This window comes from Nocardia vinacea (assembly GCF_035920345.1).
GTDB classification, from domain to species: domain Bacteria; phylum Actinomycetota; class Actinomycetes; order Mycobacteriales; family Mycobacteriaceae; genus Nocardia; species Nocardia vinacea_A.
Genome location: NZ_CP109149.1, coordinates 7,055,147 through 7,170,489 on the forward strand (window position 1 = coordinate 7,055,147; position 115,343 = coordinate 7,170,489).

A 115,343-nucleotide genomic window follows, 5' to 3' on the forward strand; every position below is an offset into this window, starting at 1 on the left:
CCTTGTACTCCTCGTCGCTGACCTCGCTCTTCGGGCGGGTCCACAGCGCCTTCATGGAGTTGAGGGTCTGCTCCTCGAGAATCGTCTTCTCGGTCTTCTCCTCACCCTCCCCCTCGGTGACGGTCCGCTCGACCTGCATGCGGATCGGCCAGGCGATGAAGTCCGAGTACTTCTTGACGATCTCGCGGAGCTTCCACTCCAGGGTGTAGTCGAAGAGGTGGTCGTCCTCGTCCGGGGTCTTGAGATGCAGCGATACGGCGGTGCCCTGCGGGGCCTCGTCGAGGGTTTCGATGGTGTAGGTCGAGCTGCCCGCGGCCGACTCCCAGCGGGTGCCCTCGGTCTCGCCCGCCTTGCGTGTGGTCAGGGTGACCTTGTCGGCGACCATGAAGGTCGAATAGAAGCCGATGCCGAACTGGCCGATCAGCTCCTCGGCGGCCGCCTCGGATTTCGCCTCGTTCAGTTTCTTGCGCAGCTCCGCGGTGCCGGATTTGGCCAGGGTGCCGATCAGATCGACCACCTCGGCGCGGGACATGCCGATGCCGTTATCCCTGACGGTCAGGATCCGGTTGTCCTTGTCGACCTCCAGCTCGATATGCAGATCGGCGGTGTCGACGTGCAGATCCTTATCCCGGAAGGACTCCAGCCGCAGCTTGTCCAGCGCGTCAGAGGCATTCGAGATCAGCTCCCGCAGGAACGTGTCCTTGTTGGAGTAGACCGAATGGATCATCAGCTCGAGCAGCTGATGGGTTTCTGCCTGGAACTCGAGTTGTTCGACGTGCTCTGTCACGTCGCGATGGTACCGCCGCGCCTATCCGACATCCGCCGACATCTGCCCGAAGTCGGCCAAGCCGGGCACTTCGATGTCGGCGCGGTGGGGATCATCCGCCCGTGTGGGCCGGGGATGCATCCATTCGCGCAGCACCATGGTGGCCCGCACATCGTCCTCGTTGTACTCCAGCAGCCGGGTGCGCTGACTCAGCTCGGGTTCGCCCTCGTAGCCGACGGCCAGCCGATACCAGCTCATCGACGCCTCACCGCCCGCCTCGGGATCGCGCCAGGAGAACCCGGCCACCGGCGCGATCTTCTTGAGCCCCTTGCCATTCGGGCAGATGAATTGATCGGAGACGGCCTGGAACATATCCACCCACTGCGGTCCGTCGACGAAGGCGCGCACCTGATCGACCGTCGGCACCCCGGGCTTACCCGCGAACCGACGCGCCGATTCGTAGAGCCATTTGTCCTCGGCGGTACGCGAATAGCAGTAGGCGGCGAAGGTTTTCCCGGCCGCGACGGCCTCGGCGCGCACCGTCATCAGCCAGGTCCAGAACTCGCCGAAGGAGCGGCCCTCATCTTCGGTGGGCAGCGGATCCCAGGTGACGAACGGGCGGTACACGCCGTCGAGCAGCGTGCCCCACAGATACGCGCCGTACTCCTGGAAGCTCTCCAGATCGACGTCCACCTCGACATCGGCCCGGCGCACCCAGACCCGCTCGACCCGGCGCACCAGCGGCGCGCCCGCGAGCCAGGCGCGGGCGGTCACCACGGCCTCGTCGAACGGGCCGTGCTGCCAGTCCTCCGGATCGTCGCCGACCCAGGCGGCCAAATCGTCGATGGTCTCGACGCCGTGTCCGCGCAGCACCTCCGCGCGGGAACCGGGCGCGACCAGGCTCACGTCCCGGTGCTCGATCAGCCAGCCCTCGCAACTCTGGCCCGCGACCTGCGCCTCATCGGCGGGCGCCTTGCGCGTCCACCACGGGCACTGGCGGCATTCGGGCACCTTCGACGGAACTGTTGGCAATTCCCCGCGCACCACCGCGATTCGATCGGCATAGCGCCGGTCGTAATCGGCGAGCAGCGGGCCGAGATCGTGCACCAGGATGCGGTCGAAGTGGTAGCCGATCACGCCGCCGACCAGCGCCGGACTGGCCAGACCGTGGCGCTGCAGCATGCGGTACAGATGCGCGAGCCGCTGTTGATCGCGGGGCTGCTGGCGCAGTTTGCGATGCGGATCCGGTTGCGGATCCCAGTGATACGGATCCGAGGTGGTCGGGTGGAAATCGGCCGGTTCGGGCTGGCGCGGGTCGGTGACCTTGTGATTGACCACGATGACCGGGATGTAGCCGCCACGATCGCGGTCACGCAGCAGGATCTCCGAACCACCGCGGCGGCCGGTATCCGGTTCCTGTGGCAGCAGTCCGCCCCAGATGTGTTGTGCGCCTTCGGCACACGCGCGCATCGTGGCCGCGGCCCGCTCCCCCGCGCGCAGCGTCGGATCGATCACCACCCAGTTGTCCGGATCCGCGGCGATCAGCGCCTCACGCACCCGGGTGCGATGCGCGGTCGCGGCCTCCCGGCGCTGACGGACCCCGGCATCCTCGATCACCCCGGTCAGCAGGTTCGGATGCGCGGAATTCAAATGCAATCGGTGCCGACACCCGATCAATGCTCTGGCATCGACGAATGCGGCCGGCTCGACGGGCATCGACGCAGCACTCACCTCGGCCTGCCGCTCGTCGGCTACGCCTTCGTGATTGCGACCGTCGCGGTCACCGCTGCCCGAATACACATACGCAGTATGGTCCAGACCCCTGACAACTCTGTGAACCGCATGACACGACCTGCTGCGGGGACAGGTGAATCGGTAGCAGGGGGCAACGAATGATTCGCTACCAACCCGACCCGCTCGGACCGAGTCTGCAGAGTGACGTCGTCGAAGCGCATGCACCGCAGGCGTGCGTCTCGACGGCACCGCGAGCGACTGCTCGCAGGTCGCGAAAGAGTCGGCGGCGAGACGCCAGGGGAGACGAACACCCAGCGCCGTAGGCGCGGCAATATGACACAGGCTAGGGTACTTGCGACACGTGTGGCATGGGCGGACGAGCGTTCCCCGACGTCGTACTGCCAATTGCGAACGAGCATCACGGAGGGCCTTCGATGGGGTTGTTCACGAAGCGCAAGCGGCGGCCGAGCCGCAGGGCCGAGGCGAAGGCCCTCAAGCACAAAGCCGCCATGGAGGCGAAACTCGGCGCCAAGAACGACCGCAAAGCCCGGCGCGCGGAGGCCCGCACCCAGAGCAAGGTCGCCAAGGCGCAGATCGCCGCACTGCAAGCCGAGGAGAAGGCCGCACTGAAGGTGGCCGCCAAGGCCGAGCGGGATCCGTTCACTGCGAGCCAGGTCCGCAAGTACCTCGGTGTCGCCCGGGTGCTGGTGCCCGTACTCGCACCGCTGGCCTACCGCGCCGCGACCTACATCCGCGGCCGGATCGATACCCGTCGGGCGCATCAGCTCGGCATCGGCGTCGAACAGCTCGGTGATTTCAGCGGCCACGGCGGCCGGCTGCAGGCGCGGATCTCCAATACCGAAGCGGCCCTTGACAAGATCGGCACGCAGTCCGGCGGCAAGGCGAACAAGGGCGAGACCCAGAATTTCGTTACCGCCACCCAGGATCGACTCGGAAATCTGACCGCCGCGATTCGGACCGCGGAGCAGATGCCCACACCGCGTCGTCGCGCCGTACACGCGTCGATCTCGAGCGAGCTGTCCGGTATCGAGGCGGACGTCTTGGCGCGCCTCGGCGTCAGCTGATCCATCCGATGTCTCCCGGCCAGCCCTCCGGCAGCCCGCGTGGCTGTCTGGTCGGCGGCATGGTCGGTGCGCTCGCCATCGCCGCACACGGTGCGGCGGGTGGCGGATTTCCGGATTCGGCCGAATCCGCACTGCTGCTGCTTGTTTCAGCGCTAACAGGTTGGGCTGCGGGACGGCTGCACCGGGGCGCCATCGCGCATTGGGCCGTGCTCGGTCCGCTCGCGCTCGGACAGCTCGCCGGACATGCGGTGCTATCCGGGCTGATCGACCACCCCCATAGCCACACCGCCGTACCGCAATTCGACCCATACCTGCCCACGGGCTGGATGTTGTTGGCGCACTTGGTCGCAACGTTCGGCTGCGTCGCACTGATCCTTTTGGCCGAGCGGCTCTATGCGTTGGCGTCCAGCGTCATTCGCGCGGTTTCCACAGCGGGATCACCGCTCGCGGTCACCCGCCCGGTCCGCTGGTCCGATTCGATTCTCCGGCACTACCGCTTTCATCCGAACGGCGCGATCGGTCCGCGCGCGCCACCGGTGTCGGCCTGAACCGCCACACCCAAACCCCTTCGGACAGAAAGCTCTTCACCCATGCGTACGCAGATCACGCGCGCCTGCACGGCGGTCGCCGCCGCCGGTTTCGTTCTCCTCGCGGGGGGCACCGCCTCCGCACACGTCACCGCCGACGCACCCGGTGCGACGCAGGGCAATTACTCGGTGATCACCTTCAAGGTCCCGACCGAATCGGAGACCGCGAACACCACGGCACTCACCGTCGCCCTGCCCAACCTCAAGAGCGCCCGCACCGAACCCATCCCGGGTTGGAGCTCCAAGGTCGACCGCAATGACAAGGCCGAGGCCACCTCGGTCACCTGGACCGCCGATCCCGGCACGCCCGGTGTTCGTCCCGGCCAGTTCCAGCGCTTCGTCCTCTCGGTCGGCCCGCTGCCGACCCAGGACGAGGTCACCTTCCCGGCCACCCAGACCTATAGCGACGGCAAGGTCGTCAAGTGGGATCAGCCGATGGGCTCGGACGGTTCCGAACCCGAGCATCCGGCACCGACGCTCACCCTCGCGGCTGCCACCGGCGACGGCCATGACGACCACCACGTCGGCAGTTCGGCCGCAGCCGAGAAGGCGAAGGACACCGACAACACCGCGCGCTGGCTCGGCGGCATCGGACTCGCGCTCGGCCTGCTCGGCGTGGCGCTCGGTCTCGGCAATGTGATCCGCGGACGCCGGGCATGAGCGAGCGCAGCGAGCGAACAATGAACACAGCCGGGCTGCCGCTCGTGCCGGAGCCGAGCGCCAGCGAGGCGGAGGCATGAGCGGCATCGCCATGCGTCGCATGGTCGCCGGGCTGGTCGCGAGCCTGCTCTTGCTGAGCATGGGCGCGCTCGCGGCCGCGACGGCATCGGCCCATTCGACGCCGGTCAGCAGCGTGCCCGCGGACAGCGCGAGCATCGAAACCGGTCCCGAGCGGGTGAGCATCACCTTCAACGAGCCCCTGCAGGAAAGCTTTCCGGCACTCACCGTGGTGGGTCCGGACGGGAATCTGTGGTCCAAGGGCGATCCGAAGGTGGACGGCCCGACCGTGAGCGTCGCGGTCGGCGAACTCGGCCCGACCGGCGTCTACAAGATCGGATACCGGGTCACCTCCGCCGACGGTCATCCGGTCAAGGGCGAGCGGACCTTCACCCTCACCAAAGCGGGCAACGGGACCCCGGGCCCGAAGGCCGACAGCCAGCACAACTCCGGCGGCAGCGACGATTCCGGCGGAATTCCGCTGTGGGTCTTCATCATCGGCGCGGTCGTCCTGTTCGGCGGTGGTCTGGCATTCGCCCTGTTCGGCGGCAGGAGCCGCAAATCGCAGCGGTGAGAAGAGCACACGGGTGAACAAGGCGCAGCGGACGACCGGCGGCGGAAATGCGCAAGCGCTGCTGCTGGTCGGCCCGGCCGGGCTGCTCGGGGTGGCGCTCGCGCTGATCCTGGCTGTCCCGGCCCCCGCGCAGACCGAGAGCGTCATCCGGGTGCTGGCGGACTGCACCGGGGCCACCGTGCTCGGACTGGCCGCATTGCCCCGACTGCACGATCGGCTCCGGCCGCCGTGGCGGGTGCTCGCGGTACTGGCCGGGATCTGGTGTGTCACCGAATTCACAGTGCTCGTCTTCGAGGCGGCCGCCGTCGTCGGCGTGCCCATCGGCAAGCTCAGCGCTGGGCAGTTCGGCAATTTCCTGGTCGAGATCAGCGGCGGTCAGGTCGGTATCGCGGTACTGATCGGCAGCGGTGCGGTCGCCTGCTATTCGGCGATGGCGTTCCGGCGACCGGAGACCGCGTCGGCCGATCTGGTGCTGGTCTTCGCCGCAGTGGCGCTCGCGCTGCGGCCGATCACCGGACATATGTCGCAGCAGCCGTTCGGCTCGGTGCTCGCGGCGGTGCACGCGCTGGCGGCGGCGTCCTGGTTCGGGCTGCTGATCGCGCTGGCGCTGGTGGTGCGCACCCGCGGTGAGTGGGCGGTGACGCTGCCCCGGTATTCGGCGGTGGCGCTGCCGCTGGTCGGCATCGTCACGGTCACCGGCCTGGTCAACGGGTTGGTGCGGGTCGGCGGGATCGCTCCCTTCGTGACGACCGGCTACGGCCGCATTCTGCTGGCGAAAACCCTTGTGCTGGTTGGATTGCTGGCGCTGGGCTGGTGGTGGCGACGGAACTGGGTACCGCAGGCGACGGGACATCGAATGCCTGCCGAATCCTCACTGCGTCGGGCAATCATCGAGGTGGCGGTGATGGCCGTGGCCTTCGGACTGGCGGCGACCCTGGCGGTCACCGCTTGACGCTTGCAAATGCAAGCACCCGCTGCCGGGCCGATAGCAACCCGTTACAGTTGTGCCATGACCGAGGTGAAGATCATCGAAGACTGTGCGGCTTCGGCCGAAACAGCCTTCGCGTATGTCAACGACTACCGGAATCTGTCGCGTTTCATCACCGAGGTCCAGGACTTCACGCCGATCACCGAGCAGATCGAGGGTGTCGGCGCGACTTTCGACGGCACCATCAAACTCGGTCCCGCCGCTCTGCATTCGCGCCTGCAGGTCGTGCGGTGGGAGGAGAACTACGCGATCGCGGTGAAGTCGATCAAGGGTTTCGAAATCGAATCCACCTTCCTGTTCCACGCCAAGGGCACCGATAGCTGCACGGTCGACGCGATCGTCGACTATCGCGTGCCGGGCGGAATCGCGGGCAAGGTGCTCGGCAAGACCATCGAGCCGTTCGTGAAGCTCGCCGTCAAACACTCCACGCACAACCTGACCACCCAGATCGCCGAATTCCACGCCAGCAGGCAAAGCTAGCCGGAACTTGTCCAGGCCGGCCCGGCCGGAGGATGCTGTGCACTATGGCTGACCGCACGACACCGACTTTTCCACAGCGCATCGCCTACATCTGCGGGCGCACGCTGCCGGAGTCGATGTCGGCCTGGGTGCTGGAGGATCTGACCGGCCCCGGCGCTGCACGGCGCTATCTGACACGCTTCCTCATTCCGATGATTCCGGTGCTGAGCCTGTTCCTGCTGGTACCCGGACCGAAGTGGATGGGCCTGGCGATGATGGCCCTGCTGTATCTGCCGCTGATCTATTTCACCGCGGCACTGATGTACGTGTATCGCCGGGCCCGTCTGGTCAAGCACGGCCTCGATCCGGCACTGGCCGACTCCGCGTCCAGGAAGCGTGCGGAAACCGAGCGGCTGGCCTATGAACGCCGCCACGGTCGCGCTTGAATTCGGCTGCCGAATATTCGCCGAACCTGGCCGTGATGCATCTCACGGGCATAGCCTGAACATATGAAGCGTCCCACGTTAGGCCAACGGATCGCTTACGATCTCGGTCGCGAGCTCCCCGAGGAGCTGCACGAGTGGGTCATCCACGACCTTGTCGGGCACGGGGCCATGGAACGCTACCTCGTCCGCTTCCTCGTACCGTTCATCCCGTTCTTCGCGCTGTGGTTGCTGTTCCCCGGCCCGATGGGGTTGAAGATCGGCATGATCGTCATGATGATCGTGCCGCTGATCGTGTTCACGGTGTCGCTCAGTTACGTCTGGCGTCGGTTCCGGCTGAGCCAGCACGGCATCGATCAGGAGTGGATCAACCACAACAAGATGCGCGAAACCGAGCGGATGAAATACGAGATGCATTACGGGCACCGCTAGCAACGGGTTTGCACAGCGCTCGCCGGTGGATGCTAACCATACGCACCCACCCGACCACGACGGAGCGAGTCTTACGAGCGACCGTTCGCGGCCCGTCTCGCGTCCGAGCCGTCGAAGCGCATGCGCCGCAGGCGCGAGTCTCGACGGCTCGGACGCGAGACACCAGGGGGCCGCGAACACGCCGCGCCGCAGGCGCGGCAGAATGTCACAGTGAACACTATTGCCACCGCGGACCTCGCCGACGAGATCGGCCCCGAAATCCGTAGCTGCGATACGCAGTTCATCCAGTTCGGCGGGCGTGCGGAATTCTCCGGGCGCATCACCACGATCCGCTGCTTCCAGGACAACCTGCTGGTCAAGCAAACACTGGGCGAGCCGGGCAACGGCGGCGTGCTCGTCGTCGACGGCGGCGCCAGCGTGCACACCGCATTGGTCGGCGACATCATCGCCGGACGCGGGGTGGCCAACGGCTGGTCCGGCGTGATCGTCAACGGTGCGGTGCGCGACTCGGCCATCCTGCGCACGCTCGATATCGGCATCAAGGCACTTGGCACCAACCCGCGCAAGAGCACACAGACCGGCTCGGGCGACCGCGATATCCCGGTCGAATTCGGCGGCGTCACTTTCGTGCCCGGCCATATGCTCTACAGCGACCACGACGGCATCGTGGTCCGTGCTTGAGACCGAGCGACTAGACCGCCGCCACCCTGACCCTGTGACCGGCGATGGCCACAATGTCGCCGACATGCAATTGCCGTCCGCGACGCAGTTCCACCTCCTCGTTCACCCGTACCAGACCCGCGGCGATCACGGTCTTGGCCTCCGATCCGGAATCGATCAGATTGGCAAGCTTGAGGAACTGGCCGAGTCGAATGACGTCGTCATCGATCGGCACATCGACTGCATCGGACATGGGATACATCCTTACTCCGTCGCCGTCGAACCGGAAATCCAACCCCCGCCCGCGGCGCGAACGACGGGCCCGGAGACGGTAGCGCAGCGAAACCACGGAGGGACCCGTGAACACCGCAGTCGAATACAGACGGCCGAAACGCATCGTTGACGCTCCGATAACCGACATGCCCGGGCGGCCTTCGAGCACCACTACCGCGGCAACGTACACACTGGTGCTGTGACAACCACGCACGCCGGGCAACACATCGACACCGAAGCCCCCTCGGAAAGATCCGCACCACCGGTTCCGCATCGTGGACACGGACGGTTGCGCGAGGTCCCGCATGTCGCGGGTCTGCTCCTTGGCGTGTTCGCCGTGCTCTGCTTCCTGTGGAGCCTTTCGCCCGGACTGCGATATCTGACGCACGTACCGCGTCGCTACATCGACCTGTACTACTTCGACGCACCGGATACCAGCCTCGTGTGGGCGCTGGTGGTCGGTCTGCTCGCGGGGGCGACGGCCAGTCGCAAGCGAATCGCCTGGTGGTTGCTGCTCGGCTATATCGCGCTCTACGCACTGGCGAATGTGCTCGAATTCGCCGACGAGGGCAATATGCACGCGCTGGTGGCCGCAGTGGTGCAGCTCGCCGCGATCGGAGTGCTGCTCGCGTCCTGGCGGGAGTTCTACACAAAGGTGCGCCGGGGGGCTGGCTGGAAGGCGTTGGGCGTCCTGGCCGGCGGTCTCGCCATCGGCTGTCTGCTCGGTTGGGGTCTGGTGGAACTGTTCCCCGGTTCACTGCCTCGCGGCGTGCAGCGGCCGCTGTGGTCGGTCTATCGGGTGACGGCCGCGGTGCTGGTGGACAACGAACATTTCGACGGCCATCCGCGCCCGTTCGTCAACTTCCTGCTCGGTCTCTTCGGCGCCATCGCGCTGCTGGCCGCGGTGGTCATCCTGCTGCGTTCGCAACGTGCGGGCAATGCGATGACCGGCACCGACGAATCCGCGATCCGCGGGCTGCTGGAGCGCGCCGACACCGAGGATTCGCTCGGCTACTTCGCGACCCGGCGCGATAAAGCCGTGGTGTTCGCGCCGAGTGGCAAGGCGGCGCTGACCTATCGCGTCGAATTGGGCGTATGCCTCGCCAGTGGTGATCCGATCGGTATTCGCGAGGCCTGGCCGCAGGCGATCGATGCGTGGCTGCAGTTGGCCGACCAATTCGGTTGGGCCCCAGCGGTCATGGGCGCGAGCGAACTCGGTGCGACGGCATACCGGCGGGCCGGACTTTCGGCGCTGCGCCTCGGTGACGAGGCCATTCTCGACACCAGGACTTTCTCGCTCGCGGGCCCGGAGATGAAGCAGGTCCGCCAGGCCGCGAATCGGTTGCGCAAACACGGGATCACCGTGCGGATCCGCCGCCATCGCGATATTCCGGCCGAGGAATTCCGGCAGGTGATCACCCGTGCCGACGCCTGGCGCGATACCGAAACCGAGCGCGGCTTCTCCATGGCGCTCGGCCGCCTCGGCGATCGGCTGGACGGCGACTGCCTGCTGGTCGAGGCGGTCAAGCCCACCCGCCAGCCCACCACCACCCTCAACGGACAGCCTTCGGCTGGCTCATCCGAACCCGAGGAGCGGGTGCTCGGCATGCTGTCGCTGGTGCCGTGGGGACGCACCGGTGCTTCACTCGAACTGATGCGTCGAGATCCACACGGCCCCAACGGTGTCATGGAGCTGATGATCTCCCAGCTCGCGCTGACCTCCGAACAGCATGGCATCACCAAGGTTTCGCTGAACTTCGCGGTATTCCGCTCCGTCTTCGAAGAGGGCGGACGTATCGGCGCCGGACCCGTGCTGCGGCTGTGGCGCGGTGTGCTGCTTTTCTTTTCGCGCTGGTGGCAGTTGGAGGCGCTGTACCGGTCGAATGTGAAGTATCAGCCATACTGGGTGCCCCGGTTCTTCCTGTTCGAGGAGCGCAGGCAACTACCTCGGGTGGCCATCGCCAGTGCGCTCGCCGAGGGCTTCCTACCGCGCTTCGGCAAGGAACCCGAGACCATCACCCACACCGGTCTGCACAGTGCGGTACCCACGGGCGTCACCGGACTGCACACCGACGGCAGTCCGCCGGATCTGCCGGACAACGTCGGTGTGGAACAGCTTCCCCGCCGCCCGGAGCAGGTGCGGGTGCGCATGGACAAACTCGACCGGCTCGCGTCCGCCGGCGTCGACGCCTATCCGGTCGCCTATCCCCCGACGCATACCGTTGCGGCAGCGCGTCGTTCACCGCGCGGAACCACGGTGCGGGTCTGCGGCCGACTGCTGCGCATCCGCGATTACGGCGGTGTGATCTTCGCGGTGGTCCGGGACTGGACCGACGATATCCAGCTGGTCATCGACCGCGATCGGGTCGGCGTCGAACGCAGCGCCGAATTCGGCGAATTCTTCGACCTCGGCGACCTCATCGAGGTCAGCGGCCGGATCGGGCACAGTCGGCGCGGCGAACTCTCGCTGCTGGCCGCGGACTGGCGGATGATCGGCAAATGCCTGCATCCGCTGCCGGACAAGTGGAAGGGTCTGGCCGATCCCGAGGCCAGGGTGCGTCAGCGCTACGTCGATATGGCGATCAATCCCGAGGTCCGCGAGATGCTGAGCAAGCGGACCGCGGTGGTGCGCTCGCTGCGGGATTCGTTGAACGCCTGGGGATATCTCGAGGTGGAGACCCCGATCCTGCAGAAGGTGCACGGCGGGGCCAATGCGACACCGTTCCTCACCCATATCAATGCCTACGATCTGGATCTGTATCTGCGGATCGCGCCCGAGCTGTATCTCAAGCGGCTGTGCGTCGGCGGTATGGAGAAGGTCTTCGAAATCGGGCGCAACTTCCGCAACGAGGGTGTGGACTTCAGCCACAATCCGGAGTTCACCAGCCTGGAAGCCTATGAGGCACATGCCGATTACGAGCGGATGATGCAGCTGGCCCGCCAGCTCATCCAGAACGCCGCACAGGCCGCCAATGGTTCGATGGTGGCACTGCGACCCAAACCGGACGGCTCCTTCGAAGAGGTGGACATCTCCGGGGAGTGGACGGTGAAGACCGTGCACGGCGCGGTATCGGAGGTACTCGGCACCAAGATCACCCCGCAGACCACGCTCGACGAGCTGCGCGAACTCTGCGATAAGGCGGAGGTGCCCTATCAGCACGGCTGGGATACCGGGCAGGTCGTGCAGGAAATGTACGAGCATCTGGTCGAATCCCATACGGAGAAGCCGACTTTCTACATCGACTTTCCCACCTCGGTCTCCCCGCTGACCCGCGCGCACCGCAGCATCCCCGGCGTGACCGAGCGCTGGGATCTGGTCGCCTGGGGCGTCGAATTGGGTACGGCCTACAGCGAACTCACCGATCCGATCGAACAGCGACGCAGGCTCACCGAACAGTCGATGCTCGCGGCCAACGGCGATCCGGAAGCGATGGAGCTGGACGAGGACTTCCTGCAGGCGCTCGAGCATGCGATGCCGCCGACCGGCGGTTTGGGCATGGGAGTTGACCGCATCGTCATGTTGATCACCGGACGTAGCATCCGCGAGACGCTGCCCTTCCCATTGGTGAAGCCGCGGTGAGGATCTCACTATGAAATATTGCAACCGGAGAAAGTTTCCCATACGGTAATCGCCCGGTAGCCTTGATGATTCGGCCCCGGGAGGAGGCCGTTACCTTCGACACTGGGGATGCATATGTATCTTGACCTGCTGACCAACACCGCTCTGCTGGACCCGCAGGTGTGGGCAAGCGCGGACACCTGGACCAGCTCGGACACGTTGGCGTCGACGATGGAGTTCGCGGCCAAGAAAAAGAAGAAGAGCAGCAGTGGGCTGATCATCGGCGGCATCTGCTGCCTGGTCGTCGTCGCCCTGATCGTCGGCGGCATCTACCTGTTGACCCAGCGCAAGAAGCAGCAGTAAATCCACGAAAACGGCCCGGCTCGCATCGCGAACCGGGCCGTTTCGGTATTTCGGACTAGATGGCGGTGCGTTCGGAGGCCACCTCGGCCTCGAGCAGCAGTTCATCATCGAGTTCGTCGTGCGGCTGCGCCGGCACCAACTTCAGCACCACCACCGCCGCGACCAGCGCGGCGACCACCAGTGCGGCGCCGATCCAGAACGCCAGGTGGAATCCGTTGGTGAGCGCCACGTTTGCGGCGACACCGTCCTTCAACAGATGTTCGGTCTTGCTCGCCGACAGTGTGGCCAGCACCGCCAGGCCGAGTGCACCACCGACCTGCATGGTGGTGTTGGCCAGACCAGAGGCCAGCCCGGCCTCCTGCGGCTCGACCCCCGACATCGCCAGATTCATCAGCGACGGGAAGGCCAGACCCGCACCGGTGCCGAACAGCGCCATCGGGCCGAAGATGTCGATCCAGTAGTTGCCGTCCACCGGCGCCTGGGTCAACCAGAGCAGTGCGACGAGGATCAGCAGCAGACCGGGAATCAGCACCTTACGGGCGCCGAAGCGCATCACCAGATGTTCGGAGTAGCGCACCGACAGCAGACCCATGATCGCCGCGACCGGGAAGAAGGCCGTGCCGAGCTGGATCGGCGAATAGCCGAGCACCTGCTTCAGGTAGAGCGAACCCATGAAGAACATGCCGAACATGCCCGCCACGGTCAGCACCTGGATCACATTGGCGCCGGACAGATTCCGTGAGCGGAAGATCTTCAGCGGCATCAGCGGGGTGGCCGCCGTCGCCTCCCGCGCGATGAATCCGGCGAGCAGCACCAGCGCGGCCGCGCCGAGCCCGAGCGTGACCGGATCGGTCCAGCCGTATTCCGCCGCCGGCTTGACGATCGTGTAGACACCGAGCATCAGCGCCGCCGTGATCAGCACGGCGCCGGGCACATCCGCGCCGTCCTTCAGTCCGGCGCCCTTGTCCTTGTCCAGGATCTTCAGCGCGCCGAGGCCGACCGCGATGCCGATCGGCAGGTTGACCAGGAAGATCAGCCGCCAGTCCAGGGCGGTCAGAAAACCGCCGAGCAGCAGGCCGATCGCACCACCGGCCGACGCGACGAAGGCGTAGCGACCGATCGCCTTGGCCTGCTCGCGCGGATCCGGGAACATCGCGAAGATCATGCCGAGGATGACCGCCGAGGTCATGGCGCCGCCGATGCCCTGCAGGAAGCGGGCCGCGATAAGGGTCACCTCGTTGACGGCCGCACCACACAGCGCCGAGGCCAGGGTGAAGACCGCCAGTCCGGACAGGAACATGGTGCGGCGACCGATGAGGTCACCGAGTCGGCCGGCCAGCATGAGCAGGCCGCCGAAGGAGATCAGATATCCGTTCACCACCCAGGCCAGACCTGATGCGGTGAAGCCCAGGTCGGTCTGGATGTCCGCGAGCGCGACATTCACGATCGTCGCATCGAGCACGATCATCAGCATGCCGCCGCACAACACATAGAGGGCGAGCCAGCGCTTGCTGTCCGAACCGGCCGGGGCGTCCCCCACCTGTCTATGTCGTTCTTTTGCTTCCGTCACCACAGACGCCTTCCACCCGAAGATCGTTACTGTGGCACGCTAGCAACACTTAGTCCTAAAAGACAACTAATTAATTCAGTTGAAGAATCGACTGATATGCTGTAGCTCATGACTGTTGCCCCGGAGCAGCGCGCCAAGCGCAGCTACCACGACGCCTGCGGTGCCGCCCGCGCGCTCGACCTCGTCGGCGAGCGCTGGAGCCTGCTCGTGGTACGCGAACTACTCCTGGGCCCCAAGCGCTTCACCGATCTGCGCGCCGGACTGCCCGGCATCAGTCCCAATGTGCTCTCGCAGCGGCTCGAGGAACTCGTCCAGATCGGCGTCGTACACAAGCGCAAGCTGCCGCCGCCGGTCGGCGCCGCCGTCTACGACCTCACCGATTGGGGTCGCGAACTCGATTCGGTGATCATGGCGCTCAACCGCTGGGGCGCCCGCTCCCCCAACAGCTACCGCTGCTCCGAGGTATCCACCGACTCCCTGGTGGTCACCCTGCGCAACTTCTTCAAGCCCGAATCCGCCGCGGGCGTGCACACGGACTACGACCTGCACTTCACCGGATCCGATTCCGGCACAGACGAATTCCACGCTATGGTCGCCGACGGCACCTTTACCATCACCCGCGGCGCCACCGGCCGCGCGGCCACCACCATCCACACGACCGTCCCCGCCTTCGTCGCCATAGTCTTCGACGGCCACCCTTTGGCCGACACCATCGCCACCGGCGAGGCGAAGATATCCGGCGACCTCCCCGCCGCCGAACACTTCATCGACTTCTTCGAAGTTCCGGCGGAGTGCAAGGGAACTCCGACGACCTGACCACGAGGTCGAGTGGTCAAAGTCGATCGATGTCGGTGAGATCGATATCGATGTCGAACGGCACGCTCAGCTTCAGTGCCGACCAGGCAGCAGCGAGGCGCTGATTCACCCTGATATCGGTGCGGAGTCCGGATACGGCAGAGTGGGCGGGGTGCAGTTGATATTCGTTCGTCATGCTCAGCCATTGCGGGTGCAAGCCTCCGGTGGGCCGGCCGATCCCGGGTTGGCGCCCGTCGGCCTAGAGCAGGCAGAACGAGTGCCTGCGGCGTTGGGGCAGCATCGGATCAGTCGGATCGTGAGCAGTCCGCAGCTGCGGGCGCGCGAGACGGCCGAGCCAACCGCGGCGAAGCTCGGGCTTCCGGTGGATGTGATCGACGATCTGGCCGAATACGATCGCGACCTGCCCTCCTATATTCCGATCGAGGATGCCAAGGTCGAATTCGCGGCCGTCTACGAGCGGATCAAGTCCGGACATCTGCCCGAACAGATCGACGCGCCCGCGTTTATCACCCGGGTCCGCGACGCCATTACTTCGATCGCCGCGTACACCGATCCCGCGGATACGGTGGTCGTCTTCGCGCACGGCGGGGTGATCAATGTGCTCCTGCAGGAGGTGCTCGGCCTGGCCCGGCCGCTCACCTTCCCGATCGACTATTGCTCGATCACCCGGATCCTGTTCTCCCGCAGCGGCCGCCGCACCGCGGCGACCATCAACGAGAACGGCCACGTCTGGGATTTGTTGCCGCGCAATATTTCACAGCAACCCTGACGGTTGTTCACAGACTTGGCCTTCACAGCCGACTGGCAGATAGATCGCACCCCAATCCCAGTGACGGAGCCTTGTATTGGACCGGTGAGCCGCCGCAGCGACTACTGAAAGGTCGCTCGAACCAACCAGCGACTCATCGTCCGAGGAAAGGAATCCGTTTTGCTCACCAAGACATCGACCTTCAGGCGTGGTTTCGCTCACGTTGCGATCGCAGGCGCGTTGGCCGCAATTCCGCTCAGCGCGCTCGCGGTCACCGCATCCGCGGCCACGGCCGATTCGTCCGTGCCGACGGTTCAGACAGTATCGGACCAGATTCCGTTGCAAGGCACCGAAATCGATCGCCACCATCATGGTGATTGGGACGGTCGCGGCGACCATGACGGTCGCGGACCCGATGATTGGCACAATGGCCCCGGCGGCGATTGGCACAATGGCCCCGGACAGCCGCCGCTGCTGCCGGGTGTACCGGCCCTGCCGTCGACCGGATCGGCTGGCTAACCAGTCCAGGTCGTTCAGCAAAAGCGCAGGCCACCCCTCCATGCGGAAGGGGTGGCCTGCGCTTTTGTCTGGGACTATCGCCTCGGAATCAGGCCATGCCCGCGATCCAGTTGTGCATCCAGGAGATGGCGGTCTGACCGCCGCCCACCGGGTAGCTGCCGTAGAGCGTATGCGCGTGCGAGTCGTAGAACCGCTCCAGATCCTTCGCCCGCTGCTGGTTGGCGGATTCGGTGAGCTGCGACTGCAGCGTCGGAATGCCGCCGAAGTTCATCAGGTCGCTCATGATTGCGCCCGCCTCGAGCTGGTAGCGCCAGAGGTTGGCCGGATTCGCCTCGGAGGTCTGGGCGAGGAAGCCGGCGAACCGGGTCACGAAATCGTCGGTGGCGGTGGCGCAGTAGAGATCGTCGAGCGCACAGATGGTGCGGGTGCGATCGCTGAGCCAGCCGAAGCCGCCGACCCGAGCGCCGCCGGCGCCCGCGCCCGGCGCGACCGATCCGACCTGGATGTCGGTGGGCGAGCGGCGCGGATCGGAGATCAGGCCGACACCCGCGATCCGGTCCGCCGGAATCGGGCTCAGACCGGTGCCGATTTCGGCGGCGAGGTCGCCGGCCGCATCCGCACCCTGGCTGTAGCCGACGATCGCGATCTTGGTGCCGCCACAGCTTTGCGCCATCGCGGTGGCCAGGCCACGGGCGCGATCGGTCGCTTCCTTCTTGGACGCGCCGTAGACGTCGCCTTCCCACGGGAATGCGGTCGCGGCATATGTCACGTAATCGACGTCCACCGACCGAGGCAGATTATTGGTGACGCCGGCCAGCATGCCGGGCTGCGGCGTCTTGTCCTTGCCCGTCTCCCAAGTACCTGGAATCGCAACAACATAGAGACTCGGGCAGCCCGGATCGGCCGTTACCGAACCGCTACCAAGGACTACGCCGGATGCTACCGCCGCGCACGCACCGAGTGCGGCGGCCACCTTCTTCAACCGCATACCGCTCCAGTTCAAAACATCGCCCCTTGCGAGAGCTAGCTCCGACAGTCTTTCGTTAACAGTGCTGACCTCGGTGGATGTCGGTCCAGTGCATATCGAGCCAACGAGAGCAACCCACTGGCATGACATGCACGTCGCAACCCACATCCCAAGATCACGCACCACGCCGCAGATCACAATAAGGCAACACCGCAACCAGCGCCATTCCAACCCGTTACCGTGTCCGATTCCCGTCACCGCGCGGCCCGAAACGGTTCCGCTCAGCGAGCTTCCGTGCGGCTCGCCAAGATCGAATACGGACGCGGAGCAAATGCCGGCGGTGCCGACGCACAAAAAAGGGCGCCTGTGGATCGAAATCCACAGGCGCCCTTTCCGCTCCGGTAAGAGAGGTTCTAACGTTGCGCGACTGCAGTCGGCGGGATCGGCGCGGGCAGCGCGGTCTCGCCCTCGAGGAACTTGTCGACCGCAGACGCGGCGGCGCGGCCCTCGGCGATGGCCCAGACGATCAGCGACTGGCCGCGGCCCATATCACCGGCGACGAAGACGCCCGGGATATTGGTCGCCCAGTTCTTATCGCGCTGGACATTGCCGCGCTGGTCGTAGCCGACACCGAGACCTTCGAGCAGGCCCGGCTTCTCGGGTCCGGTGAAGCCCATGGCGAGCAGCACCAGATCGGCCTCGAGGGTGAAGTCGGTGCCCTCGACCTTCTCGAAGCGGCCGTTGACCATCTTGACCTCGTGCGCCTCGAGCGCGGTGACCTTGCCGTCCTTGCCGACGAAACGCTCGGTGTTGACCGAGAACACGCGTTCGCCGCCCTCCTCGTGCGCCGAGGAGACCCGGTACATGAGCGGGTAGGTCGGCCACGGGGTGGAGGAGGCGCGCTCCTCCGGCGGCCGCGGCATGATCTCGAACTGGTGGATGCTGGCCGCGCCCTGACGGTGCGAGGTGCCCAGGCAGTCCGCGCCGGTGTCACCGCCACCGATGATGACGACCTTCTTGTCCTTCGCGTGGATCGGCGGCAGGCCGTTCTCGTCGGTGACATCGTCGCCGAGCTGCACCCGGTTGGACCACGGCAGGAATTCCATCGCCTGGTGGATGCCGTCCAGATCCCGGCCCGGGATCGGCAGGTCACGTGCCAGGGTGGCGCCACCGGCCAGCACGATCGCGTCGAACCGCTCGCGCAGCTGCGTGGCGGTGATGTCGACACCGACGTTCACCCCGGTCTTGAAGATGGTGCCCTCGGCCTCCATCTGCGCGAGTCGGCGGTCGATGAAGCGCTTCTCCATCTTGAATTCCGGGATGCCGTAGCGCAGCAGGCCACCGATGCGGTCGGCGCGCTCGAAGACGGTCACGGTGTGACCGGCCCTGGTCAGCTGCTGCGCGGCGGCCAGACCGGCCGGGCCGGAACCGACCACGGCGACCCTCTTGCCGGTGAGACGGGTCGGGTAGACCGGGGTCACCCAGCCCTCGTCGAAGGCGTTCTCGATGAGCTCGACCTCAACCTGCTTGATCGTCACCGGATCCTGGTTGATGCCGAGGACACAGGACGCCTCGCACGGCGCCGGGCACAGCCGCCCGGTGAACTCCGGGAAGTTGTTGGTCGCGTGCAGCCGGTCGATGCCCTCACGCCACTGGCCCCTGTGAACCAGGTCGTTCCACTCCGGGATGAGGTTGCCCAGCGGACAACCGTTGTGACAGAACGGAATACCGCAGTCCATACACCGGCTGGCCTGGGTCTGCAGGGTCTGGTGCGAGAAACCCTGCTCGTAGACCTCTTTCCAGTCCAGCAGGCGCAGCGGAACCGGACGACGCGTCGGCAGTTCCCGTTTGGTGTGCTTCAGAAATCCTTGCGGGTCAGCCACGTGCCGCCTCCATAATCGCCTCGTCAACATCCGTGCCGTTCTTCTCGGCTTCGGAAATCGCGAGCAAAACCTTCTTGTATTCGCGCGGCATAACCTTCACGAAGTGGTTCACCTGCTGGGACCAGTCGCTCAGAATGCGTTCGGCGACAGCCGAACCCGTCTGATCGCGGTGCTGGGTGACGATGTCGCGCAGCCAGGTGAAGTCGTCACCGGCGAGCTGCTCGACCGCGTCGGCCTGCTCCGGGTTGAGCCTTGCCTCGAAGGTGCCGTTCGGGTCGTAGACGAAGGCGACACCGCCGGACATACCGGCGCCGAAGTTGCGGCCGGTCTCACCGAGGATGACCACCCGACCACCGGTCATGTACTCACAGCCGTGGTCGCCGACACCCTCGACCACCGCGGTGGCGCCCGAGTTGCGCACGGCGAACCGCTCGCCGACCACGCCGTTGATGAAGGCCTGACCGTTGGTGGCACCGAACAGGATCACGTTGCCCGCGATGATGTTCTGCTCGGCGATGAAGTCGGCCGGTGCGTTCAGCGACGGGCGCACGATCAGGTGGCCGCCGGAAAGACCCTTGCCCACATAGTCGTTCGCGTCACCCTGCACCCGCAGCGTGATGCCCGCGGGCACGAAGGCGCCGAAGCTGTTGCCCGCGGAACCGGTGAAGGTGATGTCGATGGTGTCATCGGGCAGGCCCGCGCCACCGTAGAGCTTGGTCACCTCGTGGCCGAGCATGGTGCCGACGGTGCGGTTCACGTTCGTGATCTTGGTTTCGAACTTCACCGCCTGACCGCGCTCGAGCGCATCGGCGCTCTGCGCGATCAACTGCACGTCCAGCGCCCGGTCCAGGCCGTGGTCCTGGGTCTTGGTGCAGTACCGGTCCTGGCGCATGAATGCCGTCTCGACATCGTCGAGGATCGGCGACAGGTCCAGCTTGCTGGCCTTCCAGTGCGCCTTGGCCTGGGAGGTGTCGAGCATATCGACCCGGCCGATGGCCTCGTCCAGGGTGCGGAAGCCCAACTCCGCCAGCAGTTCCCGTACCTCTTCGGCGATGAACAGCATGAAGTTCTCGACGAATTCCGGCTTGCCGGTGAAGCGTTCGCGCAGCACCGGGTTCTGCGTCGCGACACCGACGGGGCAGGTGTCGAGGTGGCAGACCCGCATCATGATGCAGCCCGAAACCACCAAAGGCGCAGTGGCGAAACCGAATTCCTCGGCGCCGAGCAGTGCGGCGATCACCACGTCGCGCCCGGTCTTCATCTGGCCGTCGACCTGCACGACGATGCGGTCGCGAAGTCCGTTGAGCAGCAACGTCTGCTGGGTTTCGGCCAAGCCGAGCTCCCAGGGACCGCCCGCATGCTTGAGCGACGTCAGCGGCGAGGCGCCGGTACCACCGTCGTGGCCGGAGATGAGCACCACGTCCGCGTGCGCCTTCGATACACCGGCCGCAACCGTGCCGACGCCGGGCTCCGCAACAAGTTTCACGTGAATCCGCGCCTGCGGATTCGCGTTCTTCAGGTCGTGGATCAGCTGCGCCAGATCCTCGATCGAGTAGATGTCGTGGTGCGGCGGCGGCGAGATCAGGCCGACGCCCGGTGTCGAGTGCCGCACCTCGGCGACCCACGGGTACACCTTGTGCGCGGGCAGCTGGCCGCCCTCACCGGGCTTGGCGCCCTGCGCCATCTTGATCTGGATATCGGTGCAGTTGGTCAGGTAGTGCGCGGTGACACCGAAGCGACCCGAGGCGACCTGCTTGATCGCCGAACGCCGCCAGTCACCGTTCTCCTCGACCTCGAAGCGGGCCGGATGTTCGCCGCCCTCACCGGAATTCGAGCGACCGCCGAGGCGGTTCATCGCGATCGCCAGGGTCTCGTGCGCCTCCGAGGAGATGGAGCCGTAGCTCATCGCACCGGTGGAGAACCGCTTGACGATGGCGCTGGCCGGTTCGACGTCGTCGATCGAAATCGGCTTGCGCTCACCGGTCTTGAACTTGAACAGGCCGCGCAGCGAGGCCAGCCGCTCGGACTGATCGTCGACCAGCTTGGTGTACTCCTTGAAGATCGAGTACTGACCGCTGCGAGTGGCGTGCTGCAGCTTGAAGACGGTGTCCGGGTTGAACAGGTGGTACTCACCCTCACGCCGCCACTGGTATTCACCGCCCACCTCGAGCTCGCGGTGCGCGCGCTCGTTGCGGTTCTCCAGGAACGCCACGGTGTGCCGGGCCGCCACATCGGCGGCGATCTCGTCCAGGCCGATGCCGTCCAGATGCGAACGCAGGCCGGTGAAATACTCGTCCACCAGCTCCTGCGACAGGCCGATCACCTGGAACAGCTGCGCGCCGGTGTAGGAGGCGATGGTGGAGATGCCCATCTTGGACATCACCTTCAGCACGCCCTTGCTCGCGGCCTTGTTGTAGTTCGCGACCGCCTTGCGGTAGTCGGCGGGCAGATCGCCGGTGCTGCCGGGCATCTGGAGCCCGCCACGCTCGAGCAGATCCTCGATGGTCTCGAAGGCCATGTACGGGTTGATCGCGGCCGCGCCGAAGCCGACCAGCATGGCCATGTGGTGCACCTCGCGGGCGTCACCGGTCTCGACGACCAAGCCGACCATGGTGCGGGTGCGCTCGCGCACCAGGTGGTGGTGCACCGACGCGGTCAGCAGCAGCGACGGAATCGGCGCCAGCTTCTCATTGGACTCGCGGTCGGACAGCACGATGATCCGCGCACCGCCCTCGATGGCGGCCGAGACCTGGGTGTTGATGGCCTCGAGCGCCTTGCGCAGGCCCTTGCCACCCTTCTTCACCGGGTACAGACCGTGCACGACCACCGAGCGCAGCTCCGGATGCGAGCCGTCGTCGTTGATGTGGATGAGCTTGGCCAGCTCGTCGTTGTCCAGAATCGGCTGCGGGATGGTGATCTGATGGCAGGACTCCGGTCCCGGATGCAGCAGATCGGCCTCCGGGCCGAGTGCCCGGCGCAGGCTGGTCACCACTTCTTCGCGGATCGCGTCCAGCGGCGGGTTGGTCACCTGCGCGAACAGCTGGGAGAAGTAGTCGAAGAGTAGTCGGGGACGCGAGGAAAGCACCGCGATCGGGGTGTCGGTGCCCATCGAGCCGAGCGCCTCACCGCCGGTCTTGGCCATCGGCGAGATCAGCAGGTTCAGCTCTTCATTGGTGTATCCGAAGATCTGCTGACGGATCAGGACGCGATCGTGCGACATGTGCACATGCGGGCGATCGGGCAGATCGGCCAGCTTGGTCACACCTGCGTCGAGCCATTCCTGGTACGGGTGCTCGGCGGCCAGCCGGCTCTTGAGCTCCTCATCGCCGACGATGCGGCCCTGCGAGGTGTCGACCAGGAACATGCGGCCCGGCTGCAGCCGGACCTTCTGGACCACCTTTGCCGGATCGATGTCGAGGACACCGACCTCGGAGGCCATGACGACCAGACCGTCATCGGTGACCCAGATGCGGCTGGGGCGCAGGCCGTTGCGGTCGAGGACGGCGCCGACCACGGTGCCATCGGAGAAGCACACCGATGCCGGGCCGTCCCACGGCTCCATCAGCATCGAGTGGTAGCGGTAGAACGCCCGTCGCTGCGGGTCCATGTTCTCGTTGCGTTCCCAGGCCTCGGGAATCATCATCAGCACCGCATGGGGCAAGCTGCGGCCGCCGAGGTGCAGCAGTTCCAGCACCTCGTCGAAGCGCGCGGTATCGCTCGCCCCCGGGGTACAGACGGGGAAGATCTTCTGCAGGCGGCTGTTGCCCGCTTCGTCGATGCCGAAGACATCCGAGCGCAGCAGCGCCTCGCGGGCGCGCATCCAGTTCTCGTTACCGGTGACGGTGTTGATCTCACCGTTGTGCGCGACCCGGCGGAACGGATGCGCCAGCGGCCACGACGGGAAGGTGTTGGTGGAGAACCGGGAGTGCACGATGCCGAGGGCGGACTCCATCCGGCCGTCCTGCAGGTCCAGATAGAACGCACGCAGCTGCGGGGTGGTGAACATGCCCTTGTAGACGAAGGTCTGACCGGACAGGCTCGGGAAGTACACCGATTCCTTGCCGACCGCGCCCTCGCCCGCACCGGCCTTGCCCAGTTCGTGCTCGACGCGCTTGCGCACGACGTAGGCCCGGCGCTCCAGATCCATGCCCGACAGCTGCTCGGCCGAACCCTTCGGCGAGCCGATGAAGATCTGGCGGAAGGTCGGCATGGCGTCGCGGGCCAGCGCACCAAGGGTGGACTCGTCGGTGGGCACCTCGCGCCAGCCGAGCACGGAGAGGCCCTCGGATTCGACGATGCGCTCCAGGCCGTAGGCGGCCTTGGTCGCTTCGCGGCGGGCCTGCGGCAGGAAGGCGATACCGGTGGCGTAGGAGCCCTCCGGCGGCAACTCGAAATCGACCACGGCACGGAAGAACCGGTCCGGAATCTGGATCAGGATGCCGGCGCCGTCACCACTATTGGGTTCGGCACCTGCGGCACCGCGGTGCTCCAGGTTCAACAGAGCCGTAATAGCCTTGTCGACGATGTCGCGGCTGCGGCGGCCGTGCATGTCGACGACGAATGCGACACCGCAGGCGTCGTGCTCGTTCGCCGGGTCATAGAGCCCGATGGGTCCGGGGGACCTGTGGCCAGGAAGTTGCGTCATGCCTCTGCCTTCAAGAAAGTCGGCCTCGATGAATCGGCCTATGGGAAAGGGGCCTTTCGTCGATTGCCTCCGTCAAGACTGCGCCTGTACGTTGCGAAACCAGCCGCGCTGATGGTCTTCTTCGTGCAGTCACGTCTCCAGTTGTCCACCCGCTGCGATGACGTAGGGGTGCTCGTCGGTAACGGAACGCTTACGTGTTCCTTACCTCCGCACGGGTGCGCGCCCGCTACGCTTGGGCACCGGATTTCCGAGCCCGAGCGGGCGCTAGTGCCGAACATTCTGTATTCGGCGTAAGAGCAAACGATAAGTCAGGTCCGGGGCCCAACCAACTTAGGTCGTGCTAATAACCGGGCCTAGCTGGGCTTCTTCAATCGGTCCTCCACGTGTGCGCGTCGTCCAGTGTAAAGCAGCGAACGCGGTGCGATCGATCCCCTTGGCACCGGGTGCCAACAGCGAGAACGGGCGCCCAGGACCCGCACCACGCCACACCTCGCACCCCGAGAACCGGCGCTCACCTGCATCGAAGTGGATTTCCCCTGCTTCACTCGAGGCAAACCCGATTCGCGGTGGCTAACTGACCGGCGGGCCGGATGAGAGATTTCCGACAGGGGTGTGACAAGCACACAACCCGATCCGACCGTCCGGACTCTTTTGCTCGATGTGGGATTCAGCACATTTCCAGCAATCTAATTCGAGTGGTTTACGACACATTTCCGCCGGGCGACACGCGGTGCCGACGACTTGCGGCTCGCAGCACACCCATCTAAGGACCGCATAGCGCGGCGGCGGCACGGACCAGCGCCGCCTGATGCAGCGCATCGCGGCCGGAGGCGAGCACCCCGAAAACGGGCGACGCCAGGCGCAAGACACAGTTCGGACCGGTGAGCGCGGCGCGGCGCAGCGCGAGTTGGTCGACGATTTCCACATTCACCCGGTCGATCACCGGGCGCACCGACGACAAGTCGGGCAGCGTGCTCGGCGCCGCGGCCGGATCGAAGCGCCAGCGGGTGACCAAGCCGCGCTGGACGATCTTGTTGGCCTCGATCTGGCCGAAGAACACCTGGTGGACCCAGCTTTCCGGAAGTCCGCGGTCGGCGCCGAGGCGCACCATCGCGTCGTATACCTGCGCTTCGCGTTCCGGATCGTCGATCGAGGGCTGGCCGCCGTTCCGCGCGGCCGTCGCCCATTTGGCCGCGGCGACGGCGTCGGCGGTATCCAGGCGTTCGGTCACCAGAGCGACGATGCGATCCAATGCCGGATCGTCGTCGAGTGTTTGCGCGCGGCTATCGGGGGCGGCCATCAACAGAGCCGCCGCCACACACACCAAAACCCTTGCCGAGCCTCGGAAAAACACCCGCAACACCTCGTTCGCCAGCTCGTTCCGGTGCGGTCATCCCTGCCAGATTAAGGGTGAGCGGGCACACAAGTCCGGCGGCCATACCGAATTCTGTGAGCCTGACCACATCCCCGGCTGCGTGCTCGGTGTGTCGCGGTCGCGCCTGTCACGCTGTGACAACGAATCAGTGACAGCTTCGGCGGGTTTTTCGAGCGGCCTGCAAGCAGTCGCTAGCAGGCCGCCACTTTGACTTGGGATGAAGAGGATGTGGGATCCCATGACAGTCACCGGCTTGTTCACCTGGCTCGGTGGAGGTCTCGGGCGCGAGCAGGGTGGGACCGAACTCGTCTATCCGCATGAGCGCGCGGATTACGCCGTGAGCGGCGCCGTTGTCCTGCTCTTCGCGGCGGTGGCCGGGATCGTCGGCACGGTCGCACTTGCCACGGCCGATGCCATGCCGCTGTTCGCGATCGTGTTCGTCGCGCTCGTCGTCGCACTGCTGGCGGGTGCGGTGGCCCGTGCCCTCGCGACCGCGCGACCCGCCGGTGGTCCGGATCGCCGCGGTCTCGCCGGACGGATCGCGGTCGCGGTGATGGCCGGGGTACTGGTCGCGGAACTCGCCTCGACGGTGCTCTTCGGCGGCTCCATCGATCGGCTGCTGGATGAAAAGGCGCAGCGTGCGGTCGATTCCGCAGCTGCGGTGGTCACCGCGCGGACCGAGCTGGAGCGTGCGAAGGCCGATCGCGCCGCACTGGACCAGTCGATTGCCAAGGCGCAGGCCGATATCGACCACGCGCTGGTGATCGCGCGCTGCGAATACAACCCGACGCCGGAATGCCCGCAGACCAGGATCACCGGTGTGCCCGGTCGCGGCCCCGAATCGCAGACCGCCAACGCGATGCTCGATGACGCGCGCAAGCAGTTGGCCGCGGCGCAGGATCGGGTGGCCGGACTGGATCAGCGGATCACCGAGGACCAGGAGTCCCTCGACACCGCCGGTTCCGCCGCCTTCGCCGATGCCGATCGCGGCCTCGGCGCGCGCTGGCTGGCCATGAACGACTACACCACCGGTACGGCGGGCGCGTTCCTGCTGCGGGTGCTGACCATCCTCACCTTCGTCCTGCTCGCGCTGCTGCCGTTGATCATGCGGTGGTGGCGCGGGGAGACCTCACTCGATCGGCGACTGGCCTTCCACACCGTGCAGGACCGCGCCGAACGCAGCGCCGACGCCGCGATCGCGGTGAGACGCGCCGAGGTGCGGGCCGAGGCCGAAAACCTGCGCACCGAACAACAATTGACCGCCGTCCGACTGGCCGTCGAGGCCGATACCGCCATCGATCGGGAGCGTCAACGCACCCGGATCGTCGCCGCCATCGGCGGATTGGAAATCGGCATCACGGACCCGGGGCGACGTGAACTTCCAGCCGGAACGGCTGGCGACCGAGAGGACAGCTCTGTGTCTCAGGAGGTGACCCCAAACCTTCCGGCCACCGTGAGTGCGGGTGCGCTCGCCCCGACCGGCGGTGCAGGCACGGTAGTGCCGCATACCGCCTCGGCCGCACCTGCCGCGCCCAAGAGCGGCGGCCTGGAACTTCCGCTGATCGGCACCGTGCCGTTCTCCGATACCGCGGCCCGCTTCATCCGCCCCCTGGTACCCGCGTTCGTCGCCAATGCGATCGACACCGCCACCCACCCGCTGCGCACCGCACGCCAGGCCTTCGAAGAGGTCGAGGAGATCACCTTCACCCTGCGCCGCACCCGCAAGGTGACCGTCGACTCCCAGGATTCGCACGCCCCGGCCATGACTCAGTCCCCGCAACCCGGCTACCAATTGCCCGGCACCCCCGAGTCCTGGCACGCCCAGCGCGTCGCTGCCACCGTCGTAGACGCGGACTACACCCAGGACCCCCGCTACTCGGCCCTCCCCCCGGCCGCCACACCCCAGGGCTACGGCCTCCCCCAAGCCGACCACCGCAACGAACTCTCGGCCGGCCACCGAAATGAACTCCCCCGCCACCGCGGCCCGCGCGAACTGCCACCCGCCCACTGACCGGCACGGTCCAGCGGCCAGTAAGGCCTGACAGATGGCACCGTCCGAGACCCGACGCCCGTAAATCAACCGCCGTTTCCACATCCGGTGCACCACGCGCACGATGTGCTGCCCACTGTTGGGCGCAGTCACTCCGCGCCCCCGCGGGAACTGCCGCCGCCAACTAACCGGCACCGTCCAGCGGCCGATTCGTACGGCCCGACAGATGGCGCCATCCGAGACCCGACGCCCGTGGATCAGCCGCCGTTCCACATCCGGTGCACCTCGGCATTGTTCGCCGCGCACGATGTGCTGCCCACTGCTGGCGGAATTCGCTCCGCGCTCCGCGGGAACTGCCGCCGCCAACTAACCGGCACCGTCCAGCGGCCGATTCGTACGGCCCGACAGATGGCGCCGTCCGAGGCGCGAGACCCTTTGATCGGCCGCAGTTGCCGCATCTGGTTCACCCGGCATTGTTCGACGCACGGTGTGGCGCCCCGCTGCTGGCAGAAGTCACGCTGCGGCCCGGCCCGAGGAACTGCTGCCCGCCAACTGACCGGCGGCGGCATGATGTGGGTGGCACGGCGGTCATACCTGGTGCATCGCGGCATTATTCGGCGTGTGCGGGTGAGGTACCGGACATCACTCGGAGGCGATGCGGGTGGCGCTGGCTGCCGTTGGCACCACAGTGGCGCATAGTCTGCAACGCATGCCCGACAGTGATGTGCCGACCGTGCCGGATGCGGGGGCCGCCCCGTGGGGGTCGCGGCTGCTCGGGTCGGCGGCGGAGTCGGCGGGGAAGCGGCGGATTCGGGTTCAGTTGCTGTTGACGGTGCCGTTGTTGATTGCGAATGTCACCGGGATTACCGTCTCGATCGCCTTGATCGGCTTCGTATTGCCCGGGCCGACGGTGTTCACCAGGCGACTGGTACTGCTCAATTTCGTTGCAACACCGATGTACGGGGTGCTGGCGCTGCTGATCGGGATGTGGTGGGGCACGACGCGCGGGCTGCGTGCGTTGCGCTGGGCCATCGAGCCGGATCAGGTGCCGAACGAGGCGGAACAGATCGCGGCCACGCGGGTGCCGATGCTGCTCGTACGGTGCCAGGCGGTGCTCTGGCTGGGCGGGATGGCGATGCTTACCACGCTGTACGGACTGTCGGATCCGGCGCTGATTCCGAAAATCGTCTTCGGCATCGGGATCAGCGCAATCGTGGTGTCCGCCAATAGTTATCTGATCATCGAGTTCGCGCTGCGACCCTCGACCGCCCGGGTACTCGAGGCGGCGGCCTCACGACAGCGGCGCGGGATCGGTGTCTTCGGCCGGTCGATTCTTGCCTGGACGCTCGGCTCCGCGGTGCCGGTCGCAGGCTCCATGGTGCTCGCCATCATGGCGCTGACCATGGACAACATCAGCACGGCGCGACTGGCGGTGTGCATGCTGGCGCTCGGCGGGGCCGGGCTCTGCTTCGGTCTATTGCTGATGGCGCAGACGCTTTCGGCGACGGTCGCACCCATTCGAGGTGTGCGGCGCGCGCTGCGTCAGGTGGAGGACGGCGATCTCGATGTCGCGGTCACGGTGTACGACGGCACCGAATTGGGTGAGCTGCAAAGCGGATTCAATCGCATGGTGGCGGGACTGCGTGAGCGCGAACAGATCAGGGACCTGTTCGGCAGACATGTCGGCCACGAGGTGGCGGAGGCGGCGCTCGAGCGCGAGCCGAATCTCGGCGGTGTGGAGCGCGAGGCGGCGGTGCTGTTCATCGACATCATCGGCTCGACGACCATGACCGCCACCCGTCCCGCCACCGAAATCGTCGCCATCCTGAACAGTTTCTTCGAAATCGTGGTCGACGAGGTCGAACGGTGCGGCGGCCTGCTCAACAAGTTCGAGGGCGACGCCGCACTCGCCGTCTTCGGCACACCGGCACCGCTCGACGACGCGGCGGGCACGGCGCTGACTTGTGCCCGCGCCATCCGAAACCGCTTGACCGCCAAGGCCTCCGACTTCACCGCCGCCATCGGCGTCGCCGCGGGCCGGGTTGTCGCGGGCAATGTCGGCGCCCACCAACGCTACGAATTCACCGTCATCGGAGATGCGGTCAACGAGGCGGCCCGCCTCTGCGAACTCGCCAAAACCGACCCCGGTCGTCTGCTCACCTCGGCGTCCACCATCGCCGCCGCCGATCCGTCCGAGGCAATGCACTGGCAGCTCGGCGAGTCCGTTACGCTCCGCGGCCGAGTCACCCCGACCGGATTGGGACGGCCGCAACCGGATTAGCCGGTCAGCACTACATACCCGTATCCGCACCAATTACCCGGTACCGGGCATGAGCACGGAACCGTACAAATGTTCGGAACTGGACAGCCATCCCGGCGTACCGCCGAAGCATCAGGTCAGAACGGTAATTCCGAGACAACGCGGCGCGACCGCACGCCTCGTAAGCACCGATCTCATCCAGACCGGTTGGCTTTCCATATGACTTCGCCCCCCGCTCCGGATACGGAACAGGGGCGAAATCCGCACCGAGATATGCCGTTACGCACGAGCGGTCGCAGCCGGAAGGCGACCACGGCGGCGATCAAAAGCACCACAGCGGTACCGATGGCGGCCATATGAACGCCCGAGACGAACGCCTCGTGCACCGAGGTCAGAAATCCATCGGCCGCCGACTGCGGCAGCTGACGAGCGAATTCGGTGGCACCGCCGAGAGATTCCGAGGCCGCACCGGTCTGCGCGCTCGGCACCTGGGACAGGTCGAGCCCACGAACGAGTACACGTCGATGATCCACAGCAGCTGCGGCGTGGTCGGCGCCAGTTCCGCGCTGATCGCAGGCACTGCGAGGTCGAGCACGGTCGCGTCGACGGCGAGCAGCAGCAGGGCCAAGCCCGTCACCACCAGTCCGGCCATGCGCACCATCGACGCCAACTCCGGCCCGGAAACCGACGAGGTGCAGCAGGCGCTGTCGGACATGATGGACAGCTGGTCGGACGGTCTGGACAAGGACATCGACGATCCGGTGCGGGCCGACATCATCCGTTTGGTCGGCGACGGCGTCTATCTGCGCGCGCTGCTCGGCCTCCCACCGGTCGACTCGACGCGATACCGGAAGGTCGTGGAACGACTGCTCGAGCGCTGAGCAGACGCACCATCCGTATGTTGCGCCCCGCCTGGCGGGTCGCCGACGGCTAGACTCGGCCGCGTGTTACCAGCCGCCGAGCCGGCCGGTGCCGTCGGGGCGGGGAACGATCCGGTGCCAACCTCCCCTGGAACGACGGTGCCGATCCGCCCACTGAGCTTTCGCGAACTGCTCGACGAGCCGTTCGCGCTGATCCAGGCGAATGTCGTCGTGCTGGCGGGCACGACCGCGATCGGACTCGTCCTCGCCGAACTGCTCGTCGTCGCGACTACCGGCGGGATCTCCTATCTGACGGAAGGCTCCGACGCGAGCACCGCGTGGGCGGCGATCCTGTCGACGGCGGCCGCCGCCTGGCTGCTGCGGTTCCTGCTGCGCGGGATGACGGTCGCGCTCGGACTCGCGACCGTCGCCGGATCGCCGATCGGCTGGCGCACGTCGCTGGGCCGGGTGGGTGCGGTCGCCGGTCCGCTGTTGGCCTTCCACGTGCTGTTCACCCTGGTCGGCATCGGCGTGCTGATCGTCGGCAGCCTGCTGATCATCACCTATCCGTTCGCGCTGATCTGGCTGGGCTATCTGCGGGCCGGACGGTTCGTCGCGGTGCCGGTGATCTTCGTCGAACGGACCACACACGCCGGTGCGGTCGCGCGCTCGAAACTGCTCGTCCAGGGCGCGCAGTCGTCGATAACCGGATTGTGGTTCGCCTGCCGTGCACTGGTCGTCCTCGTCGCCGTGCCGCTGCTCGGCATCCCGTGGTACCTCTCGGATTTCACCGGCACTCATCGCTGGCAGGTCATCGTCCTGCTGTCGACGTCGGCACTGTTGATCATCGCCTTCGGTGAAGTGGTCGAGTCGGCGACGCGGGTGGTCTCGTATGTGGATCGCCGATGCCGACGCGAAGGGCTCGATATCCGGGTCCCCGGAACGGATAAACGATGACAGAACCCACGGCACCGCCGCCACCACCACGACTCGGACCCGCGGACGCGCACCGCGACGCCGCCGAAAACGCCGCACTGCACCGGGATTTCGACACCGCGCTACGCGAGCGGTTCCGCGCGGTACTCCGCGGCCTGGAGCAGCGCGGCATGCTGGAGGTCCGCCGCTCGCGGACCGCGCGGGAAACCGCCGACGACGCGACGACCGCGCTGCCACTCGAGGATGCGAGCGAATTACATCCGGCCGCACACAGTTTCGACGAGGTCGTGTACGGCGGCCGCCGCGCCACCGAGGACGAATACCGCCGCCTCGAATATGCCGACCGCTACTCGCGCAGTGCCCCACCGCCCGCACCGGAACCGGTCGAAGCGACGATCACCGAGAAGACCAAGACCCGCAGACAACTTCCGCCGCTACCGGACCTGCTGCGCAATCCGAAATTCTGGGCCGCGCTGCTCGCCGCCATCGCACTGGTCGTGCTGCTGTACGCGGTGTTGAATTCGTGTGCGGCGCCCGCGCCGCATAAGCCGACACCGCCGGATATTCCGCCGCCCAAACCGCCCGAGCACCATCCGGATGACAACCGCGACGACTCCGGCTTCGGTGCGGGCCAGGATTCCATCTTCGGCAGGCTGCCCGCACCGGTCGCCTTCGGCGGCCTGCAATTCCTCATCGCCGCGGCGGTGCTGGTGTGGTGGCGGGCTGCTCGTCGCGGTGCGCTGGTCGGCGAACCGCGACCCGTGGAAGTGGCAGCGAACGAACTGCTCGGTGGCCAGGCGGCGCTCTATCGCCGGTCGAAGGACCACGAACATGTCGCGGCCCGGCTGCGCGCCGCCACCCTGCGCCGCATCCGCCCGATGCTCGGCGTCGGCACCGATGTCACGCCGGACCGGCTGGTTGCGACCGTCGCCGCGCGTACCCGGGCCGATCCGGCCGTGGTCGGCGCCGCGCTGTACGGGCCGGTGCCCGATGCGAGCACCCTGCAACTCGTTGCCACACAACTCGAATGGATAGAGGCGGAGGTCGGATGACCAGCACGGACACCAACCACACCCCGACCGCCGAGGAGGCGGGTGCCGCATTCGCCGCACTGCGTGCCGAGATCGGCAAGGCGGTGATCGGGAACGACACCGCGATCATGTACCTGGTGCTCGCCCTCCTCTGCCGCGGCCATGTGCTGCTGGAAGGCGTTCCCGGCGTGGCGAAGACGCTGCTGGTCCGTGCGCTCGCAACGTCCCTGGATCTGGAACACGCCAGGGTCCAGTTCACCCCGGACCTGATGCCGGGTGATGTGACCGGTTCGCAGATCTACGATCCGCATACCACCGAATTCACCTTCCGGCACGGCCCGGTCTTCACCAATCTGCTGCTCGCCGACGAGATCAATCGCACGCCACCGAAAACTCAATCGGCGCTGCTGGAATCGATGGAGGAGCGTCAGGTTTCGGTGGACGGCAAGCCGCGGCCGCTGCCGGACCCGTTCGTCGTGGTCGCCACCCAGAACCCGATCGAGCAGGAGGGCACCTATCCGCTGCCGGAGGCGCAGCTGGACCGGTTCCTGTTCAAGGTCGATATCCAATTGCCCGGGCGCGACGATGAATTCCGCATTCTGCAGCGGCATGCGGGCGGCTTCGATCCGCGCGATCTGACCGCCGCCGGTCTGCGTCCGGTCGCGGGTCCGGCGCATATCGCCGCGGCGCGGGCGGCGATCACCCGGGTCACCATCAGTCCGGAGGTGCTCGCCTACACGGTGGATATCTGCCGGGCCACCCGCAACTCCCCGGCGGTCCAGCACGGCGCGTCCACCCGCGGCGCGACCGCGCTGATGGCGGCCTCGCGCGCGTTCGCCTGGCTGAACGGTCGTGGTTTCGTGACCCCGGACGATGTGAAATCGGTTGCGGTCGCCGTACTTCGGCATCGGCTGCATCTGCGGCCCGAGGCGGAGTTGGACGGTGTGACGACCGAGGGCGTCATGTCGTCATTGCTGCTTTCGGTTCCGGTTCCGGTGTAGCTCGTGGTCGTTACCGGTCGGCTCGCCCTGACGGCGGCGGTACTCGCGCTGTTCGTCTGCTTCGTCATGCCGTCGTGGCTCGGTGTCGTCCTCATGACGAGTGTGCTTGCCGCCCTTGTACTTTTCGATCTCGGCACGGTAGCGCGAGCGCGCGACCTCACGCTGACCAGGGAATCGTTGACCGTGATCCGGCTCGGCCGCAGCGCCGAGGCGGAACTCGGCGTGGTGAACAACGGAACCAGGACCGTCCGCGGGCAGCTGTGGGACGACTGGCCCGGCAGCGCTTGCGCCGAAACCCGCACGCACCGACTGGATCTGCCGCCCAACACCCGCATGCGAGTACAAACCACATTGACACCGACCTACCGCGGTGATCGGATCGCCGGTCCGGTGACGGTGCGTTTGTTCGGCCTGCTCGGTATGGCCGGATGGCAGAGTCGCCACACCGTGCCCGCGCGGGTCCGTGCGCTGCCGGAATTCCGCAGTGAACGGCTGCTGCGCTCGAAAGTCAAACGGCTGCAGCATCTCGAGGGCCGCAATGTCGCGAATATGCGCGGTCAGGGCACCGAATTCGATTCCTTCCGCGAGTATGTCGCGGGTGACGATGTGCGGGCCATCGATTGGCGTGCCACCGCTCGCGCCACCGATGTGCTGGTGCGCACTTGGCGTCCGGAACGCAACCGGCACATGCTGATGGTGCTCGACACCGGCCGCATCAGCGCGGGCCGCGTCGGCACAGGCACCCGGCTGGACTCGAGCATCGAGGCCGCCCTCTTGCTCGGCGGATTGGCCGCGGCCGCAGGCGATTCGGTGGATCTGCTCGCCTACGACCGGCAGGTCCGCACCGAGGTCCGCGGTGTGGGCGGCCGCCGCCTGCAACTGAAACTCATGCACGCCATGGCGGGCGTCACCCCCGCACTGGTCGATACCGACAGCGCGGGCCTGGTCCGCGCCGCCATCCAACGCGCCCGCCGGCGCAGCCTGGTGGTCTGGTTCACCAGTCTGGACGGGGCGGCCGTCGAAGAGAACCTGCTACCGGTTCTGCCTACCCTCGCCCAACGCCACCGCGTCCTGATCGTCTCGGTCACCGATCCCGACGTCGCGGCGGCAGCTACCAAACGCGACACCCTTGCCGACCTCTACCCCGCTGCCGCCGCCGAATCCCTCATCGCCGAACGCGCCCTGGTCCAGGAATCCCTGCGCCGCATGGGCATCGACGTCGTCGCGGCCGCACCGGAGCGCCTCCCCGAAGCGTTGGCCGACGAATACCTGGAGCTCAAACAGTCCGGCACTATGTGACTCCGAGATCGCTCGGCGGCGGGCCCGATGCCGCCTTGGCATCGATGTCGATCCGGGGCCACGGCATCATCCGGATCCGGATCGCGATCTCCCGCTCCGGGGCGGATAAGACCTTGGCGAGCAGCACAATCGCCACGGCCGAATGACCATGTTGCCGAGGAAGATTCGATGAGACTCAGCTCGCCCGGGCGATCGGCATCGGACGCGGCCCCGCCATCACCATCGGGGTGATGATCGGGGCGAGGGTGCGGCGTTGGCGTTCCGCGATGACCGCACCGAGGATCTGCACGGGTGGGTAGCCCGCCGGGACCGGGATCCGCAGGCGGTCACATACTGCGAGGAGCAGGGTGTGGCCGAGGTTCGCCCGGGCGGCGGGGCTGAGGGTGTTGATGCGGGACAGGTACTGGCGTACCGCGAGCGCGAGATCCTCGGTGATGCCGGACAGGTCCAACTGTCCGGACCAGGCGACGAGCCAAGGCGGCGCGACGGCCAGGAGCGGGAAGGGCACGCGGCGCTGGCTGTGCACGACAACGGTGCCGGCGAGAACATCGCCGACCCGGCGCGCATTCGGCGAGCACATCGAGGTGATCACCCCGACCGCACCGAATGCGCCCAACATCCAGAAGTCGACGATCACACCCGCCAGACCGCGGGTCAGTGCGTGGCGGAAGTCGATCGGCCCGCCGTCGCCGCGCACCACCCGGAGCCCGAGCGCGAGCTTGCCGACGGTTCGGCCGCGCATGAGGGTTTCGCAGACCACCGGATAGCCGACCAGCGTCCCGACGATCGTGGTGATCGCCGCCGCGCTGTACCACGCGGAGTCGGCGCCGAAGTAGAGCAGCGCCACGCTGAGGCCGAGCATCAGCATGCTGCCCAGCATGAATTGCACCAGCACGTCCAAGAGGAACGCGGTGGCCCTGGTCGGGATCCGGGCGATCGGCAGCTCGAGTGCGACCGCTTCGCCGGTGGTGAATTCAGCCATGTCGATAGCATTCTTCCGACCGGCGGTATGGGAGGCAACCAATGGACGTAGATGCGTACAGCTACGCACAGCGGGGGGCATGGGATCGACTGGCCTATCTGGTCGGTCGGCGCAAGCTGAGCGGCGCGGAAGCCGACGAACTGGTCGCGCTGTACCGGCGCACCTCACAGCAGCTGGCCCGGCTGCAATCGCACAGTCCGGATCCGGAACTCATCGCCGGACTCAGCGCACTGCTGACCAAGGCGCGCGGCCGGGTGCTCGGCACCAAGGGCGACGCGTGGAGCCAGGTCGGCCGGTTCTTCACGCACCGCTTCCCCGCGACGCTGTATCGGGCGTGGCCGTGGTGGGTCGCGGTGGCGGCGGTCTTCGTCATCGTCTCCACCGGTTTGGCCGTCTGGATCGCCGGTTCCGGTTCGGCGCGCGATCTGTTCGGCATCTCCGATCACAACGACTGGCTTACCGCACCCGGCGGCGAATTCGAGACCTACTACTCCGAACATCCGCACGACGCGTTCGCCGCGCAGGTGTGGACCAATAACGCCTGGGTGACCGCGATGGTGCTGTTCACCGGGGTGCTGATCCTGCCCGCGGTGTACCTGCTGTTCGGAAACGCGCTCAATACGGCGGTGACCGGCGGGTTGATGGCCGATGCCGGTCGGCTCGATTCGTTCTTCGGATTCATCCTGCCGCACGGCACACTCGAGTTGACCGCGGTCTTCGTGGCCGGCGGGGTTGGCCTGAAGCTGGGCTGGACGCTGATCGATCCGGGACGGTCGAGTCGGCTGGAGGCGGTCGCGCGCCAGGGCCGGGCCACCGCGACGGTCGCGCTCGGTCTGGTTGCGGTGCTGCTGGTCTGCGGGCTGCTGGAGGGTTTCGTGACACCGAGTTCGATGCCTGTGCCGGTGAAGGTCGGCATCGGATTCATCGCGGAGGCACTGTTTCTCGGCTACGTCTTCGTCGTGGGTCGCCGGGCCGCACTCGAACAGGACGCCCGAGCCACGGCGGCACTGGGATTCGGTGGCGCTGAAGAGGATTCCGCGAAGCGCTGGCAGACAACGCCGAGCACACGGTTGGTGAAATAGGTCCGGGCAATCGGTAGCAACGCTACGTAACGAACGAGTTTCGAAGTCCCCCAGTTGAGTTCCGCTGGCCGCAGCGAGTCCAGCTCAGCTGCGGCCAGCGTTACCGTCAACTCTACACAATCGTTATCCCGACGCAACCCTCCCCGCCGAGGTCAAGCGTATAAAGCAGCGCCCCAGCAAACCCAGGTGGGCACCTCGTTTTTCGGTAGTCGAGCAAACTTTCGGCAGCCATTCGGGCAGTCGGCACGAGACCTCTGAACCGATCTTCGGCACGTGATCCCAGATCACGATCCAGAAACCACGGGTCGCCGACAAACATTCTTCGAGCGATTAGCTAGATTGTTAACATAGAGTCCTCAATGGTTACTAAATATCACTCGGACCTGCGCATTTACCGCCCTATAATTGGTGTTGCTGACAGTTGGATGCGGTAAAAGAAACTTCAGGTTGGTTTACTACGTTATAAACGTGATCTACACCTAGTCGTAACCCGCCGAGATGGACTTACATCCGGTCAAGATCATGATTAACCAGTTGCGCAAATGTGGTCGCTGGAGTACCGAATCGGACCGCGGTCAGCACCACGGCCGCAACCATAACCGGCTCTGTGATCTCTGCCACCTTCCTCGCTCGACCTGGCCGAACCGGGCGAAAACGACAGTGCGACAACCGAACGCGGCCCCGCCCTGTGCATGCGGGGCCGCGTGACGTACGTCTCAGGCTTCGGCCAAACCGAACCGCCCGTACGCCAATCGCAACGACTTCGGCGCGTACCAAGCCGCCCTACCGAGCAGTCGCATCGCGACCGGCACCAACACGCCGCGCACCAGCGTCGCGTCGATCAGAATCGCCAACCCCGCGCCGAGTCCGAAGAACTGGATGAACCGGACGTCACTGCTGGTGAAGGCCAGGAAGCTGATCGAAATCAGCGCCGCCGCGGTGGTCACCAAGCGGCCGGTGCGGGCCAGTCCCTCGATAACCGCTTCCTTCGTGGACGCACCGCGATCGTGCAGTTCCTTGATCCGGCTGATCACGAAGACCTCGTAGTCCATCGACAGTCCGAAGGTGATGCAGAACAGCAGCAGCAACATCGAAACATCCAGTGGCGCAGGGGTGAATCCGATCAGTCCGGACAGGTGTCCCTGCTGGAAGACGAACACCATCAGCCCGAGCGTGGCGGCCAGACTCAGCACATTCGACAGCAGTGCGCGCAGCGGCTGCACGATGCTGCCGGTGAACAGGAACAGCAGTACGAAGGTCGTCACGACGATCCACCCGATGGCGATCGGCAGTTTCGCACCGATCGAGGCGAGGCTGTCGCGCAGTTCGGCCACCTGTCCGCCGACCAGCGCATTGGCACCGGCCGGACCGGGCACGTCACGCACGCGATCGACCAGATCGCGGGCGGCGGACGAATTGCGGTCCAGATCGGTGAGTACGGTCAGGCGCTGCGCGTCCGGGCGGGCGAACCGGGCATCGGCGGATGTACTCGCCGTCAGCTCGCCATGGACGAATGTGCCCGCACTCGAATCGACCTGGGTGACGTGCTCAACCCGGGACAGCGTGCGCGCGTAATCCGCGAGCGGCGCTGCGGCAATGCCGGTTTCGGTGATGACCGACAGCGCATTGACATCGCCGCCGCCGAAATCGTCCCGCATCGCGTCACCGACCTGACGCACCTCGGTGCTCGTCGGCAGCACCCGATCGTCGGGTGTACCGAACTGGACGTGCAGCAGCGGCGCGGCGGCGAGCAGCAGCACCGCCACCACCGGCACACCCGCCAGCAGCGGCCGACGCATCGCGAATCCGGCAACTCCGGCCCAGAACGGCGTTGCGTCACCGCGAATCCCGCGGACGCCGGGCACCCGCCACGCATCGGTCCGCGCGCCGAGCACCGCGAGCAGCGCGGGCAACACGACCACCGCGGCAATGGCGGAGATGGCGACCACGCCGATGCCGCCGTAGGCGAAGGATCGCAGGAAGTACTGCGGGAAGATCACCAGCGCGGACAGGGCCGCCACGACGGTGGCCGCACTGAAGGCGATGGTGCGCCCGGCCGTCGATACGGCCGCGATCACCGCATCGTCGGGTTCGGCGTCGGCCGCGCGGCGTTCGCGGAAGCGGCTCACCATCAGCAGCCCGTAATCCACCGCGAGCCCGAGTCCGAGTCCGGTGGTCAGATTCACCGCGTAGATCGACACATCGGTCACGGACCCGAGGATCGAGAGTTCGGCGAAGGTGCCGAGGATGGCGATCCCGCCGACCGCCATGGTGAGCAGCGCGGCGACCACATTGCCGAAGGCCAGCACCAGCAGCGCCAGAATCAGCGGCACCGCAACAGCTTCCGCGAGCCCGAGGTCCTTGCCGATCTGTTTGGTGATCGAGTGGAAGATCGCGGTGCCGCCACCGACCTTGATCTGCGCGACCGGGCCGTCGGCGCGGTAGGTCTCGACGATCGAGGCGGCGGACTTCTCCTTATCGGTGGCGTCCTTATCGACATTGCCCGCCAGGACGACGGCCGCGGTCCCGTCCGCTGAACGCATGGCCGGTGATCCGGTATCCCAATACGAGACGACATTGGTCAGGCGCTGGTCGGCCGCGAGCCGCCGAGCAAGATCGCGGCCGATGGTGGCGACCGCAGTGCCGTCGACCGTCCCCTGTTTCGCTTCGATCAGGAAGACGTAGTCGGTGTCGGTGCCGAACTTATCGGCCAATTGGGTTACCGCGGCACTGGATTGGGCATTGGGGTCCTGCTGGCCACCGGGCTGCATCTTGCTGAAGGCCGTCGCGCCGACCACACCGCCCGCAATGAGGGCGAGCACGCCGATGACCAGGATCCAGCGGGCGCGGTGGACGACGAATCTGCCGAGTATTTCGAACATATCGGGTCTCCGATCGGGCATGTTGTCATGCGTAAACTTTATGCGTGTTAACTTGCCATGACATGTGTGCGGGTGTCAACATCGATGGGATGACAGATTCGGAAACAGCAACGAAGCGCTCCACCCGCGACGGCCCGTATCACCACGGCGACCTGCGCAATGCCCTGGTGCGTGCCGCCGCCGAACTCGCCGAAACCGGCGGGCCGGAAGCGGTGACCGTGCGCGCGGTCGCCCGGCATGTCGGCGTCACTCCGACCGCGGCCTATCGGCACTTCACCAATCACGAGGAGTTGCTGAACGCGGCACAGGAACAGGCTCAGCACACACTGTTCGGCGCAATGGCCGAGACGATGGCGAGCTTGGCGCCGCCAGCGGATGCGATCACCCGACTGGGCGCGGTGGGCCGGGGCTACATCACCTTCGCGCTGCGCGAACCCGGCCTGTTCCGCACCGCGTTCTGCGGCGACCAAATGCCATCGCCCGCCTTCGATCTGCTGGCCGGACTCCTGGACGAACTCGTCGACGTCGGATTCCTCGACCCGGCGGACCGACCGGACGCCGAATACGCCGCCTGGTCAACGGTGCACGGTATGGCCTCGCTGATCATCGACGGCGTACTCGACGACCTCGACGATGCGGCCAGGGATAACGCGATTCACCGGGCCCTCGCGGTGGTCGAACGGGGTTTGGCCACCGGACCGAATGCCCCCGACTTCAGCTGACGCGCAGGATTCCGGTGATCGTGCCCTGCAGGATCTTGCGGTCGTGCGTGATCAATGGTGAGGTCTGCAGCGGGTCGTCGACGATGGTTCCGGCCAGCGGCCGATGCGAAATCACCGCGCCGGTATCGGGATTCACGACGGTGAACGCGTAGCCGTCGAGCGGGGTGGTGATGTCGAGTCCGATGCGCGTCACGGTGTAGATGGCGCCGTCGGCGGTGGACAGATGCGGAACGGCCGCACTGCGAACGGTGTTCTCCCACACCGTATGGCAGCCGGTGTCGTCGACATCGACCCTGGTCATCCCGCCGACGAACGGTGCGGAGGCCGGAACGGCCTGGCCTGCACCCTCGGGGACCGTGGGGTACGGGTAGCCGTATGTGCTGGCGACGAACAGGGACCGGCCGATACCGATCGGCGAGTTCTCGCTGCCTGCACCACCACGGGTGAGCACCGGTTGCGAGCACACCAATTGCCCAGTGCCGGAACGGAAAACCAGTGCGTTGACCTGTCCGTCGGCATTGTCGACGATGGTCAGATATTCCGCGCCGGAGGTGGGCCCGAAGTAGGTCGGGGTGGAGCCGGTACCCCAGCTGAGCTGGCCGGGCTTGCGCGCCGATCCGCGGTCATAGGCCGCGCGCCACAGCACCTCCGGTCGCCCGGTAGCGTCGGCGCGCAACTCGTACAGCGCGTGTGTGGTGGCCACCGCGACCCGACCGCTCGGTGCCGACGAAATGCTGTTGGCCACCGACTCACCCGCGGGCAGCGCAACGGTGGCCGCCGCACCCGCAGGCGTCACCAGACCGACGAGACTCTTGCCGGTGGCGAACCAGACATTGCCGGACCAGTCCGGTACCAGCCCGGTCACGTTGTCGCCCACCGGAATTACGGAGCTGAGATCGGTGGACGAATCGATCGACAGCCGCCATTTGCCCGCCGCGTCACGCGAGTGGCCGATGCGGAGCAGGGTGCGGTTACCGTCCACGATGACCAGGCGGTCGGCATTGTCGAGATAGGCATAAACACCGCCGAGCAGACTTCCCTTCGCGATCTCCAGCGAAGCCAGCGGAGTGCCCACCGGACCGACGAAGGACGCATCGAGCAGATGGATGGTCGGAGTCTGGCCGATCACCGGTGTGCACAGCGCGACGACCAGATTGTCCGACCCTTGCAGCAGGGTCGGACATGCCGAGGCCAGCGGATACCCGGCCACCGAAATCCCACCGGTGCCAGGCCCGGCCAGCGGCGTCGCATCCGACGATCCGGCATCACCGTGCATGGTCGCGGTGCCGAGCGGTCCGAGGTACGGATTCGGCGGAGCCAGCGGACCCCACGATCCCGCCGCCTCGGCCGTACCGATCGGCGCGAGCGCCAAGACGGCGGCGGCAAGGAGTACCAGCGGTGATCGCATCAGGTCAGCTTGCTCCCCCGCCTCCCCGCACCTTTTGCCGATCGTCGAGAGCCATGCCGGTATCGTCGCGGACCGGCGGTGGTGTGTGAGTCGAGTCCAGGACGTACCCGACGAGTTACCCATGTTCATACGAAATCAGCAGTCCATCTGGTATGCCTTGCCGTGTCCGATTCGGAATGTCGGCCGATACTATGGCCGCTATGAACGGAATCCGGACCCGCGTGCTGTCCACGATTGCCGGTCAACTCGGCAATCCGCACGGAACGCTCGGCAAGGGCTTCGCCTTCATGCTCAATCGCGGTAATAAGCGCGCCATCGCGGGCGCTATCGATGCGGCCGGGATCGCGGCAAACGCGGCGGTCGCGGATATCGGATTCGGCGGTGGCGCAGGGCTTTCGATACTGCTCGAGCGGGTCGGCACGAACGGGACGGTGCACGGTTTCGAGATCTCGCCGGACATGTTGACCAGGGCGAAGTCGAAGTTCGCCGAGGAAATCCGGACGGGCCGAATGCAACTCGCGCCGGGCTCGATGACCGATCTGCCGCTGGCCGATGACGCACTCGATGCCGCCATCACCGTCAACACCGTCTACTTCGTGCCGGATCTGGCCGCCGCGTTTGCCGAACTCGTGCGCGTCGTGCGTCCCGGTGGCAGCCTCGTCGTCGGTATCGGCGATCCGGACGCGATGGCGAAAATGCCGTTCACCGCATACGGTTTCACGCTGCGGCCGGTGGCCGAGGTAATCGCCGCACTGGAAGGCGCAGGCTGCACCGTCGTCCATAAGCAACTGGCCAATCCGCCGATTCCGCATCACCTGCTCGTCGCCCGACCCGCCTGACTACATCAGTGCGCCGCCGTCGATGCGGATCTCCGTGCCGGTCATATAGCGACCGTCATCGGAGGCGACCATGGCGACCACGCCGGCGATATCCTCCGGACTGCCGAGCGCACCGCCGTTGAGCCAGCCGGTCATGCGCGAGAACAGCTTCGGATCGAAGCCCTCCGGCTGATCGAGGATGGACTTGGTGGTGATACCACTGGTGATGCCGGCGGGCACGATATTCACCGCCCGCAGCCCCTGCTTGGCGTATTCCAGCGCGATCGCGTGCGTGAAGGCATTGACGCCGCCCTTCGACGCCGCATACGACGCCAGATAGGGCGCGGCGCTGAAGGCCGCGGTCGAGGAGAGGTTCACGACGACGCCGTGGCCGGACTCCAACAACGCGGGCAGCGCACTCTGGGTCATCAGGAAGGTCCCGGTGAGATTGACCCCGATCACCTGGTTCCAGACCTCGAGCGGCATTTCCTCGGTCCGCGCGGGCCGCAGAATGCCCGCCGCGTTCACCAGCACATCCAGGCCGCCGAGGAATTCGACCGCTTCGCCCGTCGCGGCGCGCACCGACTCGATATCGGCGATATTCACCTGCACGGTGCGCACCCGCTCGGCCGCATCACCCGCCTTCGCCGCGGTGTTCTCCAGACCCGCCGCATCGATATCGGCGGCGACCAACGTCGCCCCCTCATCGAGCAGCCGCAGGGCGATCCCCTGCCCGATACCCGATCCTGCTCCGGTGACCAATACGCGGCGGCCGTCAAATCTACGCATGCCAAAAATTAGAACAGGTTCTCATTAGGAGTCAACAGGTTCTGGCGGAACCGAGGTCAGGAGGCGGCGTTCTCGCGGACCGCCTCCAGGTATTCGGCGATGGCGTCGCGGTTGCGGGACAGGCAGCGGATGCGGTCGGACATGCGGTCACGTTCACGTTCCAGGATGGCCAGCATTTCCGCGGTCGCGTCCGGGAAGTAGATGGTGCGCGGCTTGTCCAGGCAGGGCAGGATCTGCTTGATGATGCGCGTCGGCAAGCCCGCGTCGAGTAGGCCGCGGATCTGTAGGACCCGGTCGACGAAACGGTCGTCGTAACTGCGATAGCCGTTGGCGCAGCGATCGGCGACGATGAGGCCCTGCTCCTCGTAGTAGCGCAGCAGCCGCCGCGAGGTGCCGGTGCGCTCCGACAGTTCTCCGATCCGCATAGAATCCACCTCGCATTTGACCTTCACATGTATGTGACGGTTCGAGCATATGCCGCATGGACAACGCACTCTTCGACTACAGCCCGATCGTCGACCGCGCACCCATTCGGTGGCCCGACGATGCCCGCGTCGCGTTCTACGTCGGGCTCAATATCGAGCACTACCAGGTGGACCGGCCCTCGACCAGCATCTTCCCCGGCACCGCCACCCTCACCCCGGATCCGCTGAACTACGGCTGGCGCGACTACGGTCCCCGGGTCGGCATCTGGCGGGTGATGCAGGCGCTGGACAAGTACGGTATCCGCGCCAGCGCCCTGCTCAATTCCGATGTCGCACACCATAATCCGCAGATCATCGCCGCCGGGCGGAAACGGAACTGGATCTGGTTGGCGCACGGCAAGAACAACTCGATCTTCCAGGCCGATATGTCGATCGACGACGAGCGGGCCTACCTCACCGATATCGTCGAAACCATCGAGCGTGCGACCGGCCGCCGCCCGCGCGGCTGGATGGGGCCCGCGCTCACCGAGACCTTCCACACCCCGGAACTGCTCGCCGAACTCGGCCTCGACTACGTCCTGGACTGGACCAATGACGATCAGCCGTATCGGCTCAATGTGCCCGGGGTGCTGAGCGTTCCGTACTCGGTCGAACTCAACGACAACAGCCTGTTCCTCGGAACCGGTTTGCGCGGGGCGGATTTCGTGCAGATCGTCAAGGACCAGTTGGACCGGCTCTACGAGGAGTCCGGCCGTGTCATGGCTCTTGCACTGCACCCCTTCGTCATCGGTCAGGCCTTCCGCATCAAATATCTGGAGGAGGCCCTGGATTACGTGGCGAACCATCCGGGTGTATGGCTCACCACCAGTGACGAGATCGCCGATGCTGCGGCCGGGTGAATGGCTATTGCGAGCAGCGCCGCCGAGGACCATCATTCACCTATGAGTAAGGTAACCCTAACTACCGAGCTGCCGATCGGTGCCGAGGTGGCCTGCGCACTGGCACGGACACCGGAGTTGTTCGCCTACGTTGTGGCACCGATCCTTTCGGTGCCACAACTGCAAATCCCGGACCACATCGAACCGGATGCCGAGGGTTCCGCCCGTCTCTGGTGGTTCGGCATCATCCCCTCCTGGCGCCATCACCTGCGTCTGGTGCGACTCGATGCCCGCGAGATCTACACCAACGAATGGGGCGGCCCCGTCCGCACCTGGAACCACCGCCTCACCTTCGAGCCGATCACCGAATCCAGCTGCCGCTACACCGACGAAATCGAAATCGAGTCCGGCCTGCGCGGCGCCCCGACCCGCATCTTCGTCCACCTGATGTTCCGCCACCGCCACCGCCGCTGGCACCAACTCGCCACCCTCCTCGCCAACAGCACCGTCGAGCTCCGCGCGCCGGCCCGCGACCGCTGAGCGTTACAACCTGGACTGCAGGCTGGTGTGGACGAGCGCGGCGGTCAGTAAGGCCGCGCCGACCAGACCGGTCGGGGTCAGCCGTTCACCGAGGATTGCGGCAGCCAAGATCGCGCTGGTCAGCGGTTCGAGGAGGGCGAGCACCGCGGCTGTGCCCGCACCGACTTCGGAGAGACCGCGCAGGTACAGCGTGTATGCCACTGCGGTGGATATCAGTCCGAACACGATTACCAGGGCAACGCTGTGTGGCGTCGGATGGAAGGTGAGTCCGGATATCGCCGCGAGCGGCGTCAGCAGCACGGCACCGCCGGTGACGGCGAAACCTGTTGTGGTGATCACGTCGAGGCCGGGCACCGGACGGGCGCTGATCAGGGTGAGGGTCGCGAAGGCGCAGGCGGATACCAATGCCATTGCGGCACCGGCGAATACCCCGTCATCGGCGGGCGCGCCGACCAACAGGATCACTCCGAACACCGCGATTCCGATCGTCGCCGCGCGCCGACGATCCAGGATCCGCCTGCCGGTCAGATGTTCCAGCAGCGAGACGACCACCGGTGACATTCCGAGGGTGATCAGCGTCGCCAGGCTCACCGACGAGGCGGCGACCGCACCGAAGTAGCTCGCCTGAATGATCGCGACAAGGACCGCGACCACACCGATCCTGCGCCAGGCCGAGGTGTTCCGTGGCAACGGCCGCCGCATCACGGTCAGCAGCGCGATCAGCAACAGCCCGCCGACGGCGAGCCGACAGGCGGCGACGGATACCGGCGAAAGACCGGTCGCACGAAGCAGCAGGATGCCGAGTAGACCGCCCGTCCCCGCCGACAGTCCGGCTCCGACAAGGCAGACCAACCCGAATCGGCTGACCGTGGATATAGCAGTGGACATTCGCGCTCCTGCGACAAAAATGGATTGGGGTCGCGGAAGCGAGGTGCACAACCGAACTCACTTGCCAGATAGGACGCGCGGTCCTATACCTCGCTCAGGAGGCCGGCGGCGGGACAATCAGGAACAATCGGTGCACCCGACCGATACTAAAGACCGCCCGAACAAGCTGTCATTCGATTTTCTGCCGCGTTCACAGCGTGCGCCTTCGACAGTGGATACATCGGCTGTACCGTGGCGTCCGGCCACACCGTCAACGCGCCTGCTGGATTCGGAAATGCACGGCTGAAACGATTCCCGGCAAACCCACGGCATTTGCCTGCGCGGGATCGGCTATTCCTGCGGGTAACGGCATGGCGGCTCGACGAGCACTGTCGTCACCCTGGACATTGCTGGATATCGCATGAGGTCGCGGGGAGTATGAGGAGGTATGACGGTCACCACGGATATCCGACCTCGCCCCCTGCCACGCCCGCGCGGCACCCTGTCCGAGGCGGTGGTCGGGCTGTTGCGCGGAATACCTGGCAAACCGGTGCCGAAGACCCGATCGCTCGACCCGTACAGCGAGGATCTGCAGCTTGCTCTACACACCTGCTATGAGCTGCACTACCACGGATTCGCGGCGGTGGACCCGGAATGGGAATGGGATCCCGGATTGCTGACCCTGCGAGCCGCCATGGAGACCGCATTCCTGGACGCTATGCGCGCGGAGGTATCCGGAGGCGATGATCTCGAATCGGAGCTCGACGAACTCCTGGTTACACCGATCGAATCCACCGGTCCGTCCCGGTTCCTCCGAGACGAGGGCCAATGGTGGCATATGCGCGAGTATTTCGTGCACAGGTCGATCTATCACCATAAAGAGGCCGACCCCTACGCCTGGGTGATCCCGCGTCTGCGCGGACAGGCCAAAGCTGCTTTCGTCGCGGTGGAATTCGACGAATTCGGCGGCGGTCGCGGTGAACGCATCCACGCGCGACTTTTCGCCGAGCTCATGGCGGGCGCGGGCCTCGACGCCGAATACCTGCATTACCTCGATGCCGTCCCGGAACCGATGCTTTCCCTGGTGAACATGATGTCGCTGTTCGGCTTGCACCGGTCGCTGCGCGGTGCGCTGGTCGGACATTTCGCGTCTGTCGAAATCTCCTCGTCACCGGCGTCGTCACGCCTGGTCGACGCCCTGCGGCGACTCGAAGCGGACCCGGCCTGCGTGCGGTTCTACCAGGAACACGTGGAAGCAGATGCGGTACACGAACAGTTGATGCGCACCGATGTAATCGGTGACCTGATCGCGCACGAGCCTGCGCTGGCGGAGTCCATGGTCCTCGGCATTCAGGCCACAAGTCTGTTGGAGGACCGCTTCGCCGACCACGTCTTCGACGCCTGGCGGGCCGGGCGCAGCTCCTTGCTGCCCGGTGCCGATGTTTAGGGCGGCCCGAACGGATAATCCGGGGAATATGATGTTGGTCCGCGCTCCCGGCGTCTATCGACCTCAGCACGACACGCGGTTGCTCATCCACGCACTTGCGCAGGCGGGCATCCCACGCGGCGGTCGCGTACTGGATATCTGCACCGGTACCGGGGCACTCGCCGTCGCCGCTGTCCACCATGGTGCCCGCACCGTCACCGCGGTCGACGTTTCCCGGCGCGCGGTGGCCACCGCCTGGTTGAACTGTCGGATACGCGGCCTGACCATCCGAGCCCTGCACGGCGACTTCGAGGCGATACTCGGAACCGATCGCTTCGATCTCGTCCTCGCCAACCCGCCCTACGTTCCCGCCCCTCGAGGTGCCCCGGATCGCGGCGGCGCCAGGGCCTGGAATGCGGGAGAAAAGGGACGAGCCATCCTGGACCGGCTGTGCGCGGTGACGCCGCACCTACTCGAACCCGGCGGCGTCGCGCTGACCGTGCATTCGGGTCTGTGTCATCCGGATACGACCCTCACCCAGCTCCGCGACGGCGGACTGAAGGCCGCCATCGTGGCGCGCTCATCGGTGCCGTTCGGTCCCATCATGCGGGAGTTGACCCCGTGGCTGATCTCGACCGGGCTGATCGAGCCCGGCCAGAACCGAGAAGATCTGGTGGTGATCCGTGCCGACAAACCCCGACCGTGAACCCCGGCGGATCCGGCTGACGACCGATGGCCCGGCCCTCATCGAAGGGCCGGTCGAACTCGTCACTCCGGACGGACGGACCATTCACTCCGACCGGGTCGTCGTCGCGCTGTGTCTGTGCCGCCGTTCGTCGAACTACCCGTTGTGCGACACCAGCCATCGCAAGCACCGACGACGCGAGCCCTGATGCGGACTCAGTGTCGGTACCCGGAGGCCTGAGTGGTCTCGTCGGCCACCCGCACGCCGTAGTGGTAGGCGAGCTTGCCGCCGAGATAACCCGAGACGCCCAGCACGGCGAGGGCGATGATCGACAGCACCAACTGGCCCATCGGCACGGCGCCATCCGGTCCACTACCCGACTGCCGCCACCAGAAGTCGACGGCGAAGGTGACCGTCACGATCAGATTCAGGCTCATGTGGACGAGGCCGGTGCGAAACGCCGAGGTACCGGTCGGGATCGCGAGCAGATCCAGCAGACCGACCACGGCCGCGACCAGCGCGCCGAGCACACCGACCGCGATGAGCCATGCCGCACCACGGGCGAGGGACTGCGGGTCGCCCGCCACATGTGATGCGATATCGAATACCACACTCGCCACCCATGCCCCGATCGGCACAGTAACGAGGATCGGGTGGAACGGATGTCCATATGGGCCGGCCAGCATCGCGCTGACCGGGCGCTTGGCGTGCTGCATGTCACTGGTCACGACAACCTCCTCGCGCTGGTCCGCTCGGTCGAGTGAAACAACTCGGCCACACCGGGCGCATACCCACTCGGTTTCGACCAACACGCGCTGATCTGCGGTGATCCGAGTGTCGCGAGAGACAGACATAGAGGTTTCCGGTGACGATCATCGGCGTCCCAGCCGCTGCCATCGGCTCATAGCAGGCCTGTTGGTCATCGGTAACGAAACCGTCTGTGGTGGTCCGTGTTTCGCTCGTCGCCGACTTCGTCCATGAGCGCACCGATGCGCAGGCTCGCGATCCCCTCCGTAACAGTTTCGCGAAGCGGGCAGGCTCGCAAGACCGAATGGGCGCGCCAGCCTTACTTGCGATGCCGTCCGGGGCGAGAAGGCGCCGGAGCGAGAGGTTGTAGCCGGGTCGTATCGGCCAACGGGTCAACACGTAGCGTCGCGATGAAATCGTCCACCGAGGCGAAACCCGCGGCGTGAATGTGCGAGAGGAGTTCGAACGCGGGGACCGTTGCATCGGACCGCTCCATACTGGCTCCCTTGCCAGGCTGATGGGTGTTAGCACAGCAACGGGGAGCCGGCCTCCAGCCCGGAACCCCTTGTCCGGTGTACAGATAACGGGCGGCTACGTGACTGCACTGAGGCCTACCGATCCACCGGAATGAGCGGAAGCCTAGCGAATAAATGGCTATCACGCGGCAGTTTGCCGATTCGATCCAGTCGGATCAGCAGCACCGCGGCAGCGACAGGGATGCCGAGCAGGGCACCGAGGCCCAGGCTGATCCGGCCCGGTATCTACTGCCGGCGAGGAAGGCGGGGCTACGCTGACAGCGCGGCGAAACCACACAACGGACACCCATTGATAACCGATGTCGGGTGGGTTCCCGGGCCGGACAGCCAGCCTCGGGACCGCGCTCCCCATCTCGCACACCGCCCGTCCCACCTCCGGTGGAGCTTCACCACCACTGATACGAGGCGCGCACCATGTCTGACAAAAACCCGTCCTCGAAGTCCACTGGTGCATCGGCGTCGTTCGACAACAAGTCATCGGTCGCCGGCCGGGTGGTCCAGAACAATGTCTTCGAACGATTCGCCCGTGCAGGCTTCGTCGCGAGCGGCATCGTGCACCTGATCATCGGCTACATCGCCATCAGGATCGCCATCGGCAGCGCCGCCGGCGCCGCCGACCAATCCGGGGCCATGGCGGAACTGGCCGCCAAGCCGGGCGGCGTCGTCGCCCTCTGGGTGGGCGTCGTCGCGTTCCTGCTGATGGCGCTGTGGCGGCTCGCCGAAGCGACACTCGGCAGCTCGTCCAAGCCCGACGCCGACAGTAAGAAATCCGAAGCGATCGACCGCGTCAAGGCGGCTGGGCTGGCAGTGGTCTATTTCGCCTTCGCCGTCTCCGCGTTCGGATTCGCCCGCGGCAGTGGCAAGTCCAGCAGCGGCCAGAGCGCGGGGATCACCGCCTGCATGATGCAAACCACCGCCGGCACGACCGCACTCATTACGAGCGGGCTATTCATCGTCGTGATCGGCGGCTATCACGTCTACAAAGGAGTCAGCCAGAACTTCCTCGAGGACCTCGAGGGCACCACCAGCGACCTCGTACGAAGATTGGGCACGGTCGGATACATCGCGAAAGGGCTGGCCATTGCCGCGGTCGGGTTGCTGGTGATCCTCGCGGTGAGTGAATCCGAGCCGGGCAAAGCCGCCGGACTGGACGGCGCCTTCAAAACCGTGGGGGCTCAACCCTACGGAGTGGTCCTCCTCGTAGCGTCCGGCCTGGGCATCATCACCTACGGCCTCTACAGCTTCGCTATGGCCCGGTACACCAAGATGTAGTCGGAAACTACTCCATCGAAGACGACGGCCACTCCGGCAAGACCCGCGAGCTGCTCACCGGGCAGGGCCTGACTGGGATCATCGCCCGCAAAGGCATTCCCGCGCCGATCCACGCAGGCATGCGGGGCGTCGAGCGCACGAACCCATGGATGAACAACTTCGGCAAGCTCCGCCGCTATTTCTGGTCCCACCGGTGCGGATCGCATTCGAGTGCTGCTCGGTCCCACTTGCCGCGTTCGGCGGCCGCTTGATAGGTGGTGTGCAGGAATTCCAGAAGGGTTCGTTCCGGATCTGCGGCGGTGCGTACCGCCTCGTAGGGCAGCAGAAACTGGCCGTTGTCGACGCTGTAGAAAGCGTGCCGAGGACCGACCGGATAGTCGGCGAAGCCGTCGGGTTCGGGATAGGCGTAGGCGTAGAAGGCGCCTTCGTCACCGCCACCCGGCCAGAAACCGCAACTACTCAACTCGCGGGAGTAGCCCTCGACCATCACCCAATCACCGCAGTTGGGTGCACCACCCGGATGCTTCGGCGCGGCGCGGCCGGAGAACCTGGTGCAGGCCAGATCCATGGCGCCCCAGAAGAAGTGCACCGGGCTCACCTTGCCGATGAAATACGAGCGAAACTCGCTCATTACTCGATGGGCCGCGACGAGTTGACGCCAGAACAGGTGCACGGCGTCGCGATCATAGGAAGCATGCTCGTAGTCGTCGGCGAACGGGATCGCAGGATCGACCTCGTTGGGCTTGGCCTGAATCTGTACCGCAATGCCGAGCTCGTCGAGCGCACCCATCGTTTCGGCATAGAAATCCGCAACCGGCTTGGGTTCGAGCGCGACCTGACGGGCGTCGCCATCGGCTCGTATGTGCAACCGATGCTCATTGAAGTCGAACTCGATGTCGAATACACCGGCCTCGTAGGGTATCGCGGAGGTGGTCAAACCCCGCGGGCTGACGTAGAGGGTGACCTGCCACCAGTGGTTGATCATCGGCGCGGAAGCAAGCCGAATCTTGCCGATGATCTGGGTCCACATGTGCACCGTGTCGCGGGTAGCGGTCCACTCCTCGACCCGCAACCGCGGCCAGCGTCGCGACGACGCGGTCTCTGTACGAGTCGTCCCGGCCATCAGACCTCCTTGGTCCGTCTGTCGGTTTCGGTGCGGTCGCGGCGCGGATTCTGCAACCATGCCGTGGCGCCGCGCGTCGGCCCGGTGTCAGGCATTCAGGAAGGCGAGCAGGTCATCCGCGCCTGCCGCAGCGGGCATGGCAGCCGGTATCGGCCGGTGACGGGCCCAAAGCGCCCCGGTTGTTGCCACCATCGAGCCGGACCTATGTCATCAGAGACAGTTCAATGGCCGGTGGTGCTCTGGTCCTGCGGGGCAAGCACGAAGCCGCCTTCGCCGTCCGGGTCCAGCCCGGTGTCGAGGATCTTGTCGTCCAGAAATGCGGCGGCCTGCTGGTCCAGGAAGACCCGCGCTCCTTCGGCGGTCAAGACCTGGTCTTGCTCGTCTGGTCCAGCGGCGACTGCCATCTGCAGCGTCTCGGAGCCGCCGGTCGCGGAGATTCGCAGCCCGGCATCCGTCGGCGTGCCCTCCGCGGACGTAATGGTGCGAACGGCCTCGATCGCAGTGGGGGTAAGCAGCAACATCCGTCTAGTTCCTTCCGCTGTCGTGAAACTCCTCAATGGATGGGTCAGGTCGTAGTTGAGATGCTCCGTGCAGCATCCTCACAATTCAAGGTGAGGATGTAAGGGGTACTGGCGGATCGAACGCCCCCTCTCATAGTCGCAGATCGCGCGTAGCCCCGGTCACAGATTCAGGCGTTACCCCGCAGACGCGGCGGATGCTATGTGCATGACCACCGCGAGCGTCAGCGCAGGCGGGCAAGGATGGTGGCGGCGACGCCAATGGTCTTGGCGCAGACATCCCAATCGACACCGGTCGATATCCCTGGGACCGCGACCCCGAGATAGAACGATCCACCAGAGAGCACCGACACATGGGCACTGCAGCCGCCGTTGCGGCCGTCTGGACGGATGCTGGGTGCCAACACGGCGCGGTGGCCATCGATGGTGATCTGCTGCTCGAGCGGAACACGAACTTTGCGCTGATCGAGGTCGGTGAGATCGCTGGTATTCGGTGCGAATCCGATATTGAAGCTGCCAGAAACAGAGGTTTGCACGGAAAACCAGGTACAGGCAGGCAGCGCTCGTGGGGGCATTTCGGCAGTGGGCGTGGGCTGGAGTAGGAGGCGAGCAATGTCGTCGGCATCGAGCACGCTGCACGGGTGGTAGGTGAGATCGGCCATGGTCCATGGTTGCGGCGGCACTGAGGCGACCGGCGAGGTCGCGATACTCGACGACAACGTAGCCGCCGACTGTGCGTGGTTACCGGTCTCGCATCCGGCCACCACCATTGCGGCGGTAACCACCCCGACCATCCACCAGCTACAGGCACACGAAAAGCGCGGCATCGCTCATCCCTCCCGGCACCGATCACACCAAACCATTCGGCAGCTGTCCAGATGGGGCAATTCTTTACAGCTACGGGTGCGGTGACCGACCGCCGTAAGTCATGGCAAGAGCTCTGGCCGCGACTACGCTCGGTGTGTCGCCCGGAGAACGGGCCCGCGTCTTGTCAGGCATCGCCTCGATCGCTGCCTTCCAGCATGATCCGATGCGCGCCGCGCCGGCGACCGGCTCTCGATGGTTGTGTCACAGACATAGACACTCACGAACTGCAGGAGATCAGCTATGACGATCGCGGAACGCACCGCCAACCGGCGATGATCCGGCGGGGCGCGGAAACCGCACAAGCGTTGCGCGACAGCGCCTTCGACGAGCCCGTCACCGTGATCGGCAACGAACCCACCAACCGCCGCGACACCCGTACCCGACACCGATATGGAGCGCGATCCCATGCCTGAACACCTCAGTGTCGAACCCGTGATCGACCACGAATACCGCGTCCGCATCGACGACCACGGCGACACCATAGAGTCCCAGTTCGTCGTCGACGCCAACGTCCTGGCCGAACTCGGCTTCGACCCCGCCGACGAACAACGCATCGTCGAACACACCGCCCGATTCCTCGCCGACCACCAGCCCGTCATCGACTTCCCCACCCTGGTTTACCTCGACGAAGTCGCCGCTGCCTACCGCGACTACCCCGACGACCTGCGCCGCAGACTCGGATAACACCGACCAGCGAGATCAACCAGGCCGATCCTATCGAGCCGCGGCCGGATCCAGACGTAGGAAACCCTGCGTTATACGCCTCGACGGGATCGGGCACTCGCGTTGAGTTCGACTCGAACTCCTCGATGCGACGCGGGTGCTGGCAGCCTCGGTGGTGTGTCTATCGCTCAACCGCGCTGCACCAACTCGCGCAGCGACAACAACCGGAGGTCGATGCTGACGACTCATCTGTCGGCCGCCTGATTGCACTGCACCTTCGGTTCGACACAGGAGCGGCTCGTGGTGACGTTGGACCGGTTGGCGAACGTACTGGGTGGCTATGGGATCCGTTTGCGGTTGTGTTCGGTTCCCCGGTCCACCCAATTGCGCAGTGTGGTGATCCACGGGGCCGATCAGGACCCCGCGGAAGTGGGTGATGTGCTGCTGGGGATCGGGGCACGCTCGGTGTCGGAGGTAGTGGACTGGGCGATGTCGGCGCGGGCTGTTGTCGCGCTCATCCGTGGGGATGAGCAGACTGCGGACGAGCCGGAGATCAAGGGGGTCGCGGTGATGGTGGTCGATCCTGCGGTGGCTTGGAGTGAGGTTGCCGCGGTGGTCTACGGGTTGGTGCTGGAAGGCCGCGAGACCGAGGCCGGTCGCGGCCCGACCGATTTGTTCGCCTTGGCCGACAGTCTGGCCGACGCGGTCGGGGGTGCGGTGACGATCGAGGACCACCGGTCTCGGGTGCTGGCGTATTCGAGGCCGCAGCAGCACCTCGACCCCGCACGGGTCGAGACGATCCTGAGCCGGGAAATGCCGCAGTGGTTACGGGCCCTGTTCGATGCGCACGGTGTCTTCGCACATTTGGCGGTCTCGGATGAACCGTTGTTCGTTCCTGCGCAGGCAGAGCGTGGTTTGACGGGGCGGATGGTCGTGGCCGTGCGCGTGGGCCGGCAACTGCTGGGCTCGGTATGGGTGTCGTGCCCGGCACCGTTGCACGGGGCTCGACGGATCGCCTTGGCCGACGGCGCGCACACGGTAGCCCTGCACCTGTTGCGGTCGCGGGCCAGCGCGGATCTCGAACGTCAGGTGGAATCCGAACTGGTGATCAGTTTGCTGGAGGGCGCTGCGGACGCGGCGACGGTGGCCAGCAGGCTGGGGTTAGCGCCGGAGACTTTGCGGGCGATCGCGCTGCGCGCACGGATCGCCGACGAGCAGCACGCCGCGCTGCTGCAGGTCTTCGAGCGAGCAACAACCGGATTCGGCTGGTCCCGTTCGAGCCGCAGCGCCTTGGTCGGCGACACCATCTACACCGTGCTGCCCGCCGATCAGGCGGCGACGGCACGCCACTGGATAAGCGAGCTACAGACGGCACTGCCGGTGCAGATGACGGTGCTGGCCGGCATCAGCGGTGTTGCCCGGGCCACAGAATTGGCATTGGCGCGCCAAGAGGCCGACGAATGCCTGGCGCTGCACGAGACCCACTCATCAGGTGCCGCGCCCCCCGCCTACGACGAGTCGTGGGACGAAATCCTGCTGCAACGGTTGCGCACCGCCGGGCTTTCTGGACGCACCCCCGCACGGGGGCCGGTGTCGCAGTTGCGACGCCACGACCACACCAACTCCACCGAGTATGTGGCAACGCTGCGCGCCTGGTTGCAGGCCCAAGGCGACCCCGCCCGGGCGGGCGCGCGGCTCGGCGTGCACGAGAACACCGTCCGTAACCGGCTGCGCAAGATGGCGGAGGTGACCAACCTCGGCTTGGACGACCCGCGCAAACGACTCGCCATGATGATCGAACTCGCCGTCACCGACAACGACTGACTGTGCTGTGCCATCGCCACAAATCTCGACCCCTCGATTGTCGGGTCAGCGCAACTGATCGCCGCGACAACCACGCCATCATGGAGTTGACAAGAACGCCGCAGGTAGCAGGAGCGACATGGAGAGCATCGATCGACCCGACTACCGACCATGTAACTAGCTGAACGGAGTTGAACGGAATGAAGAACATGCCGGTATGCGAGGTCATGCAACGACCGATCATCGCCGTGCGGCACAACAGCACGGCACGCGAGGCGGCGCTGATGCTCGCCGAACTGGGCTACGCGGCGTTGCCCGTTCTCGACCAGGACGATCGCCTCATCGGGGTAATCACCAGCGGTGACCTCTTGCGGGCCGGCGAACTCGACGACACCGCCAGTGCAGTGATGACCACACCAGTGGTCTCGGTCCCCGAGAATGCGGCACTGGCCGAGGTCATGAGCAGGCTGGTGACGCACGGACTGCGCAGTCTGCCGGTCGTCGATGCCGACGGCCGCGTGATCGGCATGTTCAGCCGCGGCGACGCGTTGCGAATCATGCTCACCCCCGACGACGCACTCACGGCCGATGCACAAAACCTCCTCGATCAATACACCGGCGCACGGCGTTGGCCTGTCACCGTCCACGAAGCCGACGCCACCATCTCCGGCCGGTTCGCCGACGAATCCGAACGGCGCATCGCCATCGCCCTCACCCGCACAGTGCCCGGCATCCGCACCGCGACCATCGCGACCACACCGGCCGCCGTGGCCGCAGCCGCGCACTGACCCGGCAACCGCAACAGTCCGAATCCAAGCTTGGACGTAAGCGACGCAGTCGGACAAGCGCAGCCGTTCATGTAAACGATCCTGGCCTTGTCAGCGAATATTCAGATGGCGTGGAGGTGGCAATACAAGAGGCCGCTGGCAGGGCTGCCCATCCCCTCCTTACTCGACCGCATCTCGAACCACATTCCGACCACCAGTCCTGGAGACCCGGATGACCCCCGCACACCCCGTCTTACGCGCACGCCTTGCCGACCACCTACCCGCACTGCGAGCCACACTGAGCCAGCAACGCCGCTTCCGCCTGCAGCAGCTGGCCGAACTCGAAGCCGAAATCGACCGCGGCACTGCACCCACCAACGCGGCTGATACGGCCAGGCATGAGGTCACCATCAAGTTGGCCGCGGCAGCACGACAAGCGTTGGCCGACGTCGATGAAACCCTCACGCTCATCACCGCAGGCCGTTACGGCCGCTGCCGCGGCTGTCACAGTGAAATACCAATCCACCTCCTGCGGACCATTCCCACTACACAGTGGTGCCTGAACTGCCGTCAGCAGCATCTCCCTCCCCCCGACGGTTCCCGCCCGATACGCGGACAGCTGCCTCGCACAGCCTCCCGAACACCGCGACGCAACCTGGCGGCCGAACGAGAATTCCTCGCATGCCGTTGACATGACCGTCGACGCCCGATGCCTTCTCGTGCGACGGGCGGAACGCTGTCGACAAACGCGACAGCAAGCCCTCACATCAGTGGCGCTCACCAAAACCACTGCCACACAAGGGAAAACACGCACGCGAACCGAAAGGAGAACCCAGCTCCTGGGGAGAACACCGAGACGCATCAACATGCGTCCTCGCCAACATCCCAGTCAACAAGATCTATTGACGAAGAAAGCCGCAGATCCGCGAAAAAATACGCTGACCTGCGGCTTTACTGCACTACATCTGTGGGCGAAGGGGGACTTGAACCCCCACGTCCCGAAGGACACTGGCACCTGAAGCCAGCGCGTCTGCCATTCCGCCACTCGCCCGAGCGACTGGGAGACAGTATCACGCGGGTCGGCGAGACACGAAATCGCCTGTTGACGGCACGCGAGTGCGGTCCGGACAGGCGCGGGAACCCCGGCTGGCTTCCGGGAGTTACAGGTGTGGACGATCGTGGATATCATGCAATGAACGTGGTCGATACGCGACACGCCATATGCGCGTGTCGTTGTTATGAAGCAACACAGAACGCGCACCGAAGGGAGGCCGAGATGGGCATCGTTTCTCGATTCGAGCGTCGCCTGCAAGGCGCCGTCGGTGACGTGTTCGCCAGAGCCTTCGGGGGCAGTGTCGTTCCCCAGGAGGTGGAAGCGGCACTCAAGCAAGAGGCCGCCGACAATATCCAGGATCTGGGTGGCGGACATCTGTTGGCGCCCAACAGTTATGTGATCACCATCAACACCTCTGATCACCAACAACTCGACGCCGACCACGACCTGACCACCCGCGCGTTCGCCAAACACCTTCAGGACTACATCCGCGAGCAAGGCTGGCAGACCTACGGCGAAGTACACGTGGCATTCGAGGCATCACCTACGCTGCACACCGGACAGTTCAGGGCGAGCGGTCGGGTCGATCCCGACATCGGCCGCAGAGCCACCTCGGCTCGCAGCCCCGAACCCACGCCACAACGACCTGCACACCCGCAACCAGGAGCTGGCCCCATGACGCAGAACTCAGGCTACGACCCAAGCCGTGAGCCCGCGGAGTCCGATCCACGCAACCGCGGGTACGCACCGCCGCCTGCGGGGCGGCCCGGGCCGCCGAACGGTGCGTACCGCGACGACTACGGCCGGGGCGGCGCACCCTACGGCGGTGGCTCCGACTACCAGGCGCCGGACTCGCAGCAGGGTTACGGCGACTATCAGAACGGCTACGACTACCAGCAGGGTGGCCAGGGCTACGGGCAGCAGGCCTACCAGGAGCCCGGTTACGGTCAGCAGGGCTACGACGAGCGCGGCGGCTACGGCCAGCAGCAGGGTGGCTACGCCGACCAGGACTACGGCCAGCAGGGTTACCAGGAGCCCGGTTATGGCCAGCAGGGCTACGGCGAACAGGGCTATGGCCAGCAGGGCTACGGACAATCCGGCTACAACGAACAGGGCTACGCCGACCAGGGCGGTTACGGTCAGCAGCCGGCCTACGGCCAGCAGGGCTACGCGCAGTCCGGCTACGGCGAACAGGGTTACGCGGAACCGGGTTACGGCGAGCAGGGCTATGCCGCGCCCGAGGAGCAGGGCGGCTACGGCCAGGCCTACTCGCAACAGCCCGGCTACGGCGCCCAGGGCGGCGGCTACCAGGCCCCCGCGCCCGCGTATGGCGGTGGCGCACAAGCCGGTTCGGGGTACTCCGCGACGCTGCAGCTCGACGACGGCAGCGGCCGCACCTACCAGCTCCGCGAGGGCAGCAACATCATCGGCCGCGGGCAGGATGCGCACTTCCGACTGCCGGATACCGGAGTTTCCCGCAGGCACATCGAAGTTCGCTGGGACGGGCAGACCGCGATGCTCTCGGATCTGGGTTCGACCAACGGCACGCTCGTCAACGGCTCCCCGGTTCAGGACTGGCAGCTGGCCGACGGCGATGTTATCCGCGCCGGGCACTCCGAGATCCTGATCCGTATCGTCTGATCCCGTAAGCTCGCGGTGCAGGTCACGACATGGCGTACAGGGATTCTGCGGCCGTATCGTGATCGAACTCGACCCACGGCCCTATGATGCTGCCTACACACGCGCGTCGCCAGGACCGGGGCTCGCGAAACCAGCAAGCCGGTGGGGGCGAACTCGCACCTACGGCACCGACGTACACGGTCGAACAGGAGGTGGAGCGCCGTGCAGGGACTGATCCTGCAATTGACCCGTACGGGGTTCCTGCTGCTGTTGTGGTTATTCGTGTGGGCGGTACTGCGCACCCTGCGCAGCGACATCTACGCGGCATCCGGCATCCGGATCCAGCCCAGGGCCGCACGCGGTTCCGCGGTGCTGCCGTCTTTCAGCCGAGGCCAGAAGGGCGCCAAATTTCTTGTGGTGACTCAAGGTTCACTTGCCGGCACTCGCATCTCGCTCGGCACCCAACCGGTGCTGATCGGCCGTGCGGACGACTCAACGCTGGTACTCACCGATGATTACGCCTCGACCAGACATGCGCGGCTCTCACCGCGCGGTGACGACTGGTACGTCGAAGACCTCGGTTCGACGAACGGCACCTACCTCGACCGCGCGAAAGTCACCACCGCAGTCCGAGTTCCACTCGGAACCCCCGTCCGTGTCGGCAAAACAGTGATCGAGCTGCGATCGTGACACTTGTTCTCCGCTACGCAGCGCGCAGCGACCGCGGTCTTGTCCGAGGCAACAACGAGGACTCCGTCTATGCGGGCGCACGGCTGCTCGCACTAGCCGACGGTATGGGCGGCCACGCCGCAGGCGAGGTGGCATCGCAGTTGATGATCGCCGCGCTAGCCCATCTCGACGACGACGAGCCCGGCGACGATCTGCTCGGCAAGCTCAATACCGCCGTCCACGAGGGCAATGCCGCCATTGCCGATCACGTCGAGGAAGAGCCCGAACTCGACGGCATGGGCACCACGCTCACCGCAATCCTGTTCGCGGGCAAGAAACTCGGCCTGGTCCACATCGGTGACTCGCGCGCCTATCTGCTGCGCGGCGGCGAGCTGGCCCAGATCACCCGTGACGACACCTTCGTCCAGTCGCTGGTCGACGAAGGCCGGATCACTCCCGAGCAGGCGCATACCCATCCGCAGCGCTCGCTGATCATGCGCGCCCTCACCGGCAACGAGATCGAGCCGACGCTGATCATGCGTGAGGCCCGTGCCGGCGATCGCTATCTGCTCTGCTCCGACGGACTTTCCGATGTGGTCAGCGATGAGACCATCGCCAACACCATGCGCGAGGGCAGCACCGACGAATGTGCCGATCGTCTCATCGAACTCGCCTTGCGCAGCGGCGGCCCGGACAACGTCACCGTGGTCGTCGCCGATGTCATCGATCTGGACTACGGGCAGAGCCATCCGATCGTCGCGGGCGCGGCATCGGGTCAGGACGAGGACACCCCGCCGCCGAATACCGCCGCCGGCCGAGCCGCCGCGATGCGTCCGCCGCGGGCCGAACCGCGCCGAGCCGCCGCTACACCGGAGACGCCGCCGCAGAGCAACTCGCACAAGTTGCGCTGGATCCTGCTCGCGGTCGCCCTGGTCCTGGCAGCGGCGGTCGGATTGCTGGTCGGCTACAACATGATTCGCAGCAACTACTACGTCGGCGCGGATAGCGACCAGGTCGTCATCATGCGCGGGCTGCCGGGTTCGGTGCTGGGTTATTCGATCCACGAGGTCGAGACGATCGGCTGCGTCGACCCGACCGGCGCCCTCGCCCTGAAGCAGCCGGACGAGACGCTGCCGCCGAAGTGCAAGGCGCTCAAGGTTTCCGATCTCAAGCAGACCGGACACGACCAGGTGGACAAGGGACTGCCGCCGGGTTCGCTGGACGAGGCGCGCAAGCAGATGCAGATGCTGGCGCGCAACGAGCTGCTGCCCGTCTGCCCGACCAAGGAATCGGTGCCGCAGCCCGGCGTCGTGCCGCCGAGCGAGCCGCCCACGCAGCCCGGGGTCCCCGCGCCGACGACGGTCGCGCCGACCACCGAGAACCGGCCGCCCGCGCCCGAGCCACAGCCGGGTGAGACCAAGAGCCCGGACACCAAGACCCCGACGGCGACGACGTCGCCGAACCCCCAGACGGCGGGGGAACCTTGCCGGGTGACGGACTGATGTCCGCTCCGGCACCGCCGTCCGCTGGAGCCTTTCCCAGTCCACCCGGCGGATTCGCGCCAGCGCCGCCGCCGTCGACGAAGCGCAATGCCGAACTCGTATTGCTCGCGGGTGCGACGGGCATCGTCACCGTCTCGCTGTTTCTGGTCGAGGCGAGTCAGGAACAATCGGTCACCTGGGATATCGCCAAGTACGGTCTCGCCTATCTGGCCCTGTTCGCGGTGGCACATCTCGCGGTGCGCCGCTTCGCACCGTTCGCCGATCCACTGCTGTTACCGATCGCCGCGCTACTCAACGGACTCGGCCTGGTGCTGATCCATCGGCTCGATCTCGCCGATGCGCAGACCGCCGCTTACAACTCGTGGCCGATCCCCTCCCCCGACGCCAATCAACAGATCCTGTGGACGGGTCTGGGGATGATCATCTTCATCACGATCCTGGTCGTGCTGAGCGATTACCGCACGCTGGCCAAATACGGCTACACCCTGGGCCTCGTAGGCCTTGTCGCGCTGGCGATTCCGGCACTGCTGCCCGGGGCGTATTCGGAGACCAACGGCTCCAAGATCTGGATCAGGTTGCCCGGATTGAGCGTGCAGCCGGGTGAATTCGCGAAGATCCTGCTGATCATCTTCTTCGCCTCGGTGCTGGTCGCCAAGCGCGATCTGTTCACCGCGGCCGGTCGGCATTTCCTCGGCATGGAGTTCCCGCGCGCCCGCGACCTCGGACCGATTCTGGTGGTCTGGATCGTCTGCATCGGCGTGCTGGTCTTCGAAAAGGACCTCGGCACTTCGCTGTTGATCTTCAGCACGGTGCTGGTGATGCTCTACATCGCAACCGAGCGGGTCGGCTGGCTCGTCATCGGCGGCGCGCTGCTGACCATCGGATTCTTCTTCGCCTACCAGGCCTTCAGCCATGTCCGGGTGCGTACCCAGACCTGGCTGCACCCGTTCGCGGACTACAACAACACCGGCTACCAGATCTCGCAGTCGCTGTTCGGCCTGGCCACCGGCGGATTGGCGGGCACCGGCCTCGGCAGCGGGCGGCCCTCGCAGGTGCCCTTCGCCAAAACCGACTTCATCATCACCACCATCGGCGAGGAACTCGGCCTGTTCGGACTGGCCGCAGTGCTGCTGCTGTTCCTGGTATTCGTGGTGCGCGGTCTGCGGACCGCGCTCGCCGTGCGCGACAGCTTCGGCAAACTGCTGGCCGCCGGGTTGTCGTTCACCATCGCGATCCAGCTGTTCGTGGTGGTCGGCGGTGTCACCAAGCTGATTCCGCTGACCGGTCTCACCACCCCGTTCATGTCCTACGGCGGTTCGTCGCTGCTGGCCAACTACGCGCTACTGGCATTGCTGATCAAGGTCTCCGACGCGGCCCGAGCCCCGGCGCCGGTGCGCAAGAAGGATCCGGTGGCCCCGATCGCGGATGCGACCACCGAGCTTCTGCGCAAACCGGAAGCGAGGCCGCAGGAATGAATACGCCGCTACGACGGGTCGCGGTCGCGGTGATGCTCATGATCGTCGCCCTGCTGCTCAACGCCACCTATGTGCAGGTGATCAAGGCCGACGACTACCGCACCGATCCACGCAACTCCCGCGTGCTGCTCGACGAATACGCCCGCCAGCGCGGACAGATCTCCGCGGGCGGCACCGTGCTGGCCAGTTCGGTCGCCACCGACGACCGCTACAAGTACCTGCGCACCTACCCCACCGATCCGGAGGCGTACGCACCGGCCACCGGCTTCTACTCGATGCAGTACGGCAGCACGGGGCTCGAGCGCGCCGAGGATACGGTGCTCAACGGTTCGGACAATTCGCTGTTCGGACGCCGCCTGATCGATATGATCTCCGGACGTGATCCGCGCGGCGGCAATGTGCTCACCACGCTGGATCCGATGATGCAGCAGGTCGCCTACGAACAGCTGACCGCCAAGGGCTACACCGGTTCCGTGGTGGCGATCGAGCCGAGTACGGGCAAGATTCTCACCATGGTGTCCACCCCCAGCTACGACCCGAACCTGTTGTCCGGGCACGATGGCGCCCAAGGCACCAAGTCTTGGGAAGAGCTGAGTGCGGACCAGCGCCAACCCATGTTGAATCGTGCTGTGTCGCAGACCTATCCGCCGGGCTCCACCTTCAAGGTGGTCGTCACCGCCGCCGCGTTGGCCAACGGCACCGCAACCCCGGACGACCAGTTCACCGCCGCGCCGAACATCACGTTGCCGGGGACAAACACGACGCTGGAGAACTACAACGGCTCCACCTGCGGCAGCGGCCCCACCGCGACGCTCACCGAGGCGTTCCGCAGATCCTGCAATACCGCATTCGTCGAACTCGGTCTCAAGGTCGGCTCCTCGAACCTCAAGGACGAGGCCGCCGCATTCGGCATCGGCCCGCACCGCGGCATCCCGATTCCGGTGGCGGAGAGCACCGTCGGCACGATTCCGGACAATGCCGCATTGGCCCAGAGCAGCATCGGCCAGCGCGATGTCGCGCTCACCCCACTGGACAACGCGGTCATCGCCGCGACCGTCGCCAACGGCGGCGTCCGCATGGAGCCGTACCTGGTCGATCAACTGCAGGGACCCGATCTGAGCGAGCTCTCGAAAAATAAACCGGTCTCGGTCGGCCAAGCTGTCAGCGCCCAGGTAGCGTCGACGCTGACCAACCTGATGATCGCGTCGGAGGACAACACCGTCGGACACGGCCAGACCCGGTATCAAATCGCCTCTAAGACCGGAACCGCCGAACACGGAAGCAATCCGCGCAATACGCCACCACATGCCTGGTACATCGCCTTCGCGCCCGCGCAGAACCCCAAGATCGCCATCGCGGTGATCGTGGAGAACGGCGGCGACCGGGCGTTGGCCGCCACAGGTGGCTCGGTAGCCGCGCCGATTGCCCGCGCGGTGTTGGACGCCGGTTTGCGAGGGCGCTGAGAGATATGAACGTGCGAGTGGATGTACGGGGGCCGGGATGCTGAACAACGGCGCGATGATCGCCGACCGATATCGGCTGCAACGCCTGATCGCCACGGGCGGTATGGGTCAGGTATGGGAGGCACTCGACACCCGGCTGGACCGCCGGGTCGCGGTGAAGGTGCTCAAATCCGAGTTCTCCGCCGACCCGACCTTCCGGCACCGGTTCCGCAGTGAGGCCAAGACCACGGCCCAGCTGAATCACCCGGGTATCGCCGGAATCTACGACTACGGCGAGACCATGGATCCCAGCGGCGGGGAAACCGCTTATCTGGTCATGGAATTGGTGCAGGGTGAACCGCTCAACACGGTGCTGAACCGGCTCGGGCGGCTTTCGGTGGCCCAGGGTCTGGACATGCTGGAGCAGACCGGTCGCGCACTCGAGGTCGCGCACGCTGCGGGCGTCGTGCACCGTGACGTCAAGCCGGGCAATATCCTCGTCACGCCGACCGGTCAGGTGAAGATCACCGACTTCGGCATCGCCAAGGCCGTCGACGCCTCCCCGGTCACCAAGACCGGCATGGTGATGGGCACTGCCCAGTACATCGCGCCTGAGCAGGCGGTCGGCGAGGACGCGACCGCGGCCAGTGATGTGTACGCACTCGGTGTGGTCGGCTACGAGGCATTGGCCGGGCAGCGACCGTTCAGCGGCGACGGCGCGATCACCGTCGCGATGAAACATGTGCGCGAGGCCCCGCCGCCGATGCCGTCCGATCTGCCGTCCAATGTGCGCGAGCTGATCGAGATCACCATGGGCAAGGATCCGACCCTGCGCTATGCCAGCGGCGGCGAATTCGCCGACGCCGTCGCCGCCGTGCGTGCCGGACGGCGCCCACCACCGCCGGTCACCACCGCCGGACCGACTGCGACCGGTGCGACCCGAGTGCTGCCGCCCGGCCCGACCGTGATTCTGCCGTCGCATGACCACGATGGCCAGACGGTCCGGTACAACACCCCGACCTCCATGGGGGTCGGGGGCGCAGCTTCGACCAGACAAACGCCCGCCGGCGCGCCCAGGACGGTGATGAGTTCCGGCGCCACCCGCGCCAACCCCGGGCCCGGTCCGGAGACCTCGAAGTTCACCACCGGCCAGAAGGCCGGCGCGGCCGTGGCCGTCGGCGCGGTGCTGCTCGTCGGACTAGTTTTGTGGCTGCTCTTCGGCGGCGATACCAATCCGGATACTGTGCGCCCGGTCACCACCACCACGAAGGTCGTGCCGCCGCCGGTCACCACGCCGCCGCCGACGACAACCGAGGCGCCGACGACCGAGGTCACCACGACCAGACCGGCGCCGCCACCGCCGCCGACCACGGAACCGACAACGACAACGCAGCCGCCGACCACAACGCCGAGTACCACAGCGCCGAGTACGACGAAGTCGTCGAAGACGACGAGTCCGTCCACCACCACAAGAGGCTCGTGGTTCCCAACGCTCGATTTACCATTTCCGGATAGTCCCGGTGCCCGAGGACCCTCGGCCACTCCAGGCGCTGCTACTCCGCAAGGACAACCATGACGACCCCGAAGAATCTCTCCTCACGCTACGAGCTGGGTGAGATCATCGGGTTCGGCGGCATGTCCGAAGTCCACAAGGCGCGCGATCTACGGCTCAGCCGGGACGTCGCGATCAAGGTGTTGCGTGCCGACCTGGCCCGCGACCCGACGTTCTACCTGCGCTTCAAGCGCGAGGCGCAGAACGCCGCCGCACTGAACCATCCGGCCATCGTCGCGGTCTACGACACCGGTGAGGCGGAGGTGGACGGCGGCCCGCTGCCGTACATCGTGATGGAGTACGTCGACGGTGACACGCTGCGGGACATCGTGCGCGGTAAGGGTCCGATACCGCCGCGCCGGGCCATGGAGGTCGTCGCCGACGTCTGCGCCGCACTGGATTTCAGCCATAAGGCCGGAATCGTGCACCGCGATATGAAGCCGGCGAACATCATGATCAATCGGGCCGGCGCAGTGAAGGTGATGGACTTCGGCATCGCGCGGGCGATCGCCGACAGCTCCAACCCGATGACCCAGACCGCGGCCGTTATCGGTACCGCGCAATATCTTTCGCCCGAGCAGGCACGCGGTGAGACCGTCGACGCCCGCTCGGATGTCTATTCCGTCGGCTGTGTGCTGTTCGAAATCCTCACCGGCGAGCCGCCTTTCACCGGTGACTCCCCGATCGCCGTTGCCTACCAGCACGTCCGGGAGGATCCGCGGCTGCCATCGCATGTCCACAACGGAGTGCCGCGCGAGTTGGATTCCGTCGTGCTCAAGGCGATGAGCAAGAATCCGGCCAACCGGTACCAGTCGGCCGCCGAGATGCGTGCCGATCTGATCCGCGTGCTCGGCGGCCAGAAGCCGAGCGCGCCGATGGTGATGACCGACGAGGACCGCACCACCATCCTCGGCTCGAACGAACCGGCACCGCGCAACTTCCGCACCGTCGAACGCAATGACGACACCGCCGAGCAGGAACCCGCCGAACCGGCGAGTCCGCGCCGCAATCTCTATATCGCCCTCGGCGCCGCCGCGGCGGTCATCGTCGCGTTCGCCCTGTTCTGGGTGTTGATCGGACCGGGCGCGCGCCCGGATCAGGTCGCCATACCGGACCTTTCGAACAGATCCGCGCAACAGGCCCAGGACTCGCTGCAGAAGCTCGGCTTCACGGTGGCCATCCAGCAGAAGCCGGATAACAAGGTCGCCACCGGCAATGTCATCTCCACGCAGCCGCTCGGCGGCTCCCGGGTCGACAAGGGCAGCACGATCACCGTGCAGGTCTCCTCCGGACCGGCGCAGGTGCAGATTCCTCGGCTCGACGGCATGACCCAGGAGCAGGCGGAGCAGCAGCTGAACGCCAGTGGCTTGCGGATGGATCCGAATGTGCAGCGCAAGCCGTCGAGTGCGCAGGAGACGGACAAGGTGATCGGCACCGATCCCTCGGCGGGCTCGCGCGTCGATGTCGACCGGGCCATCGTCGTGATTCTCGGTTCCGGACCGGAGCAGATCCGGGTGCCGAATGTGGTCGGTCAGGACATCAGCGTCGCGCAGCCGAATCTGGTGGACAGCTCCGGTTTCAAGATCAACATCCAGGAGGTGCCGTCCTCGAAGCCCAAGGGCGAGGTGATCTCGACCAACCCGGCGGGCGGCACGAGCGCGGACAAAGGGTCGACGGTCACCGTACAGGTCTCCAGCGGCGACATCGTCATGCCGAGCCTGGTCGGCCTGACCACGGCGCAGGCGGTGGACAAGCTGCGGCAGGCGGGTTGGACCGGCACATCGGCACAGATCAGCCAGACCACCCAGGGCACCTTCGATACCAATAGTGTCGGCCGGATCGTCAGCCAGCAGCCCGCGGCAGGGTCTGCGATCGGGAAGAACGGAACGGTTTCGATCACCACCTACGTCCTCGGTCCGCCGTAACAGCGGCCGACCTGGCACGCCACCTCGACGACGATCAGCTCAGCGAATTCGTCACCGCCGTCTACGGCCACGCCCTGACGCCGATCAGGAAAGATCCAGGTGGCAATTCATCGACATCGCCGCCTCGGCCAGCTCCGTCAATTCGACCACCTCGACGCCGTGCTGCCGGAGTTGCTCGACCCCGACACAGTTGGTCACGAAGGTCGTCGGTTCCCGCCAGGCGATGACGACGCGCGAAATCCCGGCCCGCAGAATCCGGTCGGTGCACGGCAGCCGGGTCGCGGTGGCGCGCTGGGAACACGGTTCGAGGGTGCTGTAGATCGTCGCTCGCGCCAGCCGAGGATCGTCCGCGTCGAGCTTGTCGAGCGCGGACTCCTCGGCATGGACCTTCTCGTCGGTCTCGCGCGAGTAGCCGGTCGAGATCTCGACGCCGTCGGCCACAACGACCGCGCCGACGGAGAATGCGGTCGGGCTGGGCGGGCACAGCCGCGCCAATTCGATTGCCCGGCGCATGAATTGGATATCGGTCTGTTCCTCGGACTTGCGAGGCAGGTAGCGCAGCAATGCGATATCGCCGATCCGAGTGACATCGGCCAGGTGCATTCGGCGGGCCGGGTAGCTCGCGGGGCCGAGAAAGCGCGGCGCCGCGGCATGTCCGACGACGATCGGCGCGACCGCCATCTGCAATTCGTCGGCCAGGTCCGCCGCGAGAAACTGCGTGTGGACGCGGGTACCGCCCTCGACCATGAGCCGGGCGATGCCGCGGCGGCCGAGATCGTCGAGCAATGCTCCGAGGTCGATATCGACACCGAGCGGGACCACCTCCGCCAGACCCGCCAACCGATCGCCGAGCTTCGCCGCACCGGCGTGTGTGGTGTAGACGAGTTTGTCACCGCCGTGGTGCCAGAACCGCAGCTCGGGATCCAGATCACCGCGTGCGCTCACGGCGATCCTCAACGGGTACTCCGGTTTTCCGGCCGCGATACGCGCGGCCCGCCGGTCCGCACTGTTGACCAGCAACCGCGGATTGTCGCGTCGCAGCGTCTGCGCACCGATCAGGATCGCGTCGGACTCCGCACGCACCTGATCCACCCGATCGAAATCCGCGGCATTGGATAGCTTCAGCCGCTCCGGACTCGCATCGTCGATATATCCGTCGACACTGACCGCGACGGAAAGTAGGACATAGGGCCGACGCGTCACTGGGTCACCAGTGCCGCGACCTCCGCCTCCAGCATCTCCACCAGCCCCTCGGACGGACGCTCGCCGCATACCTCCAGCCAGTTCGCCAACATCCGGTGCCCGCCCTGGGTCAGCACCGATTCGGGATGGAACTGCACGCCGTGAATCGGCAGTGTCCGATGCCGCATGGCCATCACGATCCCGGACTCGGTGCGCCCGATCACCTCGATATCCGCGGGCAAGGTGTCCTCGAGGACGGTGAGTGAGTGGTATCGGGTCGCGGTGAACGGGTCGGGCAGACCGGCCAGCACGCCCGTGCCGAGATGGAAGACCGAGCTGGTCTTGCCGTGCAGCAACTCCGGCGCGCGAGTCACGGTGCCGCCGAACGCCTCTCCGATGGCCTGATGGCCCAGGCAAACCCCGAGCAGCGGAATGCTGTGCCGGGTGCAGGCGTGCACCAGATCGATGCTCGCGCCCGCTCGATCCGGAGTGCCAGGTCCGGGGCTGATCAGAATGCCGTCGTATTCGGTGACGACCGCGTCCAGATCGGCCAACTTCGGGTCGTCATTGCGCCAGACCACGGCCTCGGCACCCAACTGGCCGAGGTACTGCACCAGGTTGAACACGAAGCTGTCGTAGTTGTCGACGACCAGTACACGCATGCTGACGAGATTACGTGGCGACCCGGCGGACCGTCGCCCGCATTACCAGTTGGGATAGCCTAGAGGCAGACCGGAGGGGACCTGAGCCCTCACCCGGACCGTCTCGGCCCCCGCCGGATCGGGTTCTGTGGTGCGCGAGCTCGGCCATAATTCAACCGAATCCCGCCCGCCGGTACCCGACCTGAACGCCGAACACGAGGACGAAATGCCCAAGTCGAAGGTCCGCAAGAAGACCGACTACACGATCAATCCCGCCAGCCGCACGCCGGTCAAGGTGAAGGCGGGGCCATCCCCGGTCTGGTACGTCGTGATCATGCTCGGCTTCATGCTGGCCGGGCTGGTCTGGCTGCTCGTCTACTACCTGGCCAACGACCGCATCACTTGGATGGCGGATCTCGGAGCGTGGAACTTCCTGATCGGCTTCGGTCTGATGGTCGTCGGCCTGATCATGACCATGCGGTGGCGGTGACCTGGCGCAATAACGCCAGGATTACAGACGTGTCATTAATGCACACCTGTGGATAACCGTGTGGACAACTCGAGGAACGATTGGGGAAAGTGACACGTGGATCCCGAATCCGATTCGCCTGATCCGCTTCCCGAACCACGCACCACCTGGACCACGCCGATGGCCGCTCTCGTTGCGGTCACCATCGGCGGTGTGGTGCTGGCCGGTGCCGCCATCCTCGCCAAGGATGGACCGAGTCGGCTGCTGATCGGATTGGCGGCGATCGGCCTGCTGGCCTTGGCCGGACTCGGATTCCGACAGCGCCCGCGACTGAGCATCACCGCCGATCCACAGCCGCGACTGGTGGTCCGCACGCTCACCGGACCGACCGAATACACCCGCGATCAGATAATGCGGGCCCGCGTCGTCGGCTATCGCCGTCTCGGCCGCAAGAATCCCATGCTCGAAATCGATGTCGAGCACCACGGCGACGAACGCCTGCTGATCTTCGGCCGCTGGGACCTCGGCACCAGTCCGGACGAGGTCTTCGAAACCCTTGTCGTACACGGACTGGCGCAGTAGCCGCGCGCCGAAGGCGCGCGGCGGCAACGTTTCACGTGAAGCATCTACCGCAGCGATATCGCCGCGGCGACGATGACGGCGAGTGCCGCCACGGCGACGGCGGCAACCGCGGCCCAGCCGATCAGCCGTGCGTTCTCCTGGGATTTCGCGCGCAACCACTCGGGCAGGAACAGAATGCCGAGTGCGGCAAGGGTGCCCGCGGCGAGTCCGCCGAGGTGTCCGGCCAATGAGATACCGGGCAGCGAGAAGCTGATGAAGACATTGATGCCGATGAGGATCAACATCTGATTCGGATTCTGTCGCACCCGGATCAGGATCACGGTGATCGCGCCGAACAGTCCGTACACCGCACACGATGCGCCCGCGGTGAGGCTGTCCCTGGCGAAAACCATCACGGCGGCCGAACCGCCGAGCAGTGACACCAGGTAGACCATCAGATAGCGCACCCGCCCGAGCACCGGCTCGATACTGCGGCCGACCACATACAGCGCGAACATATTGAGCAGCAGGTGGATCGGACCGTAGTGCAGGAAGCCGGAGCCGATCAGCCGCACGTACTGACCGTGCGCGACCGCGGACGGATAGAGCACCCAGTCGATGTACAGCGCGGAATGCCCGGTGTTCTCCACCAGACTCTTCGATTGGCCCGCGGTGACCGCGAAGACGATCGTGTTCAGCGCGATGAGCGCATAGGTGACATACGGAATCGGAGTACGCGCGGTCTGCGCACCGGCGACGGTTCGCACCGGCCGGACCTCACTCTGCCCCTGACGGACACAGTCGACACAGTGCTGTCCGACCGCCGCGGGTCGCAGACATTCCGGACAGGCAGGCCGCCCGCACCGAGTGCAGGCCAGGCCCGTAGGACGATTGGGGTGGCGGACGCACGTCGGTGCGGGCGGTTGAGCGTTCATCGGATTATTCGATAGTGATCTTGGAGATGGTGACGGCTTCCTTGGGACGGTCGTTGCGATCGGTCGGCGCGGTCGCGATGGCATCGACGACCTTGCGCGAATCGGGGTCGACGACCTCCCCGAAGATGGTGTGCTTGCGGTTCAGATGCGGCTGCGAACCGACGGTGATGAAGAACTGCGAACCATTGGTGCCCGGTCCCGCATTCGCCATCGCCAGCAGGTAGCCGCGATCGAAGCGCAGCTCCGGGTGGAATTCGTCGCCGAATTCGTAGCCGGGTCCACCGCGTCCGGTGCCGGTCGGGTCACCACCTTGAATCATGAACCCGTCGATCACCCGGTGGAAGCTCACGCCGTCGTAGAACGGGCCGGAGGTGCCGCCGCTGGCGTTCTCCGTCTTGTACGGTGCCGATCCGTCGGCCAGGCCGATGAAGTTCCGCACCGTCTTCGGGGCGTGGTTACCGAAGAGCGAGATCTTGATATCGCCGTGGTTGGTGTGCAACGTGGCCACGGCGGTCTGGTTCGGTGAGGTCACGCCGCCCATCGTGCCACGATCCTCGCAATCTTCGCCGCACCGGGCCGGGTGCGGCTGTGATCTGGGACTACTGCGCGATGCGCAGGTATGTGCCACAGTTGTCGAATGACCTTGGGGCGCCTACTCACCTCCGCACGTTCTCGTAACCGTCTGATTGCCGCGGTCGTCGTCGCGCTGGCCGGTGGCGTGGCCTGGTTGGTCCGCAGCAAGCGTCCACAACCGCCGGAACCGGCGCTGGCGCCGCCGCGAATCGGCTACTCCCGCAACGGTTCCGCGCCGACTCCCTTGGCGGGCGCCGGCGCGGACAACGGTCGCTGACTCCCCGCTCCGATCCCGGTCAGCGGCTGACGGTGCGCTTGTACTGCCGCAGCGCGAGCGGGATGAACACCAGCAGGATGATCACCACCCACGCGAGCGTGGTCGCCACCGGATGCTGCATGGACCAGGCGTCCGATTTCGGCGCCATCGGACTGGTATTACCGAACAGATCGCGGGTCGCCTGGGTGACCGCCGAGACCGGATTCCATTCGGCGAATACCCGCAGCGCCGTCGGCAGATTCTCGAGCGGCACAAAGGTATTGGCCAGGAATGTCAGCGGGAAGATCACCATGAAGCTGGCGTTGTTGAACACCTCGGGCGCGCGGACCAGCAGGCCGACCACGGCCATGATCCAGGAGATCGCGTACGCGAACAGCAGCAACAGCACATAGGCCAGCACCGCGTCGAGCAGTGATCCGCGAATCCGCCAGCCGACGACATAACCGGTCAGCGACATCACCACCAGGCTGACCACATTGATCACCACATCGCTGATGGTGCGCCCGACCAGCACGGCCGACGGCGCCATCGGCAGCGAGCGGAACCGGTCGATAATGCCCTTCTGCATGTCCTCGGCCAGGCCCAATCCGGTGAACGTCGCACCGAACACCACCGACTGCGCGAAGATGCCCGCGATCAGGAACTCCCGGTACCCGCCCGACATGCCGGGCACCTCGATCGCCGAGCCGAAGATATAGGCGAACAGCAGTACGAACATGATCGGCGACAGCGTCGAGAAGATCAGCACGTCGGGTACGCGCTTGATCTTGATGACATTGCGCTTAGCGATGGTCACGCTGTCGGTGCAGACGATGGTGAGTCGTTCGCCGAGCGGCATGCGGGTTCGGGTGTCCACGGTCGCCGCGGTCATCGCTTGCGTCCTTCCGTTGCTTCCAGCCGATCCGCAGGCTTGTCGCCATTGCCGTTGATCAACTCCTCGGCCTCGTGACCGGTGAGCGTGAGGAAGACATCGTCCAGCGACGGACGACGTAGACCGACATCGTGGATCTGCACATTGTGGGTGCTCAGCCTGCCGATGGCATCGACGAGCGCCTGCGATCCGTCACTGACCGGAACGGTGATCCGGCGCAGTCCGGGTTCGAGGTGGATCTCCCCGTCCGCCAAGCCCTTCAGCGCCTCCTGGGCGGTCGCGAGATTGTCGGCGTGGTCGACGGTGAGTTCGATGCGGTCGCCGCCGACCAGGGTCTTGAGTTCATCCGCGGTGCCGCGGGCGATCACCTTGCCGTGGTCGATCACCGCGATGGCATCGGCCAGTCGGTCGGCCTCCTCCATGTACTGCGTGGTGAGCAAGAGGGTGGTGCCACCGGCGACCAGTTCCTCGATGACATCCCAGAGGTCGAGGCGCGCACGCGGATCGAGTCCGGTGGTCGGCTCGTCGAGGAAGAGCACCGGTGGATTGGCCACCAGCGCGCCGGCCAGGTCGAGCCGTCGGCGCATGCCGCCCGAATAGCCCTTGACCGGTCGATCGGCGGCATCGCTCAGTCGGAAGCGCTCCAGCAATTCCCGCGCGCGCTCCTTACTGCGCTGCACGCCCATGTGATAGAGCCGGCCGACCATCTCCAGATTTTCGAATCCGGTGAGGTATTCGTCGACGGCGGCATATTGCCCGGACGCGCCGATACGCGAGCGCAGGGCCTGTGGATTGCGGAGCACATCGATACCCGCGACGGTCGCGCGGCCGGCATCCGGAATGAGCAGGGTGGTGAACACCCGGACCGTGGTGGTCTTACCCGCACCGTTGGGTCCGAGCAATGCGGTGACGGTACCCTCGGGCACCGCCAGGTCGAGTCCATCGAGGGCGACCAACTGGCCGTATCGCTTGACCAGACCCTCGGCGACGATTGCGTCGGGCATGATTCTCCTGAGGTTCGCTCGCTCCGGGCGAGGTGACCATTACCCGAGTCAGTATTGCCCTGTGCACCGACAATTTCCGGTGTTTTTTCGTCGACCTGGGCTTTACCAGCGATCGATGGGTGGAGTTGCCACCGAACACAAACGGTCGCATCCCGTTCCGGGCGGTGCTCGGGGGTGCCGGATCGGGATGCGACCGGTTTCGATCCTGCCGCCTGGTCCCCGTCCGATCGCGCGTAGCGCACTACCCGATTCGGGCCCGGCCGGTACTCGGGTTCCGCGGGCCCGACATGCCCGTGCCCGAACGACACGCGACAAATCCGACCGAATCTGCCGTCCGGTCGAGGAACCCAGGAGTGATTCCGGACGCACAGCAACCGGTCGGCATGGTTTTCACATTCACCGCGACCGCTCAGTGAGCAAACGCCCCGGCTGTAAATCCCTGCGCGACAACATTTTTGACAACAGTCACCGAATGGGCGAGCAGGCCGACAACCGACCGGTCCGGCTACCTGGGCGGCGTCCGCGCCCGTCGCAGGTGAGCCGTCCCGAAAAATCTTGGAAAGTGGTGATCCCCACGCACACACAATCCCGGAACATCGCGTAGGATCATTGACGTCGGCCCCTCCCCCCCGGGCCGACCTTACGCGGGCCTCGGCTAACTCCCCCCCTTCGCCGAGGCCCGCTCCCCATTTTCGGGGCAGGTCAGCCCCGCTCAGCTATCTGTCGGCACCGCCGGATTCTCCGCCATGCCCACCGATAGCCAGGCCGCCGTCAACCGTTGCGCCCGTACCTTTCCGGCGGTCGCCAGCAACCGACGATCCCGCTCCCACCGTTCGCGAACGACCGGATCGGCCTGTGCCCACAGCGGCTCCAGTTCCGTAAGTACCTGTTCGAAATATGCGTACGCGCCACCCAGTGCGATATGCCCGCCTGGCGAGGTCGGCCGATCCATATCGAGACCACGCACGAAGGCCACCGCGGCGAGTAGCCGCTGCAGCGTCGCCTGCGGCCAACCGGACTCGCGCCCGACTCGCACCAGCCAGCCGAGGGTAGCCGCGAGCACATGGACGTCCTCGATGGTGCGGAACGGTTTGAGGTAATCCGTGTACCCGTCGCCGGCCAACGGCTCGGCCGCGGCATCGGTGAATGTCACCGAGGCGTGTGGGATTTCGGGTGCGAAAGGTACCGCGGGCAGATTCGTCACATTGACGCCGGGCTGTGCCGCATCGACCAGTACCGCGCGCAGCCGGTTGCGGCCGTCGGCCGCCGTGCCCGCGCTGGCGATCACCAACATCCGCCGCGCGAGGATCCCCAATGTGGTGAAGGTCTTGGTACCGTTCACCCGCCAACCGCCGTCGGTCTCGGTCACCTCGGTCGCGATCGCGGACGGATGCGCGCCACCCGCCTCGGTCGCGGAAACCGCGATCAGCTCATCGGCCGCGAGTTCGGGCAGCAACGCACGCAGCGCCTGCTGATATCCGGACAGGAATGCGAAACCCAGTCGGTCCGCACCGAATCCACCGGCGATCGCTATATCGATCGTGGTATCGAACCGCTCGGCGGCCGCCCGATGCCGCGTCCACGCATCGGTGATCGACTCGAGCGGTGTCGGATCGAGCGCCTCGGTCAGCAGATAGTCGAACACAGAGTCCACTCGTGCACGCTAACCGAGAATCGTCGCCCGGCTCGCACCCAGGAAGCCGGCGACTACACCGCAATCCTTATCCGGAGCGCGGCGATGCGACAGCAGAATCTCAGGATCACCAGGTATCACTGACTCGTCATCCCCCTCGTGAGGAGCCTGACCAGTGACGAAACCAGATCTCGCGCGCCGAAGGGCGCTGTACGACGCCGAGGCGCGACTGTCGTGGGTGCTCGCCGCACTGGCCGGTCTCATCGGAGCCGCAGCCTTTATGCATACCGAGGGCTACTTCGTCACATTCATGACCGGCAATACCGAGCGCGCCGTTCTCGGGTACTTCCACGACGAACCCGATATCGCCGTCGCCGCGGCCCTGCTGATGATCTCGTTCCTCGCGGGCGTTGTGGTGTCTTCCTGGTGCCGCAGGCGCTACTGGTCCGGTCATCCGCACGGCCCGACCCTGCTCACCACGCTCAGCCTCGCAGTCGCATCCCTGCTGGACGGCATCATCTACTGGGCGACGAGCGCCACCAATATCGACCTCATCCCGATCCTGTTCGTCGCCTTCGGCGTCGGCGCGCTCAACACCTCATTCGTCAAGGACGGCGAGGTCTCGATTCCCCTCAGCTACGTCACCGGCACCCTCGTCAAAATGGGCCAGGGCATCGAACGCCATATCAGCGGTGGCGATTACGCCGACTGGCTCAACTACTTCCTGCTCTATACCGCATTCTGCGCGGGAGCGCTGCTCGGCGGATTGCTGAGCCTGGTCGTCGCGGGCTGGGCCATGCTGATCACCGCCACCGTAGTGTGTCTGATCACTACCTGCTACACCTACCTGCACCTGGACCGCCACGGCCCGCCAACGACGAGCTGACCCACGTGCGCGCCGTCGAGGCGGCGGATACGGTTGTCCGGTGGGGAGTTTCGAGGATCCGACGCCGGATCACCTTGCGGCACTTGCACAACAGAGCACCTGGGCCGAAGTCCGACCGCTATTGCGGCCGATTCTACGTCCGACGACCTACAAGCAGGCCGCACTCGACAACCTGCTGCACCGCTGGCCCGAGGCCACCGAGATCGACATCCGGTTCGTCAGCCGTCCGGCCTTCCCGTTTGTCGACGAATTGGTCGCGATCGACCTGCCGAACACGCGCACAGTCATCACCTACTCGACCATGGCGCTCTGGCCGGTTTCGGCCGACGAGGTCTTCGCGGCGGCCCGCGACAATCTGGAAGCCATTGCGCAGCCCCATAATCCGCGCGGCAATGCCATCCTCACCAGCACCGATCGCGACGGCAGCGCATACCTCACCTCCTGGCCGCTCGCCCCGGGTTGGTTGGCGAGCTTCAGCCAGCGCTACGCCGGTCGCCGCCCTGTCGTCTTCATGCCCGATATCGACACCCTGATCGTGGTCCCCGATATCCCACACCTGCTCGCCCGCGTCTACCGCCAGGTCGAGCAACAGTATGTGGATGCACGCCAACGCCTCTCGCCCCAGGGCTACACCCTCGACGAGGACGACACCGTCGTCCCCTTCGATCGTGCGGGCCGACACGAACAACACCAGGCTGCCGTCCGCGCCGGATACCGGCTTGCCATGTGGGAGTATGCCGTCCAGGCCCACTGGCTCACTCAGGCGCTCGAACGCGACCTCGAATTCACCCGCTACGACCTGAAGATGGCCATCGTCGGCGACATAAAGCCGGCAGGCACCGACACCCACCCCTACACCTACACCGTCTGGGGCCAAGGGGTCGACTACCTGCTGCCCGCCGCGGACTACATCATGTTCGCCGACAACAACGCCGTTCCCGTCTGCACCGTCCCGCTCACCGCGGCACTCGAAATAACCGGCCTCACACCGATTCCCGGCATGTCCCCCATTCGTTTCGAGGCCCGTTTCTGGCCCGATGACACGATGCTCACCCAGTTGAAGCAGGCCTCGGTCGCCCTGTGAATCAGGCCGGGACTCGGTCCGCATATCCGAACTCCCACGGCGAACCTGTGCAAAGATGGCACATCGCTCGAACCGCACGACCTTGCACGATGCAGGCCTAGTCGATTACGCGCAGAGCTTCACGCATTGGCCGTCCGCCCACTCGGCGCGACGCCCGGCCTTATGGACGCAGCGACCATCGCATTTCGCGTCACTCAAAGCTGTTGATGAGTAAGAGATTTCGTTATGTCCAAGGGACGGAAGGCCGAAACCGTTCGAACCCGGAAAGGATGTATGAATAAGTGAAACCCGCGGATGAGATCCTCGAGCTGACCGATGAGTTCTATCAACATCCGCACGAGGTCTACGAGGCTTTGCGTAAGCGCGGCCCAATCCATCGCGTCCGCTTGGACGGGGTGCTCGGCTGGATGATCGTCGATCACGATGTGGCGAAACAAGCCTTCGTCGAGCCGACCATCAGCAAGAAGATCGGATCGCCGCGGGGCCAGGCCGTCATGGCCAAACACGGCGCCGACGGCCAGTACAACGGCGCCATCAACGACAACATGCTTTTCGCCGACCCGCCGCAGCACACCCGCCTGCGCAGCCTCGTCGCGAAGGCGTTCGCGAGCCGCGCCATCCGGGATCTCGGACCGCGAATCGAGCAGATCGCCGACACTCTGCTGGATGACCTGACCACCCGCGAATCCGCCGACCTGATCGACAGCTATGCCTTCCCGGTACCGATCTCGGTGATCTGCGAATTGCTCGGTGTGCCGGACGCGGACAAGGACGAATTCCGAGCCTGGACGGCCATTCTCGTCGACGACTCGGCCGACATCGAGAAGCGCACCAGCGCCGGCCTGAGCTTCTTCACCTACCTGACGGACCTGATCGCCGAGCGCAGCGAACACCCCCTCGACGATCTGCTATCGGAACTCATCGTCGCGAAAGACAACGATGACCGACTCGACCAGCAAGAACTCATCTCCATGCTGTTCCTGCTGCTGACCGCCGGCCACGAGACCTCGGTCAACCTGATCGGCAACGCACTGCTCGAGTTGCTGATCGACCCCCGAGCGGCCGACCGCCTGCGCGCCGACCCGAGCAAGATCCCCGACTTCATCGAGGAAACGCTCCGCTACCAGGGCCCGGTCCATTTCGGCACGGCTCGCTACACCACCGCCCCGATCACCTTGGGAAACCAAGACATCGACGCGGACGAATTCATCATCATCTCCATCGCAGCAGCCAACCGCGACCCACAGCGATTCGCCGATCCGAGCCGATTCGACCCCAACCGCAGCGACACCCGGAACATCGCATTCGGCCACGGTATCCACTACTGCATCGGCGCCGCCCTGGCCCGCATGGAAGCAACCATCGCCCTCACCCGCCTACTGGCCCGCATCCCGGCAATGTCACTCGACGTACCGGCCACCGATCTGACGTGGCGCAAGAGCCTCCTCATCCGAGGCCTGACCACCCTCCCCGTCCACCTCTCCACCACCGCCGAGATCGCTACCCGCGCCGCAAAGATTCCCGACACGGCGGACCCAACCGCTCCCTGGACCGAACCCGACAACCTCGACGAGCCGCAGTTTTCAACGGTCTAGCCAGCCCCCGTCGGCCCCCTAGCGGCACCCCTGAAGTGGCCGCCCCACGCAACCACAACCGACGGGCTGGGGCTGGCGCAGTATCCGGGCAGGCGAGCCAGATTTGACCGTCGATAAACAATGCCGCCTCGAGCACTGCGGGCAGTGAGAACATTGTGGAGACCCAATTTCATCGAAGTGAGGGATCTCTTGAACCGTGCCATGCTGAGTGCATTTGCCGCCGGGGCGATTTCGCTGACGATCGGTCTGCCGTCGGCGCCAGCCGCAGCGTCCCCGGACGGGCTTGCGCCGGAATCCACACCGACCACCCGAACCGAGGTGACAGCTCCTTTTGATCCCATTTGTCCCCTCTGTTTCCTGCGCGAACTGCTCGAAAGCGGCTCCAGTCACCCGTAACGATCTCGCCTACGGTCGTCAGTGACACACCCGGATGTCCACCGGTTACGGCATCTGGAAGGCGAGCGAGGTGCAGCGGCTGGGGGCGGTACTGGGTGAGCGACGCAAGTGAGAGGACCCGGGGGGGCTGTGCACGCCCATTTGGACCGGCGAACCAGAAGTGGGGATCCGAGAGCCTCTGCGCGGCATCCGAGCAAGCGCGCCAGGTATGGGGGTCCGGGGGGGCGACGCCCCTCCGGGTGGGGTTTGGGGGCTTCGCCCCCAAAAAACACGCGAAACGAGACAAGGCTCACGCTCTCCGTGAGCATGAGCCTGGCATCGAGTGGAGCCTAGGGGAATCGAACCCCTAACCCCTGCCTTGCAAAGGCAGTGCTCTGCCAATTGAGCTAAGGCCCCGAATCCCTACTGTCCGAAGACAGTTCAGCGGGTGGTGACTTCGTGCCACAGGTCCGCATCGTCACGCTTGCGCAGCTTGGTAATTCCGATGAGAACCGCGACCACGACACCGACCGTGAGAAGAATTTTCATGATTCCCACCCTACTGTGATGTTCGGGAGTGGGCCTAGGAGGACTTGAACCTCCGACCTCTTCGTTATCAGCGAAGCGCTCTAACCGCCTGAGCTATAGGCCCCTATTCTCGTTCGGATTACCCGCCGGAGCTGCTAACCGAACCGAGGCACGAGATTACCTTACCCGCACGCCGATGACCAAAACGGCCGGTCACCGCCCTGTGCGAGGACAGCGACCGGCCGCATGGACACCGTTTCTAGTCGGGGTCGGCCAGGGTCACCTGGATGCCGCCGACGAGGTCACAGCACTGGTTGTAGATGAAGACGCCGACGGTCGCCAATGCGGTGAAAAGCACCACATTGATCAGCCCGATGACACCCGCGTAGCCGAATACCGAACCGGCATCGACCAACCCGACCGAGCCGCTGTCGGAGGAGACCATATCGGTGAAGGTGCTGTTGAGCCGCTCCCACACACCCATGCCCTCGAGCACGATGTAGAGCAGACCGACCGCGAGCATCCACACGAAGAACATGGCCACGCTGATCACCAGCGAGATCTTCAGGGTCGACCACGGGTCGATCCGGCGGATCTGCACCGTAGCCCGCAATGGCTCACCGGAGGCGACGGCCGCCGCGACAGCGACCGGCACCGCGGGCGACACCGGTACGGACTGCGGGCCCGGGGTTTCGACGGGCAGCGGGTGCCGGATGTCGGACAGGTCCGGCATGTCCTTGATCAATTCCGGGCGGGCGATGCTGCGGGTCGGTCCATCGATGCCGACGGACTTCACCATCGCCGCTTCCTTGCGCGCCGCCTTGGCCGCGAGATCCGCGGTGGTGCGGGCATTGCCGCCACCGAGACCGCCGCCGCCACCGAGGCCACCGCCACCACCACCACCGCTGAGCCCACCGCCACCGAGCCCACCGCCGGTGGAATTCGGGCGACCGGTCACCGGCGACTGTCCGGGGCGATACAGGTTCGACTGCGGCTCCCGCTGCGGCAGCTGCGACCAACCCTCCTGGAAGGGCGACTGGCCGCCGCCGTTCGATGCCGAGCGGTCGCCTGCTTCCGGCGCGGTCGGCTCGCCGGAATTACCCGGCCGAGCCGCCCGCTGATCGAATGCCTCACGCCCGTCCGCACCTGAGCTCGGCTCCGGCGCTTTGAATGCGACTTCGCCTTGCTTGCTGTGCATTTCGTGCGGTTGGGCCCCTCCCTGCGGGCCACTCGGCTGGCCGTTCTCGGCCGATGCGACCGGCCGTGGGATCGGCCGCGGCGGAATCGGTGACGGTGCGATCCGTTCGGTTACACCGTTCGTCTGGTGCCGCTCGTCGTTCGGCTGATTCGTGGTCAATGGGAATCCTTAGATCCGTTCGTTGCCGCCGCTGTGGGGTTACTACTCAGAGGAACCGGTGTCGCCGTCTACGCCGACGAGCGAATCCGGATCGGGTTCGTCGGCATTGCGCGCGATAGCAAGCAACGTATCGCCATCGGCGAGGTTCATCAATCGCACGCCCTTGGTCTGTCGTCCAGCTTTACGAACCTGCTTCGCCGCCGTCCGGATAACACCACCGCCGGACGTGATCGCATACAACTCATCCTCGTCGTCGACGATGAGCGCACCGACCAGGGTGCCACGCTTGGTGTCGTATTGGATAGTCAATACGCCTTTACCGCCGCGACCCTGCGGGGTGTACTCCTCGATCGCGGTCCGCTTGGCATAACCGCCCGAGGTCGCGACGAGCAGATAGGTGTCGGCGCGAACCACATTGAGCGACAACAGTTCATCGTCGGCATTGAACCGCATGCCCTGCACACCGGACGTGGCGCGGCCCATCGGACGCAGTGCCTCGTCGGTGGCGGAGAAGCGGATCGACTGGCCGCGCGCCGAAACCAGCAGCAGATCGTCGTCGGCCGAGCACAGGACGGCGCCGACCAATTCGTCGTCGTCGCGCAGGTTCACCGCGACGATGCCGCCGCTGCGGTTGGAGTCGAAGTCGGACAGCTTCGACTTCTTGACCAGGCCGTTCCTGGTGGCGAGCACCAGATAGGGCGCATCTTCATAGCCCTTGATCTGGATGATCTGGGCGATCTTCTCATCCGGCTGGAAGGCCAGCAGATTCGCGACATGCTGACCGCGCGCGGTCCGGCTGGCCTCGGGCAGTTCGTAGGCCTTGGCCCGGTACACCCGGCCCTTATTGGTGAAGAACAGCAGCCAGTCGTGCGTGGAGCTGATGAAGAAGTGCTTGACGATGTCGTCCTGCTTGAGGCCCGCGCCCTGCACGCCCTTGCCGCCGCGCTTCTGGCTGCGGTACAGGTCGGTCTTGGTGCGCTTGGCGTAACCGGTCTCGGTGACGGTGACAACCACGTCCTCGCGGGCGATGAGATCCTCATCGGCCATATCGCCGTCATTGGCGACGATCTTGGTGCGCCGCTCGTCGCCGTACTTCTCGACGATCTCGGCCAGCTCGTCGCGCACGATCGCGCGCTGGCGCTCCGGCTTGTCGAGAATGTCCTTGAGGTCGGCGATTTCGGCCTCGATCTTGGCCAACTCGTCGACGATCTTCTGCCGCTCCAGGGCCGAGAGGCGCCGCAGCTGCATGTCGAGGATGGCGGTGGCCTGGATTTCGTCGATATCGAGCAGCTGCATCAGGCCGGTACGCGCGGTGTCGGTATTGGCCGAGCGCCGGATCAGCGCGATGACCTCGTCCAACGCGTCCAGTGCCTTGACCAGGCCGCGCAGGATGTGGGCCCGCTCCTCGGCCTTGCGCAGCAGGTAGCGGGTGCGCCGGACGATGACTTCCAACTGGTGTTCGACGTAGAGCCGGATCATCTGATCCAGGCGCAGCGTGCGCGGCACGCCGTCGACGATCGAGAGCATGTTGGCGCCGAAGCTGGTCTGCAGCTGGGTGTGCTTGTAGAGGTTGTTCAGCACCACCTTGGCGACCGCGTCCCGCTTGACGGTCACCACGATGCGCATGCCGGCCCGGTCGGAGGACTCGTCGTGGATATCCGAGATACCCGCGATCTTGCCGTCCTTCACCTGCTCGGCGATCGAGTTGATGAAGTTGTCGGTGTTGACCTGGTAGGGCAGTTCGGTGATGACGATCGTGGTGCGACCGCGATTGTCCTCTTCGATCTCGACGACACCGCGCATCCGGATCGAACCGCGACCGGTGGTGTAAGCGTCGTGGATGCCCTGGCCGCCGACGATCAGACCGTAGGTCGGGAAGTCCGGCCCCTTCACCCGCTCCATGCAGGCGGCGAGGGTGGATTCCTCGTCGGCCTCGTAGTTCTCCAGCGCCCAGTAGATGGCCTCGGCCAGCTCGTTGAGATTGTGCGGCGGCACATTGGTGGCCATACCGACCGCGATGCCGTTGCTGCCGTTCATCAGCAGGGCGGGCACCCGGCTCGGCAGCACGGTCGGCTCCTGCGAGCGACCGTCGTAGTTGGCGATGAAATCGACCGTCTCATGGTCGATTTCGCGCAGCATCTCCATCGCGAGCGGGGTCAGCCTGCACTCGGTGTAGCGCATCGCGGCCGCGCCGTCGTTGCCCCGCGAACCGAAGTTGCCCTGGCCGTCGACCAGCGGATAGCGCAGCGACCACGGCTGCGCCATGCGCACGAGGGTGTCGTAGATCGACGAGTCGCCGTGCGGGTGATAGTTACCCATGGTCTCGGCGACCGGACGGGCGGACTTCACATAACCGCGGTCGGGCCGATAGCCGTTGTCGTACATCGCGTACAGCACCCGGCGGTGCACCGGCTTGAGGCCGTCGCGCACCTCGGGCAGCGCGCGGCCGACGATCACGCTCATCGCGTAATCGATGTAGCTGTTCTGCATCTCGTTCTGGATATCGACCGGTTCGATCCGGTCGCCCGCTCCGCCGTTCGGTGGCAGCGTTGTTTCAGTCATCTGGAGATCTCCTTATAGCGGACGTGGAATCGGCCTTCGCGCAGCGCAATTCACGTCGGCTACACGTCGAGGAAGCGAACGTCCTTGGCATTTCGGGTGATGAAGCTGCGGCGTGCCTCGACGTCCTCGCCCATCAGGATGGAGAACAGTTCGTCGGCCGCCGCGGCGTCATCCAGGGTGACCAGGCGCAATACCCGCACCGATGGGTCCATCGTGGTTTCCCACAGCTCCTTGGCGTTCATCTCGCCGAGACCCTTGTAGCGCTGTACGCCGTCGTCCTTGTTGATCTTCTTGCCCGCCGCGAGACCGGCCTCCAGCAGACCGTCGCGCTCCTTGTCGGAATAGGCGAACTCAGGATCGGAGCGCTGCCACTTGAGCTTGTACAGCGGCGGCTGCGCCAGATAGACGTGCCCGTGCTCGACCAGCGGCCGCATGAACCGGAACAGCAGCGTCAGCAGCAGGGTCGAGATGTGCTGGCCGTCCACGTCGGCGTCGGCCATCAGCACGATCTTGTGGTAGCGCAGCTTGCTGATGTCGAACTCGTCGTGGATGCCGGTACCGAAGGCGGTGATGATCGACTGCACTTCGTTGTTCTTGAGCACGCGGTCGATGCGCGCCTTCTCGACGTTGATGATCTTTCCGCGCAGCGGCAGGATCGCCTGGTACATCGAGTCGCGGCCGGACTTCGCCGAACCACCGGCGGAGTCGCCCTCCACGATGTAGATCTCGGACTTGCTCGGATCCTTGGACCGGCAGTCGGCCAGCTTGCCGGGCAGGCCACCGAGATCGGTCGCGCTCTTGCGCCGCACCAGCTCACGCGCCTTGCGGGCCGCGACCCGGGCCTGTGCCGAGGAGACCGCCTTGTTCACGATGGTCTTCGCGTCGGCAGGGTTGGCCTCGAACCAGTGCGAGAGGTGCTCGTTGCAAGTGCGTTGCACGAACGACTTCACCTCGGTGTTGCCGAGCTTGGTCTTGGTCTGGCCCTCGAACTGCGGCTCGCCGACCTTCACGCTGACGATCGCGGCCAAGCCCTCGCGGATGTCGTCACCGGTGAGGTTGCCGTCCTTGTCCTTGAGCAGTTTCTTGTCTTTGGCGTACTTGTTGACCACAGTGGTGAGCGCCGCGCGGAAGCCCTCCTCGTGGGTGCCGCCCTCATGGGTGTTGATGGTATTCGCGAAGGTGTGCACCGACTCGGAGTAGCCCGAGTTCCACTGCATGGCGACCTCGAGCTCGTGGCCGGTGCCCTTGCCGGTGAAGCTCACCACCGAGTTGTGGATGGGCTGCTTGGTCCGGTTGATGTGCTTGACGAAGTCCTCGAGCCCACCGGGGTAGTGGTAGGTGCGGGTCTTCACCTTGGGCGCGGGCGCAGGCGCTTGCTCGTCGGCGTGCTTCGGCGCCTCTGCGGTCTCGCTGACCACTTCGTCGGTGACGTCGGTATCGCTCACCCGCTCATCGGTGAGGACGATGGTGAGGCCCTTGTTCAGGAACGCCATCTCCTGCAGCCGACGGGCCACCGTCTCGAAGTTGTAGGTTGTGGTCTCGAAGATTTCCGGATCCGCCCAGAAGCGGATGGTCGTGCCGGTCCGCTTGGTCGGCTCACCCTGCACGAGCTTGCCGGGCTTGGCGTCCTTGTAGGTCTGGCTCCAGTGGTAACCGTCGTGGTCGATCTCGGCTTCGAGCCGGTGCGACAGCGCGTTGACCACGGAAATGCCGACACCGTGCAGACCACCGGACACCGCATAGGAGTCGGAGTCGAACTTGCCACCCGCGTGCAGCTGGGTCATGACCACCTCGACGGTGGGGATGCCCTGAGCGTGCATGCCGGTCGGGATGCCACGGCCGTCGTCGACGACCTCGACACCACCGTCGGCGAGCAGCGTGACCTCGACCTTCGTGGCGTGGCCCGCCATCGCCTCGTCGACAGAGTTGTCGACGACCTCCCAGATCAGGTGGTGCAGGCCGCGCTCGCCAGTGGAGCCGATGTACATGCCTGGGCGCTTGCGAACCGCCTCCAGGCCTTCCAGAACCGTGATGGAGGAGGCACCGTAGTCCTGCTTGCCCGATGTCGCGTTGGTCGAGCCCGATGCGTTGGAGTCCATGGCAGCCACTGGTCGGTAGCTCTCCTTACTTGCTGATCCTTTGCGCAGCGGTCGGACAGCACGCGTGGGGCCCCGGTCTGATTCTGGTCGTGAAATACGGGTCCACGCGCGGGCTGTACGGAACGCGCCGAAGGTTCGCCGCTAGTTACCCCACTATCCTACTGGTAGACCCAAGCCACAGTGCACCTACGACACCCCTGACAGCTCCGTGGATGCGAGAAATCGGTCGAGCACGGGTCGGTTCCGCCTTCAACCCCTTTGGGTCCATCAGATTCGGCCTGAGAGTTGCCTGTGTGGCGGAGCCGTAATCGCGGCCTGGTGAGCGAGCTTCAGCGAGTGAACCATCGACACAGCGCGCAGTCGCGAGCGGGTGACCAGTGCGTAGTTCAGCCTACGTGGCGGACTCGCTCATGACGGCCGCGCGGCGTTCCACGTGAAACTGATCTATGCGCTGGACCGTCGCTTATCCGTAGGTGTCCCGTGGACCTCGGCCTTTGATGTGCCGCTCACCCTTGCGCCAGCTCGGCGCCGCCGGACCGGTGATCTTCAACGATGTGACCACGCCCTGTCCCACCGCCGCATTGATCTTCGCCAGGATCTGGCCCTGCAGCATGCGCAGCTGGGTGGCCCACGCCGTGGATTCGGCGGCGATGCTCAGCACGCCGTCCTTCAATGTCATCGGGGTCGCATGGGAGGCGATGTCCTCGCCGACCACACCGGCCCAGCGGCCGAAGACCATGCCCTCGGCGACCTTGGTCGACCAGCCCCGATTCTTCGCGATGGCGCCGGTCAGGCTCGAAAGCAGTTGCGGGTCACGGTCATCGGGCCGCGCGCCGGACCAGCCGGTGCGACGGCGGGCTCCGGTGCGCAGCCGGCGCGGCGATGCCCGGCCCTGCCCGACTGATTTACCACTCGCCTTGGCGGCAGCTCGCGCCTCCTCCAGCGCACGCCGCGCCAGATCGATACCGCGCAACTCCGGTTCCGGCTCGGATGCGGAAGCATTCGACGCTGTCGGATCGCTCACGCCTGCGCCTCGCCGGCGCTCGGCTCCGTCGTGCGCGATTGCGCACTGTGTTGATGGTTCACTCGCTGGCGCTCACTCACGCCTGCGCCTCGCCGGCGCTCGGCTCCGTCGTGCGCGATTGCGCGCTCTGTTGGTGGTTCACTCGCTCCGCTCGCTCACACAAGGTCCGCCTCTCTCCCCGCCGCCGTTCGCGCGCTGGTTGCCGACGCGTCGCATTGCGATCGGCGCTGATCTTACCGACGCGATAGGGATCCGACGGTGCCCGATCAACCGGTGGCAGCATCGGATTCCTGGTCGGCGATTCGGGAGATGCGGCCGTCCGCACCGCCGTTCGTTTCGACCCGGAGCGGAACCGCGGAAAGTTCCACGGGCACATCCTCGGGGACCGCGGCGGTGATCAGCACCTGTTCGGCGCCGGCCGCAACCTCGGCGAGTGCCGTGCGTCGGCGGCGATCGAGTTCGGAGAATACGTCATCGAGCAGCAGTACCGGTTCGGCGCCGGTGGCACGCAGCAGTTCGAAGGCCGCGAGCCGCAGCGCCAGTGCGAACGACCACGACTCACCGTGGCTGGCAAAGCCTTTCGCGGGGGCAGTGCCGAGCATCAGATCCAGATCGTCGCGGTGCGGGCCGACCAGGCAGACCCCACGTTCCAATTCCTTCGGCCGCGCCGCCGCCAGCTCGCGCAGCATATTCGCCTCCAGCGCCTCGACGTCATCGGGCTGCGGTGCGCGCGCCGGATCCAGGAACTCCGGCGGCAGGCTCGCGCTGCGGTAGCCGATTGCGGCGGGGCGTGATTCGGGCGCGATCGACGAGTACGCCTGTGCGAGATAGGGATACAGATCGTGCACCAGGCGCAGTCGCTGTGCGAGCAGCACCGAGGCGTGGGTCGCCAAATGCCCGTCCCATACATCCAGGGTGCTGAGTTCCGCCTTCGAGCGGGCTTGGCGCCCAGCGGATTTCAACAGGGCCGAGCGCTGTCGCAGCACCCGGTCGTAGTCGGCGCGCACGGCGGCCAGCCGCGGCAACCTGGCTGTGCACAACTCGTCGAGGAACCGCCGCCGTTCACCCGGATCGCCGCGGACCAGGGCGAGGTCCTCCGGTGCGAAGAGGACCGTCTGCAGAATGCCGAGGATTTCTCGCGGCCTGCGCACCGGTGATCGGTTGATCTGCGCGCGATTCGCGGCACCCTGGTTCAATTCGAGATCGATGCGAAGTTCGCGGCCCGCGTTCACGACAGTCGCGCCGATCCTGGCGCGATCGGTGCCGATACGGATCAGCGGTGCGTCGGCGGCAACCCGATGTGAGCCCAAGGCGGCGAGGTAGCCGACCGCCTCCAGCAGGTTCGTTTTGCCGTTGCCATTGGCCCCGAGGAAAACCGTTCGGCCTGGGGATAATTCGAGCTCGGCGTGCTCCCAGGAGCGAAAGTCGCGCAGTGACAGCGTCCGGATGAACACCCGTCTACTCCGCTCCGGCCGTCGTTATCGCCGTTTTCCGCCGCTGGTTGCGCCGAATCGGGCCCAGACCACAACATCTTGTGGTCCATCCACTGTCTGTGGACGAACTGTGGATAAATCGCATCTCCGCCGATGCTCAGCCCGGCAACCGAACCGGCATCAACAGGTAGACGTACGGGCTCTCCAGTGCGGCGAACGCACCCGATTCCGTCACCTTGGGTTCCTCGTCACTCGCGGGCAGCAGCACCGCAGGACGACTCGGCGTGGTGAAGCCGAAGGTGACCCGATCGGTATGCAGGGCGGAGAGTCCGTCGATGAGGTAGCCCGGATTGAACGCGATTGTCAGTGGCTCACCGCGGAATTCGGCCTCCAGCCACTCCTCGGCGCGGCCCGCGTCATCGCCGCCCGCCGAGAGCAGCAGGCCCTCGTCGGTGAATTCCAGCCGCACCTGTGCACCGCGCTCGGCGACCAGCGCGACGCGCTTGATGGCGTCGGTCAGTGTGGCGACCGGGAGGGTGGCGATCGAAGTGTGCTCCTTGGGGAGCAATTGCCGGAACTTGGGGAATTCCGCATCGAGCAGTCGGGTGGTGGTCCGGCGGCCGGCATTCACGATGCCGAGCAGACCGTCCGCGCCACTGCCGGTGCCGAGCGAAAGCTGTACGGGAGCATCGGAGGGACCCAGCGTCTTCGCGGCCTCCGACAGTGTCCGGGCCGGAATCAGCACCGAGGTCTCGATATCGGTGCGGGCGGGCTGCCATTCGATGTGCCGGACCGCCAACCGGAATCGGTCGGTGGCCGCGAGCACGACCTGCGGTCCCTCGATCTCGACCCGGATACCGGTGAGCATCGGGAGCGTGTCGTCACGTCCGGCGGCGACCGCGACCTGGCCGACCGCCTCGGCGAAGACATCGACGCTCAGCTCACCGGTCTGCTGCGGCACCTCGGGCAGCTGGGGATAGTCCTCGACCGGCATGGTCGGCAGCGAGAACTTCGCACTGCCACAGGTGATCAGTACGCGGGTGCCGTCGATGGCGACATCGACGGGCTTATTGGACAGCGCCTTGGTGATATCGGCAAGCAGTCGGCCGGAGACGAGCACCTCGCCGGGTCCGGCGACCTCGGCCGCGACGCGCATCTGCGCGGAGACCTCGTAGTCGAAGCCGGAGACGGTCAGTCCGTTCTCGCCCGCCACGAGTAGTACACCGCCGAGTACCGGGACCGGAGGCCGCGACGGGAGGCTGCGTGCCACCCATGCAACGGACTCGGCGAAATCCTCTCGGGCGACCCGAAATTTCATACTCGCCAGCTCCATCGCCCGATCTGTCCTCTCCCGGTTCCGTGATCTCTGTCGGCTTAGTCAGCGTTGATTCTCGAAAGGGGGTGCCGTACCTGCCGCCTTGCAGTCTGGCATAGGCGACCGACATTGAACCGTACTCGTCCGGACCAGCTGAACCTAGCCCGACCCTCCGGTTGTTCTGTGTAGCGAACACGATCCGTGCAGCGAAATATCGAGCAAGGAGAACAGGTGCGGGTGAATCGAGCGGATGTGTCGGCCCCTCTTCTCCTTGCCCGTCTCGGCGAGTGGCTCGGATGCCGATGCTCACCGATCGACTTTCCACACACCCTGTTTTGAAGAGAGATCTTCTAGAAGAAGAACTGAAGTAGTAGTAGGCACTGTGGAATCTGTGGACTGCGGCCGTATCCGCAGGTCCGGGGGCGTGGTGCGGTGGGGATGACCGTTGGGTGACTCGAGGATGAACGGATGGGGGTTGTGGACGTTGCGGGTTTGTCCCCCATTCATCCTCGAGCACTCCTCGAGTTGTTCCACCAGATTCACCAGGTTGTTCACACGTGTGCACCAAATCGTGGACAACTCGAGGAATCCTCGAGGACTCCACATGGACTCCTCGAGGATTCCCCAAGCCGCTGACCGAGCCCGTCGCTGGTCAGGGCCTGTGTGTGGATAAGGCTGTGGACTCTGTTGATTCCACCCCTGTTAGCAACGGATCCACGATCATCCGCACAGCCTGTGGACGAACCGGTGCACAACTCGGAGTTTCCTCGAGGACTCCACAAGAATTCCTCGAGGAGTCCACAGGGCATAAAAAAGCACCGCCCCAGGTCAGGGGCGGTGCCGAGGTTGTTAGTACCGGTCAGCGCGAACGCTGTTTAATCCGGGCTGTTAGTTCTTGTACTTGGTCGTACACGCGACGCCGCTCGGTCATCTCCTTGCGCACTTTTTTCTCCGCGTACATGACCGTGGTGTGGTCGCGACCGAAGGCCTGGCCGATCTTGGGTAGCGATAGATCCGTTAGTTCCCGGCATAGATACATGGCGATCTGCCGGGCCTGGGCCAGCGGCCGGGCCTTACCCGGCCCGGTCAGCTCCTCGAGCGTGGTGTTGAAGTATTCGGCGGTCACGGCCATGATCGTCGCCGCGTTGATCTCCAGCGTCGCGGTATCCGGCATGAGATCGCGCAGTACGACCTCGGCCAACGGCAGATCCAGCGGTTGGCCGTTCAGCGAGGCGAAGGCCGTCACCCGAATCAGCGCACCCTCCAGCTCGCGGATATTGCGCTCGACCCGACTGGCGATCAGTTCCAGCACGTCGTGCGGCACGTCGAGCCGGTCCATCCGCGCCTTCTTGCGCAGAATCGCGATGCGCGTCTCCAACTCCGGCGGCTGCACATCGGTGATCAGGCCCCATTCGAACCGGGTCCGCAGCCGCTCCTCCAGCGTGGCGAGCTGCTTGGGCGGCCGATCGGAGGACACCACGATCTGCTTATTGGCGTTGTGCAGGGTGTTGAAGGTGTGGAAGAACTCCTCCTGGATGCCTTCCTTGCCCTCGATGAACTGGATGTCGTCGACCAGCAGAATGTCGGTCTCGCGGTAGCGGCGCTTGAATGCCACCTTGCGGTCGTCCCGCAGGCTGTTGATGAAGTCGTTGGTGAATTCCTCGGTCGATACGTACTTCACCCGCATACCGGGGAACAGCCGCTGGGCATAGTGTCCGGCCGCGTGCAGCAGATGGGTCTTGCCGAGACCCGAGGCGCCCCAGACGAACAGCGGGTTGTAGGCGCGCGCGGGCGCCTCCGCGATCGCGACCGCCGCGGCGTGCGCGAAGCGATTGGACGCGCCGATGACGAAGGTCTCGAAGGTGTATTTGGCATTCAGGCTCGCCGAGGAATTCGACGGCGCCGGATTCTCCTGCGACTTGGTGAAGTAGGTCGGCCACGAATTGCGAACATTGACGACGGGTTCGTCGTCGTGCGAGTTGTCCGAGATCGGCTCGCGGACCGATTCGTGCGCGGCTGCGATGGCCGGATCGGTGCCCGGCCGGGATTCCCGTGCGGATGCCGGCTCCCGCATCGGCGCGCGACCCTGGGCCCGCGCCGGTTCCGGTGTCGGCTCCGGATTGAACAGTGACTCCTGTCCGGGCGGCACCGAATCGCGTCGCGGTGGGAGTCCGGATTCGCGGCGGTGCCCGGGCGGCTCCTGCCGTTCGCCATTGGTCTGGCCCGGATAGTCGCCGCGGCTCGGGTATTTGTCGGTCGGGTACTCCCCGGCCACTTCGTATCCGGGCACCGGCAGGTATTCGGGCGCGCCCGCGTATTCGGGTGCAGGCTCATAGCCGGGTGCCGCCGAGTACTCCGGTCCGGCCGAGTATTCGGGCGCCGCCGGGTAGTCGTTGGGCTGTGCATAACGCGGCGGGGCGTAGTCGTTGCGTCCGGGATAGTCGGGGGCGGGATAGCCCGCCGGACCGCGACCGCTGTCGCGGCCACGCTCGGGCCGACTCGTCATGCGCGCGTGACGCGGATTATTGCCGGGGCGTTCGGTCGGCTGCGTCGCCGGCGCCGCGATCCGGACGCCGAGGCCCTCGACCTGCGGACCGAGACGACGGCCGAGTGAGCGCAGAATGGGTTCGCGCAGATCGCGTTCGATGGCCTCCTGGGCCAACGACGATGGCACCGAGAGCAAGGCGAACCCCTGCGCCACGGTCAGCGGCTTGACCAGTTTGAGCCAGGCCTGCTGTGCCCGGGACACCGGCGGGATGGCACCATCGGCCGAGCCGGTGGTGAGTTCGGCGACCACCTCCGGCCACACCGTGGCCAACACGTTCTGCTCGTCGTCCAATGCAGTTTCCTCCCCGGAAGTAGGCGATAGGAGCAGACGGTCGGAGCCTGCGGAGTATCGGCCGTGGCTGAGTCGATGTTGTGATTCCGCGTACGTGCGTAACCGGTTCGGACGCTGCCCGGGTCCCCCATCCGGGCGGCGGCGTGGCACCGTCGGCCCTACGAATATGCCACTCCAGGGGTCTTTCCACACAATTATCCACAGATGTGGAGAACCCTGGGGAAATGTGAAACGAGGTTGCGCTCCGCCGCTGTACGGCCTGGACCTGCGGTTCTGCAGCAATCTTCTGGCTACGTACCCTAGTCGGCGCGTCGGCCGACGGCTAGGGGTGTGGACGAACTCACGGTTATACCCAGGATGCGTGACTCCGGTGCAGCGCTCCAGTGCGGGCCAGGGGACAGGTGGGCCGAGTTTGACCCGCACTTTGCCGATCAGTACCCTCGTACAGTCACCCCTTGGTGCGGTGGCGGTCCTGTGCTGACCGTGTCAGGTCGTATCGACCTCGTGCGCCAGGACCGACGCGCATCGATGATGACCACCTCGCGATTCATCGCGCAAAGACGTATCACCGACAAGCTTTGGGCGCCGCACGGCGCCCACCTACTCGAGGAGTGTTGACCGTGGCCAAGGGCAAGCGGACGTTCCAGCCGAACAACCGTCGTCGGGCGCGGGTCCACGGCTTCCGTCTCCGGATGCGCACCCGCGCTGGTCGCGCGATTGTTTCCGCGCGTCGCGGCAAGGGCCGCAAATCCCTCACTGCTTGATCCTCGCTCTCGGACGCTCGGGTGCTGCCTGAGCCGTATCGGTTGCATCATCGTGCCGACTTCTCCCGGACGGTGCGCCGCGGCCAGCGAATCGGGAGGCGAGATCTGGTCGTACACGCGCTCGTGCGCGGGTATGACGGAACTGTGGGCGCGAGTGGACGACGAAGCGATGCGGCTGAGGCCGGATCGTTGGTCCGCGTGGGCGGTCCACGGTTCGGATTGATTGTCAGCAAGGCGGTGGGCAACGCGGTGATTCGACACCGCGTCGCCCGCCGCCTGCGTCATATGTGCGGTCAGGTGATCGCCGAGTTGCCCGCCGATGCCGACATCGTGATCCGCGCATTGCCCGGCGCCGCGACCGCCGACGCGACGGAGTTGCTCCGCCAGCTGCGTGGCGCGCTGCGCAAGCTCGATATCGTCCGCCCATCGGCTACCGTGGCCGGTGCGGGATGAGTGCGCGCTCCACCGTTGCTCGGCTACCCGCGAACACGGTGATCTTCCTGATCGAGCTCTACCGGACGTATGTCTCCCCCATGCGCCTGCCGGTGTGCCGTTTCACCCCGACCTGTAGCGAGTACGCGGTGACCGCGTTACGCACCCGCGGCCTGTTCATAGGTCTCGGATTGACGGTCGTGCGATTGGCGAAATGCGCACCCTGGCACCCTGGTGGGTGGGATCCCGTTCCGGAGCGAAAAACACGCGAACGGAACGAGTCAGCCGCCGACCAGCAGGCGTCGGCGCCACACGCTTGTAAAGGATCACCGCGCGCGGTGATCGGCGATACGAACGACGGGAGTGCATAGAGCCGTGCTCGACTTCATTTATTATCCGGTGTCCTGGATCCTCTGGTTCTGGCATCGGGTCTTCGGGTTCGCGTTCGGCGCGGACAACGGACTCACCTGGGCACTGGCCGTGGTGTTCCTGGTGTTCACGCTGCGCGTGCTGCTGTACAAGCCGTTCGTCAAACAGGTTCGCACCACCAAGCAGATGCAGGAGCTGCAGCCCCAGATCAAGGAGCTGCAGAAGAAGTACAAGAACGATCGCCAGAAGATGGCGACCGAGATGCAGAAGCTGCAGAAGGATCACGGCTTCAACCCGTTGATGGGCTGCCTGCCGATCCTGGCGCAGGTGCCGGTCTTCCTCGGTCTGTTCCATGTGCTGCGCTCGTTCAACCGCACCGGCACCGGAATCGGCCAGCTCGGCATGTCGGCTTACGACAATGCGCACACGCCGAACTACGTCTTCAGCGCCGCCGATGTCCAGTCCTTCCTGAGCGCCCGCATCTTCGGCGCCCCGATCTCCGCCTTCATCACCAGCCCGCCGAGCCAGCTGCAGGCCTTCGCCGATTACGGCGGTGTGCCGACCAAGCTGAGCATCGCGCTGGTCTCCATCCCGCTGATGGTGATCGCCGGTCTGGCGACGCATTTCAACGCGCGCGCTTCGGTTGCCCGGCAGAGTCCAGAGGCTGCGGCCAACCCGCAGTCGGCCATGATGAACAAGCTCGCGCTGTGGGTGTTCCCGCTCGGCGTGCTGGTCGGTGGCCCGTTCCTGCCGATCGCCATCCTGCTCTACTGGGTGTCCAATAACATCTGGACCTACGGACAGCAGCACCTCGTCTTCGGCCGCATGGCGAAGGAAGAGGAAATCAAGAAGCAGCAGAAGCTGGATCAGCGCGCACAGAACGCGCCGAAGCCTGGTGCGAAACCGGTCAACGTGAAGAAGAAACAGTCGTCCTCCGACGCGACGTCCGTCGATGCGGATGCCGATGCCGCCGTGGATGCGGTTGATGCGCCGCCGTCGACGAACGGCACCGCGAAGTCCCCGACCAAGGCGGGACAGCGGCGCTCGGGCGGGCAGAAGCGACCGGGCAATCGTGGGCGACCCAACCAGAAGCGACGGCGCTGACACATCGCGCGCCTGCGGGATCTCTGAGCAACCCTGTTCGCGTTCTCCGATCGGCGCCGGTCGCCGGTCGCGCGCGATGAGCAGATGAAGGAAATCAAATGACTGTTGAAACCGACGGAGGGGACGCCACTGTGGCGACGACGACGATGGTGAACGGCGAAACCGAAGTGGGGGCCGAATCCACCGAGGCCGCGAACGACGCCGAGGAAGCTCTCATCGAAGAGGGCGAAATCGCGGGCGACTACCTCGAGCAGTTGCTCGATGTACTCGACTTCGACGGCGATATCGATCTCGATGTCGAGGGCGACCGCGCCATCGTGAGCATCGACGGCGGACGCGATCTCTCGAAATTGGTCGGCCGCAACGGCGAGGTGCTCGACGCACTGCAGGAGCTGACCCGTCTGGCCGTGCAGCAGGCCACCGGGGTGCGCAGTCGGCTCATGCTCGATGTTGCCGGCTGGCGCGCCAAGCGTCGCTCGGAGTTGAGTGCACTCGGCACCGCCGCCGCGCAACGGGTGCTGGAATCCGGTAAGCCGGAGCCGCTGGTGCCAATGACGCCGTTCGAGCGGAAGATCGTGCATGACGCCGTCGCCGCCGTCGACGGTGTCAGCAGCGAGAGCGAGGGCGTGGAGCCCAATCGGCACGTTGTTGTGGTGCCTGCCTGAATCGCGCGCTGTGATTGGATTAGGGCCTTCGGTCTTCGGACCGGAGGCCCTCTTTATGTCTTGCATGCGCTCCCCTACCCCGGCCCCATCGCCACACTGATCGACTCGAGTTCGGAAGGATGTTTCACGTGGAACGAGATCTCGGTGGCATCACCGCGTTGCCGAATGAGCTGGAGCCCCCGGCCGCGGCCGCGGTGGTTTTCGGAGACCGGTTGGATCTCGCGCGTCGGTACTGTGCCGCCCTCGCCGCCGCGGGTGTCGAGCGCGGACTGATCGGTCCCCGCGAGGTGCCGAGGCTATGGGATCGGCACATTCTCAACTGTGCGGTGGTCGGTGAGTTGATGGCGGAGGGCACCACCGTGGTCGATATCGGCAGCGGCGCCGGACTGCCCGGAATCCCCTTGGCGATCGCGCGCCCAGATCTCCGGATCACCTTGGTCGAGCCGCTGTTGCGCCGCACCATCTTTCTGAGCGAATTCATCGAGGCGGCCGGACTCGATGTAACCGTGGTGCGCGGTCGGGCCGAGCAGTCGGGCGTGCTGAAGGAAGCGGGCGGCGCGGATGCGGTGACCTCTCGCGCGGTCGCCCCGCTGGCGAAGCTGGCACAGTGGTCCCTCCCCCTGTTGCGCGATCACGGACGGATGCTCGCGCTGAAGGGAGTCAGCGCGGCCGAGGAACTCGAGCGCGACGGTGAGGCTTTGGCGAAGGCGGGCGCGGGGAATGCGACCGTCCTGGAATGCGGCGCCGGACTCGTCTCCACCCCCACTCTGGTGATCAGCGCCGAGCGGCTGCCGCGTGCCGAGCGTCCCTCGCGTCGAGCGGGCAGGTCGGCGCGGAAGTCGAAGTAGCAGTATTCGATTCGCGGCGATGTTTCATGTGAAACAAGGCGTCTGGCCGTACGTAGCACGGCAGGCTTCGACCCGAAACTTCACGTGACGTTTTGAATCTGGTGTCACCGGATGGGGAAATCAATGATCCCCATTGCGCGAGGCTCATTGGACGCGAGAGCGCCCGGCGTGAGATGCCGCGGCGCGGTGGGGTATCCGATGTTTCATGTGAAACAGAACTTCGGTGTCGGTCCGGAACTTCATGTTTCATGTGAAACGGTGAATCGGATGCGTCAATCTTGTTCGCGGCAATGTGATTCGGTGCAGATTTGCGTGTCCTTTGCGCGATGCCGCGATTCAGCTTTCTAATCGCGCTGAGTGCTGGCAAGCTAGTGAGCGTCGGGCGTGAGCGTTGGTGCCGCGGACGGATGTGGGTTTGTCGCAGCGGCGAGAGCTCCGCTCGGTCGATCGGGCGCCGCGGTCCCGATTGAGCATCAAGTTCGATCCGACACAGCTAGTGATGACACGGCGCCGAATTCGGTCGGGCGCATGTGATCTGAGGTTCTCGCGTTAGGAGCTGTCTATGTCGAGCGGTCCGGCGAATGTTTCACGGGAAACAACGTCGCGCGTGCCGGGGATGCTGGACTCCAGCACCTTGGATGCGGAGGCATTCGGAAGCACACCGTTCGGGCACATCTCCCCCAGTGAGACCCCGATAGCGGCCGAAGCCCAACGTGCAAGCCAGATATTGCATCCAGGAAAGGTGACAGTGCCGAAACCGCACGAGCAACGGATCATCACCATCGCCAATCAGAAGGGTGGCGTCGGAAAGACGACAACCGCCGTGAATCTCGCGGCCGCCCTGGCGCACACCGGGATGACGGTTCTCGTGATAGACCTCGATCCCCAAGGCAATGCCAGCACCGCCCTGGGTATCGAACATCACTCGGGTGTCCCGTCGAGCTATGAACTCCTCATCGGCGAGGTGTCGGTGAAGGATGCGATTCAGCAGAGCCCGCACAGCGAGCGCCTGCTGTGCATTCCGGCGACCATCGATCTGGCCGGCGCCGAGATCGAATTGGTTTCCATGGTGGCGAGGGAGGGACGGCTCAAGGCCGCGATTCAGGAGGCCAATATTGCCGGGTACGACATCGATTACGTGATGATCGACTGCCCACCGTCGCTCGGTCTGCTCACAGTCAACGCGATGGTCGCGGCCAAGGAAGTACTGATCCCGATCCAATGCGAGTACTACGCGCTGGAGGGTGTCGGGCAGCTACTCCGCAATATCGGTCTGGTGCAGGCGCATCTGAATCCCGAACTACATGTGTCGACCGTGATCCTCACGATGTACGACGGCCGGACCAAGTTGGCCGACCAGGTCGCCGAGGAGGTGCGCGGGCACTTCGGCGATGTGGTGCTGAAGTCGGTCATCCCCCGCAGCGTGAAGGTCTCCGAGGCGCCGGGCTACGGCATGACGGTGCTGGATTATGATCCAGGCTCCCGGGGTGCGATGAGTTATCTGGACGCCGGTCGCGAGATGGCCTCCCGGTCGGTGATCCGGCCGGGTGCGGCAGAGCCCGCGTAATGACGAACGAGGAAAGGGTCGGTAACCGATGACTCAGGCGAAGAAGGGCGGGCTAGGCCGCGGACTTGCCGCGTTGATTCCGACGGGGCCGGCCGCCACACCGGGACTCGGTGCCGCACCCGGACTCGGTAGCGCCGCAGCCAATGTCGTCATCGGCATCGATCCGATCGGACCGCAACCGGCTTCGGCCTTCCTGCACCGGGTCCCCGACCCCAGCGATGAGCAGCTGTCGGATGGCGGTGCGTCCTATCGCGAGATTCCGCCGGAGCAGATCGAACCGAATCCCAAGCAGCCGCGCCACGTCTTCGAGGAAGAGGCGCTCGCCGAGCTGGTGCACTCCATCAAGGAATTCGGCCTGATGCAGCCCATCGTGGTGCGTCGGTTGGAGCCGGGGGTGGACAAGTATCAGATCGTCATGGGTGAGCGTCGTTGGCGCGCTTGCCAAGAGGCCGGGCTCGCGGCGATTCCAGCCATTGTCCGCGAGACCGCGGACGACGCGATGCTGCGGGACGCCCTCTTGGAGAACATCCATCGGGTGCAGCTGAACCCGCTCGAAGAGGCGGCGGCCTATCAGCAGCTGCTCGAGGAATTCGATGTCACCCATGAGGAATTGGCTACCCGAATCGGTCGATCCCGACCGGTGGTGACGAATATGATTCGCCTGTTGAAACTGCCGATCCCGGTGCAGCGCCGGGTCGCGGCCGGCGTACTGTCCGCCGGACACGCTCGGGCGCTGCTCGGTCTCGAGGCAGGCGCCGACGCCCAAGAGGTACTCGCCGCCCGCATCGTGGCCGAGGGATTGTCGGTCCGGGCCACCGAGGAAGCCGTCACCTTGGCGAACCGGGATCCGGATACGGCCGCTCCTCCTGCCCCCCGGCGCAAGCCGATTCATATGCCGGGTCTGCAGGATGTGGCCGAGCGACTGTCGGAATCCTTCGACACTCGCGTCACCGTGAGCCTCGGCAAGCGGAAGGGCAAGATCGTCGTCGAATTCGGTTCGGTCGAAGACCTCGAACGCATCGTAGGCATGATGGAGCAGCAGCAGCTCGGCAAGTGACAGAAGTGGCAAAAATAGCCGTGTGTTTCCGGTAGGCACGTGTTCAGCGTTGAAACGTCACTGTGACGGCGCAGAAAATCGGCCTACGGAGGGGCTCCTTACCAACAGCACAGCGACGTGGAATGAGGCGGGTTCGCTTTGATCGCATATTCTTGCTGGCGAGTGAATGCAGCGTGAGTGTGGATGAATCGGATAGCTGGAGGCTGAGCAGAGCGGTGTCGACCAGCGTCACAGCATTAACCCTCGGTGGACTCGACAGGCTACCCGCCCATGCGCGGCGTTGCGTGTTCTGGGAGATCGATCCGGCTGTTGCCGCGACCTCCCGTGAGTTCAGTGATCCGGTCTTCGAGAAGGAGGCCTGGCTTTCCACGGTTATGTTGGAGTGGGGTTCGTGCGGTCAGGTCGCGAACGTGGACGGCAACATAGCGGGGTGTGCGCTGTACTCGCCGCCGAGCGCCGTACCGCGCGCCGGCCTGTTCCCCACATCGCCGGTTAGCCCGGATGCGGTCCTGCTGACCACGCTGCGGTCCGAATTCCCGTATCAGGATGCCGACATAGCCCACCGCCTCATGACGGCTGTGGTGGCCGATCTGGTGCGTCGTGGCGTACGCGCGTTGGAGGCCTTCGGGATTCGCACCGATCCCCCGGCGACCGCGATGTCGGATCGTTCGCTCGGCTCGATGCGGTTGATGGAGCGGATCGGTTCACCGGTCCGGGATGCGGCCTCGGCCGGTAAGGCGACCGGATGTTCGCCGGAGACCTGCATGATCGAGGCGGACTTCCTGGAGGACGTCGGTTTCGAAGTGGTGGCGCCGCACCACCGCTTCCCCCGGCTGCGCTTGGAACTCGACTCTGATCACGGCTGGAAGGAAGATGTGGAGCGCGCGCTCGATCAGCTGCTCGCCGCCGCCTCCCTGACGGTCCCCTTCCGCGTCGGAGCACCCTGAGACTCCGCATTCAGCAATGTGCGCCCCTGCCGACGGTCGGCAGGGGCGCACTCGTATCGGAAGTATCTTTTGTTGTTCGTAATCTAGTGAGCCAGAAGGTAATTCACTACATCCGGTTGGCCGCGGCCAACTCCTCCGCCAGCAATTCGGCGAAAGTGTATGTGCCTGTTGGCTGATCGTCCTGGCCGAGCAGATACAGCCGCTTCACCGAGATGAGGATGGCCTCGGCGATCACATCGCGCATCCGAGGGTTGGTGAGTACCGACGCATCGTATTCGTTTGTGAGATAACCGATATCGACCTGGACGGTCGGCATCTTGGTGAGCCGCAATAGATCCCAGGTGCGCGCGTGAGTTCGGCAGTCCTGCAACGAGGTTCGCGCAACCACCTCACGCTGGATGAAGCCGGCGAGTACCTGGCCGATCATCGATACCGAACCGTGCGAATTGCCGAAGTGGAAGCCCGCGACACCGTTGGCGGACGGGCTCGGATTGGTCGCGCAGCGTAGCGAGATCATCAGATCGGCGTCGAAGGCATTGGAGGTATCCGCGCGCTCGGCATCGGTCGGATTGGCGCCCCACGGCCGCGACAGGAAGGTTTCCATGCCGGTGGCGGCCATTCGGCCCTCCAGCCTGCTGGCCAGATCCCAGAGGATCTCCGACTCGTAGACCTCGCCGTATTCGGTCGGTACCGCGAAGCCCTTGTCCGGGCCGCCGAGGCCCGGATCGATGACGATCCGCTTCCCGGTCAACTGCGGCCCGGCCCGGTGCACGACCTCTTCCTCGGCGATCCGATGCGGATTGCCGCCGGTGACGCGCGCGCCGAGCAGTTCCAGCGAGCGCAGCGTATCCGGACCGCAGATGCCGTCCGCCGCCAAGCCGATCTCCCGCTGGAATGCGGTGAGCGCCTCATGGGTGTGCGGGCCGAAGTAGCCGTCGACGCGGTGCACGTAGAAACCGAGATCCTGTAGCCGGCGCTGCAGGGTTGCCACATCGTCGCCGTAGAGCGGCGCGGAGAGCTGGTAGATCAATGTGCGGGCACCGAGGCGATAGGAGGCTTCCTTCAGCGCGCGGTAGGTAGCCGGTCCGACGACCCCGTCGACCAGCAGTCCGCGGTGCTGTTGAAAGGCGCGAACCGCCGAGTCGAGCTGGCGATCGAAGGAAGCGTCGGTGTCCATCCAATACTCTCGCGCATCAGCGTGTCCTGTTGCGGCGGAGTGCGTATGCAGAAACCCGAGACTTGCCAGGGTGCTCCGAACCTCGGCGACGGCTGGACCGGTATCGCCGTGACGAAGTCGGTGCATGCGTGAGAGCCCTTTCCTTCCGTCAACCCGGGTACCCACTCATGCGACGGCTCACACCCTCGCACGACCGGAGGTCGGTCGATTGTCTCAGACCCGGACCGGAATACGACAATTCCCGGCGTCCAGGCATCCTACGGCGCGTCGTCGATTGACGGCGTTCTTTGACGAATACGTCAGATGATGCCGTCGAGTTCACGCAGCAGGGCGGCTTTGCCCTTCGCTCCGACGATCTGCTTGACCGGCTTGCCACCGGAGAACAGCATCATAGTTGGCAACGAGAGGATCTGATAATCGCGGGCGACGCCCGGATTGGCATCCACATCCAGCTTGGCCACGGTCAGCTTATCCGCATGCGCGCCCGCGATCTCCTCCAGCACCGGGGCGACCATTTTGCACGGACCGCACCAGTCGGCCCAGAAGTCGACGAGTACCGGCTTCTCACTGAGCAACACATCGTCGGCGAAGGACGCGTCGGTCACGGTGACCGTGTTTTGGGACATGGGTATCTCCTTGTAGTGCAAAAAAAGTGATGAGATCAGTTGGCGGGCACGGCAACTGAGTTGCCGGCGTGATCCAGGGTGTTCGAGGTGATGTCACCCTGTTCGGCCAGCCAGCGCTCGGCGTCGATCGCGGCGCGGCAGCCGGTCCCCGCGGCGGTAATGGCCTGGCGGTAGGTGTGGTCGACCAGATCGCCCGCGGCGAAGACACCGGGCACCGCGGTAGCGGTCGACGGATGCAGCACCTGCACGTAGCCCTCGTCGTCCAGTTCCACCTGATCCTTGACCAGCTCGCTGCGCGGATCGTGACCGATCGCCACGAACAGGCCGGTCGCGGCCAGTTCGGAGGTCTCGCCGGTGCGGGTATCGCGCAGTGTCAGGCTGGTCACGCTGGTATCACCGTTGACCGCGGTGACCTCGGCGTTGAGCACGAACTTGATCTTCTCGTTGGCCTTGGCGCGCTCCAGCATGATGCGCGAGGCGCGGAATTCCTCGCGGCGGTGCACGATGGTCACGGTGCTGGCGAACTTGGTGAGGAAGGTCGCTTCCTCCATCGCCGAGTCGCCACCGCCGACCACGACGATGTCTTGGCCCTTGAAGAAGAAGCCGTCGCAGGTGGCGCAGGCGCTGACACCGCGGCCGAGCAGCTTCTGCTCACCGGGGACGTTCAGATAGCGCGCGGCCGAGCCCATCGCGAGGATTACGGCGTAGGCCTGGTACGTCTCATCGCCGACGGTGACCGTCTTGATCGGGCCGGTCAGGTCGATGGCGTCCACATCCTCGGTCCGGATATCGGCGCCGAATCGCTTGGCCTGTTCGCGCATCTCCTCCATCAGATCCGGGCCCATGATGCCGGCGCGGAAACCGGGGAAGTTTTCGACCTCGGTGGTGGTCATCAGTGCGCCGCCGAACTGGGTGCCCTCGAACAGCAGGGGCTGGAGTTCGGCGCGGGCTGCGTAGACGGCGGCGGTATAGCCGGCGGGTCCGGAGCCGACGATGATCAAGTCGCGAACTGCGTTGCTCATGCCTCCGCCTCGCTGGCGCTCGGCTCCACCATGACCAACAGGTTGGCTGTGTTGATTGTTCGCTCGCTGCGCTCGCTCACGGGTGACCCTTCCGAGGGAGATTCGTTAGACGTGTCGGTCAACAACAGGGTAAACGGTGTTGTTCCCGACGTGATGTGGGACAACCGCACGACGTGACGTCGCCCACTCGTCAACCGATGTCGGTGCGAGCCAACTGTTGCGGATCGTCGGTGCCGCAACCGATTCCGACGACCAGTGCGGTGATCTTGTGCGGGCGCGGGCCGGCGAGCAGTATCAGCACGGCGTCCTTGCCCTGGAAGGTGGTGTCGGTCGAACCGAGGACGGTGCGGTCCAGGCCGTTGGCGTGGACGCAGCGGTTCAGGGCCGCCGGGGTGCCGAGTGCGCCGGTGACGTCATTGCGACCGAGGGCGCTCAATGCGACGGTGGCGTCGAGTCCGTCACCGAGTTGGACATTGCTGGTGGTCGGTTGGGCGCTCGGGGCAACCTCGTGCCCACGCAATGCGTCCACCGCGACCGCGACGCAGGCCACGACCGCGATCACGGCGGCCGCGGCGGCGAGCCAGCGGAGTGTGCGTGTGCCGTGTCGCGTCAGCGGGATGGCAGCCTCGCGCCCGGAATCCTTTGCGTCATCGGCGGATTCGGGCCACACCACAACCGGCGATTCCGGCCGTGTGGTGGCCGAGGGCAGCCGAAGGACGGTTGCGACCTGCTCGGTGGGCTCCTCCGCCACATCGAGGCCTTCGACGAACTCCTCCAGCCGGGCCGCGATATCGGCGGGCATGGCGTGGATGACGCGCTCGTCCCGGCCGAGTGCGCGCAATTCGGCGCTGACATCGTCGAGCGAGTTCAGGAACCGCAGGGCGTCCGGATCATTGCGGACCACCGGCCACAGCTGCTCGCTCAGCTCCGGCGCCACATTGTCGGCGTGTAGATCGGCTAGCAGTTCGGGTGAGAACGGAGGCTGCGGATCGGATCGGGTCGCCATCGCACCTCCGGATTCTCGAGTAGATGCCCGCCCGCACGTCGCGGGCGGCGCTGCCTGTACATCGTCTTGTTGTCCGTCACTATTAATGACGCATCTCGACTACTTCCGGTTCCCCGGATCACGCAGAAATTCCAAACGTTCTTGGAGCCGCTGTCGGCCGCGTGCGCATCGGCTTTTGATGGTGCCCTCCGGAACGCCGAGCAGCGCCGCGGTTTCCGCGACACTACGCCCCTCCAGTTCCACTGCGACAAGCGCCGCCCGCTGCTCCTCCGGCAGCGTGAACAGCGCACGGTCGACGACGAGTGACATTTCCAGTTCAGCGATATTGTCGCGGGTGTCCTTGGGTTCCGGCATGGTCTCCGGCGACAGCGATACCGCGCGACGGGTCTTATTGCGCCGGATGCGGTCCAGGCAGGCGTTCACCACGATGGCGTGCAGCCAGCTGCGCACCTCGGCCTCGGCGCGGAAGGTGGCGGCGGTGCGGTGTGCCGAGAGCAGAGCGTCCTGCAGCGAATCCGCCGCGTCCTCGCGGGTATAGGAGGTGCGCAGGGCGGTCTGCCAGAGGTGGTCGTTATGGCGGCGCAACAGTTCGGCGAAGGCATGCCGCTGACCGCGCACGTGGGCTTGCAGCAGTTCGACATCGGTGAGCTCGTCGGGGACGAACGAACGCTCGCGGAACGCAACAGGCCGCGACTTTCCCCCGTGGGAATCCTCGTTCAGTTCGGACGGCAAAACCAACCCCTTGGACAGCTCTCACGGCGATGACGGACACGAGCGACCACCATCGAAATTTCGCAGCATCCAGGATCGAACAACCAGAACCCGGGGAGCTCCCCCTGAGTGAGAGCGCGGCTAGATCATATCGTCAGTAAAGAATTGGCAGCAACCAGACCAGTCGAGGCTGAATTGTGCGGTGCGCCCGGGGAAATCGACACCGGCGGGCGGAGCGAGCGTAGTCCAGCGACAGCACGGGGCGGACACGTGCGGCGAGAGACAGAGCTGAGCGGCGCTTACGGCGCGGCGTCGAAGCGCAGGTCGGCGATCGACGTCTGGAACTGGCCACCGGAATTGCCGAGTCCGGTGATCCATACGAGCACATAGCGGGCCGCCTGATCGCTGCGGACCGGGATTTCGGTGATGCCGTTCTCTAGTCGCGCCGAGCCGATCAGCTGGGTCTGGTCCAGCGTCGGCGAAGACGTCGGGGAGGTGCGGATCTCGACCGAGGTGCCCGCACTCGGCGATTCGATCGAGACGCTCGTCAGCTTGGCCGGACTCGGCAGGGTGGCCAGCAGCCCGACGCCCTTCTTGAGCGCCGGGAACTGCTGGAAGTACTGATCGGTGCGCCAGACGGTGCCCGGATCGTGATCGAGCACCGCACCGGTTCCGCTGACATTGTCCGGTGTGCCCTCCGGGGAGAACACCGACACGCTCGTCACCGGAACCGGCACCCCGCCCGCGGCCGTCCCCGTCGTACCACCGGAGGTGGGCGCGGGGGCGGGTGAACTGTTCGTGGTGAGACCGATATTGCGCTGCTCGTTGAGCGGTGCGTCCGAGGCGGTCGGCGCGAAGACGCTGACCATCCACCAGATGATGATGCCGACCACGAGTGCGGCCAGAATGCCGAGCCCGACCATGATCCACATCATCCGCTGCGAGCGTTCTCGTTCCGCCGCAAGCAATTCCGGATCGGCCAGCGATTCCTCGTCGCCGGTCGGCGGACGCTGACCGAGGCGGAGCACCGGGATGAAATCGGTCTTCTGATCGACCACCGAGGCCTGTTCGAGCACATGCTGCACGGTCGCAGCGGTGCGCACGCCCTTATTCGATTCCAGCGAACGGACCGCGACCGCCGAGATCTCGAACGGCACCTCGGGCCGGATCTGCCGCGGTTCGACGGGGGTGCCGTCGGAACCGAAATCGGCCAGCCGCAAACCGCCCACCGTCGCTGCCGTGCCGGTCATGCCACCGGCACGGATCGGCCAGCGTGCGGTGATCAGCGCGTAGAGCATGGCGCCGAGGCCGCGCACATCGGATTGCGCGTCGGAATCGGACAGCGTGCCCGGGAACGCGAGCACCGCATCACCGGTGGCACTGATCCGGACCCGGTCCGGATGGTCGATGGACAGCGAGCCGCCGCCGCGATGGGCCAGTTCGGCGGCCGAGGCCAAAGCCCGGATAGCACGAGCGGCACCGATCGGCGACGGCACCGTCTCGGCCATTTCGCGCAGCGAACGGCCCGGCGTCCATTCGGCCACCACAATGCCGCCGGAGCTGCCGCGCACCACATCTAGTACGCGAGCCAGGCCCGGCGAGTTGATCCGGCCCAGACGCAGCGTGCGCGACAGGATCGCCTGCGGACCGTCGTGACCGGAGTTGTCGGTCGCCTTCTGATCGGCGTCGACGAAGGTGAGCGCGACCTCGCGGTCGAGCTTGATATCGAGCGCCTGCCAGAACTTGAGTCCGCGGGATCCGCCGTGACTCGCGAGCAGCCGGTAGCGGCCGCCCGCTACGGAAGCGCCCGGAATCAGCTTGGGGCCGCGCGGCGTTCTTCGACCCGCGTCGTCCATCGGCGGTAGCTGCGGCGGGATCGGGATCATCCCGGTGTCGTACATCGGATCGCGCTGCGGGGCCTCCCGCGGTTGCTCACCGGATCCGGTCGCCGAATCGTGCTCCGGCGGACCGTTATCGGCACCCTGATTCGCGTATGCGGGATCAGAGGCCTCCCCGGTGGGCGGAACATCTGTGGAGAGCCCGCCTGCCTTGGTCGCAGCAGATTCGGCGGCTGGGACGCCGCCCGGCGCCGCGTCGTCGCTCACCCTCGTTCCTCCTTCGCCCTGATATGTCGAAGTTCCGGCGAACTCGCCACCTGTGCTTCTCTGCCGAACAGGGTACGGGAACTCACCCATACCGGTGCTGTCAACGGTATGAGCTCGGATCACGGGTAGCACCATGGTTTGGGCATCCATGTACGGGTCGAAACCAGGGTATGCCACATACGGCTCGGGCCGTCGGAATACCTGTGTCGTGTACTCGTCTTCGACCGGGCCCTCGAGATCGAGATCGGGGGCGGGCGGGGTGAAGCCGAGGCGCCGGGAGACGGCGACGGTGATCGCGACGATCTCCGGGATACCGGCCAGGCGCATCAGCCCGAAGGCGACCGCGAACATCACAATGGCCGATACGATCACCCGGATCAGCGAGCCGGGTCCGCCGGAGAGACGGTCGAGTCCGAGCACCTTGTCGACGATGAGCATGACCGCGCCACCCGCGATCGAGGACAGCAGGACGCGGGTAACCGTGCGTCCGACATTGACCATGCGCAGATCGCCGAGGCTCTGGTGCAGCAGATAGCCGCCGATGACGGCACCGGCCAGGAAGCCGAGTCCGGTCGCGACACCGAGGATTTTCACGACCTGACCGCTGTCGCTCGCCAGCGCAGGCGCGAGTGCCGAGAACAGGATCTTGATCGTCGTGATAGCGAGGATGATCCAGGTCGGCGTCCACGCCTGCTCCCTCGCGTAGAAAACACGCAGATGGATGAGCACCAGGGAGTACGGAATCAGTGTGAAGGCCGACCAGCTCACCGCCTCGCCGAGGCGCGCGGCGTCGCCGGTGAACCGTGCATAGCCGAACAGCGCCTCGCCGACCTGCGGTCCGGCCAGCGTCAGGAAGGTGACCACCGGAACGAGGGCGATCATCGTCAAACGGGTCGCGACGGACAGATCGTCCACGACGGCAGGAGTGTCATCCGCGGCCGCGTTGCGGCTCAGCCGCGGCATGATCGCGGTGAGCAGTGTGACACCGAGTACGCCGTAGGGCAGCTGGAGCAGCAGCCAGGCATTGGTATAGATCGCCGGGCCTGCCTCATCGGCCGTCGAGGCGATGTGGTTCGAGACGATCAGACCGATCTGGCTGATCACCACGTACAGGATGATGGCCGAACCCATCTTGCCGAACTGCTTGAGTCGCGCGTCGACACCCCACAGCGGCCGCAGATCGATCTGATTGCGCTTGATCGCGGGCAGCAGGCTCAGCGCCTGGGTGGCCACACCGAGGGTGATGCCGCCGCCGAGGACCAGCAGTTTCGGATCGCTCATCCGGACCGGATCCAGGGTGATCTCGCCCGGCGTCAGGGCGTAGAGACCGAGCACGACCAGCACGACGAGGTTGTTCAACACCGGCGCCCAGGCCCCGGGTTTGAAGTTCTGGCGGGTATTCAGGATTGCCGTCAACAGTGCCGACATGCCGTAGAACAGGATGGCGGGCACCAACAGATAGGTCAGCGCCGTGGTCAGTTCCGTATTGACCTTGCCGTCCGAGGAGACGAAGACGCGGGTCGCCAGCAACGGCGTCGCCGCCGCGGCGAAGAGCGTGGCCGCGGCGAGCACCGCGAAGGCAGCGGTGACCAGCCTGCGGACGAATGCGACGCCCCCGTCGTCGTCCTCCTGTTCGGCCCGCACCAGCGTCGGCACCACCATCGCGGTCAAGACCGCGCCGAGGACGAGCTCGGTGATCATATTCGGGATCAGGTTGGCCGAGGTGTAGGCACTCGCGACGGCCGGGCCGAGCGCGGTCAACAGCAATAGCTGTTTGCCGAAGCCGGTGACGCGGCTGATCAGGGTGGCGATCGCGATCGATCCGGAGTCGCGCAGCAGACGCGAGCTCGCGTTCTGTTTGGTTTCGGTGGCGACCGGGCCCGATGCGGGTGCGGCGGGCCATTCCTGGGTCCGTGGCCTGGCCGCTTCCCGGGGAACGGGACGTTGCGGCTGTTCCACCGGTTGCCGCCGTTCGACGGGTGGCTGACGCTCTACCGGTCGCTGTCGTTCGACGGGTGGCTGACGCTCTACCGGTCGCTGTCGTTCGATCGGAGGCTGCCGCGTCGCCGAGGGCTGTGGCGGTGCCGGGGGCTGTGGTGGCGGTGTCTGATAGCTCGGTCGCGGTGCCTGGTAGTTCGGCGGCGGCGCGAAACGCTGGGGCGGGACCCGAGGCGGTGCGCCCGACGGTCCCGGTTGACCAGGCGGCATCTGCTGACCGGGTGGTATCGGCCGCGGCCGGGCCGGACCGGGCTGCTGTGGCGGCGCCGGGTATTGCCGCTGCCCAGGATGTGACTGCTGACCCGGATGCGGCCGGGGTTCGGGATATTGCTGCGGTTCCGGATATTGCGGAGGACGGGGTACCGGCCGCTGCTGCGGCCGGGGTTGCCTGGGCACTGCGCCGGAGGGCGGTGCCATCGGTCCGGTCGGCGGCTGCGAGACGCGGGGTGTCGGGCGCGGCGGCGGCACCGGTCGCTGCGGCTGACCCGGACGACTCACCTGCGGTACGCGCGGCGAACCGCCGAAACGTTCATCGGGAGTCATCTCCGCGTCCTCCGGTTCTGCCGGTGGCTGCGCCAGTTGCCGTTCCCAGGGTGCCGAAGGCGCCCGGCGGGCCGGGGGTCCGTCGGGCCGATCAACAGGTGGTTGCCGATGAGCGGATAGATCATCGTCGCTCATCGTGCCTCCTGCGCCATGCAATCCCCCGCCGCCGGGCCGATGACGCCCAGGGTGTTACGCGATTGTCCTCCACGATGCCATGAGTGGTGCGGGGTCGGTACCGATCAGAGGTTTCGACGGCAACCGAGCACGAGTGAGGTGTCCTCGTCCTCATCCCGCCTCCTGCTGCTCCTGCTGCTGTAATACGCGCCTGCGCGCCCGTCGGTACCTGTTCACCCGGCGTCGGGTGCCCGGATCGAAACCCTCGTCGGCCGGATCCGGCTGTCCGCGGAACCGACGCCACAACCGGCGCCCGGCCAACAGGAACAGCAGTATTCCGGCACACGCCGTAATTATTGCCAAGGTCTGACCGTAAGCGTTCGAACGCACCGAGACCGAGGTGGGATTGCCGAGTGGGACGCCGTCGGACGTGGTAAGGGAGATCGGAATGACCAGATTACGGCTATCGGTGACCTCGGTCGGGATCTGGAACGACCGGCTTCCGGTGGGCGGCAGCGTCTCCTCGCCGGGATCGGTGATCTTCGTCTCCGTCGGCGCCTCGATCCGGAACCGGACCCGGATAGCGACCGGCAGATCGTTGCGTGCGACCAATAGCAACGGGCTCTGCTCGGAGGCCAAGGTGTAAACCCCGCCGGGCGGCAGCACGGTGACCGAACCGTAGAGCCGGTCCAGTGTGCGTGTCGTCTGGTCGAGTCGGCGCTGGGCGTAGGTGTCCGGCTGTGCGGAATCGCCGGAGCGCCGGTCCGAGAGGGTCAGGACGCGTAGCAGATCGTCGCGCAGCGGGGTCAGATACTGATTCGGCGTCGGCTCGGTCTCGGGAACCTCGACGAGCGAACGCATGAGATCGGTGATCCGGCGGCCTTGGTCGCGGACCGGAAGCACGAAGCGGTCCGGAACCGCGTCATGGGCGGCCTGCGGCAGATAGTCGGGTTCGTGGGGCTGCGCGTCGGGCGATTCGGCGACCAGCTCGGCGAGCGTGCGCGGGGTCGCGAGGTTGTTGTGCAGCAGCAGGTCGACCTGCTTCAGGATCGCGGTGGCCTCGTCCCGGTTCGCGCTCCACTGCTGCGGCGGCACCAGCAGCAGTGAGCGCGGGCGGCTCGGGTCCGGGTTCAGCGCGGACCAGGTGATGGCGCCGAGCGCATCCTGCAGGCGGGCCATCCGGGAGTCGTTGGTGACGTCGTAGCGGACGCGTGCGGGGGTGAACGACGGGGTGGGCGGGTTGGAGCCGACGGCGGCGAGGGCGGTCGCGGACCAGATATCGAAGGTCGCCGCGTGCAATGCCGGATCGGCGGACGGGGTCTGGGTGCCGGAGGGTGCCGCATTCGTCGTCGGGGCGGATGTGCTCGGTGGCGCGCTGGTCTGCGGTTCCGGTGTCGACTCCGGCGTGACGGGCAGCGGGGCGATCTCGGCGAGCCGGACCACATCCGGCGTGCTCGTCTCCGGCAGCGGCTGACTCGAGGTGGTCTGGTTGGTGGTGCTCTGATTACCGGTGCCGCCGCGTCCGGTGGTGATCGGCTGCGAATCCGTCGAGGTACCGGCGGTGCCGAGCGAGACGGCAGCGTTATCGGCCAGTACGGCGGTCCCGAAACCGTGGCCGCGCAACAACATTCCCGCACTCTCATCGATACTGCCGGAATCCGGCACGCTGACCCCGCGCACCGATTTGGTGGCCAGGATCGAATCGACGATATCGGCGGGGTCGTTCAACGCTCGCGTGGACAGTTCGGGATCGTCGACCGCGGCCAGTGCCGTGATATCGACCTGCGCGAACGGCAGCGCGACCGTACAGGTCGATGCGGCGACCGCGCGCAAACGGTCCAACCAGGTCTGGGCCTGATCGGCGCCGGCGCCCGCCCTGGTCGCACCGTCCGGATCGGAAGGGCTGGCCAGCACGCGATAACCCTTGGTCATCATCTGTGCGGTGATCAGCAGATCGGGATCGATCGCGATGCAGACCGCCGAGTTCAGCGTGCGATCGCGACTGGGCGGGTTGGTGCCCAGCACCGATTCCAAGGCTCCGAGCAATTGGTCCAGACGCCCGCCCTTGCCCAGCGATGCGGCCAATTCGTCGTCGGTGAGCTCGGCCTTCCCATTGAGCGGGCCGGTGACACCGGCGACCAGCCGAGGGCGGTCGGCCAGCGGCCACAGCAGTGTCGTCGCCACCGGGGTATCGGGCGCGGCGGGCACCGGCGAGCTGATATCGACTGCGGGCGGTACACCCAGCACCGGGAGCAGGAACCGCGCGTCGTCGAGGCGGGCCTGGGTGCCGTAGGCCGGTTCCCCGTTGACATTCAGCAGCAGCGGATAGACGCCGGGCTTGGTGATATCGAGCGCGGCCGTACCGCCGCTGGAGCGCAACGCGATGCTGATCGTGAACTGTTTGCGCTGGCCGGGGCTCAAACGGTCGGCGATATCTTCGAACGGACCGGTCACGTCGTAGTTGACCTGGTCCAAGCGCAGGGTCGAGCGCAGCGCGCTCGGTGCCGACACCGCGGCGGCGCGTTGGATGCGGACGCTGATGTCCTCCACCACCCGATCGCCGATATTGGTGACCGTGCCCGCGACCGTCAGTGTCGGATCGCTGGTGGTGGTCACCGCGGACGGATTCACCGAATCCAGGGTCAGCTTCAGGAATTTCGGCGACGACGAACTATTCGGCGTCGTCGGCTGGGCGGCGGCGGGCTGGGCGAGCAGTACCGGAACCGCCGTCGCTGAGCCGAGAATGGTCAGGACCGCCGCGATGATCCGGAACAGGGCCACCCGTCGCCCGACTACCACCCCCCACGGAATCGCTGCGCGATGCCGGAAAGTCTGGGTCATCTCTTGCCGGTCTCCATCCGGTCGATCATCCGGTTCGCCACTTCGGCGAGGCGCCGCTCATCGGCATAGGCGAGCCGAGAATCCAATTCGCTCAACGGAACCCACGCCACCTGCGTGACCTCGACGTCGGCATCGGAGAGCTCACCACCGATGGAGCGCAGCAGATAATGATGCACGGTCTTGTGTACCCGGCGACCCTCGGTAACGAACCAGTAATCGATGCTGCCGAGTTCGGCGACCACTATCCCATTGATTCCGGTCTCCTCGGCGACCTCCCGGATCGCGGTCTGCTCGGGTGTCTCCCCTTCTTCGATATGTCCCTTGGGCAGCGACCACAGCAGTCTGCCACGCCGATCGGTCCGCCCGATGAGCGCTGCACTGCGTTTATCGCTCGGCCCGTCCAACCCGTCGACGACGAGTCCACCCGCCGAGGTTTCCCGTACCGTGCGCATGCGTGGTTTCGCCCCGTTGGCGGCCGAACCGCGGCGCCGGGGCTGGCGGCGTCGACTGTTCGCGCGATCGGCCGGAGACACCACGCAATCCTACTGTGCTGAATTGCCGCGCCTTCGGCGCGGCGGGTCGGCGGTTCTGTTGTTGGCCGCGCGGGCGCGGCGTGTTCGCGGGCCTCCTGGTGTCTCGCGTCCGACCGTTTCGAGTGACCTGCAAGCAGTCGCTAGCGGCGCCGTCGAGACTCGCGACTTCGTCGCATGCGCTTCGACGACTCGGCTGTGTTCGATCCTGGATGGTCGAGTTCGGCCGACGTGGTTCGGCACCTGCAGCGCGCCTCATGCGCTAGGCCTTATATATCTGTGGTGGCTGCGCGGGTTGCGCTGGAATATCGGTTGTGCGGGCTCGGTAAGCTGCTACTTCGTGGTTTCGCCCAAGTCCGAGGATGTAGCGTTGGATCGACGTACCCGATTGCTGGCCGCGGCCGCGGTCACGCTGGGACGGTTGTCCGATGTGTTGACACCGTTGGGCGAGTTGTTCGCCGCGCGGGGGTATGAGTTATACCTGGTCGGGGGCAGTGTGCGCGATGCGGTGCTCGGACGGTTGGGGACGGATCTGGATTTCACCACCGATGCCAGGCCCGAGCAGGTGCAGGAGTTGTTGCGCGGGTGGGCCGATCATCTGTGGGATACCGGCGGGTTGGCGTTCGGCACGGTGAGTGCGTCGAAGGCCGATCAGCAGTTGGAGATCACCACCTTCCGTAGCGATACCTATGACCGGGTGTCGCGCAATCCCGAGGTCACCTTCGGCGATTCGCTCGAGGGCGACCTGGTGCGACGCGATTTCACCGTCAATGCGATGGCGGTGAAGATCGGGGCCGACGGGTCGCTCGAGTTCATCGATCCGCTCGGTGGGATGGACGCGCTGCTGGCCGAAGTGCTGGATACGCCTGCGGCGCCGGAGGATTCGTTCAACGACGATCCGTTGCGCATGCTGCGGGCGGCGCGTTTCGTCGCGCAGCTCGGCTTCGAACTGGAGCCGCGGGTGCGGGTCGCGATCGTCGCGATGGCGGGTGAGATCGAGCGGATCACCGCGGAGCGGGTGCGCACCGAACTGGATAAGCTCATCGCCTCCGCGCATCCGATCGACGGCATCAATGTCATGTGCGAGACCGGCCTGGCCCAGCTGGTACTGCCCGAGGTGCCCGCGATGAAGCTGGAGATCGACGAGCACCACCAGCACAAGGATGTCTACTGGCATTCGCTGACCGTGTTGCAGCAGGCCATCGACCTGGAAGAGGGTGACCCGGATCTGGTGCTGCGCTGGGCCGCGCTGCTGCACGACATCGGCAAGCCCGATACCAAGCGCAATGAACCGGGCGGCGGCGTCAGCTTCCATCACCACGAGGTGGTCGGCGCGAAGATGGTGCGCAAGCGGATGCGCGCGCTCAAGTACCCCAAGCAGTTCACCGAGGAAGTGGCGCGACTGGTGTTCCTGCACTTGCGTTTCCACGGCTACGGCAAGGGACAGTGGACCGATTCGGCGGTGCGCCGCTACGTCACCGACGCCGATGACCTGCTACCTCGGCTGCACAAACTGGTCCGCGCCGACTGCACTACTCGCAATAAGCGTCGTGCCGCCGCGCTGCGCGCCACCTATGACGAGCTGGAGACGCGGATCGCCAGACTGCAGGAGCAGGAGGATCTGGATCGGGTGCGTCCGGACCTGGACGGTAACGCGATCATGGAATTGCTCGGCATTCCCGCGGGTCCGGAGGTCGGCAAGGCATGGCGGTTCCTGAAGGAGTTGCGCCTGGATCGTGGACCGCTCACCAGGGACGAGGCCGAGGCCGCGCTGCTGGAATGGTGGAAAGCCCAGGTCTGAGCGGGACCTCGCCGGTCGATCAGAAGATGATCAGCGTGGTCCCCGCCACGATGGCCGAGCGGATCTGCGCCAGATCGAACGATCCGGTGATCGCCGGCAGCTCCACCCGGAACCGGATCAGATCGCCCTCGCGGGTGGCGTGCACGATGCGCGCGTCGTTCGGTAGCCGATCCAGCAGGATCGCCGGCGCGGTCACCAGCTTCCGCGGGATCCGGATGCCCAGCCAGTTCGCCCGGTGAATATCGACGGTCAGCAGGTTGTCGCGCACCTGCGCCTCCACCAGCGCGTTGATCC

101 protein-coding genes, 3 tRNA genes and 2 pseudogenes (2 of these 106 running past the window's edge) are annotated in these 115,343 nt (G+C 65.8%); 58 read left to right on the top strand and 48 right to left on the bottom strand.

Annotated elements, in window-relative coordinates; genetic code table 11:
- Window positions 1-787, bottom strand: partial view of a molecular chaperone HtpG gene (htpG, locus tag OIE68_RS32180; RefSeq protein ID WP_327094742.1) — the 5' portion only. It extends 1,169 nt beyond the left edge of the window; 787 of the gene's 1,956 nt are visible here — the first part of the coding sequence; its start codon is at window positions 785-787; its stop codon lies off the left edge, out of view.
- Window positions 788-808: 21 nt separating this feature from the next.
- Window positions 809-2,482 carry a TM0106 family RecB-like putative nuclease gene (locus tag OIE68_RS32185; RefSeq protein ID WP_327101891.1) on the bottom strand — a complete coding sequence of 558 codons (1,674 nt, stop codon included), beginning with the start codon at window positions 2,480-2,482 and terminating at the stop codon, window positions 809-811.
- Window positions 2,483-2,934: 452 nt separating this feature from the next.
- Between OIE68_RS32185 and OIE68_RS32190 the strand changes: the two genes are divergently transcribed.
- The 9 genes from OIE68_RS32190 to rraA all read left to right on the top strand — a co-directional run bounded on the left by OIE68_RS32190 (window position 2,935) and on the right by rraA (window position 8,466).
- The gene (locus OIE68_RS32190; RefSeq protein ID WP_327094743.1) at window positions 2,935-3,585 is read left to right on the top strand and encodes a DUF6474 family protein; all 651 of its coding nucleotides are present in this window, start codon (window positions 2,935-2,937) and stop codon (window positions 3,583-3,585) included.
- A gap of 8 nt (window positions 3,586-3,593) precedes the next feature.
- Window positions 3,594-4,133: a hypothetical protein gene (locus OIE68_RS32195; RefSeq protein WP_327094744.1), complete on the top strand. Its 540-nt coding sequence runs from the start codon at window positions 3,594-3,596 to the stop codon at window positions 4,131-4,133.
- Between the two features lie 42 nt (window positions 4,134-4,175).
- Window positions 4,176-4,832 (top strand): YcnI family protein, encoded by a 657-nt coding sequence (locus tag OIE68_RS32200; RefSeq protein WP_327094745.1) that lies wholly within the window; start codon window positions 4,176-4,178, stop codon window positions 4,830-4,832.
- Window positions 4,833-4,923: 91 nt separating this feature from the next.
- Window positions 4,924-5,463 carry a copper resistance CopC family protein gene (locus tag OIE68_RS32205; protein WP_327101892.1) on the top strand — a complete coding sequence of 180 codons (540 nt, stop codon included), beginning with the start codon at window positions 4,924-4,926 and terminating at the stop codon, window positions 5,461-5,463.
- A 13-nt stretch (window positions 5,464-5,476) separates the two neighbouring features.
- Entirely contained in the window at window positions 5,477-6,415 is a 939-nt protein-coding gene (locus tag OIE68_RS32210; protein WP_327094746.1) for a copper resistance D family protein, read from the top strand.
- Window positions 6,416-6,472: 57 nt separating this feature from the next.
- Window positions 6,473-6,931 carry an SRPBCC family protein gene (locus OIE68_RS32215; protein WP_327094747.1) on the top strand — a complete coding sequence of 153 codons (459 nt, stop codon included), beginning with the start codon at window positions 6,473-6,475 and terminating at the stop codon, window positions 6,929-6,931.
- A gap of 44 nt (window positions 6,932-6,975) precedes the next feature.
- On the top strand, window positions 6,976-7,356 hold the full coding sequence (locus tag OIE68_RS32220) for a DUF5313 family protein (protein ID WP_327094748.1): 381 nt from the start codon (window positions 6,976-6,978) through the stop codon (window positions 7,354-7,356).
- Window positions 7,357-7,419: 63 nt separating this feature from the next.
- Entirely contained in the window at window positions 7,420-7,785 is a 366-nt protein-coding gene (locus OIE68_RS32225; RefSeq protein ID WP_327094749.1) for a DUF5313 family protein, read from the top strand.
- A gap of 219 nt (window positions 7,786-8,004) precedes the next feature.
- Window positions 8,005-8,466 carry a ribonuclease E activity regulator RraA gene (gene rraA, locus OIE68_RS32230; RefSeq protein ID WP_327101893.1) on the top strand — a complete coding sequence of 154 codons (462 nt, stop codon included), beginning with the start codon at window positions 8,005-8,007 and terminating at the stop codon, window positions 8,464-8,466.
- 10 nt (window positions 8,467-8,476) lie between these two features.
- Here rraA and OIE68_RS32235 read toward each other — a convergent pair whose 3' ends face one another.
- Window positions 8,477-8,698 carry an RNA-binding S4 domain-containing protein gene (locus OIE68_RS32235; protein WP_327094750.1) on the bottom strand — a complete coding sequence of 74 codons (222 nt, stop codon included), beginning with the start codon at window positions 8,696-8,698 and terminating at the stop codon, window positions 8,477-8,479.
- A gap of 219 nt (window positions 8,699-8,917) precedes the next feature.
- On the opposite strand from OIE68_RS32235, the gene lysX reads away from it, so the two are divergent.
- A complete protein-coding gene (gene lysX / locus OIE68_RS32240; RefSeq protein ID WP_419150591.1) occupies window positions 8,918-12,298 on the top strand; it encodes a bifunctional lysylphosphatidylglycerol synthetase/lysine--tRNA ligase LysX in 3,381 nt (1,126 codons plus the stop codon).
- Between the two features lie 114 nt (window positions 12,299-12,412).
- The gene (locus tag OIE68_RS32245; protein ID WP_327094751.1) at window positions 12,413-12,640 is read left to right on the top strand and encodes a hypothetical protein; all 228 of its coding nucleotides are present in this window, start codon (window positions 12,413-12,415) and stop codon (window positions 12,638-12,640) included.
- 55 nt (window positions 12,641-12,695) lie between these two features.
- Here OIE68_RS32245 and OIE68_RS32250 read toward each other — a convergent pair whose 3' ends face one another.
- Window positions 12,696-14,210 carry an MFS transporter gene (locus OIE68_RS32250; RefSeq protein ID WP_327094752.1) on the bottom strand — a complete coding sequence of 505 codons (1,515 nt, stop codon included), beginning with the start codon at window positions 14,208-14,210 and terminating at the stop codon, window positions 12,696-12,698.
- Window positions 14,211-14,318: 108 nt separating this feature from the next.
- Here OIE68_RS32250 and OIE68_RS32255 point away from each other — a divergent pair, with 108 nt between their 5' ends.
- Window positions 14,319-15,026: a helix-turn-helix domain-containing protein gene (locus OIE68_RS32255; protein WP_327094753.1), complete on the top strand. Its 708-nt coding sequence runs from the start codon at window positions 14,319-14,321 to the stop codon at window positions 15,024-15,026.
- Between the two features lie 16 nt (window positions 15,027-15,042).
- Here OIE68_RS32255 and OIE68_RS32260 read toward each other — a convergent pair whose 3' ends face one another.
- Window positions 15,043-15,201 (bottom strand): hypothetical protein, encoded by a 159-nt coding sequence (locus tag OIE68_RS32260; RefSeq protein ID WP_327094754.1) that lies wholly within the window; start codon window positions 15,199-15,201, stop codon window positions 15,043-15,045.
- On the opposite strand from OIE68_RS32260, the gene OIE68_RS32265 reads away from it, so the two are divergent.
- Together OIE68_RS32265 and OIE68_RS32270 are read left to right on the top strand one after the other, a co-directional pair.
- Window positions 15,178-15,795, top strand: a complete 618-nt coding sequence (locus OIE68_RS32265; RefSeq protein WP_327094755.1) for a histidine phosphatase family protein — start codon at window positions 15,178-15,180, stop codon at window positions 15,793-15,795. The two genes, OIE68_RS32260 and OIE68_RS32265, sit on opposite strands and share 24 nt — an antisense overlap.
- 159 nt (window positions 15,796-15,954) lie before the next feature.
- Window positions 15,955-16,293, top strand: a complete 339-nt coding sequence (locus tag OIE68_RS32270) for a hypothetical protein (protein ID WP_327094756.1) — start codon at window positions 15,955-15,957, stop codon at window positions 16,291-16,293.
- An 88-nt stretch (window positions 16,294-16,381) separates the two neighbouring features.
- Here OIE68_RS32270 and OIE68_RS32275 read toward each other — a convergent pair whose 3' ends face one another.
- The 4 genes from OIE68_RS32275 to aroQ all read right to left on the bottom strand — a co-directional run bounded on the left by OIE68_RS32275 (window position 16,382) and on the right by aroQ (window position 25,142).
- Window positions 16,382-17,281, bottom strand: coding sequence for a cutinase family protein (locus OIE68_RS32275; protein WP_327094757.1), 900 nt, complete (start codon window positions 17,279-17,281; stop codon window positions 16,382-16,384).
- Window positions 17,282-17,673: 392 nt separating this feature from the next.
- Complete coding sequence (locus OIE68_RS32280; protein WP_327094758.1) at window positions 17,674-19,143, bottom strand: glutamate synthase subunit beta; 1,470 nt, start codon at window positions 19,141-19,143, stop codon at window positions 17,674-17,676.
- A complete protein-coding gene (gene gltB, locus OIE68_RS32285; RefSeq protein ID WP_327094759.1) occupies window positions 19,136-23,788 on the bottom strand; it encodes a glutamate synthase large subunit in 4,653 nt (1,550 codons plus the stop codon). The genes OIE68_RS32280 and gltB overlap by 8 nt, the downstream gene beginning before the upstream one ends.
- 763 nt (window positions 23,789-24,551) lie before the next feature.
- Complete coding sequence (gene aroQ / locus OIE68_RS32290) at window positions 24,552-25,142, bottom strand: gamma subclass chorismate mutase AroQ (protein WP_327094760.1); 591 nt, start codon at window positions 25,140-25,142, stop codon at window positions 24,552-24,554.
- Window positions 25,143-25,401: 259 nt separating this feature from the next.
- Between aroQ and OIE68_RS32295 the strand changes: the two genes are divergently transcribed.
- Entirely contained in the window at window positions 25,402-27,174 is a 1,773-nt protein-coding gene (locus OIE68_RS32295; protein ID WP_327094761.1) for a DUF4407 domain-containing protein, read from the top strand.
- A gap of 688 nt (window positions 27,175-27,862) precedes the next feature.
- Window positions 27,863-29,434, top strand: a complete 1,572-nt coding sequence (locus OIE68_RS32300) for an adenylate/guanylate cyclase domain-containing protein (RefSeq protein WP_327094762.1) — start codon at window positions 27,863-27,865, stop codon at window positions 29,432-29,434.
- Window positions 29,435-29,918: 484 nt separating this feature from the next.
- Here OIE68_RS32300 and OIE68_RS47220 read toward each other — a convergent pair.
- A pseudogene (locus tag OIE68_RS47220) lies at window positions 29,919-30,074 on the bottom strand (MFS transporter); the annotation flags it as partial.
- Window positions 30,075-30,129: 55 nt separating this feature from the next.
- Here OIE68_RS47220 and OIE68_RS47225 point away from each other — a divergent pair.
- The 5 genes from OIE68_RS47225 (at window position 30,130) to OIE68_RS32325 (ending at window position 34,540) form a co-directional block, all read left to right on the top strand.
- A complete protein-coding gene (locus OIE68_RS47225; RefSeq protein WP_419150824.1) occupies window positions 30,130-30,294 on the top strand; it encodes a hypothetical protein in 165 nt (54 codons plus the stop codon).
- A gap of 114 nt (window positions 30,295-30,408) precedes the next feature.
- The gene (locus OIE68_RS32310) at window positions 30,409-31,230 is read left to right on the top strand and encodes a hypothetical protein (protein ID WP_327094764.1); all 822 of its coding nucleotides are present in this window, start codon (window positions 30,409-30,411) and stop codon (window positions 31,228-31,230) included.
- Window positions 31,227-32,261: a DUF4129 domain-containing protein gene (locus OIE68_RS32315; protein ID WP_327094765.1), complete on the top strand. Its 1,035-nt coding sequence runs from the start codon at window positions 31,227-31,229 to the stop codon at window positions 32,259-32,261. Before OIE68_RS32310 ends, OIE68_RS32315 begins: the two co-directional genes overlap by 4 nt.
- Window positions 32,237-33,241, top strand: a complete 1,005-nt coding sequence (locus OIE68_RS32320; RefSeq protein WP_419150592.1) for an AAA family ATPase — start codon at window positions 32,237-32,239, stop codon at window positions 33,239-33,241. Before OIE68_RS32315 ends, OIE68_RS32320 begins: the two co-directional genes overlap by 25 nt.
- Before the next feature lie 3 nt (window positions 33,242-33,244).
- The gene (locus OIE68_RS32325; protein WP_327094767.1) at window positions 33,245-34,540 is read left to right on the top strand and encodes a DUF58 domain-containing protein; all 1,296 of its coding nucleotides are present in this window, start codon (window positions 33,245-33,247) and stop codon (window positions 34,538-34,540) included.
- On the opposite strand, the gene OIE68_RS32330 is transcribed toward OIE68_RS32325, so the two are convergent.
- Window positions 34,533-34,676 carry a hypothetical protein gene (locus OIE68_RS32330; RefSeq protein WP_327094768.1) on the bottom strand — a complete coding sequence of 48 codons (144 nt, stop codon included), beginning with the start codon at window positions 34,674-34,676 and terminating at the stop codon, window positions 34,533-34,535. The two genes, OIE68_RS32325 and OIE68_RS32330, sit on opposite strands and share 8 nt — an antisense overlap.
- Window positions 34,677-34,715: 39 nt before the next feature.
- Complete coding sequence (locus OIE68_RS32335; RefSeq protein WP_327094769.1) at window positions 34,716-35,522, bottom strand: RDD family protein; 807 nt, start codon at window positions 35,520-35,522, stop codon at window positions 34,716-34,718.
- Window positions 35,523-35,563: 41 nt separating this feature from the next.
- Between OIE68_RS32335 and OIE68_RS32340 the strand changes: the two genes are divergently transcribed.
- Window positions 35,564-36,604: a stage II sporulation protein M gene (locus OIE68_RS32340; protein WP_327094770.1), complete on the top strand. Its 1,041-nt coding sequence runs from the start codon at window positions 35,564-35,566 to the stop codon at window positions 36,602-36,604.
- Window positions 36,605-37,320: 716 nt separating this feature from the next.
- Here the strand turns inward: OIE68_RS32340 and OIE68_RS32345 are convergent.
- Window positions 37,321-39,507, bottom strand: coding sequence for an MMPL family transporter (locus OIE68_RS32345; protein ID WP_327094771.1), 2,187 nt, complete (start codon window positions 39,505-39,507; stop codon window positions 37,321-37,323).
- 68 nt (window positions 39,508-39,575) lie between these two features.
- Between OIE68_RS32345 and OIE68_RS32350 the strand changes: the two genes are divergently transcribed.
- The gene (locus tag OIE68_RS32350) at window positions 39,576-40,208 is read left to right on the top strand and encodes a TetR/AcrR family transcriptional regulator (protein ID WP_327094772.1); all 633 of its coding nucleotides are present in this window, start codon (window positions 39,576-39,578) and stop codon (window positions 40,206-40,208) included.
- Here OIE68_RS32350 and OIE68_RS32355 read toward each other — a convergent pair.
- Window positions 40,201-41,616: a hypothetical protein gene (locus OIE68_RS32355; RefSeq protein WP_327094773.1), complete on the bottom strand. Its 1,416-nt coding sequence runs from the start codon at window positions 41,614-41,616 to the stop codon at window positions 40,201-40,203. The genes OIE68_RS32350 and OIE68_RS32355 overlap by 8 nt on opposite strands.
- A 200-nt stretch (window positions 41,617-41,816) precedes the next feature.
- Between OIE68_RS32355 and OIE68_RS32360 the strand changes: the two genes are divergently transcribed.
- A complete protein-coding gene (locus OIE68_RS32360) occupies window positions 41,817-42,455 on the top strand; it encodes a class I SAM-dependent methyltransferase (protein ID WP_327094774.1) in 639 nt (212 codons plus the stop codon).
- Here the strand turns inward: OIE68_RS32360 and OIE68_RS32365 are convergent, their stop codons facing one another.
- Window positions 42,456-43,223: an SDR family NAD(P)-dependent oxidoreductase gene (locus tag OIE68_RS32365; RefSeq protein WP_327094775.1), complete on the bottom strand. Its 768-nt coding sequence runs from the start codon at window positions 43,221-43,223 to the stop codon at window positions 42,456-42,458.
- Between the two features lie 56 nt (window positions 43,224-43,279).
- Complete coding sequence (locus OIE68_RS32370) at window positions 43,280-43,648, bottom strand: MerR family transcriptional regulator (protein ID WP_327094776.1); 369 nt, start codon at window positions 43,646-43,648, stop codon at window positions 43,280-43,282.
- 56 nt (window positions 43,649-43,704) lie between these two features.
- Between OIE68_RS32370 and OIE68_RS32375 the strand changes: the two genes are divergently transcribed.
- A complete protein-coding gene (locus tag OIE68_RS32375; RefSeq protein ID WP_327094777.1) occupies window positions 43,705-44,547 on the top strand; it encodes a polysaccharide deacetylase family protein in 843 nt (280 codons plus the stop codon).
- A 42-nt stretch (window positions 44,548-44,589) separates the two neighbouring features.
- On the top strand, window positions 44,590-45,066 hold the full coding sequence (locus OIE68_RS32380; protein WP_327094778.1) for a hypothetical protein: 477 nt from the start codon (window positions 44,590-44,592) through the stop codon (window positions 45,064-45,066).
- Between the two features lie 3 nt (window positions 45,067-45,069).
- Here OIE68_RS32380 and OIE68_RS32385 read toward each other — a convergent pair whose 3' ends face one another.
- Entirely contained in the window at window positions 45,070-45,954 is an 885-nt protein-coding gene (locus tag OIE68_RS32385) for a DMT family transporter (RefSeq protein ID WP_327094779.1), read from the bottom strand.
- Between the two features lie 427 nt (window positions 45,955-46,381).
- Here OIE68_RS32385 and OIE68_RS32390 point away from each other — a divergent pair, with 427 nt between their 5' ends.
- The 3 genes from OIE68_RS32390 to OIE68_RS32400 are packed head-to-tail and all read left to right on the top strand — an operon-like array spanning window position 46,382 to window position 48,252.
- Window positions 46,382-47,380 carry an iron-containing redox enzyme family protein gene (locus OIE68_RS32390; RefSeq protein WP_327094780.1) on the top strand — a complete coding sequence of 333 codons (999 nt, stop codon included), beginning with the start codon at window positions 46,382-46,384 and terminating at the stop codon, window positions 47,378-47,380.
- A 31-nt stretch (window positions 47,381-47,411) separates the two neighbouring features.
- A complete protein-coding gene (locus OIE68_RS32395) occupies window positions 47,412-48,065 on the top strand; it encodes a HemK2/MTQ2 family protein methyltransferase (RefSeq protein WP_327101895.1) in 654 nt (217 codons plus the stop codon).
- Entirely contained in the window at window positions 48,043-48,252 is a 210-nt protein-coding gene (locus OIE68_RS32400) for a CDGSH iron-sulfur domain-containing protein (protein WP_327094781.1), read from the top strand. The genes OIE68_RS32395 and OIE68_RS32400 overlap by 23 nt, the downstream gene beginning before the upstream one ends.
- Before the next feature lie 7 nt (window positions 48,253-48,259).
- Here the strand turns inward: OIE68_RS32400 and OIE68_RS32405 are convergent, their stop codons facing one another.
- On the bottom strand, window positions 48,260-48,772 hold the full coding sequence (locus OIE68_RS32405) for a DUF2231 domain-containing protein (RefSeq protein WP_327094782.1): 513 nt from the start codon (window positions 48,770-48,772) through the stop codon (window positions 48,260-48,262).
- Window positions 48,773-49,741: 969 nt separating this feature from the next.
- On the opposite strand from OIE68_RS32405, the gene OIE68_RS32410 reads away from it, so the two are divergent.
- Together OIE68_RS32410 and OIE68_RS32415 are read left to right on the top strand one after the other, a co-directional pair.
- Window positions 49,742-50,599 (top strand): DUF1206 domain-containing protein, encoded by an 858-nt coding sequence (locus tag OIE68_RS32410; RefSeq protein ID WP_327094783.1) that lies wholly within the window; start codon window positions 49,742-49,744, stop codon window positions 50,597-50,599.
- Between the two features lie 32 nt (window positions 50,600-50,631).
- Window positions 50,632-50,778, top strand: a pseudogene (locus tag OIE68_RS32415) (IS5/IS1182 family transposase); the annotation flags it as partial.
- On the opposite strand, the gene OIE68_RS32420 reads toward OIE68_RS32415, so the two are convergent.
- The 3 genes from OIE68_RS32420 to OIE68_RS32430 form a co-directional block, all read right to left on the bottom strand.
- Window positions 50,775-51,722 carry a DUF5996 family protein gene (locus OIE68_RS32420; protein WP_327094784.1) on the bottom strand — a complete coding sequence of 316 codons (948 nt, stop codon included), beginning with the start codon at window positions 51,720-51,722 and terminating at the stop codon, window positions 50,775-50,777. The pseudogene OIE68_RS32415 and the gene OIE68_RS32420 overlap by 4 nt on opposite strands.
- 221 nt (window positions 51,723-51,943) lie before the next feature.
- Entirely contained in the window at window positions 51,944-52,243 is a 300-nt protein-coding gene (locus OIE68_RS32425) for a hypothetical protein (RefSeq protein WP_327094785.1), read from the bottom strand.
- 221 nt (window positions 52,244-52,464) lie between these two features.
- On the bottom strand, window positions 52,465-53,067 hold the full coding sequence (locus OIE68_RS32430; RefSeq protein ID WP_327094786.1) for a DUF3558 domain-containing protein: 603 nt from the start codon (window positions 53,065-53,067) through the stop codon (window positions 52,465-52,467).
- 445 nt (window positions 53,068-53,512) lie between these two features.
- Here OIE68_RS32430 and OIE68_RS32435 point away from each other — a divergent pair, with 445 nt between their 5' ends.
- The 4 genes from OIE68_RS32435 (at window position 53,513) to OIE68_RS32450 (ending at window position 57,031) form a co-directional block, all read left to right on the top strand.
- A complete protein-coding gene (locus OIE68_RS32435; protein WP_327094787.1) occupies window positions 53,513-53,791 on the top strand; it encodes a hypothetical protein in 279 nt (92 codons plus the stop codon).
- 279 nt (window positions 53,792-54,070) lie between these two features.
- Window positions 54,071-55,594, top strand: coding sequence for a PucR family transcriptional regulator (locus OIE68_RS32440; protein WP_327094788.1), 1,524 nt, complete (start codon window positions 54,071-54,073; stop codon window positions 55,592-55,594).
- A gap of 179 nt (window positions 55,595-55,773) precedes the next feature.
- A complete protein-coding gene (locus OIE68_RS32445) occupies window positions 55,774-56,361 on the top strand; it encodes an HPP family protein (protein ID WP_419150593.1) in 588 nt (195 codons plus the stop codon).
- Window positions 56,362-56,572: 211 nt separating this feature from the next.
- Window positions 56,573-57,031 carry a TraR/DksA C4-type zinc finger protein gene (locus tag OIE68_RS32450; protein ID WP_327094789.1) on the top strand — a complete coding sequence of 153 codons (459 nt, stop codon included), beginning with the start codon at window positions 56,573-56,575 and terminating at the stop codon, window positions 57,029-57,031.
- A 277-nt stretch (window positions 57,032-57,308) separates the two neighbouring features.
- On the opposite strand, the gene OIE68_RS32455 is transcribed toward OIE68_RS32450, so the two are convergent.
- A tRNA-Leu gene (locus tag OIE68_RS32455) sits at window positions 57,309-57,391 on the bottom strand.
- Window positions 57,392-57,616: 225 nt separating this feature from the next.
- On the opposite strand from OIE68_RS32455, the gene OIE68_RS32460 reads away from it, so the two are divergent.
- From OIE68_RS32460 to pknB, 7 genes are all read left to right on the top strand, one after another.
- Window positions 57,617-59,035, top strand: a complete 1,419-nt coding sequence (locus OIE68_RS32460; protein ID WP_327094790.1) for a DUF3662 and FHA domain-containing protein — start codon at window positions 57,617-57,619, stop codon at window positions 59,033-59,035.
- 201 nt (window positions 59,036-59,236) lie between these two features.
- A complete protein-coding gene (locus OIE68_RS32465; RefSeq protein ID WP_327094791.1) occupies window positions 59,237-59,704 on the top strand; it encodes an FHA domain-containing protein FhaB/FipA in 468 nt (155 codons plus the stop codon).
- A complete protein-coding gene (locus tag OIE68_RS32470; protein ID WP_327094792.1) occupies window positions 59,701-61,185 on the top strand; it encodes a PP2C family protein-serine/threonine phosphatase in 1,485 nt (494 codons plus the stop codon). The genes OIE68_RS32465 and OIE68_RS32470 overlap by 4 nt, the downstream gene beginning before the upstream one ends.
- Window positions 61,185-62,660 carry an FtsW/RodA/SpoVE family cell cycle protein gene (locus OIE68_RS32475; protein ID WP_327094793.1) on the top strand — a complete coding sequence of 492 codons (1,476 nt, stop codon included), beginning with the start codon at window positions 61,185-61,187 and terminating at the stop codon, window positions 62,658-62,660. Before OIE68_RS32470 ends, OIE68_RS32475 begins: the two co-directional genes overlap by 1 nt.
- Entirely contained in the window at window positions 62,657-64,123 is a 1,467-nt protein-coding gene (locus OIE68_RS32480; RefSeq protein WP_327094794.1) for a penicillin-binding protein 2, read from the top strand. The genes OIE68_RS32475 and OIE68_RS32480 overlap by 4 nt, the downstream gene beginning before the upstream one ends.
- Window positions 64,124-64,160: 37 nt before the next feature.
- Window positions 64,161-65,678, top strand: a complete 1,518-nt coding sequence (locus tag OIE68_RS32485; protein ID WP_327094795.1) for a protein kinase domain-containing protein — start codon at window positions 64,161-64,163, stop codon at window positions 65,676-65,678.
- A complete protein-coding gene (pknB, locus tag OIE68_RS32490; RefSeq protein ID WP_327094796.1) occupies window positions 65,675-67,579 on the top strand; it encodes a Stk1 family PASTA domain-containing Ser/Thr kinase in 1,905 nt (634 codons plus the stop codon). The genes OIE68_RS32485 and pknB overlap by 4 nt, the downstream gene beginning before the upstream one ends.
- A gap of 84 nt (window positions 67,580-67,663) precedes the next feature.
- Here pknB and OIE68_RS32495 read toward each other — a convergent pair whose 3' ends face one another.
- Both OIE68_RS32495 and OIE68_RS32500 read right to left on the bottom strand, forming a co-directional pair.
- Window positions 67,664-68,782 (bottom strand): dihydrofolate reductase family protein, encoded by a 1,119-nt coding sequence (locus OIE68_RS32495; protein ID WP_327094797.1) that lies wholly within the window; start codon window positions 68,780-68,782, stop codon window positions 67,664-67,666.
- On the bottom strand, window positions 68,779-69,423 hold the full coding sequence (locus OIE68_RS32500) for an aminodeoxychorismate/anthranilate synthase component II (RefSeq protein ID WP_327094798.1): 645 nt from the start codon (window positions 69,421-69,423) through the stop codon (window positions 68,779-68,781). The genes OIE68_RS32495 and OIE68_RS32500 overlap by 4 nt, the downstream gene beginning before the upstream one ends.
- A 205-nt stretch (window positions 69,424-69,628) precedes the next feature.
- Here OIE68_RS32500 and crgA point away from each other — a divergent pair, with 205 nt between their 5' ends.
- The gene (gene crgA / locus OIE68_RS32505) at window positions 69,629-69,892 is read left to right on the top strand and encodes a cell division protein CrgA (protein WP_040697865.1); all 264 of its coding nucleotides are present in this window, start codon (window positions 69,629-69,631) and stop codon (window positions 69,890-69,892) included.
- A gap of 159 nt (window positions 69,893-70,051) precedes the next feature.
- Window positions 70,052-70,453: a PH domain-containing protein gene (locus tag OIE68_RS32510; protein ID WP_327101897.1), complete on the top strand. Its 402-nt coding sequence runs from the start codon at window positions 70,052-70,054 to the stop codon at window positions 70,451-70,453.
- A gap of 44 nt (window positions 70,454-70,497) precedes the next feature.
- Here the strand turns inward: OIE68_RS32510 and OIE68_RS32515 are convergent, their stop codons facing one another.
- Both OIE68_RS32515 and OIE68_RS32520 read right to left on the bottom strand, forming a co-directional pair.
- Complete coding sequence (locus tag OIE68_RS32515) at window positions 70,498-71,367, bottom strand: rhomboid family intramembrane serine protease (RefSeq protein WP_327094799.1); 870 nt, start codon at window positions 71,365-71,367, stop codon at window positions 70,498-70,500.
- A gap of 4 nt (window positions 71,368-71,371) precedes the next feature.
- Window positions 71,372-71,899 carry a peptidylprolyl isomerase gene (locus OIE68_RS32520; protein ID WP_040697863.1) on the bottom strand — a complete coding sequence of 176 codons (528 nt, stop codon included), beginning with the start codon at window positions 71,897-71,899 and terminating at the stop codon, window positions 71,372-71,374.
- 105 nt (window positions 71,900-72,004) lie between these two features.
- Here OIE68_RS32520 and OIE68_RS32525 point away from each other — a divergent pair, with 105 nt between their 5' ends.
- Entirely contained in the window at window positions 72,005-72,217 is a 213-nt protein-coding gene (locus tag OIE68_RS32525) for a hypothetical protein (protein WP_327094800.1), read from the top strand.
- Window positions 72,218-72,236: 19 nt separating this feature from the next.
- Here OIE68_RS32525 and OIE68_RS32530 read toward each other — a convergent pair whose 3' ends face one another.
- The 3 genes from OIE68_RS32530 to OIE68_RS32540 all read right to left on the bottom strand — a co-directional run bounded on the left by OIE68_RS32530 (window position 72,237) and on the right by OIE68_RS32540 (window position 75,746).
- A complete protein-coding gene (locus tag OIE68_RS32530; RefSeq protein ID WP_040697862.1) occupies window positions 72,237-73,055 on the bottom strand; it encodes an ABC transporter permease in 819 nt (272 codons plus the stop codon).
- Between the two features lie 29 nt (window positions 73,056-73,084).
- Window positions 73,085-74,092 (bottom strand): ATP-binding cassette domain-containing protein, encoded by a 1,008-nt coding sequence (locus tag OIE68_RS32535; RefSeq protein ID WP_327094801.1) that lies wholly within the window; start codon window positions 74,090-74,092, stop codon window positions 73,085-73,087.
- A 712-nt stretch (window positions 74,093-74,804) separates the two neighbouring features.
- Entirely contained in the window at window positions 74,805-75,746 is a 942-nt protein-coding gene (locus tag OIE68_RS32540; protein WP_327094802.1) for an acyl-CoA dehydrogenase family protein, read from the bottom strand.
- Window positions 75,747-75,900: 154 nt separating this feature from the next.
- Between OIE68_RS32540 and OIE68_RS32545 the strand changes: the two genes are divergently transcribed.
- The 3 genes from OIE68_RS32545 (at window position 75,901) to OIE68_RS32555 (ending at window position 79,290) form a co-directional block, all read left to right on the top strand.
- Window positions 75,901-76,611, top strand: a complete 711-nt coding sequence (locus tag OIE68_RS32545) for a YoaK family protein (protein ID WP_327094803.1) — start codon at window positions 75,901-75,903, stop codon at window positions 76,609-76,611.
- A gap of 40 nt (window positions 76,612-76,651) precedes the next feature.
- Window positions 76,652-77,695 (top strand): hypothetical protein, encoded by a 1,044-nt coding sequence (locus tag OIE68_RS32550; protein WP_327094804.1) that lies wholly within the window; start codon window positions 76,652-76,654, stop codon window positions 77,693-77,695.
- A 281-nt stretch (window positions 77,696-77,976) separates the two neighbouring features.
- Window positions 77,977-79,290 carry a cytochrome P450 gene (locus OIE68_RS32555; protein WP_327094805.1) on the top strand — a complete coding sequence of 438 codons (1,314 nt, stop codon included), beginning with the start codon at window positions 77,977-77,979 and terminating at the stop codon, window positions 79,288-79,290.
- 719 nt (window positions 79,291-80,009) lie between these two features.
- Here OIE68_RS32555 and OIE68_RS32560 read toward each other — a convergent pair.
- From OIE68_RS32560 to dnaA, 10 genes are all read right to left on the bottom strand, one after another.
- A tRNA-Ala gene (locus OIE68_RS32560) sits at window positions 80,010-80,082 on the bottom strand.
- A gap of 24 nt (window positions 80,083-80,106) precedes the next feature.
- A complete protein-coding gene (locus tag OIE68_RS32565; RefSeq protein WP_218007666.1) occupies window positions 80,107-80,214 on the bottom strand; it encodes a DLW-39 family protein in 108 nt (35 codons plus the stop codon).
- Between the two features lie 29 nt (window positions 80,215-80,243).
- A tRNA-Ile gene (locus tag OIE68_RS32570) sits at window positions 80,244-80,317 on the bottom strand.
- Between the two features lie 135 nt (window positions 80,318-80,452).
- On the bottom strand, window positions 80,453-81,391 hold the full coding sequence (locus tag OIE68_RS32575; protein WP_327101898.1) for a DUF3566 domain-containing protein: 939 nt from the start codon (window positions 81,389-81,391) through the stop codon (window positions 80,453-80,455).
- 201 nt (window positions 81,392-81,592) lie between these two features.
- The gene (gyrA, locus tag OIE68_RS32580; protein WP_327094806.1) at window positions 81,593-84,112 is read right to left on the bottom strand and encodes a DNA gyrase subunit A; all 2,520 of its coding nucleotides are present in this window, start codon (window positions 84,110-84,112) and stop codon (window positions 81,593-81,595) included.
- Between the two features lie 59 nt (window positions 84,113-84,171).
- Window positions 84,172-86,211: a DNA topoisomerase (ATP-hydrolyzing) subunit B gene (gyrB, locus tag OIE68_RS32585; RefSeq protein WP_327101899.1), complete on the bottom strand. Its 2,040-nt coding sequence runs from the start codon at window positions 86,209-86,211 to the stop codon at window positions 84,172-84,174.
- 463 nt (window positions 86,212-86,674) lie between these two features.
- Window positions 86,675-87,235, bottom strand: coding sequence for a DUF721 family protein (locus OIE68_RS32590; protein ID WP_327094807.1), 561 nt, complete (start codon window positions 87,233-87,235; stop codon window positions 86,675-86,677).
- Between the two features lie 266 nt (window positions 87,236-87,501).
- Window positions 87,502-88,689: a DNA replication/repair protein RecF gene (recF, locus tag OIE68_RS32595; protein ID WP_327094808.1), complete on the bottom strand. Its 1,188-nt coding sequence runs from the start codon at window positions 88,687-88,689 to the stop codon at window positions 87,502-87,504.
- Window positions 88,690-88,825: 136 nt separating this feature from the next.
- Window positions 88,826-90,001: a DNA polymerase III subunit beta gene (gene dnaN, locus OIE68_RS32600; RefSeq protein ID WP_327094809.1), complete on the bottom strand. Its 1,176-nt coding sequence runs from the start codon at window positions 89,999-90,001 to the stop codon at window positions 88,826-88,828.
- A gap of 841 nt (window positions 90,002-90,842) precedes the next feature.
- Window positions 90,843-92,822: a chromosomal replication initiator protein DnaA gene (dnaA, locus tag OIE68_RS32605; protein ID WP_327094810.1), complete on the bottom strand. Its 1,980-nt coding sequence runs from the start codon at window positions 92,820-92,822 to the stop codon at window positions 90,843-90,845.
- 620 nt (window positions 92,823-93,442) lie between these two features.
- Here dnaA and rpmH point away from each other — a divergent pair.
- From rpmH to OIE68_RS32650, 9 genes are all read left to right on the top strand, one after another.
- The gene (gene rpmH / locus OIE68_RS32610; RefSeq protein WP_083898281.1) at window positions 93,443-93,586 is read left to right on the top strand and encodes a 50S ribosomal protein L34; all 144 of its coding nucleotides are present in this window, start codon (window positions 93,443-93,445) and stop codon (window positions 93,584-93,586) included.
- 21 nt (window positions 93,587-93,607) lie between these two features.
- Complete coding sequence (rnpA, locus tag OIE68_RS32615; protein ID WP_327094811.1) at window positions 93,608-94,039, top strand: ribonuclease P protein component; 432 nt, start codon at window positions 93,608-93,610, stop codon at window positions 94,037-94,039.
- Window positions 94,036-94,389: a membrane protein insertion efficiency factor YidD gene (gene yidD, locus OIE68_RS32620; protein ID WP_040697799.1), complete on the top strand. Its 354-nt coding sequence runs from the start codon at window positions 94,036-94,038 to the stop codon at window positions 94,387-94,389. The genes rnpA and yidD overlap by 4 nt, the downstream gene beginning before the upstream one ends.
- Window positions 94,390-94,393: 4 nt before the next feature.
- Entirely contained in the window at window positions 94,394-95,491 is a 1,098-nt protein-coding gene (gene yidC, locus OIE68_RS32625; RefSeq protein ID WP_327094812.1) for a membrane protein insertase YidC, read from the top strand.
- 98 nt (window positions 95,492-95,589) lie between these two features.
- A complete protein-coding gene (locus tag OIE68_RS32630) occupies window positions 95,590-96,156 on the top strand; it encodes a protein jag (RefSeq protein WP_419150594.1) in 567 nt (188 codons plus the stop codon).
- A 119-nt stretch (window positions 96,157-96,275) separates the two neighbouring features.
- Window positions 96,276-97,004: a 16S rRNA (guanine(527)-N(7))-methyltransferase RsmG gene (rsmG, locus tag OIE68_RS32635; protein WP_327094813.1), complete on the top strand. Its 729-nt coding sequence runs from the start codon at window positions 96,276-96,278 to the stop codon at window positions 97,002-97,004.
- A 616-nt stretch (window positions 97,005-97,620) separates the two neighbouring features.
- Window positions 97,621-98,571: a ParA family protein gene (locus OIE68_RS32640; protein ID WP_419150825.1), complete on the top strand. Its 951-nt coding sequence runs from the start codon at window positions 97,621-97,623 to the stop codon at window positions 98,569-98,571.
- 28 nt (window positions 98,572-98,599) lie between these two features.
- Complete coding sequence (locus OIE68_RS32645) at window positions 98,600-99,628, top strand: ParB/RepB/Spo0J family partition protein (protein WP_327094815.1); 1,029 nt, start codon at window positions 98,600-98,602, stop codon at window positions 99,626-99,628.
- Window positions 99,629-99,843: 215 nt separating this feature from the next.
- On the top strand, window positions 99,844-100,575 hold the full coding sequence (locus OIE68_RS32650) for a GNAT family N-acetyltransferase (protein ID WP_327094816.1): 732 nt from the start codon (window positions 99,844-99,846) through the stop codon (window positions 100,573-100,575).
- Between the two features lie 106 nt (window positions 100,576-100,681).
- On the opposite strand, the gene OIE68_RS32655 is transcribed toward OIE68_RS32650, so the two are convergent.
- From OIE68_RS32655 to OIE68_RS32690, 8 genes are all read right to left on the bottom strand, one after another.
- Window positions 100,682-101,878, bottom strand: coding sequence for an N-acetylmuramoyl-L-alanine amidase (locus tag OIE68_RS32655; RefSeq protein ID WP_327094817.1), 1,197 nt, complete (start codon window positions 101,876-101,878; stop codon window positions 100,682-100,684).
- A gap of 173 nt (window positions 101,879-102,051) precedes the next feature.
- Window positions 102,052-102,378, bottom strand: coding sequence for a thioredoxin (gene trxA, locus OIE68_RS32660; RefSeq protein ID WP_327094818.1), 327 nt, complete (start codon window positions 102,376-102,378; stop codon window positions 102,052-102,054).
- A gap of 35 nt (window positions 102,379-102,413) precedes the next feature.
- Window positions 102,414-103,400 carry a thioredoxin-disulfide reductase gene (trxB, locus tag OIE68_RS32665; RefSeq protein WP_327094819.1) on the bottom strand — a complete coding sequence of 329 codons (987 nt, stop codon included), beginning with the start codon at window positions 103,398-103,400 and terminating at the stop codon, window positions 102,414-102,416.
- Between the two features lie 190 nt (window positions 103,401-103,590).
- Window positions 103,591-104,406, bottom strand: a complete 816-nt coding sequence (locus tag OIE68_RS32670) for a hypothetical protein (RefSeq protein ID WP_327094820.1) — start codon at window positions 104,404-104,406, stop codon at window positions 103,591-103,593.
- Between the two features lie 99 nt (window positions 104,407-104,505).
- On the bottom strand, window positions 104,506-105,039 hold the full coding sequence (gene sigM / locus OIE68_RS32675; RefSeq protein ID WP_419150826.1) for an RNA polymerase sigma factor SigM: 534 nt from the start codon (window positions 105,037-105,039) through the stop codon (window positions 104,506-104,508).
- A 377-nt stretch (window positions 105,040-105,416) separates the two neighbouring features.
- Window positions 105,417-109,181, bottom strand: coding sequence for a murein biosynthesis integral membrane protein MurJ (locus OIE68_RS32680; protein ID WP_419150595.1), 3,765 nt, complete (start codon window positions 109,179-109,181; stop codon window positions 105,417-105,419).
- An 867-nt stretch (window positions 109,182-110,048) separates the two neighbouring features.
- Window positions 110,049-112,718: a DUF6049 family protein gene (locus OIE68_RS32685; RefSeq protein WP_327094822.1), complete on the bottom strand. Its 2,670-nt coding sequence runs from the start codon at window positions 112,716-112,718 to the stop codon at window positions 110,049-110,051.
- Window positions 112,715-113,251 carry an NUDIX hydrolase gene (locus OIE68_RS32690; RefSeq protein WP_327094823.1) on the bottom strand — a complete coding sequence of 179 codons (537 nt, stop codon included), beginning with the start codon at window positions 113,249-113,251 and terminating at the stop codon, window positions 112,715-112,717. The genes OIE68_RS32685 and OIE68_RS32690 overlap by 4 nt, the downstream gene beginning before the upstream one ends.
- A 367-nt stretch (window positions 113,252-113,618) precedes the next feature.
- On the opposite strand from OIE68_RS32690, the gene OIE68_RS32695 reads away from it, so the two are divergent.
- Window positions 113,619-115,049 (top strand): CCA tRNA nucleotidyltransferase, encoded by a 1,431-nt coding sequence (locus tag OIE68_RS32695; RefSeq protein WP_327094824.1) that lies wholly within the window; start codon window positions 113,619-113,621, stop codon window positions 115,047-115,049.
- 19 nt (window positions 115,050-115,068) lie between these two features.
- On the opposite strand, the gene OIE68_RS32700 is transcribed toward OIE68_RS32695, so the two are convergent.
- Window positions 115,069-115,343, bottom strand: the 3' end of a protein-coding gene (locus OIE68_RS32700) for a hypothetical protein (RefSeq protein WP_327094825.1). 541 nt of this gene lie beyond the right edge of the window; only the last 275 of its 816 coding nucleotides appear in the window; its start codon lies off the right edge, out of view; it ends in the stop codon at window positions 115,069-115,071.

Excerpts from the sequence above, each read along its gene's own strand:
- OIE68_RS32185 (WP_327101891.1), bottom strand. The coding sequence starts at position 2,482 with ATGCCCGTCGAGCCGGCCGCATTCGTCGATGCCAGAGCATTGATCGGG.
- OIE68_RS32190 (WP_327094743.1), top strand. The coding sequence starts at position 2,935 with ATGGGGTTGTTCACGAAGCGCAAGCGGCGGCCGAGCCGCAGGGCCGAG.
- OIE68_RS32195 (WP_327094744.1), top strand. The coding sequence starts at position 3,594 with ATGTCTCCCGGCCAGCCCTCCGGCAGCCCGCGTGGCTGTCTGGTCGGC.
- OIE68_RS32200 (WP_327094745.1), top strand. The coding sequence starts at position 4,176 with ATGCGTACGCAGATCACGCGCGCCTGCACGGCGGTCGCCGCCGCCGGT.
- OIE68_RS32205 (WP_327101892.1), top strand. The coding sequence starts at position 4,924 with ATGCGTCGCATGGTCGCCGGGCTGGTCGCGAGCCTGCTCTTGCTGAGC.
- OIE68_RS32215 (WP_327094747.1), top strand. The coding sequence starts at position 6,473 with ATGACCGAGGTGAAGATCATCGAAGACTGTGCGGCTTCGGCCGAAACA.
- OIE68_RS32220 (WP_327094748.1), top strand. The coding sequence starts at position 6,976 with ATGGCTGACCGCACGACACCGACTTTTCCACAGCGCATCGCCTACATC.
- OIE68_RS32225 (WP_327094749.1), top strand. The coding sequence starts at position 7,420 with ATGAAGCGTCCCACGTTAGGCCAACGGATCGCTTACGATCTCGGTCGC.
- OIE68_RS32235 (WP_327094750.1), bottom strand. The coding sequence starts at position 8,698 with ATGTCCGATGCAGTCGATGTGCCGATCGATGACGACGTCATTCGACTC.
- OIE68_RS32245 (WP_327094751.1), top strand. The coding sequence starts at position 12,413 with ATGTATCTTGACCTGCTGACCAACACCGCTCTGCTGGACCCGCAGGTG.
- OIE68_RS32255 (WP_327094753.1), top strand. The coding sequence starts at position 14,319 with ATGACTGTTGCCCCGGAGCAGCGCGCCAAGCGCAGCTACCACGACGCC.
- OIE68_RS32260 (WP_327094754.1), bottom strand. The coding sequence starts at position 15,201 with ATGACGAACGAATATCAACTGCACCCCGCCCACTCTGCCGTATCCGGA.
- OIE68_RS32275 (WP_327094757.1), bottom strand. The coding sequence starts at position 17,281 with ATGCGGTTGAAGAAGGTGGCCGCCGCACTCGGTGCGTGCGCGGCGGTA.
- gltB (WP_327094759.1), bottom strand. The coding sequence starts at position 23,788 with ATGACGCAACTTCCTGGCCACAGGTCCCCCGGACCCATCGGGCTCTAT.
- OIE68_RS32295 (WP_327094761.1), top strand. The coding sequence starts at position 25,402 with ATGACAGTCACCGGCTTGTTCACCTGGCTCGGTGGAGGTCTCGGGCGC.
- OIE68_RS32300 (WP_327094762.1), top strand. The coding sequence starts at position 27,863 with ATGCCCGACAGTGATGTGCCGACCGTGCCGGATGCGGGGGCCGCCCCG.
- OIE68_RS47225 (WP_419150824.1), top strand. The coding sequence starts at position 30,130 with ATGGACAGCTGGTCGGACGGTCTGGACAAGGACATCGACGATCCGGTG.
- OIE68_RS32315 (WP_327094765.1), top strand. The coding sequence starts at position 31,227 with ATGACAGAACCCACGGCACCGCCGCCACCACCACGACTCGGACCCGCG.
- OIE68_RS32320 (WP_419150592.1), top strand. The coding sequence starts at position 32,237 with ATGGATAGAGGCGGAGGTCGGATGACCAGCACGGACACCAACCACACC.
- OIE68_RS32335 (WP_327094769.1), bottom strand. The coding sequence starts at position 35,522 with ATGGCTGAATTCACCACCGGCGAAGCGGTCGCACTCGAGCTGCCGATC.
- OIE68_RS32340 (WP_327094770.1), top strand. The coding sequence starts at position 35,564 with ATGGACGTAGATGCGTACAGCTACGCACAGCGGGGGGCATGGGATCGA.
- OIE68_RS32345 (WP_327094771.1), bottom strand. The coding sequence starts at position 39,507 with ATGCCCGATCGGAGACCCGATATGTTCGAAATACTCGGCAGATTCGTC.
- OIE68_RS32350 (WP_327094772.1), top strand. The coding sequence starts at position 39,576 with ATGACAGATTCGGAAACAGCAACGAAGCGCTCCACCCGCGACGGCCCG.
- OIE68_RS32355 (WP_327094773.1), bottom strand. The coding sequence starts at position 41,616 with ATGCGATCACCGCTGGTACTCCTTGCCGCCGCCGTCTTGGCGCTCGCG.
- OIE68_RS32360 (WP_327094774.1), top strand. The coding sequence starts at position 41,817 with ATGAACGGAATCCGGACCCGCGTGCTGTCCACGATTGCCGGTCAACTC.
- OIE68_RS32365 (WP_327094775.1), bottom strand. The coding sequence starts at position 43,223 with ATGCGTAGATTTGACGGCCGCCGCGTATTGGTCACCGGAGCAGGATCG.
- OIE68_RS32370 (WP_327094776.1), bottom strand. The coding sequence starts at position 43,648 with ATGCGGATCGGAGAACTGTCGGAGCGCACCGGCACCTCGCGGCGGCTG.
- OIE68_RS32375 (WP_327094777.1), top strand. The coding sequence starts at position 43,705 with ATGGACAACGCACTCTTCGACTACAGCCCGATCGTCGACCGCGCACCC.
- OIE68_RS32380 (WP_327094778.1), top strand. The coding sequence starts at position 44,590 with ATGAGTAAGGTAACCCTAACTACCGAGCTGCCGATCGGTGCCGAGGTG.
- OIE68_RS32385 (WP_327094779.1), bottom strand. The coding sequence starts at position 45,954 with ATGTCCACTGCTATATCCACGGTCAGCCGATTCGGGTTGGTCTGCCTT.
- OIE68_RS32390 (WP_327094780.1), top strand. The coding sequence starts at position 46,382 with ATGACGGTCACCACGGATATCCGACCTCGCCCCCTGCCACGCCCGCGC.
- OIE68_RS32395 (WP_327101895.1), top strand. The coding sequence starts at position 47,412 with ATGTTGGTCCGCGCTCCCGGCGTCTATCGACCTCAGCACGACACGCGG.
- OIE68_RS32410 (WP_327094783.1), top strand. The coding sequence starts at position 49,742 with ATGTCTGACAAAAACCCGTCCTCGAAGTCCACTGGTGCATCGGCGTCG.
- OIE68_RS32420 (WP_327094784.1), bottom strand. The coding sequence starts at position 51,722 with ATGGCCGGGACGACTCGTACAGAGACCGCGTCGTCGCGACGCTGGCCG.
- OIE68_RS32425 (WP_327094785.1), bottom strand. The coding sequence starts at position 52,243 with ATGTTGCTGCTTACCCCCACTGCGATCGAGGCCGTTCGCACCATTACG.
- OIE68_RS32430 (WP_327094786.1), bottom strand. The coding sequence starts at position 53,067 with ATGCCGCGCTTTTCGTGTGCCTGTAGCTGGTGGATGGTCGGGGTGGTT.
- OIE68_RS32435 (WP_327094787.1), top strand. The coding sequence starts at position 53,513 with ATGCCTGAACACCTCAGTGTCGAACCCGTGATCGACCACGAATACCGC.
- OIE68_RS32445 (WP_419150593.1), top strand. The coding sequence starts at position 55,774 with ATGAAGAACATGCCGGTATGCGAGGTCATGCAACGACCGATCATCGCC.
- OIE68_RS32450 (WP_327094789.1), top strand. The coding sequence starts at position 56,573 with ATGACCCCCGCACACCCCGTCTTACGCGCACGCCTTGCCGACCACCTA.
- OIE68_RS32460 (WP_327094790.1), top strand. The coding sequence starts at position 57,617 with ATGGGCATCGTTTCTCGATTCGAGCGTCGCCTGCAAGGCGCCGTCGGT.
- OIE68_RS32475 (WP_327094793.1), top strand. The coding sequence starts at position 61,185 with ATGTCCGCTCCGGCACCGCCGTCCGCTGGAGCCTTTCCCAGTCCACCC.
- OIE68_RS32480 (WP_327094794.1), top strand. The coding sequence starts at position 62,657 with ATGAATACGCCGCTACGACGGGTCGCGGTCGCGGTGATGCTCATGATC.
- OIE68_RS32485 (WP_327094795.1), top strand. The coding sequence starts at position 64,161 with ATGCTGAACAACGGCGCGATGATCGCCGACCGATATCGGCTGCAACGC.
- pknB (WP_327094796.1), top strand. The coding sequence starts at position 65,675 with ATGACGACCCCGAAGAATCTCTCCTCACGCTACGAGCTGGGTGAGATC.
- OIE68_RS32500 (WP_327094798.1), bottom strand. The coding sequence starts at position 69,423 with ATGCGTGTACTGGTCGTCGACAACTACGACAGCTTCGTGTTCAACCTG.
- crgA (WP_040697865.1), top strand. The coding sequence starts at position 69,629 with ATGCCCAAGTCGAAGGTCCGCAAGAAGACCGACTACACGATCAATCCC.
- OIE68_RS32510 (WP_327101897.1), top strand. The coding sequence starts at position 70,052 with ATGGCCGCTCTCGTTGCGGTCACCATCGGCGGTGTGGTGCTGGCCGGT.
- OIE68_RS32515 (WP_327094799.1), bottom strand. The coding sequence starts at position 71,367 with ATGAACGCTCAACCGCCCGCACCGACGTGCGTCCGCCACCCCAATCGT.
- OIE68_RS32525 (WP_327094800.1), top strand. The coding sequence starts at position 72,005 with ATGACCTTGGGGCGCCTACTCACCTCCGCACGTTCTCGTAACCGTCTG.
- OIE68_RS32530 (WP_040697862.1), bottom strand. The coding sequence starts at position 73,055 with ATGCCGCTCGGCGAACGACTCACCATCGTCTGCACCGACAGCGTGACC.
- OIE68_RS32535 (WP_327094801.1), bottom strand. The coding sequence starts at position 74,092 with ATGCCCGACGCAATCGTCGCCGAGGGTCTGGTCAAGCGATACGGCCAG.
- OIE68_RS32565 (WP_218007666.1), bottom strand. The coding sequence starts at position 80,214 with ATGAAAATTCTTCTCACGGTCGGTGTCGTGGTCGCGGTTCTCATCGGA.
- OIE68_RS32575 (WP_327101898.1), bottom strand. The coding sequence starts at position 81,391 with ATGCACAGCAAGCAAGGCGAAGTCGCATTCAAAGCGCCGGAGCCGAGC.
- gyrA (WP_327094806.1), bottom strand. The coding sequence starts at position 84,112 with ATGACTGAAACAACGCTGCCACCGAACGGCGGAGCGGGCGACCGGATC.
- gyrB (WP_327101899.1), bottom strand. The coding sequence starts at position 86,211 with ATGGACTCCAACGCATCGGGCTCGACCAACGCGACATCGGGCAAGCAG.
- dnaN (WP_327094809.1), bottom strand. The coding sequence starts at position 90,001 with ATGGAGCTGGCGAGTATGAAATTTCGGGTCGCCCGAGAGGATTTCGCC.
- yidD (WP_040697799.1), top strand. The coding sequence starts at position 94,036 with ATGAGTGCGCGCTCCACCGTTGCTCGGCTACCCGCGAACACGGTGATC.
- OIE68_RS32630 (WP_419150594.1), top strand. The coding sequence starts at position 95,590 with ATGACTGTTGAAACCGACGGAGGGGACGCCACTGTGGCGACGACGACG.
- rsmG (WP_327094813.1), top strand. The coding sequence starts at position 96,276 with ATGTTTCACGTGGAACGAGATCTCGGTGGCATCACCGCGTTGCCGAAT.
- OIE68_RS32640 (WP_419150825.1), top strand. The coding sequence starts at position 97,621 with ATGCTGGACTCCAGCACCTTGGATGCGGAGGCATTCGGAAGCACACCG.
- OIE68_RS32645 (WP_327094815.1), top strand. The coding sequence starts at position 98,600 with ATGACTCAGGCGAAGAAGGGCGGGCTAGGCCGCGGACTTGCCGCGTTG.
- OIE68_RS32655 (WP_327094817.1), bottom strand. The coding sequence starts at position 101,878 with ATGCACCGACTTCGTCACGGCGATACCGGTCCAGCCGTCGCCGAGGTT.
- trxA (WP_327094818.1), bottom strand. The coding sequence starts at position 102,378 with ATGTCCCAAAACACGGTCACCGTGACCGACGCGTCCTTCGCCGACGAT.
- trxB (WP_327094819.1), bottom strand. The coding sequence starts at position 103,400 with ATGAGCAACGCAGTTCGCGACTTGATCATCGTCGGCTCCGGACCCGCC.
- OIE68_RS32670 (WP_327094820.1), bottom strand. The coding sequence starts at position 104,406 with ATGGCGACCCGATCCGATCCGCAGCCTCCGTTCTCACCCGAACTGCTA.
- OIE68_RS32685 (WP_327094822.1), bottom strand. The coding sequence starts at position 112,718 with ATGACCCAGACTTTCCGGCATCGCGCAGCGATTCCGTGGGGGGTGGTA.